A 114,115-nucleotide genomic window follows, 5' to 3' on the forward strand; every position below is an offset into this window, starting at 1 on the left:
TCGCCATCGCAAGCAGCAGCTTGTATTCGTTCGGCGTCAGATTGATAAGCTCCCCATGCGCGGTTACCGTCTGCCGCAGCGAATCGATGACGAGCGCGCCGTCCTCGTACACGATCCGGTCCGCCAGCAGCTGCGAATCGTCGGCGCGCCGCAAGATCGCCCGAATCCGGGCCAGCAGCTCCCGGGGGTCGAACGGCTTGGTCACGTAATCGTCCGCGCCGAGCGAGAAGCCTTCGATTCGCTGCTCCTGCGACGCTTTGGCCGTCAGCATGACGACCGGCACGGAACTGGTCCGCCGGATGTGCCGGCATACCGCTTCGCCATCCATGTCCGGCAGCATCAAATCGAGCACGACCGCGTCCACCCGCTCGCTGCCGAGCAGGCGCAGCGCCTCCTGTCCCGTCTCCGCCTCCAGCGCGGCTAGCCCGCCATGCCGAATATAGGACGCGATGACTTCCCGGATTTTGGGCTCGTCCTCCACGATCAGCACCGTTCTCACTTGATTTCCTCCTCTGCCGCGAACAAAGTCACTCCTACTATAACCGAAACATGTGATGAAGTTATGTATAGCGGCGCAAAAAAAACGGAACCGCCGGGATATCCCTTTGGTTCCGTTCCTTCATATGCGTTGTTCGACCACGATCAGCGTTGCCGAGCGGGCCGGCAGCTTCACGGACAGCTCGCCGCCAGCGCCAGTCTGGGCATCGCCGATCGCGCCGAAGCGCGATTTCGATCCAGATCGACGCCCTCGCGGCCGAAGATCGCCTGCGCCTCCGCTTGCGCGATTCCGGCGCTGATGCCGTCGCCATTGCCGAAGTTGTACTTGGTAATCGCCAGCTTCGCTTCCGGCAGGTTCTCCGCGATGAGCTCCTTCATTGCGGGATAAGCCGCACCGGCTCTTGAATCCACGAGTTGTCGATGAAGTTCGGATCGTACATCGATTTCAGCGCCTGGAAGCGGCGCTTCGCGGCTCATCGTATGCGGCCGCCCTGCCGCGCACCAGTGACGCGCTGTCACAACATTTGTCATAGAGGGGTCCGACGTGCTCTCGTCACTATGCGGGCGCGGCATAGTTTGTTAGAATTTGTGCTATCACTTTCACAAACGCAGAGGATGGGTACGGATGATACGAGTATTGATTGCCGACGACCAACGGCTGCTGCGGGACGGCCTGCAGACGATTCTGCAGCTCGAGGACGATCTCGAAGTGGTCGGCGTGTCGGAGAACGGCCAGGAGGCTTGCGAAGCGGTGCGGGAGAAGCGGCCCGACATCGTATTGATGGACATTAAGATGCCGGTGCTGGACGGGATAGAAGCCATGAAGCTGATCAAGCGGGATTATCCGTCCACGGTCGTGCTCATTCTGACGACGTTCGCCGAAGACAAATTCATCGTCGACGCGATGGCCGGCGGCGCGGACGGCTTCCTGCTGAAAGATATGCCTGCCGATAAAGTCGTCCACACCGTGCGGGAAGCGGTCAAAGGACAGCTCATCCTGCCGGCGGCGATCGCCGCCAAGCTGGCCGCGCGCCTCTCCGTACTCTCGGATACGGGCGCCGACGCGTTCGACGAGACCGAGCTGCGCCGCCAGGGCCTAGTCCTGACCGAGCGGGAACGCAAAATCGTCCTGCTCATGATCGAGGGCTACTCCAATCGCCAAATCTCGGCGGCCCTCTTCATGAGCGAAGGAACGGTCCGGAATTATATTAGCGTCGTCTACAACAAGATCGGCACGAACGACCGCAAAACCGCCATCGCCAAGCTGAAGGATTTGCTGCTTGGCGATGCGCTGTAAGCCGATGGGACACATGCGCCGGATCGGAAGAACGGGACTGCTCATGATTTTGGCGGTACTGGGCGGTTGGTTCTTGATCGCGGGAGGCCTAGGCGCGGAAGTCGCGGGGGCCGCGGCAGACAGCCGCACGGATAGCGGCATGACCGATAGCTCGAAGCAGCCCGTAAAGCCGTCGGGCGTGGATTGGGAACAGTACCCGGTCCGATACATGATCAATTGGCAGTTCTACCTCGGAGAGGAGCCCGGTCCGGGCGCGAAGTGGACGCCCTTGGACGAAGCGGCCGGCAAGCGGCTGGCGGATTATAAAGGAACGCTCTGGCTCAAGCGAGAGCTGCCCGAACTGCCGCCTCGCGATCCGTATATGGTTCTGTCCGAATTCAAGCATGCGGAAGTGTTCCTGGACGGCAAGTCCGTCTATGAATTCAATATGCGCAATCCCGATCCGTACATGAACCCGGCCGCCGCGCTGCTGCCGGTTCGCCTGTCGCCGGACGACGCGGGCAAGACGGTGTCGATCAAGCTGCTATGGGACCGCAAGCCGATGCCCTCCTATTGGAACAACCTCGGCGACCGGTTCACGATCTTCAAGTCTTTTATCGCGCGGGAATGGATCCTGCTCGTATACGGCGTCATTTTCTTGATCAGCGGCACCATATCGCTCTTCATGTTCCTCCGTCGCAGACAGGAGCTGCTGTACTTCTGGTTCACGATTCTGACGTACTGCGCCGGCACGGGGATGATCACGCTCATCACCGCCTTGCAGTGGTTCTTCGACGGCATCTACCGGCTCTATTATTTTCGCGACGCGCTGCTGACGATCGGCATCACCGCCAATATCGGGTTCTACACCGTCGCGCTCGGCAAAGAATACCAGCGGACGTACCGCGTGCTGATCGGCGTCATGGGCACGTATTCTCTGGTCACCGTCGCGGCGGCGTTCATCCATCCGGGTTTGTACGTCAGTCTCCTCGTGCAATGGCTGCCTTACGTCATGCTTGCGCTATTCTCCGTCATGACCTACACGCTGGCCCGGTATATCCGCAATCACCGGACGCGGGAGACATTCTGGCTCGGATTCGGGTATGTGTTCCTGCTAATCTTCGGGTTCCTGCACGTGCTGCTTAATTATTTCGCCTTCCTGCAGGACCGCCTCCAATGGCCGCGCTTGCTGCTGGAGCTCAGCCCGCACATGCTCCCGGTCGGCATTCTGCTGTTCCTCTTCTCCCTCGCCATGGTCATCTTCGGCCGCTTCTCCGAGGTGCACCGGCAGCTGCAGCGGTATGCGCGCGAGCTGGCGGCGAAGAACGAGGAGATGGCCGTGTACGATCAGCTGAAGGACGACTTCTTGCGCAATACGTCGCACGAACTGCGCACGCCGCTGCACGGGATCGCCGGTCTGACCGAATCGCTCCTCGACGGGGCGGCCGGCCCGGTCGACGGCCATATGAAGGGCAATCTGCAGCTCATCTTGGACAGCTCGAACCGGCTGCTGCGGCTCGTGAACGACATTCTCGATCTGTACCATATGATGCACCGCGACTTGAAGCTGAAGCCCGAGCCCGTCGATCCGCGCCAAGCGGCCGGCGTCGTCATCGCGGCGCTCACCCCGCTCGCGCGGCGCAAAGGTCTGGCGACGCATGTCGGCATTCCCGAGAACAACGGCCTTGCCGTCCATGCCGATCCGAACCGGCTGGAGCAGATTCTGTATAACCTGATCGGCAACGCGATCCGGTATACGGTTGAAGGCGCCGTTACAGTCGTCGCCGAACCGGCACCCGGCGGCATGGTCACCATCGCCGTCGAAGATACCGGGCCGGGCATCACGCCCGAGCGCATGACGACGCTGTTTCAGCCGTTCGCCGCGGCCGAGAGCAGCTCCGGCGGCGGCACCGGGCTTGGCCTGTCCATCACGAAGCAGCTCGTGGAGATGCAGGGCGGCACGTTCGCGATCGGCCCGCGACCCGGCGGCGGCACGCGGGCGAGCTTCACGCTGCCGGCCGCGCTGGTCTCTCCGGAGCAATCTGCGGCCGAAGGCGCTGCCGCCGCATGGACGGAGCTGGCCTCGCTCGCACCCGAGCCAGCCGCCGTGCTGCCGCTCGCGCCAGCCTTCGACGAAGGCTGGAACGATGCCGCCGCAGGCAGCGAGCCCGGCTCGAACGCGGCCGACGCGCCGAATAACGCGCCGGTTGTCACGTCGCCCCTCCCAGTGACCGCGAATGCTCGCAAGACCAGCGTCGCGCCAATGGACGACACTTTGCATGGCCAGCCTACTATCCTGCTGGTTGACGATGAGCCGATCAACCTGCAAGTGCTGCAGCATTATCTGCGCGGCGAGCCCTATCGGCTCCTCCAAGCCAAGGACGGCCAGGAGGCGCTGCGTCTGCTGGCCGGCGGCGCGAAGCCGAATCTCATCCTGCTCGACGTCATGATGCCGCACCTCACCGGCTACGAGGTGTGCCAGCGCATTCGCGAGCAGTGGTCGCCGAACGAGCTGCCGATCATTCTGCTCTCGGCGCGCAACCGGATCGTCGACATGACGCAAGGCTTCGACGCCGGCGCGAACGATTATATCTCCAAGCCGTTCTCGCAAGGCGAACTGCTGGCGCGCGTCCATATTCAACTGAAGCTGGCGCAGTTCCACCATTCCCTCGAAGAGCAGGTTGTGCTGCGGACCCACGAGCTCGAGGAAGCGAACCGCATTCTCGCAGGCTCCGTCCGCGAGACGGCCGAGGCGCTCACGGAAGTATCGGTGCTCGAAGAGCGCAACCGGATCGCCCATGAAATGCACGACGTCGTCGGGCATACGCTGACGGCCGCGATCGTGCAGCTGGAAGCGGCCAAGAAGCTGTCCGACCGGGATTTCGGCAAGTCGGTCGAACGGCTCGATGTGTCCAAATAGCTCGTACGCAAAGGCTTGGACGAAATTCGCCGCGCCGTGCGCATGCTGAAGGACGAAGGCGCTTCGTTCGATCTGGCCGCGGCGCTGAGCGAGCTCATCCAGGATACCCGCGACAACGCCGGCGTCGCCATCTTGTATCGGCCGGAGCCGCTGCCTCTCCTAAGCGGACTGACGCAGCGCGTCATTTATCACGCGCTCATGGAAGGCATGACCAACGGCATCCGTCACGGCCGCTGCACGGCGTTCGCGTTCGAATTATATGCCGAGGACGGCTGGATCTACTTCGACCTCAGCAACGACGGCGACCCATACGGCACCGCGCGCCCCGGCTTCGGCTTGACGTCGATGATGGAGCGCGTCCACCTGCTCGGCGGCTCCGTCCGCATCGGCTCGCGCAGCGGCGAGGACGCCGGCACGCCCGAAGGCTGCCGGCTGGCAATCTCGCTCCCGTTGTCGGAAGAGCGTTAGCACGATTGCAGAACCGAACGAGACCGGCCGCAGCTGGCCGGGAGCTTGTTCGTTTTTTTTGATTGGCGAGCACTTCGATCGCGTTTTCGGCGTTGGCGGACTCTCTCTTACGTGATACGATCTTTGTAAGTCGATAATAAAGAAGAAGGAGCTGAAGCTTCATGTTAACGATTCGCGCGATGTTCGCGCATATGGATTGGGCGAACCGCCAGCTGCTCGAGACGATGCGGTCCGTTCCGCTCGGGGAAGCCGGCAAGGCCGCACCGCTGCTGTTGCACATGCTCCAAGCGGAGCGGATCTGGCTCACTCGGCTGCAAGGCAAAGACAGCCGGCATCTTCCGCTGTGGGGAGACGACGTGGATATCGACGCATGCGCGGCGCTGATCGAAGCGAACGCGGACGGATTTCGCACCTTCCTGGACACCCTGTCGGAGCATGAGCTTGACGAGACGGTCGCGTACCGCAGCCAAGCCGGCGCGCCGTTCGAGACGACCGTGCGGGACATTCTGATCCATGTCGCGCTGCACGGTCAATACCACCGCGGCCAGATCAACACCGCGCTCCGAGCGGGCGGGTTCGATCCGGCGGCACTGGATTATATTCTGTATGCGAGGTTAGCGGAGAAGGCGTAAGCGTCGCGCGCCAAGGCACGCTTTCGAGGTATAGCGAGAGCTGCCGGGATATGGCGAGTGACGAACAGAAAACGACGATCGCCATATATAGTTGGCGCACGGAGCAGCTGTCGGTAGCTGCTCTTTTCTGTGTGGAATTTTGTTATTAGGGCATTTGATAATTTTTCCATAGCGTGGTACCATTAAATTAGTTATATTGACTTTAGTTACTTTTTTCAAAAAAAGAGAGGTGGAACATAGTGGCAGATCAAGATCCTCGCTTGGGCATTCCCCGCAACGACGGGCAGCTCAGCATCGTGTTCAACAAGGGCGGCGCTCGCACGGGCGCGGGCAGGAAGCGGCTTGGCATTACCAAGAAAACGTCCATAACGCTGCCGGAAGACATTTGGCGTCGGTTGGAGGCGTACTGCACGGAGCATGGCACGACGCAGTCCGAGGCGCTGCGGACGATCATTACCGGCTATTTCAGCGACTGAAGGGGGCTCAACTTTGACGCATCATACAGAAGCGTTCACCCAGTTCCTGCACGACTATGAGCGACGCCATGGTTTTGCTGGAACCGTGTCGGTATCCCGGCATGATGAGATCATCTTCAGTCAGAGCTGCGGGATGGCGAACGATGAACGGGGCATTCTCCACTCCCCATCATCTATGTTCAGAATCGGCTCGATAACGAAATCCTTCACCGCGGCTTCCGTCCTCCGGCTTGCCGACCAGGGGCAGCTGAGCCTTGACGATGCCATCGGCGACTACTTCCCTTCCCAGCGAAGCGGCGAACGTATTACGCTCGGCCACCTGCTATCTCACACTTCCGGCATCGTCAACTATACGGACGATCCGCTCATGCGCGAATGGGCTTCCATGACCTCCACGCCGGAAGAGATATTCGATCGCTTCGCCATCGTCGAACTGCTCTCGCCGCCGGGATCCGCCTTCCATTATTCCAACTCCAATTACGTCCTGCTCGGCATGCTGATTGAACGAATATCTGGTCAACCTTATGCACAATTCCTGCGATCCGCCGTGCTCGCCCCTTTAGGCATGCAGGACACGCAAGTCGAAACGCCCGGCTTCATGGCGGAGAACCGCCTCTGCGGATACGAGCTCGATGCGTCCGGAGCCGTCATACCCGCGCCGTTGTTCGATCCGACTCAAGCTTACGCCGCCGGGAATCTGCTCTCGACCGCGCACGACCTCCGTCTCTGGGACCGGGCGCTGCGTTCGGACCAGTTTCTTGCCCCTGATCTCGCGAGCAGGATGTACAAGCCCGCATTAGCGCAATCTCCTTATGGCTTCGGCTGGTTCGTTCAGGACACGCCCTTCGGCCGGGCGGTGCTTCATGGCGGCGGCATCACGGGCTACGCCTCGATGTTCTTGCGGTTTTTGGACACCGGCATAACCGTCATCGTGCTGAGCAATGTCTCTCGCGATGTGAGTGAACTGAGCAAGCAGCTCGCTATCCTTGCCCACCAGGTCGCATAGAAACGCCCCTCTCCGACACGACCGGCTTGAAACCGGTCCATGCGGGGAAGGGGCATTGCCATCACTTGCGCTTCATTTCGTTCTTGTTCTTATCGTCGCCATGGTCGTCATCGTCGTCGTTGTCCTGTTCTACATCGTGAAATTCGATCTTCGACTGCGCCGTAATGTAATCGAAAGGCGTGTAGTCATTCGAAGGCCATCGTCTATTCCGCAAGGCCTGGATCAGCACGGCTCCGAGTAACAGCATGATGCTGCCCGTAGCCCCGAGTATCATATAAACGCTGAAGTCCATTTGTCCGTCCCCTCTCGGCTACTGTGCCAAATCAATCGTTGGGCACATATGTCCGCATGATCATCTGGTACGATAGTTGCGGCCGATGAAGGCAGACGGTTCCTTCCACCGTTGAAAGCGGGACAGGATCGCTTCGGTCTCCTTCCAGAGAATCGATAGCGATTGGACGCTATGATTGGAGCGGCGAATTGCCCCGGACCCGGACCGTGAAGGAGGATCAGCCAAACGAACCGGTACGAGCAAGACGCCGACGCACTCGATGACGAGCAGATAACAGATCGGCATCCGGTCTTTGAGCTCGAACGCCAATCGGCCGAAATCCCCGCGCACGTACAACAGCAAGAGCTGCAACAGTTTCATGTAGGCTCCCTCCTTGGCCAGATTTCTCTATCAACTAATGATTTGGCAATTGCACCATATAGCTGCGATCGGCGTCAAATATTCATGCAGAACTCCAGCCGCCTTGCTTCCAGCGGCAGCCCGAGCTCGAACAGCCTCGCGCAGATGGCCCGGATCACCTCGTAATTATCCACGCCCTGCGCCTGACAGTCCCGGATAAACCCGAACAAGCCCGATTGCTCCGCGCTCTCGACGTAGGCGACCAGCTGCTCGGCATCCCGCTCCGGAATCTGCTTCCCTTGCCACGGATGCGGCGCCGGTTTCTTCGACGCAGCATCGCTTGCGCCGTAAGCCGCAACGCCCAACCCGTCTGATGTGTGGAGAATGACGTTGTTCAACCGTTCTTGCCGAGCCGCCTGAATGTAGGCGAATCCGTCCGGAATCGGTTGGAAACCGAAGCGCTCTAAAGCCGAGTCGCGCGCGATCCCCCGCTCTCGCTCCCACTTTGCCCGACTGAAATAACCGCCCGATTCTTCTTCGTCCTCCTCATCCTCGTCATCCTTTTCTCCCTCTTGCTCTTTCAAATACTGCAAATACCGCGTCTCCGAATCGAAATCGTTCAACAGCAATCCTTGATGATCCGAGAAATGCAGCGCGAAAAATTCGCTTATATTATTGGCCACGATTCGCGTGCAGTTCCCGAAATCCATCGGGGCGACGCAAATAATCGGCGCTTCGCTCAAATCCGTTACGGCCCCGAAATCCGTCAAGAACGAGTAATGCGTGCCGTCCATCCCCGTATTCGCGAACACGATCGCATCAACCGGCGAACTCTGGTACCCGCCATTGTCGGCCGGATCGAATTGAAGGAAATAACCAGTCGGCGTTTCCAAATACGGAACGTTCGGCTTGATCTCTTTCTCCCATTTCATCAGCTCATCGAGCAAAGGCGGTATGATATAGTTTGGTTCTCTATGCATGTGGAACTTCTCTCCTCCAACTTGTCCTAGCAGATATCCTGAATCACTATTGGCGCGCACCCTGACACTTTTTTCCGTTTGCCTAGTCTATATACATGTGGAGAAAGGAGGCCGGCGAACTTGCAAGGCGACTATATGAGATATCTATCCGAAATTAGTATAACGGATTTCCGGCTGGCGGTTGAAGCGTACGGCGACGACGTGTGGAATTATGCCTACGTCCTGACGCGCGACCGGCACCTGGCGGACGAGATCGCGCAGGATACGTTCGTCAAGGCGTACCGGTCCTTTCAGACGTATCGGGCCGAAGCGTCGATGAAGACATGGCTGCTCAAAATCGCGCGCAATACGTGGCTAACCCACCGCAACTCGGCTTTCTTCCGAAGAGTCGTGCTCGCTCCGTTCATGGCCAGCAAGGGCACGGCGCCATCCGCGGAGAACGCGTATATGGACAAAGTCGTCACGAGCGAAATCTGGGAGATGGTCATGCAGCTGCCCGCGAAATATCGGGAAATTCTGCTGCTGCATGCGCATCATCAGCTTGATCTCGACGAAATCGCCCGCGCATTGGGCATCTCGGAGAGCGCCTGCAAATCCAGGCTGCGAAGGGCGAAAAAAATGGCGGCAGACGCCATGAACGAGAGGGGCGGTTGGCGATGAAGCACGAAGCCGAACGACACTGGGAACGCGAGTTGAGACAACCTCCGGCGACGGGCAGGTTCTCGCCAGACATGTGGGTCGAAGTGGAGCGCAAGCTGCAGGCGAAGCCGGATCCATTCCGGTTCATGAAGCCAATCGTAGGAGCGGTATGCGTATTTATGCTGGCCTTGTTGACCGTCTACTACCTCCAGGCCAAACAGGCGGATTACGTCACGACGACCGGAGATCCGATTTACGCGCAGATCGAGAAAGAAGTGCTGCGAGATCTCTATAATGATCCCGACGTGGAAATGATTCACGATTACCGCGGACATACGGACAATTGGGCTGTCGTGTACGTGGATTATCATCGCAAGGGGGAGGAGCTGCATACCGAACGCGTGCTGTTTGATTATATTGGCAAAGGTCCCGAGCCGGAGGGGCGCATAAGCTACTATTCGTATTCACAACCCCGCGGCGTCCAAACAGGCAGCGGCTCGAATTCTGGGGCAGAAACGCACGATTGGAAAAAGGTGTTCGAATTCGGCTCTTCCGGGCATGGGGGCGGTCCGGAGGTGATATCCGCTTATTACCAGATTCAAATTAACTGGAATCGGCAAACCGAGGAAATCAAGCTCTACAACGCGAATCCCTCGCAGCAAACAACCGTGCTCGGCATCTCGCAAACATGCGAGGAACCGCCGCGGGAAATCAGGACGAGCGACGGGCGCTTCTATCGGCTGTATAACGAAAGCGTCACGAGCAATCCTGTTGTCAAGCTCGAATCAGTGACGTGTAAAGAAGGCGTAATCGAGCGTACAAACGAAACGGGTGCCAGCGCAATTTCCGTCTATTCCATTGACGGTGCGTATTAGCTGCTCCTCGTCGGCAACTGGGGAAGAGCCCTGTACACCGAGATCGAGTTGGATCAACCATGAGCCCGGTTGAGCCCTAAAGTCCAAACAGCAGCCTTGCACAGCACATATATAACGCTTCCCTGTCTATTATTTCGGTCCATGCGCAAGTCCCTGACATCATACGATTCAATAAAAAGAGCAGCCGATCGCCAGATCCGCTGCTCTTCTCTACCCGGTTGACCCCATCACATTCGGACATTCCTGTACACGCGCCTCTGCGTACAAGCTGGCACATTGTCGCCGGCCGCAATCCATTGCCCCGTTCGCCACCCTTCCATCAAGATGACTCCGCAGCTCCGGGTACTTATGCTCCAAGCCCAGCTGCGCGATGACCATTCTGACATCGATCGTTCGTTTCACTTCACTCGTCCTCCTATCGTTTCGCAATTACCGAGCTAGCTATCTGTAACCCGATCGCTGTTCTTTCGAATCATCCGCGCCCTACCAGCTCGATCGTCACGTCCTCGCCGCCTTCGGTGATGTCCTGTAGTCCACATACGCTCATGCTGTTCTTATGCTACTCATCGTAACTGCTCCAGGGAGGGCGGGCCAGTTACCGGCTGTCATCATTTTTGTCACCGTGCGCAATGACGGTCATGTCGAACCATGGCAGTCTCGCTCATTCGGAGCTTGCGGTGCACCAGCTTGATGTCACGCGCGAGCCGAGAATCGAGCAGACGGATCATGCGAAGAGGCGGATTGGCGCCGCGACGGTTCTGAAGGCCCGCATCTGCATTGATTCGATTTTTCTATACCTAAAGGCCGATAAGATCTAACGATTTCGCTGCTACTTATACGTGATCCCCGGTACAAGCGGCCTTGCCGGCGGCCGCCACAAAGATGCTATAACTATTGTCTATACTTGCTTGACTGCACCATCGTTCGCGCTACTTCGCGGGATTGCGGATTCCCGTCAGCTTGCTATGATGGACATGCAATCATACGATTTGGGAGGTTAAATCATGGACGTACGACCAACGTTAACGACGAGCTGGGGCGCTCCCGTCGGCGACAACCAGCACTCGATGACCGCCGGCTCCCGCGGCCCGACCCTCATTCAGGACGTGCACCTGCTGGAGAAGCTGGCGCACTTCAACCGGGAACGCGTGCCCGAGCGCGTCGTGCATGCGAAGGGAGCCGGAGCGCACGGCTGCTTCGAGGTGACGAATGACATGTCCGCCTATACGAAAGCTTCATTCCTGTCCGAGGTCGGCAAACGAACGCCGCTGTTCATCCGCTTCTCGACGGTGGCCGGCGAGCTCGGCTCGGCCGACACGGTGCGCGATCCGCGCGGCTTCGCCGTCAAGTTCTACACCGAGGAAGGCAACTACGACCTCGTCGGAAACAACACGCCGGTGTTCTTCATCCGCGACGCGATCAAGTTCCCGGACTTCATCCATACGCAGAAGCGGCATCCGCAAACCCATCTGAAGAACCCGAACGCGATCTGGGATTTCTGGTCGCTCTCGCCGGAGTCGCTGCACCAGGTGACGATTCTCATGTCCGACCGCGGCATTCCCGCTACACTGCGCCATATGCACGGCTTCGGCAGCCACACGTTCAAGTGGGTGAACGCGGACGGTCAAGCCGTATGGGTCAAATACCATTTCAAGACCGAGCAGGGCATCCGTAACCTCGACGTCGAGCTGGCCGCGCGGCTCGCGGGCGAACAGCCGGATTACCACATCGAGGATTTGTTCCGCGCGATCGACCAAGGCGACTTCCCGGCCTGGACGTTGTACGTGCAAATCATGCCGTACGAGGATGCTCGCACCTACCGCTTCGATCCATTCGACGTGACCAAAGTATGGTCGCAGAAGGATTACCCGCTCATCGAAGTCGGCCGGATGGTGCTGGACCGCAATCCCGTGAACTATTTCGCCGAAGTCGAGCAGGCGACGTTCTCGCCCGGCGCCTTCGTCCCCGGCATTGAAGCATCGCCGGACAAAATGCTGCAGGGCCGCCTGTTCGCCTATGCGGACGCCCACCGGTACCGGGTCGGCGCCAACCATAACACGCTGCCGATCAACCAACCGGTCGCGCCGGTGCACCACTATCAGCGCGACGGCGCGATGCGGTCGGACGGCAACGGCGGAAGCGGCGTCTATTACGAGCCGAACAGCTACGGCGGCGCAGCCGACAATGCGGCATACAAGCCGGCGCCGTTCGAGGTGGACGGCCTGGCCGATAGCGCTGCCTACGACCGCGACGACCATTACACGCAAGCCGGCGACCTGTATCGGCTCATGAGCGAAGAAGAGAAGTCGCGACTCGTGAGCAACATCGTTCAGGCCATGCTGCCGGTCGAGCGTGAGGAGATCAAGCTGCGCCAGCTCGCGCACTTCTACCAAGCTGATCCCGATTACGGGCAGCGCGTCGCGGAAGGGCTTGGCTTAGCCGTCTCGCAGCCGACGTAACCGCTCCTACAAGGCGGCAAGCATGACAGCTCCGCGGGGCAAGACGACGCGGGGCTATTTGCGCCGCCTGCACTCCTCCTAGTAGATTCCGCAGCTCTAACCAACCGTTCGTCAATCGCATGTATTGGATCACCGCGCAGGATGGATGGGAGGAAGCTGCCGAATGCATCGCCGATTGGCTGACCCGGATGTTGTACCTAATCAGCTTGCCAATCCAGATCAGATCACCAAACGGCTAATGGCCGTTGGGGCCGCCTCCTCGTCAACCGAGCACCGAAAAGTTACAGGCGGAGCGATCCTCCGCCTGTTTGGCCTGCCTGCTTTTGGACGTACAGATTTCGCGGGAACGCGAAATAGCGCCCCGGATACAGGTTCCGAGGCGCCGCTTGTCATGATTCGACCGCTATATATGAGGGCATCTGCATCACGCACGCGTAAAGTGCCCGATATGTGCAGTGCCGGTTAACCTTTCTCCGCCAAATAAGCCGCGACTTCCGCCAGTCGAGACGCATAGCCCCACTCGTTGTCGTACCAAGCGGCTACCGACAACAGCTCGCCCTGTACGTGCGTGAGCGGCAGGTCGATGATCGAGGAGTGCGGATCCGCGACGATGCGCGCGGAAGTCCATTCGCCCTCCAGTACGTCCAGCACGCCCTTCAGCTCGCCTTCCACTGCCGCCGCGATGAACATATCGTTGATCTGCTCCGCCGTGCACGGCTTCTCGGTGACGAGGTTCAGCTCCGCGATGCTGCCGGTACGGGTCGGGATGCGATAGGCTTTGCCCGTAATTTGGAGATCGGGCCAAATGAACTTGAGCGCCTTGGCCGCTCCCGACGAGGATGGGATGATGTTCTCCGCCGCCGCCCAGGAATCCCGGCGGTCCTTCATCGGCTGGTCGGTCAGCGACTGCGTGTTCGTGTAGGAGTGGACGGTGGAGAATAAGCCGTATCGGATGCCGAAGTTCTCGCGCACGAGCTTGACGACGGGCGCCAGCGCATTCGTCGTGCAGCTGGCCATGCTGATGATCTTGTGCTTCTGCGGATCGAAGCTATCCAGGTTGATGCCCTTCAGCAGCACCGCGTCGCAATCGTCCAAGCTTTTGCTCGGTCCGCTGACTAATACCCGCTTCGCCCCCCGGTCTAGATGGAGCTGCGCGACAGGCCGAGTCACCGCGCGTCCGGTACAGTCGACGACCAAATCGACGCCGAGCGCCGCCCAGTCGGGGATTTCCTGGGCCGCATTGAGATAGACGATCTCGCGGTCGCCGATGACGAAGCGCCCTTCTTGCCCTTTCACCGGCTCCGGCCAACGCTTGTAGTTCGTATCGACCTCGAAGAGCGCGGCCAGCGTCGCCTCGTCTTTAATGTCCGATACCGAGTACGGCACGAACAGCTGATTTTGAAGCGCCGCGCGCAGCAGCTGCCTTCCGATGCGGCCGAAGCCGTAAATCGCGATTTTACCCATAGTAACCTCCTTAAAATTCGCATTCAAAAAATCGCTGCTTCGTGATCAATTGGCGACATTTTGAATGTTCTCTTAAATTATGAAAAGAACTTGACGCGGTCGGACAGCGGATGGAAATCCTTCTCGCCCGGCTGCGCCGTCGGCTTGCCGAACGGCATCTGGGCGATCAGCTTCCAGTCGGAAGGCAGGTCCCACGTCTTGCGCACTTCCTCGTCGATAAGCGGATTGTAATGCTGGAGCGAAGCGCCCAATCCCTCTTGCTCGAGCGCCGTCCAAATAATGAATTGCAGCATCGCCGACGATTGGTTGGACCAGATCGGGAAATTGTCGGCATACGTCGCGAACTGATTTTGCATCCCTTCCACGATCGATTGATCCTCGAAGAACAGAATGGTGCCATAGCCGGCCGAGAAAGCGTTCATCCGCTCGTTCGTCGGGCCGAATTGCGCCTCCGGCACGATGCGGCGGAGCGACTCCCGCGTAATGTTCCACAGCCGGTCGGATTGTTCGCCGAACAGGACCACGACGCGCGCGCTCTGGGAATTAAAGGCGCTCGGCGCGTATTTCACCGCATCGTTCACGATCGCCTGGATGCGCTCCTCCGAAGCGACGCGATCTTTGCTTAAGCCGTAGTACGATCTTCTTTCCTGGACGGCTTTCATGAATGGTTGGCTCATTGTCGATTCCTCCTAAAGATCATGTGTATGTGAAACGTGACGAACGCATAACGATCCCCCGCAAGATATGCGTTGCGCTGCCTTGCGGAGGATGCGCCTAGCTTGTCTAGCTTCGGACTCGCGGCATTTACGCCTTCAGCCAAGCATTAGCCAGCAGCATCGCGCCTCGCGCCGCCGCGGTGTCGGCCAGCGCGTTCAGCATGACGAAGTCGTGAATAATGCCTTGGAACCGGGCTGTCGTGACGCGAACGCCGGCTTCCCGCAGCTTGTTCGCATACGCTTCGCCTTCATCGCGCAGCACGTCGGCCTCCGCCGTAATGACGAGCGCCTCCGGCAAGTCCGCCAGCTGCTCCTTCGTCGCGCGAAGCGGCGAAGCATAGATCGTCTCCCGCTCGCTTGCCGTCGTCGTATATTGGTCCCAGAACCAAGCCATCGCGTCGCGGCGCAGGAAGTAGCCGGTCGCGAATTCGTGGTAGGAGCCCGTGTCGTTGCCCGCGTCGGTGACCGGATAGAAGAGCAGCTGCTTGCGAATCTTCGGTCCTTTGCGCTCCTTGGCAAGCAGCGCGATAACCGCGGTCATGTTTCCTCCGACGCTGTCGCCCGCGACGGTCAGGCGCTCCGTGTCCATCCCTTGGGCTTCGCCGCTTGCTTCAATCCATTGCAGAACGGCATAGATTTCCTCGAGCGCGGTCGGGTACTTCGCTTCCGGAGACAGGCTGTAATTCGGGAATACGACGCACGCTTCCGCGCCGACGGCCAGCTCGCGGACGAGCCGGTCATGCGTATGCGCGTTGCCGAATACCCAGCCCGCGCCATGGATGTACAGGATAACCGGCAGCTTCGCCGGCGCGTTCTGCGGGCGGAGGATGCGAATCGACACTTCCCCGCCCGGTCCGCCTTGGATGGTCAAGTCCTCGATATCGACAGCCGGCTTCGCGATGTCGCCGCTTTGCACGTCGTCGACGGTCTCGCGCCCTTTCTCCGGTCCCAGATCGAACAAATACGGCGGATTGGCCGTCGCTTCCACGAACTGCCGTGCGGCTTCCTCCAGGACCACTTTGCTTGCGACATTTTTACTCATGCGTAACAGCTCCTTCGTTATCTTGTGCCTTCCAGCTCGCGGACGACGATCGGCGGCAGGTTCTTCTCGATCGCTTCGCGCTCCTCCTCGAACCAGGCGGGCAGCTTCAGCGTCTCCCCCAGCCGGTCGGCAGGCTCGTCATTCGCGAATCCCGGCGGATCCGTCGCGATCTCGAACAAGATGCCGCCTTCCTCGCGGAAGTAGATCGCATGGAAATACTGCCTATCGATGATCGGCGTCGGATGATGACCGCTGCGTTCCACGTTCGTGCGCCAGGCCTCGTGGTCCTCATAATCCTTGGCCCGCCATGCGATATGATGGACCGTGCCCGCCCCAGCAACGCCATGCGCCATCGGCTCCACGTTGACGTCGATGCGATTGCCCAGATCGCCCGTGGCTCTATATCGCGCGAGCGTCTCGGTCTGCGCTTCCAGCTCCAGACCGAGCACGTCTTCCAGCACATGACGCGTCTTCTCCGGCGCTGTGCTGTACAAGACCGCGCCGCCGAAGCCCTTAATCGCCCGATCGGCCGGGATGCCGCTATACGACCAGGTGCTCGGCGCGCCATCCTCCCGCTCCACGAGCTCCAGCTTCAAGCCGTCGTAATCCTCGAACTGCAGGTACGTCTCGCCGAACCGCTCAGCTGACGCGAATGGAACATTCAGCCGCGTAAGCCGCTCCTGCCAGAAGGCCAGCGCCCCGACCGGGACGATAAAAGTCGTTACCCCGACTTGTCCGCCGCCAATCCGCCCTTTCGCGGCTTGCGCATACGGGAAGAAGGTCATGATCGTCCCCGGACTGCCCCCTTCATTGCCGAAGTACAGGTGGTACACCTCCGGCGCGTCGAAATTAATCGTTTTCTTCACCAGCCGCAGACCCAGCACTCCGGCATAGAAGTCTACGTTCGCCTGCGCGTGTTTGACGAAGGCGGTAATATGGTGTATGCCTGCCGTTTGTTGCCGCATAAGACACATCGCTCCCCAATTGTTTTGATGTCTACTATAGGGATATCCCCGAGAACGAACAATTCCGTTCTATCTATAGCAAGTATTACGATTTGCTATAGCGCGAGAGAGCCGGAAGCTTGGCACCCCTCCCGCGGAATGCCAAAAAGCCGGGCTTGCGCCCGGCTTTCCCATTCGTCTGTATTCGGCTCCCGGATGATTAACCGAGGAACGACTTGAGCATCCACACATGTTTCTCTACCGAGCTATGAATGGCCAGCAGCATGTCCCCGGTCGTCTCGTCGCCTTCTTCGGCCGCGATTCGCATCCCGTCCTTCAGCTCGTCCACGATCCGTCCGAAGTCTGCCGCGATCGCGCTTACCATGCCGGTCGCCGACTCGCCGCCCTCGGCATCCCGCACGGTTGCCAGCTCCAGAATTTCGCGCAGCGTCGCCACCGGACTGCCGCCCAGGGCGAGCAGCCGCTCCGCCAGGTTATCCACGTGAAGCCCCGCTTCCGTGTACAGCTCCTCGAATTTCAGATGCAGCGTGAAAAATTGCGGGCCTTTGACGTACCAGTGAAAATTGTGGAGCTTCGTGAAGAGCAGGCTCCAGTTGGCGATTTGCGTATTCAGTACTTGCGGCAGTTGGCTAGACATGCGAAAAGTCCCCTTTCGGAATTAACAGTATTTTGCAGGGACCACTATATCACAGCCTTACGACGGTTGCCTATACCCTTTGTCACACTTGCTGACATACGAATTCTCATGAGACTTAGCTATAAATCAAGGCTATACGAAGTATAGAGAGAGCGATATTGATCGCGTTATAGGCGGGGCATAAGATGGGGTTAATGTCTAGAGAAGGAGGCTATGCCTTGAATCCACAATCGGCCGCGGATGCGCCGAAACCGCAAGCGACCGCCATTCTGTTCTGGTGTTCCTTAATCGTCGTGTCCGCCGTCTACTTAACGATCCCGCTTATCTCGCTGTTCGCGGACATCTTCCGCGTCTCCGCCTCGCAAGCCGCATGGGCAGGCAGCGCGTTCTCGTTCGCTTTCGCCGGCGGCGGCCTGGCATTCGGGGTGTTGTCCGACCGTTACGGCCGGAAGAAGCTGATGATGGCGGGACTTGCGCTGCTTAGCGTCACCACCCTTGCGATCGGCACGGTCGACGCCCTGCCTTGGCTCATCGCGCTGCGGGCGCTGCAAGGTCTTGCCGCTTCCATGTTCCCGCCCTCCGTGCTCGCATATGCGATGGAGATGTTCCCGGCCAGGAAGCGCGTGACGATCATCGGCTTTATCAGCACCGCCTTCCTGATGGCCAGCATCGTCGGACAGCTGTACAGCAGCTTGATCGTGTTGTCGTTCGACTGGTCGTACGTGTTCTACATTCTGTCCGCCGTCTATCTGGCGTCGTTCGTCGCGATCGTCTTCGGCATTCCGGGCGACAAGAACGGCTCGCCGCAGGGCGGATTCTTCGCCCCATTCGCCCGGATCGGCTATATTTTCCGTCGCCGAGGACTGCCTATCGCTTACATCATCTCGGGCACGTTGTTCACCGCGCTCGTCGGCTACTTCTCGACGCTCGGCAGCTATCTGTCCGGTCCGACGTTCGGCATGAGCCATCAGGAAATTCTATGGGTACGGGCAGTCGGCATCATCGGCATGTTCATCTCGCCCTTCGACGGCAAGCTCGTCGACCGATTCGGCATCAAGCCCGTCTTATGCGGTGGATTGGCGCTCGCCGCCGTCGGCTTGGGGCTGCTCGGCGTCTGGCCGAATCTCGCCTTCCTGATCGTGACGAGCGTCGTCTTCACCACAGGCGTCGCAATGGCACTGCCGGCGCAAATCTCGATGATCGGCCAGCTTGCGGGCGACATCCGTGCGGTCGCCGTATCGTTCCATATGTTCATGCTGTTCATCGGCGCGTCGCTTGGCCCGATTGTGGCCGTATACCTGATGGATCTGGGCGGTTACTTGTTCACGTTCCTCGTCTTGGCCGGACTGCTGGCCTTGAGCACGGTCGTGCCGATGTTCATCCGGCTGGGGGAAGCTCCGGCTGCCGCGCATGGGCAGGCGCAGCATTCGGCTTAACGACTAAAGCAGAATGCCGAGGTATCCCGCTGTCATGCATCGATGACGACGGGATGCCCTCAACGTCAGCATCATATTAAAAGGTAGGAGCAGGCGGTTCGTCTATTCTCATACGGAGTAAACTATAAGGCTTCACCCGCAGGTCGTTACCATAATGAAATCTTGCCTGCCGATGTAATTGGTTCACGATGAAATATAAGTATTGATCTGGACCAATAGAAAAAGTATCCGGCCATAAAAGTCGCGGATCATGCGCGATGGTTTCCATGATTCCATTGGGCAATATCTTTCGAATACTATTATTTTCATAGTCTCCGGCGTAAACATTTCCTTTTGCATCGGTGATCATTCCATCCGATGCGCCTTTTTCTCCCCAATACTTCACGTGATGTTGTACATTCATATCCGGTATCGTGCGGTCTCTTAGGACTTCCGTTGAAATCGAGTATAGTTGACGGCTGGAGAGCGGACAAAAATACAACATCTTGCCGTCCGGAGAAATCGCTATCCCATCGGATGCCAATCTAAAGGGCGAAGTAGATCCGTCTTTGTTTCGATTCATCAGGATTTTACCTTCAACTTTCGGCAAGAAAAAAAGATCGGGCGAAGTCGAATATGCTCCGTTTAACCTTCTCCAGGCAAAGCCCGTTTCTAAATCAACGACAATAATGGCTCCCGGTCCTCGCGAAGAAGAATCCGTTATATAAGCATAACCTGCTTTACCAACACGAAAATCAAATCGGACATCATTCAGATAAGTCGTTGGCAGGACAACATCATCCGTGAATGTATATACCTTTCTTATGGTATTTGTATTTAAATCTACAGCGACTAACTTCGCTCCCCCTTTGATGGGTGCCGAGAAATTAGGAGCCCCCGTGTCCAATACCCAAAGCGTCCCCTTTCCATCCGCAACGACACTTTGAACGCTAATGAAGGACGTTGTGATAGTCGACGGGCTTACCACGTTAGCTTCTAAACTAGGATAAGGCTGTAATGTATCGTGAACGATTTCAGCCACCGTAAATTTAACGTCGTCTCCCCATTTCGGGAAGCAAATGAAGATACGCCCGTTCTCGGAAACAGTTACGCCCGTAGGCATGGCGCCATAAAACAGAAAAACCGCCTCAAACTTACCAAAATACGTTTCGCTCGGTAACATCACTTGTATAAAACCCTCCTCAACAGGTTCGAAGTGCTATCACCTATTTATATGACTGAATGTAGCGTCTATAACGACAACGAGTAAACGATGGTGTTGTCGCCTAAGTTCCTCGCGCGAGAGCATGAATATTAAGAAGTACGCTATACATAGGAGCCTCCTTCCTTGTACAAGCTATGGCCATGGACATGGAACGAAATATATTGCTGCTAGTCTGGTTTGTGTGTATAACAACCATCTTTTTTCTTGTTCCAAGAGCAAAAGCGCATGAATTTGTGTTGTGCTTTCTTGTGTGTCAGGCTGTTGGATGGGTAGTAGAAGTGCTGCTCGTTCACTTTGATTTGGTGGCCTACCCGTTGCGTGAATTCCCCAAAGCTTCAGATCTGAATATCACGTCCAAAGTGGTGTGGACGCCTGTTGCGAGCGGCCTGTATTACATCTATAGACCTCGTGCGAATAAATGGACAGCGTGTTTTTACTTTGCAGTCTGGATTTCAATGCTCACCTTAATCGACGGAAAGTTAGCCGCAAAAACCAAATTAGTGGATTATGTTCATTTTCACTGGAGTCTGATGGCGATCGTGTTATCGATTATATTCCTATCCGTCCACGTTCTAGTGAGCCGGTTCTTTAGAGACCGCAACGTTTTCAGGAAGGAAGCGAGCGAGCGATGAGTTTGCTGCTGCAATACGGCATTATCGTTTCCGTGTGGATCCTCTCCTTGTTATTGATTCTCATCATCCCGCGGCAGAAACGTCGATTGGCGATGGTCGCTTTTTTGTTCAAACAGTATATGACGTGTATTTTCGGTCATGTCGTGGTCGAACTCCAACTTCTCGCCTATCCCGTAAGGGAGCTTGCCGACGTTAGCCGGACGAGCTTCACCTACGAATATATGGCCTATCCGATGATATGCGCGGTGTTTAACGCGTATTATCCGTCCCATCGGGGGCGCTGGATTCAATTCGGCTATTATGTATTATTCACTACTGTACTTACAGTGGTCGAGGTGCTTATCGAACAATATACCGATCTGATTCGGTATATTCGTTGGAACTGGTTTTGGTCGTGGGCTACGATTTTCCTCACCTTCCTGATGACTCGAGCGTTCTGCGTGATCTACTTCGGGACCCTGGCACGCGCGGAAACGGCAAAACAATAGAACGAGCCATGACACGTTTCTTAAAAGCGGGGATATGAAAGATAGAGAAGAAGCCTTCAAAACCACTATTAAAGTGGAATTGAAGGCTTCTTTTTGTTGACTTTTGGACTGCCCCTTCGCGCTTATCATGATTCGCTGCGTTGGTCCGGCTGACGTAATGCGTTTGCCGAAGTTTGCGCTTGATCTAAAAAATCCTCTGCTCGGGTCAATTGCTGCCGGGCCGTCTCCAACGCTTGCGAATTTGTTGCCGCATTCGATTCGCTTATCGAGCTTAGCGCCTGATTTAAAGCCGTTTGCACCTCAGACACCGCGCTAGATGCATGCTGCTCCAGCATGTCTCCGCTCGATTGAAGAAGTGCACCTTCCGCCGGTTTTCTTGCATGCTCGGTGGCTAAATCAATTTTGTTTTCATTGGGCAAGGTAAGTCCTCCTTCCTTAAGCAAAATCAAATTAACTTGAACAGAAATAAGTATGCGGTTGAGCTTTTGTTTATATTCTTACGAGTGCATGCAAATATTCGGACCCCACATTACCGCCATTCATGATTGTATAGGATTCAAAGCGCAGGAAAAGCTAAATCTGATAAAAGAAAGGAGAGGATACTGACTCAATGGATACGCCAACGCTAGCGCCACACGAATCGATGGAACTGCATGAAGCGTTAAACTTCAAAACGCTCTGCCTGGCTAAGTCAAAACTTATGCAAGGCTTGGTCTTTGACCAAGAGCTGAAAGCGTTAATGCAGAAGGACGTCATTCAATCCACGCAACAGATCGCCGAGCTCCAGGCCATCTACGCAAGAGCTCCATTCCAAGCGCCTGTTCCGAATAGCCCGACACCTATTACTCATTAAAGGGGAGCGCCAATGAATACTGATTATTTAGACCCGATTAATGCGTTAAATATGCCGGAGATGGCTGATATGACATTTGCTACGGACTTCCTTCTCCGTGCCAAGGAAGGTGTACGAAATTTGTCCATTGCCCTGACGGAAACGGCTTCTCCCGATGTAAGAACGCTGCTGCGCAATCATCTTAAGCAGGGAATTGCCCTGCACCAAGAAATCACGGAGCTGATGATTCGCAAAAAATGGTTCCATCCTTACGAGCTGAACGAACAGTACCAACTCGATCAGCTTTCAGCGAAAAATACGGTGATGATCGGGCAGATGAATTTGTTCCCGGGTGATACGTCGCGTAAAGGAATGTTTGATCGGACCCCAGATGAACACATTGGAGGACATAAAGCATGAAGGCGGTAACGTATCAAGGGATTAAAAATGTCGTGGTCAAAGAGGTATCGGATCCGAAGATTGTAAAACCGGACGATATGATTATAAAAGTCACCAGTTCCGCCATTTGCGGTTCGGACCTTCACCTGATTCACGGGATGATCCCTAACCTTCAGGAAGACTATGTCATCGGGCATGAACCGATGGGGATTGTAGAAGAAGTAGGCCCTGGCGTGACCAAGGTCAAGAAAGGCGACCGGGTAATCATCCCTTTCAACATCGCATGCGGACAATGCTTTTATTGTACGAATCAGTTGGAAAGCCAATGCGACAATTCAAACGAACACGGGGATATGGGCGCCTATTTCGGCTACTCCGGCACGACCGGTGGTTACCCTGGCGGGCAAGCCGAGTATCTACGCGTTCCGTTCGCTAATTTTACCCACTTCAAAATCCCTGAAAACTGCGAGCAACCGGACGAAAATCTGAGCTTGATCGCCGATACCATGACGACGGCTTTCTGGAGCGTAGATAACTCCGGCGTCAAGAATGGAGATACGGTCATCGTTCTCGGCTGCGGTCCGATCGGGCTTCTGGCCCAGAAATTCTGCTGGCTGAAGGGAGCAAAGCGGGTCATCGCCGTTGACTATGTCGATTACCGCTTACAGCATGCGAAGCGAACGAACCATGTGGAAATCGTAAACTTCGAACAGGATAAGAATATCGGCAACACGCTCAAAGAAATGACCAAAGGCGGCGCCGATGTCGTGATTGATGCGGTAGGAATGGACGGCAAGATGAGCGATCTCGAATTTTTAGCCAGCGGTTTGAAACTGCAAGGCGGCACCATGAGCGCATTTATCATTGCGTCTCAGGCTGTCCGCAAAGGCGGGACCATCCAAGTTACCGGGGTATACGGCGGACGCTATAACGGATTCCCGCTCGGCGACATCATGCAGCGCAACGTGAATATCCGTTCCGGACAAGCCCCGGTCATTCACTACATGCCGTATATGTACGAGTTGGTTACGTCGGGCAAAGTAGACCCGGGAGATATTGTTACGCACGTCATTCCGCTTAGCGAAGCCAAGCGCGGCTATGAAGTGTTCGATACGAAAACGGACAATTGCATCAAAGTCATCTTAAAGCCCTGAATAAGGGTGAATACAGGGAGGACAATCCGAATGAATTCCAATTACGCTTTGCATGAGACGCTGGAGGTTCATGAAATCGCCGCGTTCAAGACCGTTTGCATGACCAAATCCAAAACCATGCAAGCTCTGGTAACCGACCCGGAGCTCAATCAAATTTTGCAGCAAGACGCACAATTATCACAGCAGCAGCTTCAGGAACTCAGTGACGTGCTGTCTAAAGCGACCTTATAGGAGATAAAACATGAACACAATACTAGAACACATGACAGGGCTTCATACGCTGACCGACGACGTGATCGCAATGGATTTTTTGATGAACGCCAAGAGCGGAGTCAGAAACTACGCCATGGCCGTAACCGAATGCGTCACCCCCGAAATCAAGCAAATTTTGACAAGACAGCTTGATGAAGCTATAGACTCCCATGAGAAGATATTGAACTACATGATGCAGCGCGGCCTATACCATCCCTACCATACTCCGGAGCAAATCGGGCTCGATCTGCAAAATATTCAGACCGCTATGAACATTCCGCTCTGACACCGTATTCGTCCCGACAAAACGCGCAAAACCGCCATGGTTCAGGCGCGTTTTTTTCTGCTGAAGAAAGCAGCGGTGGACCGCAAATGGCAAATAGCGCTACAGGGATAAGTCCTTGTAGCGCCATTTTGCCAACGGCCTGCGCGATACGCCCCGCATCGACTAACTTAGAACACGAAGCAATCCAGGTCGCAGAACCCGCTGCCGTGATGGTGATTGCAGCCGCGATGGCGGTGATGGTGATGCCCTTGATGCAGCGCCTGCTCCCCCTGACCGCTGCCCCCGCCGTATGCCGGCTGCTTGTAATAGCCGCCGAAGTAGTTATGCGGCGACCAGTCCGGGCTAGCTTTCGGCGCCGGCGGCGACAAAGCCAGGAACTCCTCGGTGCCGTAGACGATCTTGCCGCCGACGACCGTGAGCACCGACTCGATTTTCTTGATCGCTTCCTCCGGGATGTTCAGGAAGTTATCCGAGATTATCGACAAATCCGCGTAATAGCCAGCCTTGATCTGCCCCTTCACGTCCTCCTCCTTGGAGAACCACGCGTTGCCCGCCGTGTACATGCGCAGCGCTTCGTGGCGTTCCACGCGGTTGGACGCCGGATATAGACTCAAGCCTCCGAGCGTCTTGCCCGTCACGAGCCAATACAGCGCCACCCACGGATTGTAGCTGGCGACTCGGGTCGCGTCCGTGCCGACGCCGACGCGCAAGCCCGCCGTCAGCATCTTCGCGATCGGCGGCGCGTTCTCCGCGGCCTCCGCCCCGTAGCGGTCGACGAAATATTCCCCTTGGAACGCCATGCGGCTCTGCACCGCGATCGATCCGCCCAAGGCGACGACCCGCTCCAGATCCCGCTCATGGATCGTCTCCGCATGATCCAGGATCCAGCGGATATCCTTGAACGGCACTTCTTTGTTAACGCGTTCGAACACGTCCAGGAAGCGCGAGATCGACTCGCCGTACGTCGCGTGCAGCCGGAACGGCCACCGCTGCTGGACGAGGTGGCGGGTGACGCCGTACAGATCGTTCTCCAAGACGGCCGGCAGTTCCGGACGCGGCTCGACAAAATCTTCGAAGTCCGCGGCGCTGTAGACGAGCATTTCGCCAGCCCCGTTATGCCGGTAGTAAGCGCTGCCGGTATACGGCTGCGAAGTGGCCGTCCACTTCTGGAAATCGTCCAGCTCGTTGTTCGGGTTCTGCGTGAACAGATTGTAGGCGGTGCGCACCGTTATCTCGCCGCGCCGGTCGAGCTCCTCGAACACCTGGTAATCGTCCGGATAGTTCTGGAAGCCGCCGCCCGCATCGATGACGCTCGTGACGCCGAACCGGTTCAGCTCGCGCATGAACAGCCGGGTGGAATTCAGTTGATCCTCGTATCCGAGCTTCGGCCCTCTCGCTAACGTCGCGTACAGAATCGTCGCGTTCGGCCGGGCGATCAGCATGCCCGTCGGATTGCCGGCGGCGTCCCGCTGAATCTCGCCGCCCGGCGGGTTAGGCGTATCCTTCGTGTACCCGACGACGCGCAGCGCCGCTTTGTTCAGGAACGCCTGCCGGTACAGGTTCAAGATGAACACCGGCGTATCCGGCGCGATCTTGTTGATCTCGTCGAGCGTCGGCATCCTGCGCTCCCGGAATTGAAACTCCGTCCACCCGCCGACGACCCGCACCCAATGCGGCGCCGGCGTCCGGTCGACCTGCGCCTTCAGCATCCGCAGCGCGTCCGCGACCGAAGGCACGCCGTCCCAGCGGAGCTCGAGATTGTAGTTCAGCCCGCCCCGGATGAGGTGGATGTGCGAATCGTTAAGACCGGGGATCAGCATCCGCTTATGCCCGTCCACGACGCGCGTCGCGGCCCCTTTGTGGCGCATGATCTCGGCGTCCTGGCCGACCGCCAGGAACCGTCCGTCCTTGATCGCGACGGCGGATGCCGTCGGATTCGCGTCATCCATCGTGACGACTTGGGCATTGTAAATTAGCAGATCCGCTTCTTCGAACCGTGTTTGCTCGGTCATGATTATTCTCCTCTTCGTCAATAATCTGGCTATTTGCTGGACAACCAAAGCTTGATCCACGGGATCAGGCGCTGCCCCAGGAACATGCCGAGCAAGCCGAGCAAGCCCAGAAACGGCGGCGCTGGCGAAGGAATGCGAAGCGTCTGGAAGACGACGCCGATCACGATTCCCGTTCCGAGCGCCAATAACATGGATCCCCACATGGGTGAACACCTCCCTTATGCCCGCCGGCCGCATGCGGCCGGATCGTACTCGTATTCCGGATAGTTCTCATTCTAGTCAACGGCTTGAAGCGCCATCAATACGGTTCTCTCTATACGAAACATAGGCAGCTTTTATAGTTCGCCGCCCGCGGGAAACTATAATTTCCCCCTATCGGTCCTATAGAAAATACGGAATTGATGGATACATTTGGATTCCCTAGTATGAATGACATACAGCACGGCGCGATCCGCGGGTTGTATCCATCTCGATAACGAAAGTAGGGAACTTCATGTTCAACGCGAAAGAAGATTTGCTTACGCCGGACAATTCGGCCATTATTCTAATCGATCATCAGCCGCAAATGCTGTTCGGCACGCAGAGCGGCGACCGCCAGACAATCATCAACAACACGGTCGGCCTGGCCAAGGCTGCCAAAGTGTTCAACGCCCCGATCGTGCTGACGACCGTGGCCGCCGAGACGTTCTCCGGCCCGATTCATCCGCATATTCAAGAGGTGTTCCCGGAATATAAGCCGATCGACCGTACGTCGATGAACTCCTGGGAGGACGAGAACTTCGTCGCGGCGGTGAAGCAGACCGGCCGCAAGAAGCTGATCATGGCCGCGCTGTGGACCGAGGTATGTCTCGCATTCCCGACGATCTCCGCGATCAAAGACGGCTACGAGGTGTACATCGTCACCGACGCCTCCGGCGGCACGACGACCGAAGCCCACGACATGGCCGTGCAGCGCATGATCCAAGCCGGCGCGATCCCGGTTACCTGGTTGTCCGTCATGCTCGAGTACCAGCGCGACTGGGCGCGCCAAGCGACGTACGACGCGGTCATGGACGTTACGGTCGCCAACACCGGCGCTTACGGCGCGGGCGTCTTCTACGCGCATACGATGTTCGGCGGGCACGAGGGGTAGGACCGGCATGCCGATGCGGCAGCGGCGGCGGCTATACATCATCGCCATATCAGCTGCCGCAAATCGCTAATGCCGAACCGCCGCGCCAGGCGGGCGTTCTTCCGATCGATCGGAAGCGTGCCTGCCTTTTCGCGTTCGGGCATTGATCTTGCTTGCATTCGCCTGTAGAATGGTAGACAAAAACGGAGGCCTATCCCATGATTCAACGCACCGTCCTACTCAAATTCGCCGACACGACCACGAAAGAGCAGCTGCAAGAGGTTATCCGCCGCTTCAAAGCGTTGGAACAAGTCCTGACCGGCATCGTGGAGATCCAAGCCGGACTGAATATCGCCGAGAAAAGCAAAGAATATCAGGTCGTTCTCTTGGTTCGCTTCGAGAATCGGCAGGCGCTTGACGCCTATACGGCCAATGAAGATCATCAAGCCGTCGCCGCCTTCATCCGCGAATCCGGCCGACTGGACAGCATCGGCGTCGATATCGAGCTGTAATCGAATCGCAGCCACGACGAATAGGCTTACCCTTTCTCATCCCGGGATGAGGAAGGGTAAGCCTATTTTGTTTTGATCGGAAGAACATGCGACCGCGCAGTGGAAGCGGTAACCGGCCGTTTAGGAACCAGATTGCCCTCCGGTTTGTTTGAGTATTAATCCGAATTGCAGCATCGGCACATCCTGGCTGCCCGAATATTGTTTGCCATAGAAGCCTTCCACGTCTTCGGCGCACTCGTACGCGAAGGGTGAGCCGCCGTCGCCGCCGAACGGCCCGTACGCGCGCTTATTCGTATGAATCGTCAGCTGATCGATCCAATTGCCGCTTCTTCCCGTGATGCGCACGATATATTCGTCCTCGTCGAAGCCGAACGACTCTACGACGCCCGCCTTCGCCTGCCTCCACATGCGCTGCATGCCGGAGCCGTTCTCGGACCGGAGCAGTCCGACGATATCGAACACGAATTTCTTGTTCCCCTTCAGCGGCTTATAGACGCCATGGCGAACGGCAAACCCTGCAAGACGCCGCGACTCCGCGATCGGATCGCTGAACGCGATGCCCTCGTCTAACCCGTACACCGGACCGCGTATCCATTCGGTCGTGGACTCCGGCACGGCGACGAACAGTCCGAGTTGATCCAGCGCATCCTTCGACGCTTGGCCGAACAGCCCCAGCACCGAGTCCGAATCGATTCGGAACGAATACCCTTCACCGGGTCCGCCGAACGGTCCGTACGTGCGTCGATTCGTCCGAATCGTCAGCTGCCGGACGACCATACGCCGTTCGGGACGGGCCGAGACCGTACCGCCGTATCCGGTAATTCGAGTGATATGCTCCCCCGGCTCAAATTCGATCCGATGCGGCGTACCCGATGCCCCACCATGCGTCTCCTGCTTGGCGACCCGCCCGTCCGCTTCCTCATATTCGGCCGCGATGGAATGGATAACGTGGCCGGCACGGATCGTCAGGGCGGCGATACGTCGTGCCGTATATACGTTATCGGCGAAGAACGTGCCCTCGGTACCCCCGAATCCGCGGGTGCGCGGAAACTTCGCGATATCCGGGCAGGGGAAATGCCGGGTGCCGTACCGGTCCGTATATTCCGCGGAATCCATCACCTTGCGGACGACAAGCTCCCAATCCCGTTCCACATGCTCGACGTAGAACCGCTCGCGGTCGCCCTCGCGCAAGGAACGATGCAGCAGGATCGTCAGCAGCCGCTCCAGCGCTTCTTCGAAGCTTCTGCCGGTGACGCCGTGGAACCGATAATCCGGTGAAATTGCCGTTTGGTAGACCACGTCCTTGACGGTCCGCGTTCCGTCCAGCAGCGAAGCGCGGTCGCGCTCGTATTCCTGCTCGGACGCGGGACGAAACAACAGCTGGCGATAGATCATGTCCAAAGTCGTTCTCGAACCCTCGCCGAAGTCGGCGGTCCAATCCACGAGGAAGGACGCGACCGCTTCAATGCCGGCCGGAATGCAGGCATATAAGGTTTCATCCACCTCCGGTCCGAACGCCTCGTCGTCCTCCATATTCCGGATGATCGGCTCCAACTTCTGTTTATACACGTCCTTGGAGTGGCGTGCCAATCCGTGAATGATCGCTTCGGGCGTAACCTTCGCCCCTTGGTTGAGGCGGATGGTCCGGGCGTCTTCCGCAAAATGCGAATAAGCCGGGTAATGCGCGTCGAAATAATGCTCGAAATTAGAATGCCGGCGGTCGCGGACCGTTACGATCGGAATCGGATGGTCCTGGTCTTCGCCGAAGACGTTCGTAAAGTTGGCCGCATGCATCGGCTGCGACAGGTCCGATAGATAGTGCAGAGCCAGTCCGAGCGAATAGCCGATTTCCGCGAGGTGTCCCCGCCGAAAACCATGCCCTTGCAGCAGCAGCTTTTTGACCTCGGCCGCTAACGCGAGATGCTTGCCGCGATAGTGCAGGCAGCGCTCCAGCGCATTCTCTTTGGAGCGGCCGCCGAACAGCGCGCCTTTGTTGTAGGACTGCTTCGTATCGGGGTCGTAAAAGTGGCTATCGTACGATTCCTGCCAAAAGCCCATGAACATCATCGTCCCGACGTACGGCTGTTTATAGTCGCAATCATGCAGCCCTTGATACAGCGCGTCCCGAAATTCCTTGTTGTCCCAGAAGCGCAGGAACAGGCCGGCATAAGGGAGTTCTTCGCTGCGGCTGCGGATCAATTCGACGGCTGTGCCCACGACGAACCGGTGCCCCTTGTCATCCCACTTCAAGTCGCGCGGGCTGGGCCCGTCATGATGATGGCACTCGCATCCGAAGGTCATGTGCCGCAGGGCGTCCAGCACCGATTCGAACCGGTACGCGGGCGGCGCGCCGGCATCCTTCAAGAATATCTCGCCATCGTCGCCCGGAGCCATGAAGGCCGAGGTTCCGGCTGCTTGGATCGTCCATGTCCGTTCCCCTCCGGGCTGTATCCGGAACGGCGTCGCTTGCCTTTCTTCCGGGACAAGGACGATGCGGTTGTGCGCTCCCGCGGCCAAAAAGTAAATGCCCATTCCGAGCACGTAATTCTCGCCTTGCTTGCGCACGGCCACCACTTCGGTTAGCCCGTAGGACGCTTTATCGACGACCGTGAGACGGTCGCCGTAACTGAACATTTTCCCCGACGAATCGGTCATGACGACGCAATCGAAATCCGGCGCCAACCATTCGGACATGAGCGACACTCCTTCGCATGCTTTGCCCCCAACTATAGCCGCTTCGTACGCGCCGCGCCATACCGCTTTCGTGGTATTTTACATCTTCTACATATTTCCAATATCAGTCCCGAGACGGGTTACAGCCGAGAGTGGGTCTCGTAAAATGTGGTTGTGCCAGATGAAACATCCGCCTCTCGGGGCGGATGATGCCTTTGCGTAATCCCATATTTGATCGGAGGATTCATTCATGTCTACGTTTCGCCGCCATCATGCCGTTCGTCTGCTAACCGCCGCCCTTATCGTTACGTTATCCTTGGAAGCCGGGGCGCTTGCCGCCACCGCCGCTCCGGCCTCCGTGCCTTTGACCGCTGCCGCCGGCTCCACTGCGACCATGCCCGCGAGCCTCGGCCCCAAGGACGCCAAGGAAGTCGAGGCGTTCCTCGACTCCTTCTTCGCTCAAGCGAGCGTGAAAGCGAAGGCCAATGGCGCTGCCGTTAGCATCGTCAAGGACGGCAAGGTGCTCGCCAGCAGAGGCTACGGCGTGGCCGACAAGGCATCCGGCGCCAAGGTCGACCCGGAGAAGACCGTCTTCCGGATCGCGTCGGTATCCAAAGTATTCACGGCGACCGCTGTCATGCAGCTAGTCGAGCAAGGCAAGATCTCGCTGCAGGATAATATCGAGAAGTACCTCGGCGGCTATAAAGTCGTCAATCCGTTCGGCAAGCCGGTCACGATCGAGATGCTGCTCACGCATACGACCGGCTTCGAGGTGCGCGAGCCGAACGCGGACAACATCCTGAGCGACCCGGCGCAGAAGCCCCGGACGCTCGAAGAACAGATCAAGCTCGTCTTCCCGCCCGTCGTCCGCGAGCCCGGCACATCCTACATGTACGACAATTTCGCTTCAAGCCTCCAAGGGTACATCGTCGAGAAGGCGAGCGGCGAGCCGTTCGAGTCGTATATGGAGCGGCATATCTTCAAACCGCTCGGCATGACTTCCACAAGCTTCATCCAGCCGAAGGAGCTCGAGGAGCGCCTAGCCTCCGCATATGACGCCGAGGGGAAGCTCATTCCGCTCTACTACTTGTCCCCTAGAGCGGTCCCGGAAGGCAGCATGCTGTCGACCGCGGCGGACATGAGCCGGTTCATGAACGCCTTCCTGACCGGCGGCAAAGCGCCGGACGGCACCGTCATTCTGACCCCGGCCTCCCTCCAAGCGATGTCCGTCTACCGCAGCTCGATTCATAAGCAGGTGCCCGATACGACTTATGGGTTCGAAGCGCCGTTCGTACCCGGAGGCACAAACGGTCAGCATGTCATCACCAAGAGTGGGGACTTGGACGGCTACAGCTCGCTCGTCTGGCTGCTGCCGGATCAGAAGACCGGCGTGTTCGTTACGTATAACGCCAACGGCGACGGCATCCGCGACGAATTGTACAAGGCGTTCATGGACCACTATTACAGCGGCAAGAAGGATGTCTACGGCGAAGCCGGGTTCAAACCGCAAGCAGCCGCGGAGCTAAGCAAGTTCGAAGGCATCTACGTAGACTTGCGAGTCGGCGTGCTGCTGACGCATGTCAAGGTTGCGGGCGACGGCACGCTGGCGGTGAAAGACGCGATCGGCGGCAAGCAGACGCTGAAGCAGGTCGGCGATTCGCTCTTCGTCGACGAGAAAGGCGTGCCGATGGCGTTCAAGCTGGCTGCCGATGGACAGGTGTCGTATGCCAAATACAACAATCCCACCAGCTACATGGCGAAGCTGCCGACACCGGCAGGTTACGCGGACGTCCCGGCGGACCATCCGTATGCGGAGCCGATCCTCGCCTTGCAGACGTTGGGACAATGGGACGAAAGCAGCGCGTTCAACCCGACCGCGTCCGTCAGCCGCGCGGAGTTCGTCCATGCGGTCATGAAACGGTTCGCCCTGAAGCCATCCGCCAATCCTTCCGCCTTCGCCGACACCGCCGGCAGTCCTTACGTGGCCGAAATCCAAGGCGCCGCCGAGCTCGGCCTGGTGACCGGCAACAACAAGAAGCAATTCGAACCGAACCGACCGATTAAGCGCGAAGAAGCCGCCGTCATCGTCAGCCGCCTGCTCGAGCTCACGGGCTACAAGGAGCCGGGCGATCCTGCGATCAAGCTCGCGCCGGACACCGGGAAGTGGGCGGTCGACGCCATCAGACGGACGATCCAGCTGGGCTTGCACGGTCCCGAAGTCACGCAGCAGAACGGCATCTATCAGTTCCACGCCAAGCGGGCGCTCAATCGCCAAGAGCTTGCGGCGATTCTCTATTCGCTTCTGCTCGCTTAGACCACAGAGCCTATGAACGATGAAAGAAAGACGCTTCCTTTGCAGCCTGCTGCGGACGGGAAGCGTCTTTTTCACGTTAGATTATGAAAATGCGCACGACACTTGCAGACCGTGTTTATGGTACAAGCGGCGAGTTGATCAACGTGGCAAAATTGAACCGATGCACGTGACCGTCGCTCAACGTCGTCTGTCCGGTTACGAAATGCACATGCTTGCCGTTGCCCACCGAAATCGCAGGCCCGGTTCTTATTTTTTTCAAATTATGAAAGTGGTTGAGAAAGTCGGTATGCGTAAGATCGATTTCATGAACATGGCTGTTGCCGACCTTGATCGCTTGGCCCGTTACGCCGGCAAACCGATGGTTGTGCCGGTCCTCGCCTTCCTCCGCCAATTGCGTGCTTCCTTCGAACTCATGGACATGACGCTGCGGTTTCGGCTTCGCGGTGCTTTTCCCCGATTTCCGCAGCGCCCCGTGTTTTTTGATGGCCATATGCATGCCTCCTTTGGATATCGCGATACACCAATATCTTATTAGAGCAAGCATAGGAGAGTTCTAGACCCGTATCTTAGCCGCTTCCTGTTATTTTCGGCGCTGGCGCAAGCCGAACTAACCTGACCGTCATCGTCTATGCATTCATACTGATGGGACGCCCAAAAGGAGCTCTCCCTCAGGGAAAGCTCCGAATCATCGAGATCACCGGCTTGCGCTCGCGACTGCCGCCGCATCATTGGCGAAATACGCCACGACGAAGTCTCTGAATTCGCGCGCCGCCCTCGACAAGTAACGCTTATTGTTCCATACGAAACGGAAGTGCCGCTGACACGCCGGCGATTCGATGGCCAGCAGATTCAGCCGCGACTGCGCGCCGCCGCAATTGCCGACCAGCGCCACGCCGAGTCCCGCGGCGACGAGCTTGGCGATGGATGCCGCCTCGTCGACCCGGCAGACGAAGTTCGGCGCGAATCCCGCCTCGCGGAAGAACGCGTCGTTCATCTGCTGGAACTGAAACCCTTCCTTGTACCCGATGAACGGCTCGCCTTCCGCCTCGCTCAGGCTTACGCTCTTCCGGCCGGCCAGCCGGTGCCCTGGAGGCACCGCCAGATACACGTCCTCGCGAAGCACGGATACCGCGCTGAGATTCGTTCGCTCCATCGGCATCGGGGTAAAGCAAAGATCGGCCTCGCCGGCCTCCATCAGCTGAGCCATCTCGCACATCGCCCCCTGAGTAATCCGGAAGTTCACGCGGGGATGGAGCGCGACGAAGGCATTAAGCGGGTCCGACAGCCGGTCCAGCGTCGAAGTCGCCAGATGAATGCTGCCATGTTCCAGGCCCGCCAAGTCCGACACTTCCTTCTGCCCCTCTTCCAGCAGAAGGAGCGCGGCATCCACCTTCGCCAAGAAAGCTTTGCCGAAGGCGTTGAGCCGAATCTGTCTGCCTTCCCGGTCGAAGAGCGGCACGCCCACGTCCTTCTCGAGGCGGGCGATCGTCTTGCTGAGCGCGGGCTGCGCGATCCGCAGATCCTCCGCCGCTCTCGTCATATGTTCCAGCTTCGCCACCGTGCGAAAATAATGCAGCTGCAGCAGCTCCATGTCCATCCTCCTTATATACTCAACGGAATGAATGATATGAAGTAAGATGTATTTTTCATTATCGATTATCGTCGATACAATCAGGTTATGCAAGCGGGACGCGAACTTCTCGCTTAGCAGAAAGGAAGATGAAGCCGTGACACAGGAAGCACGCACGCAGAGCAAAGCAACGCAGCAGGGAGAACGCTTGCTGCGCGTACTCGCCTTCACGCTCGTAATCTCCGTCATGAGCGCGACCATGTTCAATATCGTCCTGCCCGACATCCGCGCGGAATTCGGACTCACGCTAGCTCAGGTCAGTTGGGTATCGTCGGCCTTCCTGCTCATTTACGCGGTGGGAACCGTCATCTATGGGAAACTGGCCGATATTTACCCGCTCAAAAACTTGCTGACGTTCGGCCTTCTCTTCTTCGCGTTCGGATCGATCGTCGGCCTGGCCGCCCAGGCGTATTGGATGGTGCTGCTCGGACGGATTCTGCAAGCGGCCGGCGCTGCCGTCATTCCCGCTACGGCCGGCCTCATCCCGGTCCGGTATTTCCCGCCGGAGCGTAGAGGGCGGGCAATCGGCATCGCGATGACCGGCCTTGCGATCGGCGGCGCGATCGGTCCGGTCGCGGCTTCCTTGCTGGCGAGCGCAGTCCATTGGCGGTGGCTGTTCTGCATGCCGCTTCTGACCTTGCTCACCTTGCCCTACTACCGCCGCTATCTGGATGACGCACGCGGACGCGCCGCCGCGATGGATTGGCTGGGCGCCGGTCTGATGGCCAGCACCGCGGCGCTGCTCCTCCTGGCCATCACGAATTCGGCATGGCTCCCGGCGGCCGCAAGTCTCGTCTCGTTCGTCCTGTTCATCGTCCGGATTCGCTCGGCGAACAGCCCCTTCATCCGTCCGGAGCTGTTCCGCCACAAGAGCTATACCCTGGTGCTGGCGATCGCCGCCCTCACGTCCGGCATCGGCTACTCGCTCGCGTTCTTAAGTCCTCAGCTTCTCGCCGACGTCCATCATCTGGATCCGGGCCTCGTCGGCGCAGCCATGTTCCCGGCAGCGGCGGCGACTGCCCTGCTCGGGCGCAAGGCGGGCAAACTAGCGGATGCCAAAGGAAACTCCGCGCTGTTCTACGCCGCCTCTTCGCTGCTGCTCGCCTGCTTCCTGCTGCTGTCCGTGTTCGCCGCCCGCTCGCCCGTCTATGTGGCCATCTTCCTGATCCTCGGCAATGTCGGGCAATCGTTCCTGATGATCGCGATGTCCAATACGATATCCAGGACGCTTCCGAAGGAGCAGACCGGCGTAGGGATGGGGCTGCTCTCCATGCTGAACTTTATTTCCGGCGCCGTGGCCGCGAGCGCGTACGGCACGGCCGTCGACCAAGGCGCAAGCTTCGCCTGGAACGGCATTCCTGCGGACCCTGCTGCGGACGTATTCCGCAATATTTATTTGATACTCGCCGTGCTGCACCTATTGATTCTAGCCTTCTACAATAGACAATTCGGCAGAGCCGAGCGCAACCGCAAGACGGCATAACGGGCGCATCTTATTCCATAACCAAGGAGGACGATTCTATGAAAGCAGCAGCATTCGCGACGTTCGGAGGTCCGGACGTCATCCGGCTAATCGAGGCGCCGGAGCCTCAGGCAGGTCCGGGTCAAGTCCGGGTACGGGTGAAGGCGGCCGGCGTGCAGCATTACGACTGCGCGGTGCGCGGCGGCTGGACGCCGGCCTACGGGCTGACGGTCCGGCTGCCGCAAATTCCAGGCAACGAATTCGCCGGCATCGTCGATCAAGTCGGCGAAGGCGTCACGGCCTTCGCCGTCGGCAGCGAGGTGCTCGGCTTCAATCTGTTGAACAGCTACGCCGAATATGTCGTCGTCCACCCAGACCAAATCGTGCATAAACCGGCGGCCATGACATGGGAGGAGGCCGGCGGGCTGACCGGCAATGGCCAAGGGGCGCACATCGCCTTGAAGGCGATCGGCATCGAGCCCGGCGATACCGTACTCATCAACGGCGCGGCCGGATCGCTCGGCTCGTTCGCCGTGCAGCTTGCGAAGGAATGGGGCGCCAAGACCGTCATCGGCACGGCCAGCCTGCGCAACCACGACTATGTGCGGTCGCTTGGCGCCGTTCCGCTCACGTACGAGGAAGGACTCGCAGCGCGCATCCGGGCGATCGCGCCGGACGGCGTTCAAGCCGCCTTCGATACAGCCGGGGGCGAAGGACTGCAAGCGGCGGTAGAGCTGGTCTTGGACCGGAATCGCGTCTGCACCTTCTTCGCCTACGACCGGATCGAAGAGCTCGGCCTTCGCATCGTCCGGGGCGAACGTTCGGCGGCACGCTTGGCGGAGCTCGCCGATCTATACGCCCAAGGCAAGCTGCATATCGAGATCCGGGAGGTATTCCCGCTGGACCGCTCCGCGGACGCGCACCGGTTGATCGAGACCCGCCACGGCCGCGGCAAAATCGTACTGAAGATCGACTGAACGTTACCTATGCCAGTCTCTACACCACCATTCAAAAACGGCGCCGCAGGCATTCATGCCCGCGGCGCTGCTCTTCGTCAGCTTCGTTGTTCCTTCAATTGGTCATTCAGCAAAACCGCCTTGCGTATTGCTTCGCGGTCCCGCATAATATCGCCCGGCCGATTGCCCTCTCCGAGGATATATCCGCCGTACGTCGTGCCGAAGAAGCCGAAAATATGCTGGAACTGCAGCACAAGCGGCAGTCCTTTCAACAGGGGCTGGTCGCCGCCTACGGCGATCACATAGCCGGTCTTCGCCTTCATTTGCTCCCGGAATTGCGGACGCTCCGCATCCCGCAGCGTCTGGGACCAGCGGTCGACGAAATTCTTCATCGGGCCCGACATGCCATACCAATAGATCGGCGTTGCGAACAGCAGAATGTCATGCTTCAGCACGCGGTCGATGATAGCGTTATAGTCATCGCCCCGATCCTGAAAGCCTTCTTCGCTGTGCCGGTGATCCTCGATAGATCGAATCTCGTAATCCTTCAAATAAATGCGTTCCGCCTCCAAGCCCGCCAGAGCTTGCTCGGCTAACTGCTCCGTATTGCCATTGGCGCGCGTTCCCCCGTAAATTACGGCGATACTCATTGGCTTGCACTCCTTATTGAACTTGTCTCAAGTCTGCCATCCGTCCGGCTGCTTGCGTTGCGATTGGTCGTGATTCGGCTCTAATTATATAATGGCTGCTCTTAATCGCAAAGCCCAACACGCCGATGACCGCCATCGACAAATCCGATCGAATGCGATTGAATGCTCGTGAGCCCGTCAAGCGATCGGCCTTTTGCCGGCCAGCCTGTTGGCGTTCGGCAACCTATATGTCATGGACGAGGTTAGGTCGCCGGTCCCGACTCCCCCCGCGGCAGCCGGATGAGCAGCTCCGGCACCGCCAGCACCAGCACGATCGCGCCGTATACCCCGATTACATAGCTGGCGACGTAATCCATCCCGATCATGTCATGAAGCAGGAACGCGAGCAGATGGATCAGCATGTTCGTGAAACAAAACGCATAGCTGCGCGTCATCCACTGCCGGTGCCGGGCCACCCGCTTCTTGAAGATGTAGACGAGCGCCGTCGTCGTCGCGATCAGCCACAGGATATTGAGCAGATTAAAGCCCATGCCGCTAATTTTCCCGCCCGTAGCATATGGAGCCATGTAGCCCGAGGTGAGCACGACGACGAGCACGGATGACGCATAGACGTAGCCATTCACGCGGTGAAACTTCCGGTGCTGCCTATGGCTGCGAGCCGAGAAGTTGATCAACCCCGATGCCATGGCGGCGCACGCGAACCCGACGTGCACGTACATGACCTTTAGCCAAATCCGCGGCTTCAGCTCGCGTTTCAGATCCGTTTTGTACCCGAGGAACGTCTCCGCCCCGGGATCGAGCACGTAATTGTTCAGCAGCGCGTACAGCATATAGACGAGAATGACCCAGGCGATCAGCAAGTAGTAGGTTTCACGTCGCTCCAACCGCTCCGGCATATCCTATACCCGCCATCCCGTCAATTTGGACGCGGGAAGCAAGCCCGCCTTTGCCGTGCCGGTCATCTGATCGCCGTCCACGTTCGCCTCGAACGTCAAGTTGAGCCGCATCGGCTTCGTAATGCGCTGCGACCATCGCAGCGTCCTGCCGTCCAGCGCCGGATCGATGAATTCGCTCCGCTCATCGCCCTGCGTCGCCGTACCGCGCACAAGACCAGCCGCTGTCTCGATGTGGAACAGGACGGCCATCTTCCCAACCGGCGTCGCGATCGACACTTCCCACTTTCCGTCAAAGGCCGATCCCTCGCCGCGGTCTTGCGTCCTGGCGGCGGGTTCACTCTCATGGACCGGAACGGCGCCTGCCTGGGGCGTGTCGACTTCCTCCGCGCTAGATCGCGGCGCCATGCCGCTGCTCTTCCACGCCGTGCCCCGGCGTTCGAACTCGAACAGCCGCTCTACCGCATGGGCGACGCGCGGTCCCAGCTCACGTTCGACCAAATAGACCGCGACGTCCAGTCCCGAGGTGACCCCGCCGCCGCTGACGAAGTTGCCGTCATCGACGACACGGGCTTGGATCGGCCGCGCCCCCGTTGCTCCCAGCACCTCCATGCCCATATAATGCGTGACAGCCGGCCGCCCTTCCAACAGGCCGCCCATCGCCAGCAGCAGCGATCCGCCGCAGACAGTCGCCACGATCATGTCCGGCTGGTCGAGCGCTTGCGCAAGCTTTCCGGTCAGTTCCGTCCCCGCGATGCGCGCCAGAATGGTCGGAATGGCGTCCGGACCATCCCCTTCCGGCTCGCCCGCTGCGCCGGGGACAAGAATGATGCCCGCCCGTGCGGGATCAAGCTTGCCGCTGGCCTCCAATTTCGTGCCGCCCACGCCGCTTGTTACCGCTCGCGCGCCTTCCGCCGTGACGAATTCCGCCTGAACCGCGCCGTTCGTAATCATGCCCGCCGCGTTAAATACTTCATAGGGTGCAATGGCATCCAGCAGATCGAAGCCATCGAACAACACGATTTGTACGTTCATCATATCCGCTTCCTCCTTATCATCGCTTGCCTCGGGAAGTAGAATAGCAGGGCAACGTCACGAACAACGCGCCGAAAAGGTCACAAAACAATCAACAAACGATCACGATTCGCGCGAAGGCCGCTCAATCGCGCCGCTGGGATGGTACACTAGGAGAGACATGCAGCAACGAATACGGAACGTAAAGGCGGAATGTGCATGAACGAACGGCCTTTGGTGCTCATCGTAGACGATGACCCGAGCATCGTTGATATATTGAAGGATTTCCTGGAGTACGACCAGTATCGGGTCGTAACGGCGAACGATGCCCAAGAGGCGTGGCACGTGTTCCGGAACAACGAAGTACAGTGCATCATTCTGGACATTATGATGCCGGGGCAGAACGGCTTCGACTTCTGCCGGCGCATCCGCGAGACGAGCAGCGTCCCGATTCTGTTCCTGAGCGCCCGGAGCGACGATGTGGACAAAATCCGCGGCCTGACGCTCGGCGGCGACGATTATATCGTGAAGACCGCTTCTCCCGGCGAAATCGTCGCCCGCGTAAAGGCGGTGCTCCGGCGAGCAGCTTCGCAGCAAACCGCGCACGCGCCCAGGTCGCTCGACTACGGCTTCCTGAAGCTCGATTTGACCTCGCGCGAAGTGTACGCCGGCGGTACGATCGTCTCGCTTACGCCGAAAGAGTACGACCTCCTGCGCTTGTTCGCCGAACATCCGAGACAAGTGTTCTCCTACGATCAGCTGCTCGAGAAATTCTGGGACGGCGTCGGGGACAAGCATACGATCCGCGTCCATATGGGCCGGCTGAGGGAGAAGATCGAGCCCGATCCGGAACATCCGCGTTATCTCGCCAACGTATGGGGGGTTGGCTACCGTTTCGAGGCGGTGCCATGAAGAAGCTTCGCAACCGGGCAAAGACTAAACGCAAATAAACCGAGGGTACCGGATATGCCCCTCGGTTTATTTATTCCGGCGTTTATGCCGCGCTGCGGTCAACGGGGAACTCACCCCGAATCAATCTGTCCCCTCCTTCGCGACGGCAGCTCTGCTCTATCCTTTCACGACCGTCGACCCGCCGTTTGCCGTTCTCGCTTTCGCTTTTCTCCATAGATACGAATACAGCTTGATATACTGCCCGACCAGAATCGCGTTGATGATCGTGCCTTCGCGGATGAACTTGACTTCGCCTAGCCATAGCAGCCCGACACAGGCCGAGATGACGAGCAGCGTGCAGTCGAACACCGTCTTCACGTTGCCCCATTTCTTCTGTATGCGCTTGACGACCGTGTTCACGAACAAGTCGACCGGAATCAGCACCAGATTCGCCTGGATCATGAGGAACAACCCGAACGCGAGCGCCGCGTCCGCGAAGGCGAGCAGCGCCACTTTGGCCGCGTAGGCCTCCAGGTGAATGAAGCTCGTCAGCTCCAGATTCAGATCGAGAAACATACTCAGCGCCAAGGCCGGAATCAGGCCGGCTATGTAGGTGATCTTGAAGTTCTTCGGCATGACGAAATAGGATAAACACAGCATGATGAGCTCCAATAAGAACGAGAAGGTGCCCTGCGAGATATCCGGGAAAATGACGGTCATCGTCCGCGTCAAGCTGCTTTGCGGCGAGATGCCGATGCCGGCCCTGATCGCCAAACTGATGCCCAGCGTCAAAATATAAATGCCCGCCAAATATACGATCCATCGCTTCACGACGCTGTCGCTGCTATTCATCTCGGTGATACCTGTATGGTTTTGCATAGTTCATCCCTCTTTCACGTCAATAGTTTGTCTGTTGAAACACAGGCAAAGCAGGGAATGATGCGCTGCAGCGTTCACCGAGAACCCCCCAGTTCCACGGTAGCGAGCTGTTGCTTGCAAAAACGAAAAGCGTTGCCCGGCGAAGAACGGCGCCGGTCCGCTATTGCATGAAGCGGAAGCGGTGGAGCGAGATGAATAAGCTGAGCAGTTTGTTCACGACGGGTTCGCCCTCATTGCGGTTGCCCAACTGCTCCAAAGCGGCGTCGATCGCGGCGGCGCTGGACGTCAGCTCATCCACGGTCATATTCGTCATCATGCCATAGATTTCGATCGGCATCACGCTTTTGTGCATGTGATCCTCCGTGACGATGCAGGCGCCGGAATATTTGTCGACCTCTTGGACGCAATAATGCATTTCCTCGCTCTCTTGCCCGACGACGACGAAATACGGGATCGGAGCCGGGAACGACGTCGCGACCGCGCCGCGCTCCACGTACACGCCTTTGAACAGGCCGTTCACGACATGACGCTTGCCGTCCGCATAACGACGGATGACGGATAGACGGCTATATCGTTCGCCCTCGTATTCCGGCACCACTTTGCCGTCCTTAAGCGGCACCCACACCTCTTGGTAGAACTTCGCATGACCGCGGCCGTAGACGTCGAACAGGTACACTTTGGCCTGCGTGCCGTCCTCGGACACTTCCAGCGGCACCAGGTCCAGCTGTGCGGGCTTCAGATCGTCCGCGCCCGGCACCCCCGGCGTGCACATCTCGGAATAGTCGATGTCCGCATTCTTCAGCAGCTTCCGGTCTTTGGCGATCAGCTCGCCGTCCTTGAATACATAGCGCGGGTTGATCGCGGAGAGGCTGTCGGTCAGCACGATGTCCGCGAACCGTCCCGGCGTCAGGGAGCCGATGCGATCGTCCATGTTATAGGACTTGGCGGTGTTGTAGGTCGCCATCTTGATCGCCTTGATCGGACTAATGCCCATCTCCGCGCAGAGCGAGATGATCCAGTCCATATGCCCCATCTTCTGCAGCCGCTCGATCGAGATGTTGTCCGTGCACAGCATGAAGTTCTCCGTCGGGAACTTGCGATCCACGATGGAACGAAGGAGCGTCTTGATCACCTCGCTGCTGCCGACGCCGAATTTGATCTGGGTCGGGAAGCCGTAACGGATGCTCTTGGCGATATCGTCGCCGTTCCAAACGTCGTGGTTGTTGGACACCCCGATCGCCGGCAAGTAGTTCAGCACCATGTCGGGCAGCGCGGTCAAACCCCAGTGACCGTTCATGAAGCCGCCCTTCGCCCGCACCCAGGCAGCCTTGCGGAAATCGTCCTCGTCCCCTGCGCTGTACGTGAAATGCTCGAACTCTCCTAGCCCGATAACCGGCTCCATCTCGAGCACTTCCTTGGTGACCCAAGCGGCTGTCTTCTTGCCCGGCGCGAACGCATAGAGCCGATAGGGCAGCTTGTCATAATCGCGGAACAAGTGCCGCGCCGCCCGCACGCCGTCATCCCCGGCTGCGCTGAGCAGATCCAGACATTCGGCGAAAATCGTCGTCGTGCCGCACGGCACCATCGCTTCGGCCAGCGCCGTCGGGTGGGCCAGCTGCGATTCGAAGTGCAAATGCGCATCGATCAATCCGGGAATCGCATACAGCCCCTGCCCGTCGAACACCTCCTTCACTTGAATCGCGGACTCGTCCGGATTCAGCGCGACGATCCGCTTGTCGTAGACGAGAAGCGATCCGTGGTAGACCGTCTCGCCATGCACGTCGAGAATATTCACGTTACGGAGGAGAAGGTCCGCTGCCCGGGCTCCGGTCAATACCTCGAAAATGGCGCGGACGTTGTCGAGCTGCTGCTGCTGAGTTTCGGCTTGTTTCATGGTGCGTTCTTCCTTTCGCGGAGGATTGTATATAAGCGGAGGCGAGCAAGACTCGGCTCCGGGCTTATCGGGAATTTGAAGTCGTAATTTGTTAAACGTTTAACAAACGGAAGCGAGAGCGGTATATAGTTGTCAGTTCGTTGAGTGTTCGTCATTCGTTTGTCATTCTATCGTTCTGTGTTCGTTATTCGTTCGTTCTGCGTTACTTGAGCATTCCTTAAGCTGGTTTATTGTCAGCAGACATTTGTTAAACGTTTAACAAATGAAGATGCGTGCACTAAATTTAGTAACGGTGGACATCTATGATCCGTGCGACCGCTGATAGTGGGTTGGGCACCACTATCGCGCTCCTTGCTGCCGAGGCGACCGCGAATAGTGGGCTGGGTACCACTACTGCGCTCCTTGCCGCCCGCTATCATACGCGCCCCTCGTCAATATTCCCGGCCAGCCCGCTATCTCGCCACCCATTAGACGGAGCTGCGCTCCACGAGGAACGGTTCAAGGACGGTCACCGCCTCGAATGGCTGCTTGCGGATTTGGCTCAAAATGATTTCGGCGCTGCGAACGCCCAATTCCCGATTCTGCAAGTCGACGCAGGTCAGCTCCGGCGTTGAGATTTGCGAGATGAGTGAATTGCCCAGGCTCAGCACCGCCATGTCGTCCGGTATACGAATATTCGCCTGCGCCATCGCTTTGGCCAAATAGACCGCGCTCAATTCATTGAGCACAAATACGCCGTCAATCCGGTGCTCCACAAGAGCGGGGATGATCGATTGCGAGTAGTCCACGCCTTCCTCGATGGCCACCAGCAAAGGCTCCCGATCTTCCTCGATTCCTTGGCGATAGCCTTCCACGAACAGATCGAGCAGCCGATCAGGCAGCCGCTTGTGCACGAGCGCGATCCGGCTGTTCCCTTTGGAAGCCAAATACGCCGTCCCGAGCTTGCTTGCTTGAACGAGATCGGGATACAGCAGCGGGAATCCGTCGAAGGGCATATACCGGTTCGCGTACACGACCGGAATCTCCCACCCGACCACCGTACGGATCGATTCCTTGAACGATTCATCCGAGAACAGGCCGATAAATATAATGCCGGCGATCATATTCTCGCGCATGAGCTGCAAAATTTCGTCCTCGTCCAAATGGAGCTGATCCACCTCGTAGATGAACAAGTTGTACTGGTGCTTGCCCAGCGTCTGGCTGATGCCTGAGGTAATCTCCGAATAATACAGGTTGTTGATCTTCGGCACGATGACTGCGACGTTGAACGTCTCTTTGCGCTTCAGCGCCTTGGCCACCACGTTGGGCACGTAGCCCAGCTCCTTGATCGCGGCCTGGATGCGCGCTTCCGTCTCCTTCTTGACCGCCAGATCGAAGCTTAAATATTTCGAAACGGTGGCAACGCTTACATTTGCGTGTTTCGCGATATCCTTTAACGTGGTCATGAAAGCCTCCTGCCAGCGATGCGATGAAACGCGGAACGTCATCACCACATTTTGTTAAACGTTTAACTTTTCGTAAAAAATATAGCATGCCGCCTTGGAAGTTGCAAGAACATTTCGGATCCCTTCAGCACCGTGTCGGCGTCGGCTTCCCGTGCGGCAGCGACGATAATCAGGAACGATCGGAATCGCGATGATGAATTATATCTCTTAAATAGTAGTATCTCTTAAAATCAAAATCTTCTAGGCGTGGTCCTTTTGTCTTAAATCCCTTGCCGGATAAGGGGTTCCGATTAATCCGGAGCTATTTTTCCAGTCTTCGCGGTCATGATCGGTCATTTTTTCAGACGAGTTGAACATCCGGTTAAGGAAATAGAAAAAGGCCCCTCTGATGAACCACGCCGCGCTGCCTCGTTTGATTAGCCTTCGTTATCCACCGATTTGATCCCCAATTCACATGGTTGGTCTGAAATAATAACCATCTACAGCATGATTGGGCTTCAGGAGGATGAATTAGTCTAGATTTATAACAAACGCTGGTAAGCCACATGCGACACGGGGCTATTCTATTCGCCTGGGTATCGGAATTCGGCTGTCTTTTCGATTCACGAAATCGCTCCTCGTCCCGCCGACTCACGCGTGCACCAACGCCAAATAACCCCCATCTACTGCAGGGGGTTAAAAATGCTCTTTCTATCTATTCCATTCTGACGCCCGCGAATTTCCCGATCAAGAAGTCTTCCAGATAGAAGCCTTCTCCATCCGCCTTGCCGTGCGTTGTCCCTTCGCTTCGCAGCAACGGGAGCGCCCGGCGGCAGACGGCCGCGAAGCGCTTGAGCGAGAAATACGGCCGAATAACCCGGTAGAACTGGAACGGCCGGGCTAGCGCGAATTCATCGGTCTCCTCGCCGGCAATGAATGGATAGATGCCCGTGCTTCGCGCAAGTTCCATGAATTGCACGAATTCGCGGTCCGCCAGCTCCGATTGCAGGACGAGAATCGGATCGGCCGCGAGCAGCCGATCGCGCTGCATCATCTCCTGAAGCCGGCGGACGGCGAACCGGAGTTTCTTCAGACCGCTATTATGAAGCAGCTGGGCCAACCGAAGGAAGGCTTGTCCATGCTCCATATATTCGAAATCGCCGATGTTGAATGCGGCAAGCAGCATACGAAGGCGCCCAACCGTCTTCGAGTAAGGCACCTTGGCTTGCGGCACCAGCCGGTAATGCTGGCCCGCCTGATGACGGACCAAATAGACCGGGTTCGGCACGCAGCGCAAAGACCACCGTCCCAAGGCGTCCTTGGCGACGGCAGCTTCTTGGAACAAAGAAGCGCCCGCGACCGGCTCAAGCGCGGCAAGCGATCGGAGCAGCTCGCGCACCTGGGCAGGTCTGGACTTGTGCGTTAACGTATAGAGCCAGCAATCCGGACCGAGGAATTCCTTGAATTCGGCATTCACCTTCTGGCCGTTCCGGCCAATGACGTACAGATACAGCTTTTGGGCGGCGACGGGCAAATCCGTGAACGCTTTCGTGAACACGACCGGATTGAACAGCACGAAGCGGCCCGTACCCTTCTTGAAGGATTCGACGCGCCATTGCGAAATGATGCCGCTGCGGTTCGTCGAGATGAGCTTCAGCTCGATGAATTTGCGTACTTCCGCATAGAATTGCTCCTTGGAGCCGGCATCCTCGTATTCTTCGTTCATCAACTGGTAGAGACGGTGAATGGAGACGCCAATAAGCGACCCTTCCGTATTGAAGCGGCGGAAGATCGTCATCATTAGACGAAGGGACATCTCGGTGACATGGAACTTCCGCAGCGGATGACTGTTGCGACGGAACATGACGGCTTCATCCTCGTCATAGGAGCGCTCGATCTGGAAGAGATCCTGCAGGAACGAATAATCGACTGCAACCGGGAAGGTGGCGCCTGCGTTCTTGTTGTTCAAGATCATGTAGCTGTAGGTATGCGGGCCCTTCGGCTGCTGCTTTTTACTCATCCTGCTTCTTAAGCCTCCTTCCTCGGTGTCATGTCAAAACTAGCGTTCATTCGTATTTACGCCAAGCTGTTCGGGCGGTATAATAGAAGGCAGACCATAAAAATGGCAAAATCAAAGCAGACCTTTTTGATTGCGATTTTTTCGCGCAAAAAGGACTTCTGACGACTTGTGCCGGATTTTCGATCTATAGATCGAAAATCGGATTTACAGCGTGCATCGATCCGTTGGCGCGGATTCGAAGCCATCTTATGTACCGCAACTGCATTTATTCGCTGCTTCCGGTTGGCGCCGGCGCAGCTCGCGCGAAGTTTGGCGACTTTGCGTATGTATCCTCCGCGATCAGCGGGGGTTTTTCTTTTTGGAATCGAACAATGTATAAGTTTCACGGTCCGGGATGAAATGCCCCGCCGCCAAAGACGGCGTCAGCCGTTCCGCCTTGTATAAGCAAGACGACTGCTTCTCGCCTTGCGCTCATCACAAATCAGCAGGCGACTCTTTGTCGCCTAGTTTCGACAATATCATTCCAACGAATCGGTGGTCAATCGTAATGCAGAGGAGGTTTTTTCGTAATGCAAAGGAGGTTATCAGCGGAATGAAATAGACTCTCGGCTTACTCTAAAGGGATTTTCGTAATGCAGAGGAGGACTTTTCGTAGAACAGAGGAGTTTCGTAGGGGAAAGGATGATCGTTGGTAACGGAGAGGGGTTAGAATCGTAATGCAGAGGCGTTTCGTAATGCAGAGGCGTTTTGTTCGTAATCGAGAGGCGCAAAATATACAAAGAAAATTTTTGCGAGCCGAACAAGAATTCGCCTGTTTTCGTAATGCAGAGAAGCTTCATTCGTAATGCAGAGGAGTTTCGTAATGCAGAGGCGTTTTATTCGTAATGTAGAGGAGTTTTCATGAATTAGAGATGTTTCGTAATTTAGAGGTGGTTTATCCGTAACGCAGAGGAGTTTCGTAACGCAGAGGAGTTTTAAGTCGTAACGCAGAGGGGTTTCGTAATACAGAGGAGTTTCATTCGTAATGCAGAGGAGTTTCAGGCTGATTCGCCGACCGCAAAAAAAACACGCCGATCTAGATATAGATCGGCGCGTTGGCGTTGTCGATAAGCAGCTGCTCGTCGTAGCTGTTGGCCTGAAGCAGCCAGTCGCTCGGCTGGAAAATGATTTTGACCGGCGTCCGGCCGTTCTTCAAAATCGTAAAGCTCTGAATAACGTCGAAGTTCTGCAGCTCCTCGAACGAAGCCTTGAGCAGCGAATAAGCCTTGGACTTCTCGTTCGAGTTGATGCCGAGGTGGCCGATCAGCGGCTCGACCTCCAGAATGAATTCCTTGTCCTTCGTCTTGTTGACGACGACGAGGTACAGGTTCTTCGAGGTGGGCGTGGCGAGGTCATTGAAGAGCGAGATGCTGATCGATACGACGTTGCCGAGCAGCAGATTTTTGAACAAATCGTCACTCAGCTTCACGTACGCTTGATTCGAATCCCGATCGATCTCGACGGACTGGAACGGATTATGAATCTTCGTTCTTCTCCGTTTCTTCGCCTCCGCATCGTAATACTCTTCCATGACGATCGACGTTTTGCCCAAGTTATCGAGACTGTCGTGCAGCGCTTCATACTCCCCGCCGTTAATATCGGCTTGTACGCATTTGAGCAGCTCGCGGAATTCGAAGGCGAATTCCTTGTTCTTCCCCTTCTGCTCCCACATCTTGAAGATGCCGAGCATGTTGCGCGCATCCGAAGGCAGCAGTACCTTGCCGTTGCCGTTCTGGTAGAAGAGATTGCGGAATCCGGTCTTGCTCAGTTCCAGGACGCCGTTCTCCTTGCGTTTCTTCTTGAGCGTCACCTCGTTCGGACTGCTCGAGGAGATGAACGGATGATCGATGAAGTTCCTCTCCACGCTATGGCTCAGCTGCCGGTTCTGCTCTTGTTTCTTATGAATCGCCTTCTCGAGCATCAGGATCTGCATCTCGACCGTATCGAGTTGCTCGATCATCTCGTCGCTCGGATTCTTCTGCTCCATTCTCGTGTTCAGGAATTGGCTGGACAGATCGTTGCGCTTCTCCATCAGCTGAAGATGCACCCGCTTGAGCTCGTAGATTCGTTTGTTCAGCAGCGGCGTGCAGTAGGTATCCGCCTCCACCTCCAGCTGACCTTTAATCATCTCTTCGTCTGCCGTCCGACCCGTAAGCTGCTCGCGAATGGCTACCAGATTCGGCGCGTATTTTTCGAGTGTGTTAATGATGGCTCTGCTCAAATTGACGTGACCCACTTTCATTTCTCGTTGTCTATTTATTGTAGTGCCAAGACGAGCTTCTGACAATCGGGCATGCTTGCCAGCGAGCGCAGCGGATGCGAAGGCTGGTTTTCTGCCGGGGTGGGCTTACCCACGCTGCCAGTGAAGGAAAATTTCAACTTTGCTATTGACCTGGCACCATAGTACCGGGTTTATGATAAGTTCGGAGGAGGGTGATATCGTATGGATGGCCTATCCGTCAGCCAACTGGCCAAAGCGGCCAACGTGAACGCGGAGACCGTCAAATATTATGAAAGACGGGAACTGTTATCGAAACCGGAGCGGACGGATGCGGGATATCGCGTGTTTTCGGCCGCTGCCGTCGACGATATGAATTTTATCAAGAGAGCCCAGGACGTCGGGTTTACCCTCAATGAAATCAAACAGCTGCTCACCTTCGTCCGGGAAGAGGGCGATCCCCCCTCGAAGGAGATGTTCGCATTCGCCGCGACGAAAATCAAGGAAATCGAAGCCAAAATCGTTCAGCTGGAAAACTTCAAATCGCTGCTCGAGCAAGTGACCGCTCTACCGCCGCACACGTTACCGAAGCAGGAATGCCCCGTTCTAAAAAAATTGATGAAGGGAGACCGCGCCGATGGGTAAAACCATTGAAGTTTTTACAGACGGCAGCTCGTACGGAGATCGCGTGGTCGAATGGGTGAAGCAATCCGCTTGTTCGAGGTGCACCGTTCTCGTTTATGACGCGGGTGCCGCCGAATCGAATGCCGACGTGCAGCGCAAGATCCTTGAGTATGGCGCAGCCTCGCTGCCGGCTATCTTTATCAACGGCAAACTCATTTCCCCCGCGATAGTAGAAAAAGGCAATTACGGCAGCATGACGAACGCACCTTGCTCCAAGGCGCGTGAATGATAGTCGTATGGATAGTGCCAGCAATTGCTTGACCTTGCATCGAACGCGAGATTCGCGTTTTTGGTATAATCAGAACAAATCATAAGGGAAGGCGGATCTATCTCCATGTCTAAGAAGTACTCATTCCGCATCCTAATGACGGCCGCAGCCGCGCTAGCTGTCCTGGCGATGAGCCCACATCAGATCGCCCCTGTCGCGGCAGCCGCTTCCGCCTATTATGTAGACGTTCATGGCAGCGATGACAACGCGGGCACCAAACAATCGCCTTGGCGAACGCTCCAGCATGCGGCGGATGTCGCGCAGCCAGGGAATACCGTGTATGTCAGAGGCGGCGTCTATAAGCAAAGGCTCCACATCACCCGCTCCGGCTCGGCAGCAGGCGGTCCCATCACGTTCACCAGCTATCCGAAGGAAAAGGCCATCCTAGATGGAAGCGGACTTACGGTCACGGGTCAACAAGGGCTTGTCGATATCGAGGATGCCAGTTACATTACGGTTCAAGGGTTCGATATTCGCAATCTGAAGACCGCCAAGCGCGATCGCTTACCGATCGGCATCTACATTCACGGCGCTGGCCATCATATTCAAATTCGCAATAACAAGGTGCATGATATTGCCAATACCGCCACGCCTGCCGGCAGCGACCTGCTCGGGCGGGATGCTCACGGGATCGCGGTGTACGGCACGAAAGCTCCCGCCTCGATCCATCACGTCACGATTGCCGGCAACGAGCTGTACAAGCTGGTGCTAGGCTCAAGCGAGTCCCTTGTCGTTAACGGCAATGTGAGCGATTTCGCCATCACGAACAATCTGATCCATGATAACGATAATATCGGCATCGATCTCATCGGCTTCGAAGACGTCGCGCCGGACCCAGCTTACGACCAAGTCAGGAACGGCACCGTGAGCGGCAATCGGATCTATAATATTACTTCCAACTACAACCCCTCTTACGGCCGATCGCTGCCGAACGACAGCAATGCCGCCGGCGGGATCTATGTAGACGGAGGCAAGAACAGCGTCATCGAGCGAAACTACAGCTACAAGAACGATATCGGCATCGAGATCGCCAGCGAGCATCCGGGGAAATCCACGAGCGGGATTAACGTGCGAAGCAACGTCGTCTACCAAAATCGCTACACGGGGATCGCGATGGGCGGCTACGATCGTGATCGAGGCGCGACCGAGAACAGCATGATCATGAACAATACTCTCTATCAAAATGATACGCTGGAAGCGGGCGGCGGTCAGATTTTGATGCAGCACAATATCAAGAATAATAGAATCGCCAACAATATTCTGTATGCCGGCGCTTCCAATGTCTTCATCTATAACGAATTTACGACTAATGCGGGCAATACGGTCGACTATAATCTGTACTATGCGGCCGGAAACCGCTCGAACGCGACGTGGGTGTGGAAAAATAAATCCTACGCCGGCTTCGCCGCCTACAAGTCTCGTACCGGCAACGACGCACACTCGATTTTTGCCGATCCCGGATTCGTGAATCCGGCGGCCAGCAATTTTCACTTGAAGGCGACTTCTCCGGCTATTAATGCCGGCCAATCTTACGGCGCGACCCTCGGCACCTTGGATATCGACGGTCAAGCCAGGATACGCGGGGGCTCCGTGAATCTGGGCGCGGACGAATAACGACTTAAGGGCTGGAGGGGGCACGTTCCCTTCCAGCCCTATTTCGTCCAGGCATCCCGCCCCTGGTTAGTCAGCCTAAAGAAGGAATTGCTCTCCATCCTTGTGCTGACGCTTGCGGACCGATCAATAGCTATACTTGCAGTAAACGGGCATTTGGAGAGGAGCATGGCCGATGATCAAGAACCTCTACGAGACTCACCTGCAGGTGCAGCATTTGCAGCGCTCGATCGATTTTTACCAAGCACTCGGGCTCACACTGGCCTTGGAAATCCCGGAAAGGAAGTTAGCTTTCTTTTATATCGGGGAAGAACGGCAAATGCTTGGGCTTTGGGAGGTTCCCGCGGGCCAAAGCGTGCACAGGCGGCATTTTGCCTTTGGGACCGAATTAAGCCTGTTAACGGGCGCTTTTGATTGGCTGAAGGAAAGAGGAATAGAACCGCTGCCCGCCTTTGGCAAAGCCCCCCTCGAGCCGGTCGTCCATCCTTGGATGCCGGCGGCCGCGGTTTATTTTCCCGATCCCGACGAGAACGAGCTCGAGTTGATTGCCTGGCTGCCAGACCAGCCGCTGGCAATAGAGACGGTCCCTTATTTGAACGAATGGAATAATCTAGTAGCTGCGAGTCAAGGGGCTCAGCAGTCGAACTAGGATGAGCAGCAGAGGCTGGGACGGAACGGAAACGTCCAGGGACCTCATTAAAGGCATGTTGGCGTGGCTGCCCGATAGAACGGTGAAGGTTGATGATCATTCACCTTGTTTAAGCGGGACAAAGACATCAATGAGCTCGTTCAATCGCCGAAAATGGTCCCGTTCAATCAGAACGACAACGACCTCGTTGCCGGTATCCGTGTAGAAGAAGCGTTTGGGGCTTCCATTTTTGGCAAGCAGATCAGAGAAAATCGTGAATATTTCAAGACTTAGCCAGTCGTCATGCAGGGTGAGCTTATGACGATAGTGCTTCCCGTTCGCGGTGAAGGAAATCCAGGCCGCGCCAGCCTCCGGATCGAGATTATCCGCAATATCGGCAATGCTGAGGATCGGCTCAAGCATCTCGGCCAACCGCTTCAGCTTCCGCGCATAATCGCCTTGATCCTCAATGCATTCGCGATCGAAACTCCAGACGTCATCAGACGGATATAGGCTGCCTTGAAGTCTCAGGCCCTCTCGTTCCCAGCCCATACTCATGAGAAGACGAAGGTATGGGCACTCCTCGTATTTTGGGATCTCGAAATCCAATATGTCTCTCATGTCCACATTTGCTTTCAGCTTAATACCGATTTTCTCTAGATACACAAGCTGTTCATCGATGGGAATACGGACCGAATTGTTAACGTTTTTGCGCTTGAATCGTCCAAACATGCCGACGCCTCCCTTCTCTACCGCTCCAAATGGACCCACTTCCCGGCCTGCCGCGTCCAAATCGCGTTGCTCAGCAGATGATCGCCATTCACCCGAATGCGCTCGACGACCTCTCTCATTTGGGCGATGCCTTCTTCCGATTGAACATCGCAGAACATGAGCACGTCCCTGGCCGGGAACGCCATCGCATAGCCGGAAGGCGCGTAGTCATTAAGCGTCCCTTCCCACAGATCGTCCAACAGCAGGAGACTCGCTTCGAAATTGCCGTCCAGCAGCAGCATGTTGTATGCCGCATCGTCCAGCTCCTGCAACTGAAGCTCATGGCTCTCCGTTCGATCGTATAAGTTATCGAGGCTTATGGCCAGCAGCTCCTTCGGCGTCAGGCTCAGTTCGGGCAGGTCGCTGTGTTGCACATAGCGGAAGTAATCCGTGTCTTCTGCGTCGTACAGGAACGTAATGAGGAATTCATCGCCCCATGGCAGCTCGACGATGTCGTCCACCCCCGACAGTTCATAGACAAGCTCGCCCGCTGCCTCTTCGTTCACGATCGGCTTCAGATAGGGCAGCACGTTGTATATGGGGGATTGTTCGTTCTCTTTATCGTTCTCGTTCAAGGTGTTGTCATCCTTCCTCCAGGGGAGGCGTGTGAAGCTTTCCCCATCGTTCAATTGGTTCACCGTCAGTACCATTTTACTCCAAAATGAAGACGAGAACCGGGCCCATGCGAAAAACGACCATCCAGGATGATCCTTAAGGGTGGATAAATATGCTAAAATCAGAACGTAAATGAACGATTTTACCTTCTAAGGAGTCATGTCCATTGGCTGCGCCTTTGAGCAAATTGAAGAAAATCCCCCGGGAGTTAGACCATACCGCCTCCCATCAACAAAAAATTTTGCGCCTGAACGGGCTGTCCGCCATTGAATCGTGCACGCGCACGGAGGGCGCTTCCGGGACGCTTTTCTTGGAAGACCATATGCTCTTATTTGTACTGGAAGGGGTCTACACCGTCCGGTTCGGAGCGGAAGTCCACTCGGTACGCAAGCACCAAATGGTGCTCATTCATAAATCCGTCGCGATCCAATACGAAAAAAGCGGTGAGCCGAATTCCGATTACACGCTCAACTACATCATGTTCTTCTTGAAAGACGACGTCCTCCGCGAATTTATCCAGCTTGGGGATTATCCGGCCTCTTCGGCGGCGGACCGAACTGCGCCAATATCCGTCCATCCCGTCGATGACGGGCTGTTCAGCTACCTCGAATCGCTGCAGCCATATTTCCAGGAACCTGAGCGGGTGAAGGACGGGTTGGTTAAGGTGAAGTTGTTAGAATTATTATTCGGCATCGCCGATCGGAACGCCGGGTTCCTGTTCGAGTTATCGCAGGTTCATCGTCAGGCGCGCAAAAGCATCGCGGACGTCGTGGACGCCAATCTCTACAATCCTGTTACTCTGCAGGATCTCGCCTACTTATCCGGACGCAGCCTGTCCGCCTTTAAACGCGATTTCAAGGCGATTTATAATACATCTCCCCTGCAATGGATCCGCAACGCTCGTCTCGATCAAGCGAAAGACATGCTGGCCCGTTCGTCGCTGTCCGTCACCGAGGTGTGCTTCCGGACGGGCTTCGAGAACGTCTCGCACTTCTCCAAAGCGTTCAAGCTGAAATTCGGCTTCCCGCCTTCCGCGCTCAAGCAGTCGCCGCCTTCCTGACGTACACATTGAGCCGAATGAACATATGATTTGGGCCTCCGAGCAAAGCTCCTTTCGCCATCGTCTGGTACGCTTATAGCTGTCATCAAGACGATGCGCTGTGCAATAGAACCTAAGGAGGAACAAACATGTCCGACCTCAACCTTCGGCAGGACGCTTCTGCCAACCCGATCGCCTCGCTGAAATGCCATCATATCGCCATTCGCGTGCCGAACTATGAAGCCGCCAAGAGCTGGTACACGCAGAAGCTGGGCTTCCGCGTCATTCAAGAATGGCCGTTCGGCGACCTGCGTCTGGCGTATGTCGCGCCGCCCTATGACGATTCTTTCTATATCGAGCTTATAGGGGACGGAGAAGTAGAAGATGCTCCCGTGTACGCGGATATCAACGGTAGCCTGCGCAAAGCCGGACACGATCATCTCTGCTTGAACGTGAATAACGTGGATGAAGCGATTGCGTATTTGGCTGCGCAAGACGTTACGCTGCTCGGGGAACCTTTCGAGGTGGAGGCCATCCATCGCCGCCTCGCGTTTTTCGCCGATCCGTGGGGGAATGTGTTCGAATTGGCTCAAGTGACGGCGTAACGCCGCCTGCTCGAACGAGCGACGTTGGGGCAACAACCGCGAGCACGAAGAAGACCGCCTGATGAACGGTTGTTCGTTCAGGCGGTCTTCGCGTTTAAGGATTCTCGAATCTAGAGGCTAGCCCTTGTCATGGTGCCCCCGGTGCTTCTTCTCCAGCTCGATCTTGGCGATCGAAGCGCCGATCCCCGGCTCGTTCGGAGAGTTGGCGCCGCGGGCGACGTCGAAGTTGCTGATATACAGGGTATCGCCGACGAAATGCAGGCTGGCCGGGAACTCCAGCGGCCCCTGGTTATCGTTGGCCGCCAGCTCCTTCACTTTGCCTGAACGGGATATGATCACGATCGCATTGCGTTCATTGGCCGCCGCGTACAGGTCGCCGTCCGGACCGAACGCAATGCCATCGGCGCCGTAGAGCAGCGGGTCCTTCGCGAACCGCTCGACATCCCCGAAGGTGCCGTCCTTCTTGATCCGGACACGGTTGATCTCCCCGGAGCTCGTATTGGCGATGTACAGCCGTCCATCCCGGCCGAAGGCCAGCCCGTTCACGGTGATCGGCTGCTCCGGCCGTTCGGCCGCGATCCCGCTTGCCCATACCGTTCGCTGCCCCTGCGGTGTGATCACGTAAATATTGCCGGTCGCCCCGCCGCTAACGTACAAGTTGCCCTTGCGGTCGAACGCCAACCCGTTCGCCCCGTCGACATCCTGCGCGAATGTCGCAACCCGCCCGCTCTCGAACGGTCCATTGGCAAGCGCATCGGCGGGAACCCGCAGAATGACGCCGCCAACGCCATTGCCGCCGCCGCTGGCCATATACAAGTTGCCTTGTCCGTCGAACGCCATGCCGGTCGCGGGCCTTGGCAGAATGGTCAATGTCTCGAGCTGGCCTGTTCCGGGCGTGAACCGAAACAACCGTCTCGAATCCATGTCGATCGTATACAGGCGGCCCTGCTTGTCCCCGGTTAGTCCTTCGATCCGCATGCCCGATGCGCTCGCCGGATCGAGATCGACCGCGATCGACGCTTCCGCCGCCCGATGGTTACCTTCTGCCGCCACCATCGCCGGCGCGGCAACCGCTCCTGCGATCATCGTCGCCGCTAGCGCCGCCATAACCTTTTTCCTCACCTACATCGCCTCCTTATTCGCCTTTACGCCCAACGTAATAAGAGTAACCAGCTTCGCGCGTTCGCAATCAAGGCGAGCGGTCGGTCGGATGTGGAGAGACATGCTGATGCATGGCGGAGCTGATACCGGCATCAATGAATAGAAATACTTGGAACTTCTTTCTTTGCGTCTTCGTCTAAGCAGAGGGAGGTGTTCACGATGAGATTCGGGTTAACAGGTATGTTAGTGAGTGCAATTGTAATGGCGGGATGTTCTAATGGAACGCTGAACGTTCAGCCCCTCGCTGTCGAGACGGAGGCAGCCAAGGCAGAGCTTGCCGTCAGCGAAGAAGAGGCCATCGAAACGTATTTAACCGACAACTTTCTACGCCCGTCTGCCGGCGAGGAGATTTTTGCGGCTTATGAAATTCTAGAAGATGATACACAGGCAGGCGAGATCTATGCGTGGGGGTTAATCGAAGCGTACGATCACACCCAGGAGACGACGGACTCCACCAAGGGCGTGTCCATCCCGCTGGTCCTTCACGTCAGCCGCACGAATGACTCGTTCGAGATTACCGGCCATACGACGCCTCGCGACGGCAGCTATTATGTGCCAGACGTCCGTTCATTGTTCCCTGCCCCTATCCAGGACAAAATCTTACGCTATAGCTCGCATCATATCCATAGACTACAAAAAGAGATGGAGGATGACGTGAGGACGGCCAAGGAGAGCGGAACACCTTAATGCGCATCCAAATGACACGCAAAAAAGCGCTTAACATAGGTTCGCCATGTTAAGCGCCCTTCAAAAATAAACGTCACGCTTCCCAAGTTGCCCCGTTATTTCACGGTTATCGGGACGCTCTGGGTCGTGACTCGCTTGCCCGTCGTATCGTAAGCTTGGACGATAACCTTCACGGTCTGCCCTTTGTACGGGGTAAGGTTAACCGACGACGTCCACGGCGGGGCAGTCGCGCTGCCCGCTAGCTGCCCATTAATCGTGTAGGTGATTTTGGAGAGGATGGGAGCCCATGTCTTGACGTAAGCCGATAACTTATACGCGTCTGCCGCGATCGCTTGATTGTTGATGAGCTTGTAAGCGATCGGCGATTCTTCTCCGATCGACCCCAGGTAGAACGGACTTGCGATCGACGTTCTATACGCATCCAACAGCTTCGGATTGGCCGAGAGCATATAATACTTCATCCGTTGCGAGGAGTCTTTATTGCTGTCGAACCAGAAGACGCCTTTGACATTCGGATACACCATCGGCAGCGAGCCATAAAACTCCTTGGTCTTGTACACCGCCCAGCCGGTCTTGTCCTGCTTCTGCTCCGGATACATGTACGACACGGCGCCTTCGGAAATAAACACCGGTTTGCGCGAGGCGTACAGCTTATAGATTTGGTCGAACTTATCCAGATGGCTGGACCGGTCCTCCCCTAGCTTCAACGGATCATAGGCGGGATTGAAGATCGAATACAGACTCACGCCCACCCAGTCGACATAGGCATCGCCGGGATAGTAATCCGTCATGTTATACTTCGGCATTTCGCCCGGCGCCCACACCATCACGACGTTGTTCTTCGCTTCTTCGCGAAACACGTTCGCCACGAGTCTGAACTTCTCGATGTACAATTGGGGATTGCCGGTCCAAGGTACCCAATCTCCGTTCATCTCGTTGGCAAAGCGCAGAAAGATCGGCACGTCGGAATCCCCAAGCGCCTTCGCCAGTTCTCGCAGATAGGCATCGTCTTTCACCTCGCCCAATCCATTCATCGGTTGGATGCCAAGTTGAATCGCGGTGCCGCTTGCCTTGGCGCGCTCCAAATGTTTGCTTAAAATCGAAGGATTATTGCCATAATTAAAATAGAGCAAATATGCGGCGTGTTTCTTCCCCGTCATGAGCGGAAACTGCTCCGTGAACGATTTGCCCGTCTTCGGGTCGTTCACCGCGCTGTCTAATTCCGCGTAGGCTCCGATTAACGCGCCATTGCGCGGGACGAGCTTCGTTCCATTATAAGGTGTACCGCTTGTCGAGACGGTCTCTACATAAAGCTTGGCACTGCTTCGAAGCTGATCGGCTTTCCTGGTCGCCGCCAAACTAATCTGCGTCTGGTTGGCTTTCGCGGCATAGGACGCTTCTTGGTCCCAATTGAGCACGGCGTCATCATACTGCTTCAGTTGGACATAGCAGTCGCCTACTCGTCGGTACATTTGGGCAGCGTTGCCGTATTCCTTCTTGCTGACAAAGATTGGCGCGACTTGGGCATATTTCAGCGCGGCCTCTTTGTATTTCCCCTGCTGTTCGAGTTGTTGGGCCTCCTTAAATGTCGTCCATTCGCTAGCCGCAGCCATATGGTTAGGCGGCATAAGCACCAGGAGCAGACAGATGGTCGCGAGGCAAGCCCATATGTGCCTGATCTTCATGCGTTGCACAACATACACGTCCCCTTTTGTCCTATCCATTCGGGCAAAAATAGAGTCTACCGCCAGCAACTCGATAAACTCCTATTCGCATTGCCCTGGGAGTATAACAAACGAGGATTTTCGTTGCAATATCAATTAACAAGCAATGTTCATATAACTTGGAAATGGCGGTCTGACAATACTCGTCATGGCTCCCTTACGCCATTCGTCGAGATTGTCGGGGCTATAGGCCTTTGCGTTTCTTGAGCCTCTCATATTCCCCTACAATAACGTCAATCACCTGCTTGCCCCAATCCGATGACGCCGAGCCCCGCTCGTTCCAAGCATACGTTATGAGCGCTTTCCATAACGCCCATCCACGTGCGCGGTCTATGGCAGCTTCATCGACGTTCATGCGGTCCAGGAAGATCCGCCGGCTATGCTCATCGAAAAAGTTCCAGGCCATCACCAAGTCGCTCGACGGATCGCCTATGCCCATCGTGCCGAAATCGATGACGCCGCACAGCCGGCCGGAGCGTACGAGCAGATTGCCGACCGCCACGTCGCCATGCAGCCACACCGGCGCCGCTTGGTACGTCGTCGAGAGGGCGCGCTCCCATATTTCTGTTAACAGCCTTGCATCATAGTCGCCAGCTATTGCGTCGATGACGGAACGCGTATCCTCGTCGTACACGGCGAGGTTGCCGCCGCGATGGAAGTTCTGAACGCCAGCCGGGACGCCGCCGCTCGACTCTATCGCCTGCAATTCCCGCAGAAACCCCGCGAGGTCCTCGGCGAATTGGTTCGGGTCACTCACATTCGCGTGCGTGACCGTCTCGCCCTCGATCCAGCGGTTGACCGACCACGGAAGCGGATAGTCGTACGTCGGCTCGCCTTTGGCCACGGGCTCCGGAATGGGCAGCGACAACAGCGGCTTGAAGACCGGCAGCCACGTCAGCTCCTTCTCCACCGCCGCAGCATAACGTTCGTGACTCGGCAGCCGAACAGTTAGTTCGCTCCCCAGCCGATAGGTGCGATTATCGTGCCCGCTTTTGTCCACCGGCTTGATAGTCAGCTCCTTCCACTGCGAAAATTGGCTGTCGATTAATCGGCGGACGAGCGCGCTTGTAATCTCGATCATCTTCTCATCGCTCCTTGCGCGCAGCATTCATCTCGTATCATTACCCTGACTATAACCGCCGACTCCGAAGAGATTCAAGGGTGAGTATCGCTATAATCGAGCCGTTCGAATCCGCGTCTCTGCCCCTTGAACTTCGGCCGAGGAACCTCTATACTGAGTTTGTAGACTGGTTAGTCGGTTTATTAAGGCGAGGATTGCGAAAGGAGAACGCGTTATGGCAAGACCTGCTGGAGCGGGGGAACAAACGAAGAAACGAATCGCGCTCAAAGCTAAATCCCTGTTCGAGCAGAAAGGGTATTCGGCAACGACGATGGACGAGATCGTCGCCATCTCCGGAACGAGCAAAGGCAGCATCTACTACCATTTTAAACGAAAAGAAGAGCTGTTCCTGTATATTCTGGAATTGAACATGCAGGAGTGGACCGACAAGTGGAATAGCGCCTCTGCCCCTCTCGATACCGCGACGGAGAAGCTTTATGCGCTCGCCGAGCTATTCGCGACGGATTTCCAGAACCCGATCATGAAAGCGGCGGAGGAATTCGCCGGCAGCGAGACCGCAGACCCGGACATTCACGCCCGCCTGCTCGAGATGACGCGGATGCAATATCCCGTTCTTCAGGAGCTGCTGGAAGAAGGAATGGCGAGCGGCGAATTCGAGCCGTGCGATACGAGCGAGCTGATGTACGTCGTGCTCGGACTGCTGGGCGGCCTTGGGGTCGCGTATTACGACCTAGGCACCGAGCAAATCGTGCCTCTCTATCGCAAATCAATCGATATGCTGCTTCGGGGCATACAGAAAAAATAGAGAGCCCCTGCCGAGCGCCAAATTTTTTTGCGCAATTAATAGACTGACTAGTCGGATTAATAATAAGGAGTGGTGAGACGTGAAAGAACTGTTCCGCAATCGGGTGTTCCTCATCATAGCTTCGGTCGATCTGATTCAGCAGCTGGGCATCTGGGTTCGCAATATGGCGCTGTTGTTCTACGTCATGGATCAGACCGGTGACGATCCCGTGGCCGTGTCGCTGCTGACCGTCTTCGAATACTTGCCGATCTTCGTCTTCTCGATGATCGGCGGGACGCTCGCCGACCGTTGGAATCCCAAACGGACGATGATCGCGGGCGATGCGCTGAGCGCCGTCTCCATCGCCGTCATCCTGGCGTTCATCGAGGCCGGATGGTGGCAAGCGGTATTCGCGGCGACGATCGTGTCCGCGGTCGTCAGCCAATTCTCCCAGCCCTCGTCCTCCATCATGTTCAAGCGGCACGTTCCGGAAGAGCTGGTGCCGGCGGCGATCGGCATAACGCAGAGCCTGATGTCCTTGTTCGTCATCGTCGGACCGATGATCGGCACGGCGGTCTACGCTTGGCTCGGCGTCAGCACTTCGCTCTTGATTCTAATCGTCGCTTTCGCCGCCGCGGCTCTGATCCAATTGGCGCTTCCCGCATACGTTCGAGAGAAGCGGCCTGAAGACAGCTCCGTATGGAGCGAGCTCGTGATGGGGCTTCGTTACGTGCGCGGCCACCGCAACCTGCTGCTCATCACGGCGACTTTCGCCCTGATCGGACTCGGTTCCGGCTTAATCCAGCCGCTGGATATCTTCCTCATTACCGAGCGGCTCGGGCTGGATAAAGAGGATTTGAAATGGTTCTATGCGCTGGCCGGTATCGGCATGCTGGCCGGCGGCGGAGCTGCCGCCGTCTTCGGCCGGAAGGCGAGCCCAAGAATCGTCGTTGCGTCGGCCGTCGTCTTCCTGTCGGCGTCCATCGTCATCGAAGCGCTGTCGGTGTGGGTAGGCTTGACGGCCACGATGCGCTTCCTGGTCGGCGGCGCGTTCACCTTCATGCAGATCGTTCTTGGCACGGCGCTTATCTCGATGGTCGCGGAAGCCTTCATCGGACGGGTGAACGGAACGATCGTACCCGTCATGATGGCCGGCATGCTGACCGGCTCCGGACTCTCCGGCTTCTTCATGAAGGCGATGGGTCTTGTGCCCACCTATATCATCGCCGCCGCGATCGTGCTCTTGGCTGCTCCGATCGCGCTTCGGATGAAGATCGCCCGGCCGGACGCACCGGAGCAGTCCCAGCCGCTCTCGCAAGGAGAAACGGCTGTCGCCGACCGCTAGCGCAATAGAAAAGGCCTGCGATTCACTTATGGAATCGCAGGCCTTCGTTGCTTCATTATCCTGCTACTGCTCGAAATGCCGGGCCAGGAAACGCAGCGCGAGGCCGAGCCACTGCGCCGCGTCCGCGTTCAGCTGCTCGTTCTTCCCCGTCACCTTCGTCGCGAGGCTGAGGCCGTGGCCGCCGGTCTCGAACACGTGCAGCTCGTAAGGGACGCCGTGATTCTCGAGCTGAAGCGCAAGCTTGAGCGAATTGCCTGCGGGGATGAGACCGTCCCCGGCCGTATGCCAGAGGAACGTCGGCGGCACGTTCGGGCCGACGTGATGGATCGGATTCGCCTCGGCAATCGTCTCCTCCGTGAAGTTCTCGCCCAGCATCGCCGTGTCGATCTTCCGCATCAACGCCTTGAAGTTATCGTCTGCGCCGCGAAGCGCGATCTCGTTCGTATGCGCGACATCCAGCCACGGATATCCGAGGATGACGGCATTGGGACGAAGCTGCTCCGGCGCCGCGCCGAGCTTCTCGCTAAGGAAGGCATCCTGCCAGCGCACCGCGAGCGAAGCAGCCAAGTGGCCGCCCGCCGAGAAGCCGCAGATCGCGATTTTGTCCGGATCGACGCCCCATTCCGCAGCGTTCTCTCTGACGGTCTGCATCAAGCGGGCCGCGTCATACACAGGGTTCGGATACGCGGGATTGCCATTGGATGTCGTCGTGTAACGCAGGACGAACGCGTTGTAGCCCGCGGCGAGGAACGTCATCGCGATTGGCTCCGCCTCCCGGTCCGACGTGTACATATAGCCGCCGCCCGGACAGACGATGACGGCAGGGTGCTTCCGATCCGCCTCGATTTCGCCCGAGTTGTCCAACAGGTATTTCACGTAATACGTTTCGCTGTCCGATTCCCAAAGCTTGCTTTGTTCGACGCGCACGGATAAGTCCTCCTTAAGTTTAGCTGTTTCGGTAATGCTATGGAAAAGTTCCGTCGTCCTTATTTTAACGCGAGATGATTTGGGCAACAATGGAATTCATCCAAGTACGGGAAGGAACCGTCTATGTCCAGCAACGCGTATTGGTACATCGGCTTAAGCATTATCAGTCTCATCGTGCTCGCCATCGCGCTGGCGCGAGCCAAGTCGGTTCGTGCCGTGTTCCTCGTCCTCATCATGACGCAGATGGCCTACTTGATCGAAACGGTCATCTATATTTATTGCGGCAGCTACTTCTACCATCCGGGCTTTCTGAAAGACAGCACTTATTACGACAGCAACATGGGGGCGCTCGCCTCCAACATGCTCGTCATCCCGACGGCCGCGCTCGTTATCGCCGTCTATCGCCTGCGCTTGCGGGGAATCGCAGCCGCGATCGCGCTGATCGGGGCGATCGAATGGCTATGGGTGAGGTTGGACCTCTACACGCTCTATTGGTGGCGAATCGGATATACGGCTATCGGACTTGCGATGTACTTCCCGCTGACTCGCATCGTCTATAACCGCCTGCATCGGCCGGTTCGCGGCGTGCTCCATTCGCTTCTCCTCTTCCTGTGCATCGCGCCGATTCTCGGAACGCTGCACATCGTGCCGATCATGCTGTTCATGAACCGCGACTACGCCCCTGGCTTGTTCAGCGATCCCGCGCACGATACGACCACTTTCGCTTCCGTCTATTACTTGGTCATGACCTTGATAATCGTCACAGCGATGAAAATGCGGCGAGGCGGCGCATGGATGAAGGCTGTCGTCATTGTACTGCTCATCCTCGCGGTCCAAGGCGTGCTGCTGGCGATGGGCTTGCTCCACATCCATGCCCGGTGGGACCCGTGGTACTATTGCTTGTTCCCAACCTGCGTTTTTTTGGCGTTAAAACCGGTTAGCGCGCGGTTGGCCAGAGGCGGATAAGCAGCTTGGATGCAGCTGAAAAACGCCTGCTTCCTGCCGGAAGCAAGCGTCTTGAAAGGATCTAGGAATTCGTGAGTCCCGGCGCCAGTTCTATGGCCCGGGCTTGCGGCGCTGCCTCCAGCACCGCCGTCAACAGCGCGAGCGCGAGCCCTTGGCCCCAGCCTTGCGCCCACTTGCGGTCGATGGCGAGATAGCCATCGATATCGTTCATGACGGCGGTACCGCCGGACACGTTCCGGACCCGGCCGTTGTCCGCGATATTCGAGATGACGCCGCCCAGCGCCTTCTGTACGTATTTGGCGTGCAGCGGGTTGTGCTGCATAACCATGGCGGCAGCGATGCCCGCCGTTGCCGACACTTCCCCGTAAGCGGCCGGGTAATCGAGCACAGTGCCCCAAAGTCCGTCTTCCTTCTGCAAGGTCTTGATCGCGGCCAGTTGATTGCGTAACGAGCTCCAAATATGCATCATCGGCGGATACAAATAAGCCTCCGGCAGTATCCTTGCGGCGCGGGACATCGTATAGGCCGCCCAGGCGTTAGCACGCGCCCAGTAGATGCCGGACATGTGATCCTTGTTAATGTTGTTATAGCCGTGATACCACAGCCCGCGGTCCTCGTCCTGCAAGTAGTTAATGTGCCAGAAGAACTGGTGCAGCGCGTCGTCGACGAGCCGCTTCTCCCCCTGCATGATGCCGACGCGCAGCAGGAAATACGCGGCCATGAACAGCGTGTCCGCCCAGCACTGCTCGGGGAAGTCGTTCTTCGCCGACACCGTATGCTGGAGCACCCGGTCGCCGAATCGCAGCGCCTTGTTCTCCAGATAGTCCACCTTGCTCATGATGAGGTCGAGATATCGCTGTTCCCCGGTCTGCTCGTACAAGGTGATCAGCATATGCCCCATCGCGCACGTGTTCACCGTCCAGACTGGCAGCCCGGCCTCGAGGTACTCGTCGACCCATGCCGCCATCCGTTCCAGATATGCCTGTTCGCCCGTGACCTCGAAGGCGCGGCTAACGCCATAGTAGGCGACGCCGCCCGGCCAGTCCCAGGTAAGATCCATGCCGAAGGTGTATTCGACCACCCGGTCGATCGTCTGCTTCAACTCGGTGGAGTCAATCGAAATTTTCACGAAGACGCGCCTCCTTGTTCAAAGCCCCAGCTGGGGGCTGGGGCTTTGAAATGTTTGTTAGTCTTGTTGCTGAAGGCTGAACAAATTATTCTAACAAAAAAAGCGGCGTAAGAGAGATGAGGCTATAGAAGCCAAGAGCTTTCTAACAGAAAGCTGCTTCGGAAGCATAAGCTTGCGTTCGCCTTTGGTGAATGCTGCGCTTCCTTACGGAACGCAAACCAATCACCATTTGTGATCGGATTGCTACCTTTGAAAATTCATTCATGCAATCCAAGAACAACAGCGATCAATAGACTATCACTCTTGCGCAGCGGATTCTTTGTTAGATCATCGGTTCAGCGATATCAGCTTTTAATTAAATTTACCCGCGTCGATCGCAGCTTGCTTCTCGTCGAGAATTTCTTGATAGCCCGCCTCGAGGTACGTCTTCTTGGCCGCCTCGTACGTCGCGTCGAACTCTTCCGGCTTCGCCAGGACGCACTTCACGTACAGTTCTTGGAACAGCGCGTTCAGATCCGCCTTGTACTCGTTCACCTTCTCCAGCACGACGCTGAACAGGGCGTCCGGCGTGCGGAATTCGGCATATTGATCGTAGTACTTCAAGAGATCCGTCGCCAGGTACTCATAGCCCGCAGGCGCCCATTGACGGATATAGGCTTTGCGCGTAATGGCCGGATCCGCATATTCGACCATTTCGGAGACGAGCGCCCAATAGTCCTTGTTGTTGTTCTGCGACAGGACGGATTCGCCCTTGAAGTCCGGGTTCTTGACCGCGATGCCGTCGGCGTCCTTCGTGTAGTTCTGGCCTTCCACGCCGTTCTGGAGGAAGAACAGGTTCTCCGGCTGGCTCATCCACTCCAGGTACATCCAGACCGCCGCGCGCTCTTGCTCGGTCGACTCGTAGTTAATGCCCATGATGAAACCGAACGGCCAGTACGCGCGCGCTTGCGGTTTCTTGCCTTCCGGCACGCCCGCCGCCGCGTCCAGCACGGCGAATTCCGCGCCAGGGTTGTTCGCCAGCGTCGCGGTCAGCACGTCGGTGTTGCTCGCGAGGTAGAAGCCGAAGGAGCCCGTTTTGCCGGCGACGAATTCGGCTTTGATTTTGTTTTCGTCGTCGCGCAGGTAGAATTCCTTATCGATGAGTCCTTTGTTATAGAGATCGTTCAGATTGCGCAGGTAGTCTTCCGACGCCTTGGTCGTCAGATCGGCCACGCCGAGATCGGAATAGAGCGCGCGTTCCTTCGGATCGACCGGCCAGTCGCGGAAGGCGTAGCTGTAGATGTAGTTGTTCTTCACCAGGGACATGGCGCCGACGCCAAGTCCGGCTTCCTTCCACTTGGCCAGCATCTCGTTGTATTTCTCCAGGGACGTAATGTCCTCCACCTTCATGCCGACCTTCTCCACCCAGTCCTTGCGGATGATGTTCACGAAGTTGTCCGCGGCCGGGCGCTTAGCGAAGAAGAACGCGTTCTTGCCGTCGACTTTGCCATATTGCTCGATCGTGGCGCTCATGTTCTTCCAATAGGTCGGCGCGTAGTTGGCGATCTCATCAAGGTCCAGCTCCTGCATGACATCCTCGCTGTAATAGGCGAGCGCCTGCGGCATGTCGTAATGGAATATGATATCCGGCGCCTTATGGGAGGCGAGCAGCTGCTGGTAGTCCTTCACTTCGCTGCTGCGCGTGATCGGCACGAACTTGACGTTGACGTTGTACTTGTCGCCGAATTCCTTCTGGATCCAGCGCGTATAGAAGTTGTCGGTGACGTTCCAGCCCTCGAACGCACGCTCGTAGACCGGAATTTCGAGGTTCACCTTCTCGGGGAAGCCCTTCGAATAATCCGGATATTTGCCGCCTTCGGCCGCGGTATCATTGGTCTTCGTGCCCGTATTGGTTGCGGCCGGCGCCGGGTCGTTCGCCTTGTTGTTCGTCTGGGCATTGCCGCCTCCGTTGTTCGAGCAGGCAGCCAGCATGCCCCCTGCCATGACGACCGACATCAGCACGGATGCGAATTTCTTTGCTCTCATCGCTTCTTCCCCCATCGATTCGTAGTTTGGTTTGCCTTCGTTACTCCTTGATCGCGCCTAGCATGACGCCCTGGACGAAGTACTTCTGAATGAACGGATAGATGCACAGGATCGGCACCGTCGCGAAGACGACGCACGACGCCTTCAACACCTCCGGATTGCTTAACGATACCTGCGTCGCCTCCAGCTGGAAGCTCTCGGTCGCCTGGATGACCAGATAATACAGCTTCAGCTGCAGCGGCCGCAGATCGGTGTTCTGCTTGATGTAGAACAGCGCGTCCATGTAGGCGTTCCACCTTCCGACCGCGAAGAACAGCGCGAGCGTCGCCATGATCGGCTTGGAGAGCGGAAGAACGACGCTCCACAGAATGCGGAAGTGGCCGGCGCCGTCGATCCGCGCGGATTCCTCCAGGCTGACCGGGATGCTGTTGGTCAGCGCGCTTTTCATAATAAGCAGGTTGAACGAGCTGAACGCGAGCGGCAAGATGAGCGCCCATAACGTGTCCATCATGCCGAGGTTGTTGATCAGCATGTACTCGGGAATGATCCCGCCGCTGAAGAAGAGCGGGAACGTGAAGATGATCGTCAGCACCACGCGTCCCTTCAGCTGCTTGCGCGATAACGGGTAAGCCGCGCAGATCGTCAAAATCATGCCGAGCAGCGTGAACAGCACGGTGACGAGAACCGTGACGTAGAACGAGCGAAGAATGCTGGCATCGGCGAAAATTTTGGCGTACGCCCCGGTCGTGAAGCCCGCCGGCCACAGGAAAACTTTGTTGGCGATGACGTACGCGTCCTCGCTGAACGACTTGGAAACGACGTGAACGAACGGCAGCAGACAGGCTAGCGAAGCGATGATCAGCGTGAGGTGGATCAGCACATCCCATATGTCGAAGCGCCGTCTGCGAGACACGGTTAACGCGCCGCCGGTTGCTTTCATGGTAACGCCTCCTCTCTAGATCAGTCCGTCTTCGCCAAGCTTCTTCGCAATCCGGTCGGCGAGCAGCACGAGCGCAAGTCCGATGACCGCCTGGAACAGTCCCAGCGCCGTCGCGCGGCTGAAGTTGCCGCTCTCGATCCCCCACCGGTAGACAAGCACCGGAATCGTCGTGGTGTATTCCGTCGTGGCCTTGTTCTGCAGGGCGAATATCCGCTCGAACGAACCGTCCATCACCTTGCCGAGGTTCATGATGAGCAGCGTTACGATGGTGAAGCGGATGGAAGGGATCGTGACGTTCCACATTTTGCGCCAGCGCCCGGCGCCGTCGACGGTCGCCGCTTCGTACAGATCGGGGTTAACGCCGCTGATGGAAGCCAGATAGATGATCGTTCCCCAGCCCATGCTGTACCAGACGCCGATCGCCAAGTAGCTGATCAGCCAGTTGGTGTCTTCCTGGAGGAACGGGATGCGCACGCCTCCTATCCCCTCGATCACATTGTTCACCATGCCGCTGTTCTCGCCGAGCAGCTGATAGGCGATCGCGCCGATGATGATCCACGACAGAAAGTGCGGCAGATACAGCAGCGTCTGATTGACGCGTTTGAACCGGATGCTCTTGACCTCGTTGAGCAGCAGCGCGAGCACGATCGGCATCGTGAAGCTGAAGAGCAAATCCAGGACGTTCAGCAGCAGCGTGTTGCGGACGGCCCGGGCGAAATCGGGCTTGGCGAAGATATCCCGGAACACCTCGAAGCCGACCCATTCGCTGCCCCAGAATCCCTTGGCGATCTTGTACTCCTTAAAGGCGAGGACAAGCCCGGACATCGGCGCGTATTTGAATACGAGCACGAACGAGAGCGGGAGCAGCAAGAGCAAGTACAGCTGCCAGTCTCGCCGCAGATAATGAACGATCCCCTTGGATTCCTTTTTAGATGGTTTTAAAGCGGTTTCAAAATTGGCTGAAGCGCTTTCAACTTTCACGGATTCACCTCCCCCATGTCGTGCCTCTTATCGTACGCCGCCGAGCCAAGCGGGATCGGCGGGTCATGTCTGCATCATAGCCGCTATCTTTCGCAGCCGACAATCGTGAGGTTTGATTCCTCGCGTCATTTTTGATCGCGAAGGCGCCATATGGCGCATGGGCAAGGCTTATATAATCAATTTTGACGTCCCATAATCAAATCTGAAGGCGCTTCCTCCCCCTTCCCCCTCCGCTGAGGGGAACCAGAGGGCTTTGCCCCTTGAGATCCCCTTTACTGCTTGCTTGCTTCCTCCCCCTTCCCCCTCCGCTGAGGGGAACCAGAGGGCTTTGCCCTCTGGACTCCCTTTTCGTGCTGGCACGTTTGTTCGCGGTCGGCGGGTTGCTTCGAGCTGGCACGCTTTTGTCCTCGCGGACAAAGCTTCAGTGGGTTTTGAAGGCAATCCTAAGACATAAGCCTGTCAACTATAAGCCACTGCCGGCTTCAGCGGACGTTGGTGCCCTTCTCCTTCCCTTTCCACCACGGCGCATGCGATCGAAAGAAAAACGCCGTCCTTCGATGGCCCGTACGGACCGGAGGGACGGCGCAAGCGCAAGCTTATAGGTGCTCTTCCAATCCGTCTGTGGCCGACATCGCCGAGGCGCCTCGCAGCGCCTTGAAGCCGCTTGGCGGCATGCCCTCGAATTTGCGGAAGAAGCGGTTGAAGCTCTGGACATTGCTGTAGCCGACCTCCGCGGCGATCTGCGTCATGCTTAAGTTCGTTTCGAGCAGCAGCTGCTTCGCGTTCTCGATTCGCAGCGCGTTCACGTAATCGATCAGGCTCTTGCCCGTTACCTCGTACGCGATCTTGCGCATGTAGGAATAGCTGATGCCAATTTCCTTCGCCATGTCCTCGTAAACGATCTCCTCGCGGAAGTGCGCCTCTAGATATTGGATGATCCGATCTCCATAGTTCGCCTCGCCTGAGCTGCGCGCCAAGTATTGGACGATGTCGCGGAAGAACCCGCGCAAGTAGTCCTCCAGCTCGTCGAGCGTGTCGATGGATGCGATAGCCGAATACACATTGCCCCTGCCTGCGAATATGCGCGACGTGCTGATGTTGTTCTCCCGCAGATGCTTGATCGTGACGCCGACGAGCTGATTGTAGATGAACAAAATATTATCGTACGAGATATATTCGGCCGACTCGATCTCGCCGCGTATACTCGCCAATTCGCCCTCGATGCTGCTGAGGTCGCCCTTATCTAGAAAATTAACGATGCGCCGCTCGCTGTTCGTCGGATACATATACTTCTTGCCACGATCGGCCTGCTGCCCCCAGTAGTAGATGCCCCCGCTTCCTGCGATCATGCGGTGCTTGATGACCTCCATCGCTTCCACGGCGAGGTCGGACAGCCTGACGCAGTCCTCCGCTTGGCTGCTCACCCCGATGGTCACGGTATGGCCGAGCAGCTCTGCCGCCGCATCCCGGATCGCGGCGAGCGCTTCGTCAATGGCGGCCGTCATCGCCTCCGCCTCATCGTCGCCATAATTGAGCACGATTACGAAGCAACCTTCCCCTTGGTAGACGCACCGCGCCCCGACCGTATCCGGGAATAAGCCGTCGCACTGGGAGGTGAGCACGTAACGGTGGTAATTACGAGTCTCCGTATTGGCATGGCTGACGTACCGCCGGTAACGGTCGATGGAGACGACCGCCACGCGGAAGCAGGACGCCGGGAACAGCTCGCCGATCTGCTTGGGCACGTCGCCTCGCAGCAGATTATGGATCGCCAGGCTGCGCGTGTCCTGCTCCCTTTCTTTCAACAGCTTGTAGAGCTCCTCTTCCTCCTCCTGCATGCGCTTGAACGCCGCGTCCAGGAAGAGCAGCTCGTTCTTGTTCGATACGCCGAGATGGCCGCGGGCACGCAAGGCGCGCACGAGCTGCCGCACCGGCTTGGACAGCCATGTCGCGAGCAGGACGGTCAGCCCTGCGCCGGCGAAAATAATAACGATCGTCAGCCCGATCAAGCCGTGCTGCAGGTTGCGGGCTTTGGTCAGCAGCTCATCCGTCGAGTACAGGTTCACGTTCCACCAGCCAAGCAGCTCCGACTTGGACCACGTATAGATCAGCCGCTCGCCGTTCACTTCCCGGAACGCATACCCTTCCTTCGATCCCGCGTCAAGAATGTCCCCGATGAACGGCTGCTCCCGGCCATCGGTCAGCAGCAGGTTTTTGTCGCTGTGCGAAATAATGGTGCCGTCCGCTTCCAGAAGGAAGTACCCGTGCTTGCCCGGCTCGTTCGAACGGAGGTAGTCGCTGATCCGGCTCTCCTGCAGATTGACGACGATCGTCCCGCGCGTCGTGGTCGACAACCGGTTCAGCGGCATGACGTACGAGACGACGTTGACGCCCGACGCCAGCTTGCGCGGCACCCACACGCCGCTAATCCCCCTTCTGCCTTCCAGCGCCTTCTCCATCCAATCGAGCGGATCATAGCGGTTCAGCCGCGTAATGCCTTTATCCGTCGAGATGACGTAATCCGAGTCGGCCAGATAGAACGAGGACGAATACACGCCGTCGACCCGATGATTCAAGTTCTGCAGCTCCGAAAGTACGACCAGCGTGCTGCTGATGTTGCCGTAATCCGCATTGGCCTCCGCGTACGTCTCGAAGTCGCGAATCCGGTCGAATACTTTGCTCGTGGCGAGCCGCACGACGTCCTGGGCCATATTGCCCAGCGCATTCTCGTTCAGCCTGCGGTTCGCGTTCAGTCCCGCCAGCGACGATTCCGCGATGGCGCTCTCCGAATGCTGCACGATCCGCGCGCTGCTGTACCACGTCACAATCGCCATCGGAATGGCCATGACGCAGAACAAAATAAGCGTGAGCTGCAGCATCATCGGAAACCGTTTCATGAAACCTCTCCTCTCTTCTCTTGGCTTCGCAGCCAGGGATAACTGACCCCACCCCATAAGATAGCGCTTACATTTTAACCTATATCGATTGTGTCTTCTTGCTTTACGCATCGCACCTGACAGATTGGAAGGGCTCCGAATACGCGCGGCGAAAGGGGACAAACGCGCGAGTCGCCCGCGGCGTGCCGTCGTCGTTTGTCGAAAAATGGATTAACAGATAACGAAACCCAATAACAATATAATAAATCAGCTCAAGGAATTAGGGAAGGATAAGTTTGGGAACGAGGGGCTCCGCCCCTTTTACCCCACTTTTGTTGCGCCCTCTTGTTGCACCCTCTTGTTGCTCCCTCCCCCTAGTTGCACCCTCCCCCTTCCCCCTCCGCTGAGGGGAACCAAAGGGCTTCGCCCTCTGGACACCCCTCTTCGTGCTGGCATGTTTGTTCGCGGTCGGCGGATCGGCTTGAGCAGGGCACGCTTTTGTCCTGTCGGACAAAGCTTCAGTGAGATTTGAAGTCAGTCCTTATTCATAAGCCTGTCAACTATAACTATAGGCCGTGGGTCGCTTTATCAGACGGTTTTCCTTTTTACGTTGTGCCTGGGGTGGTGACTCCCTTTACTTTGCCCCCCACTTACTCTTTGCTGACGCTCCGCGGACACGCTTTACGTTCCAGTCCGCATAAAGACGGTTGCATAATCTCTTAGGAAACTAAAAAGGCCGATGGATGCCCATCAGCCCTTTTTGCCTATCTTATAATTTTGCGACATTCCCCATTACCGCTTGCCGTTCTTCCGATCCTCCTCGCCCAGCAGCTGCCGGAAGACGAATGCGAGCTTGAGCCTCAAGAGGTTGTCGGTCTGCTTCAGCTGCATGCCGAGCAGTCTCTCCAGCTTCTCCAGCCGATACGCGGCCGTATTCCGATGGATGAACAGCCGGCCCGCCAGCTCGTTCATGTGACCGCCGCAGGCGACCAAGGTCTCGAGCGTAAGCAGCAGCTCTTCCCGCTGTCTTCGCTCGTTGCGCTCTCGCAAGGATAATCTGCTCCGCGGATTAACAGGTCCAGGCGGCTGCAACGGTCCCAAATAGCGGGCTACGTAAGCGCGCATCTGCTCGCGCGGCATTTGCTCGAACAATGCAGACCACTCGCTAATAAGCCGGCCGTCTTCGGCTTCCTTATTCATAACGGGTTCCATTCGCGCCATATTCCCTCCCATTCCGGATCGGAGCACAACCGCCCTGCTCGTCGTACACCACCGTTCCCCGGAGAATTGTCGCCCTAACCTTGCAGCCGAATTCCCGGCCGAGATAGGGGGTGTGCGGGTGCCTATGGTAGAGTTGTTCGGCGGTTAACCGGTACTTGCGGTTCAAATCGATCAGCACCAGGTCGGCATCGAGCCCTTCCTTGATCGCGCCTTTGCGGCTATCCATCCCAAACCGCGCGGCCGGCGCTCCCGCGAGCAGACGGCTGATTGCCGCAAGCGGTATCCCTCGCTTCAGATGCCCTTCGTCCACGAGCAGTTCAAGCGAGTTCTGCGCCCCCGCGATGCCGCCCCATGCGGCGAACAGATCGGGCGATTGCTTCAGCTCGCCCGGGCAGGGCGAATGGTCCGAAGCAATCAGATCGATCTCGCCGCGTTCGAGGCATTGCCACAGCTTCGCCTGCTCCCGCGGACTCCGCAGCGGCGGCGCGCATTTGGCGACGGCGCCCCGTTCCGCGAGATCCGCATCCGTCAGCGCGAGATAATGCGGGCACGTCTCGAGCGAGACATCGACGCCCGCCCGTCTCGCTTCGCCGATCATCCGCACAGCCGCTTCGCTGCTAATATGGGCGAAGTGAAGGCGGCATCCCGTCTGGCGAGCATAATCCAGCGCTTTGCCGACGGCCTCCGTCTCCGCATCGATCGGGCGCGATGCGGTGTAATCCGCCGCGGCATACCGCTCTTCCGCGCGGGCGAGCGCGATCAGCCGGGCGACGATCGACTCCTCCTCCGCGTGGAGCACAAGGATCTTACCGAGCTCGGCGATCCGCTTCATCCCCTCGAGGAGCGTCGCGTCGTCCGAACGCCGGAATGCGTCCTCGTCCTCGTCGCCCGGCGACGACATGAACGCCTTGAAGCCGACGACCCCGGCTTGGGCCAGGGCGGGCAGCTCGCGCACATAACCCGGCATGAGCCCTCCCCAGAATCCATAATCGATCAAGGCGGCGCCGGCCGCCAGCTTGCGCTTGCGCGCAAGCGCATCGACGGTCACGGTGGGCGGTATCCCGTTCAGCGGCATGTCGATGAAGCCCGTGCACCCGCCCGCGGCCAGCGCGTTCGTGCCGGTGACAAAGCCTTCCCAGTGGCCAAGGCCCGGCTCGTTGAGATGCACATGCGCGTCGATCATCCCCGGCATAACGACCATGCCCGCCGCGTTCATGACCTTGGCGACGCCTCGCTCGACGGACGGGGCGATCGCGGCAATGCGGCCATCGCGGATACCGATGTCCATCCGCGCGGTCCGATCCTCCAGCACGACCTCTCCGTTCACGATCACGAGCTCATAAGGCTGCGCCTTCGCGCTTCCGTTCCTCATCGTGTCGCCTCACTCCCCTCCGGCTTCGCCGCACTCTTGGCCGGCCACGACTCCGCCATGCTAATCCTCCAGGCCGATCAGCTTCGCCGGATTGGTCGCCACCATATGGTAGATATCGTCCGGGGCGAATTGGTAGTCGAGCATCGACGCGATCATCGTCCGCATGCCCTGCACGGGCGTCGACGCGGCGCGGATGCCATAGTCCGTGCCGAGCACGAACCGGTCGATCCCGACCTCCTTGATCGTCTTCATCCAGGCGACGGCGTTCGTGTGCCGGCCGAGTTCCGCGCCCATATCCATGTATTCCCGCTCAACGTAATAGTGGGTGCGCGGCACGTCCGGATACAGCCAATCGACGAGACACGCTTCCAGGAAAGCGCCTCGGGCCGCGGCCTCCTTCTGCTGCTCCACCGTCATCCTCCCCCGCACCGGATGAGCGATCAGCACCTTCTTGATCCCGTATTGCTCCGCCAGGTCTAATAAGCGCAGCGCCTCCGCGACGGATACGTGCCCCGTGTTCAGATACACCTGCGGATGCTCGGCGATCATCGTCAGAATCTCGTCCAGCGCCTCCGGAATGGAGCCGTCCAGCGGAACGGACGTGGCGACCGGCAGCTCCTCCTTCGCGAATTTCGGGAACGCGTCTTTGAACGGGACGAGCTTGCCGTCGATGAGCGTGGATTCCCGCTCCGCGGAATGGCGCGTGCAGTGCGAACCGAAGCTGATGAACCGGCAGCCTTCCTCCATGTGCAGCGCCGTGCGGACCGATCGCGGGTTGAGGCCGCCGTGACAGGAGTTCATCAGATAGCCGCCGTACGTATGGATGCCGGGAACGTGACGATTGACGATCCATGCCATGCCCGACGCCCAGCCGAACACGTCGTAATAGACGATGCTCCGCATCCCGGCCGCGGCCGCCTCCTGCGCCACTTGGATCGGGTCCAGATGGCCGGGGTTCGAATTCAGCACCGGCCCTGCGTGCACATGACTGTCGATCGCGCCGATCAACAGCTCATCCGGCAGCTCCATCGAGCGCCGGTAGAACGATTCGTTCCATTTGGACCGGTCAGGCGTGCGGACAGTCGTTTGCTCTTGATTCATCATCTATACATTCCTCCTCGGGATTTGTGGGGATGAGCACTGGTACGAGCCTACCCTTTCACCGCGCCGGCCATGACGCCCGCGACGATGCGCGAGCTGAACGCGAAGTAAATGACCGCCACCGGTAAAATCGACAGCACCATGCCGGCCATCAGCTGCGGGTAATTCGTGCTGTGCTGCGATTTGAAATACGACATGCCTAGCGGCACCGTGCGCAGCGCCTCATCCTTCAGCAGAACGAGCGCGAACGAGAACTCGTTCCAGCACGAGAAGAACTGCAATATCGCCACCGTCGTCAGCACGGGCACCGCCATCGGCAGGATAATGGTGAACATCGTGCGGCTGAAGCCGAGTCCGTCGATCGCCGCCGCTTCCTCGATCTCCTTCGGGATGCCGGTAATGTAGCTGGCGACGAGCAGAATCGGCATCGACAGATTGAACGCCACGTACGGAATGACCAGCGTATACCAGTGGTCGGCCAGCCCCGTCTCCTTGAAGAGCAAATACACGGGGACGAGCAGGGCGTGAATCGGGACGAGCAAGCCGAACAAATAGTAGACGACCATCAGCCGCTTCCCGCCAAACCGGACTCTGGCGATCAGATAACCGGTCACGAATGCAATCAGCACGATCGCCAGCACGGAGAGAGCGGTGACCCGCGCGCTGTTCCAGGACAGCTGGAGCATATTGGTGAGCTTAATCGCCTCCGCATAGTTGCTCAAATGCAATGTCTGCGGCAGGCTAATGATGCTGTTCGAGAACTCCGCCTGGGTCTTGAGCGACGAATAGCCGATCCAGATGAGCGGAAATATGCAGCTGGCGCTAAACAGCATCATGATGACGTTGAGCATCAGCTTCTTAATCAGTCTGGCGGGACTCGCGCTCCCGCGCTCGGCCGCGGCCATGTCCATCGCTTGCTCCATTAGTGCTCCACTCCTTCCGCGCCGCGCCTGCGCTGCAGCAGCGCCGTGCTGATCAGAATGATGAGCAGCGTCAGCGCCATGATCATGATGGCGAGCGCCGAGCCATATCCGTAGCGGAAGCGGAGGAACGACGTCTCGTAGGCGTACAGCGCCATGACCGACGACGCGTTCCCCGGTCCGCCTCCCGTCATCGCGTAAATATGCTCGAACCCCCGCATGTTGTTGGCGATACAGAGCAAGGACGAGACGATCAAGGTCGGCTTGGCGAGCGGGATCATGACGTACCATGCTTTGCGGAAGCCTGTCGCGCCGTCCAGCTCCGCCACTTCCAGCACCTCTTTGTTGATCGCCGCAAGTCCGGCGAGCATAAGCAGCGTGTAGAACCCGATATTTTGCCAGGAGAGCGGAATGGAGACGAGCAGGACGATCGGACCGGACAGATCCAGCCACGATTGTATCCATCGCTCGAGCCCGATGACGCGCAGGAACTCGTTGAACAAGCCATAGTTATAGTTGTAGATCAGCGTCCACAGGAAAGCGATGATGATCGGCGCCAAGGTCGATGGGAAGAAGCTGATCGTGCGGTGGAATCCTTTCCACTTGACTGCCTTCGACATGAGGAACAGCGCGAAGATGAAGGCCAACCCCACCTGCCCGATCAAGCCGTAAGCGGTCATAATCACGTTGTTGCCAAACGCGTGCCAGAACACCTCGTCACGAAGAATCTCCGTGTAATTGTCCAATCCGATGTAGCTCTTCTTCGGTCCGCCCGTCCAGGAGAAGAAGCTGTACCGGAACGCGGACACGATCGGCACGAGCACGACGAATGAATAAATGGCGAGTCCTGGCAGGAGATAGAGCAGAATCAGCCAGCCGGAAGGACGTAATGCTTTGCCCATGCGATCACCTCCTTAGTTCAAGTCCCTTCATGGCCGGGCTAGGAAGGTCTCGTAGGCCTGCTGCGCCGCTTCGGCTAATTGCGCCGGCGTCTTGGACCCGGACATGACGCCTTGGATCTCCGTGTTGATCACCTCGACGATCGACGCGTCGAACCACAGATCGAAAATCTTCGTCGCATCCGCCGCTGCGCTGGCTTCATAGGCGGCAAGCGCGACCGGATGCAGCTTCGTCGTATCGAATTCGCCTGGATCGAACGCCGGGAAGCCGCCGACCTCCGCCATCAGCTTGGCGCTCTGCGAGCCCGTCATATATTCGAGCAGCGTCATGATCGCGTCCAGCTTCGGTCCAGGCTCGATGCCCGCATGGACGCTGTAGTAGACGCCCGCGCCGCCGGAGGAAGCGAGCGGGTTGCCCTTGCCGCCCGCAACGCCGGGGAATACCGCGACCTTCGTCGCTTCCCGCACCGCCTCCGGCGCATTGTTAACGATGTTCATCGCCGACCAGATGCCGCTGACGAACGCCGCCGAGCGTCCCTCGAAGTAATAGGACACCATCGTATCGCCGTCCACGGAATTCATGTCTTTATTGAGATAGCCGGCCTTGGACAAATCGGACATGATGGAGATCGCGTTCACGAAGCCCGGATCGGTGAACGCCGCGCCGCCCCCGCTCAGAATCGATTCGGTCCACTCCGGCCCGGTATGGCGGTCGGTCAAGGCGCTGATCCAGCTGGACATGGCGTAGCCTTTGGACTTGTCGCCGTAGGAGAAGAGATTGACGCCCTTGTCCGCCAGCTTGCGGCCGGCATCCATCACCTCGTCCCAGGTGGCGGGGAAGTGATCATAGCCGATATCGGTGAACAGATCGGCATTGTAGTAGATCAGATGGGTCGGGCCGGCTGCGATCGGAATGCCGTACACCTTGCCGTCTCGCGTGCCCGCGTCCAACGTGCCGCTCCGGTAGCCGTCCCGCCACGCCGCCCGCTTGTCGAGCTCTCCATTCAGCGGCAGCACGATCTCGTTGTCCACGAAGTTCGTCATCCACGAGCCTGGCACGATGAACACGTCCGGCATATCGTCCGCGGCGGCCAGCGCTTGCGCCTTGATCGCGTAATCCTCGTTCTGCAGCTGCTCCTCTACGAGCGTAACGTTCGGAAAATCCTTCTTGAACCGCTCCACCCCGTCCAGCACCGCCGTATCCTCCGGGCTCTTCCCGATATTCGACGCTTGATACCGATGCATGAGCGTGATCGAGATTTTGCCGTTCCCGTCCCCATTTCCCGTCCCGGACGACGCCTCATTCGTTGGCGCCGCTTCGTTCGAACAGGCGCTCAGCAGCAAAGCCGCGGCAGCGCTCAATGCCAACCCAGCCAATCTTCTTCCCATAGTCCCCACTCCCCAATCGTTTCTCTCCCGCAGTGACCTACAATTTGGCATCCGAAATTGGATACAATCTAGGGTAAAAAAAATCAGTTGAACTAAAAAACGAACTAGATGCGGAGAAAGAGAGATGAATCTTGAGAAGCTGAAAGCTTTCTTTAGAAAGCTGCTTCGAAAGCATACGCTTGCGTTCGCCTTGGAAGAATGCTGTGTTTCCTCACAGAAACACAAACCAATCTTCCTTTGTGAACGGATATCTACCTCTCAAATTTAAATTCAAGAAATCCGTGAACAACAGCGTGCCGGCGAATGCTGCATTCCCTGTCTTACGACAGTGAACGCAAACCAATCCCCTTTTATCGGAAGATCATCACTCTTGCGCAGCAAATTCTTGTAAAGTATTAGTTCAACTTACCCTAACTTTGGAAAATCTCCGACAAATTCGCCGCGCTGCCCGTCGCGATCGAGAAGTCCAGCGACCGTTCGATCTGCAGCAGATGATCCGTCATGATGCGGGCGGCCAGATTGCCGTCCTTGAGCATGATCGCCTCCACCAGCTCCTCGTGGTCCCGGCAGAACGCCTGGTTCGTGCCATAAAGCGCGATGATGACCGACGTCAGCGAGATGAGCTCCTCCAGAAACGTATAGTAGTAGGAATTGTGGGCCAGCTCGGCGAGCTTCAAGTGAAAATCAACCGTCACGTCGAGCGCGCCGACGACGTCGCCGGCATGACTCGCCTGATGCTCCTCCCGCAGCAGCTCGCGGAGCTGCGCGATTTGGTCCGTCGAAGCCGCTGCACACACCTTTCGCACCATGGAAGGTTCCATAACACGTCTCATCTCGAACACCGCTCTCGCATCCTCCACGCTCGGACATGAGACGAACGAGCCCCGATAGGGAATGACCGTCACCAGCTTCTCCATCGCCAGGCGCCGCAGCACGTTGCGGATCGGCGTACGGCTGACCCGAAAGGCTTCGGCCAGCGCGTCTTCGATGAGCTGCGTGTTCGGCAGCAGCTTGTGCTGAGTAATCGCCAGCTTGATTTCCCGATAAATCTCCTGTTCCCGCTTGTTGGACATGGCGTCCCTCCTCAGCTGCAAAATGATGACCTGCCTGCGATTTTCATGTTAGCTATACTGACATTGTAGGTTTTAGCCCGCATGTGGTCAATGATTCGGGCGGTTTTTCGGCAGCGTGCATAAGAAAGCGTTTTCAACTATGTCCGCGGCGAGCTAACGGTTAAACGCGAATGAGGTCCGACCGTTCACAAACAAAAGGACTGCTCTTCGTCAGAGCAGCCCTTATCATGTGAGCATCTCGCACGCCCCCGGCCAGATTGGACGAGTCATGATTCACGAGACCCGCGATGTGAGGCAATCAAGGTTCGCGGAACGCCAAGCCGATTAAAGCGAAACCCCCAAGAGCGGGGCGTTTAAACGTAGTCTTGAGGGACAAAGCCGGCAGAAGCCAACACGACCGACGTCTCGATCTGTCTCTCCGGCACCTGCCAATACCGCTCCAGCAATCCCCGCTTCGCCTCTGCGGGAACAAGCGCGAAGCCATGCTTCTTATAGAACGCGATCGCCCAGACGGCCGCCTCCCAGGTGCCGATCAAGATCGGCTTCTCGACGCGTCCGGCGATGTGCTCCAACAGCCGGCCCCCTATACCGCCTTGACGTCTCGCCGTCCGTACATAAGCATGCCGAATTAAGGCAACTTCGCCTTTATCCTGGATGCCCATGACGCCGACCAGCTCTCCGTCCTCTTCGACGCCCCAAAAAACAACGCCGCTCTCGACCTCATGAAGCAGCTCTTCCTTCGTCATATAAGGATCATGAAACCGATCTTCCGGAATGACACCCTTGTATGCTTGGGCCGCATCGTTAATGATTGCCCAAATTTGATCCTCATCTTGTCGGTGGCACAGTCGAATCATGTTGCGTGCTCCTCCTCTCCTCATGCAATCCATTGTAGAATGGTGCACTAGCTTTGAAAAGGGGGAGGTTCCGCTTACTCCCGCTGCATAACAACTACGATTCGAGGTCTCTCTCATCGCCTCCGTGACTTATAAATTCGAGACATTTTGACGCTCCAATCGGATAGCGGCGAGGAACGCCAACAGGAAGCCGGCTCCTCCGAGCGCCAAGGAAACGTACAAGAGCAAGGAAGAAGCCCCGCCAACCGATGTCACAAGATTCAATGCCGCCGCGATCAGCAGCGTAGACAGAATCGTGGCCGGCACCGACTTCGTTCGCAATCCAACAGGGATGGATAGCAGGCCAAGTCCCGCGGAAGAGGCGGCAAGCAGTACCAGCGTGAGTGCCTGATCAGCCGTCTCTGCCAGCGTCAGGGGCAGGTCGATGAAATGCCAGACTAGGTTCCCAGCCCAGAATACCCCGCTCGCGAGCAGACCTGCTATTAGGACCGAGGCGAACGTCCAACCCGCGATGACCGCAAGCTTCGCCAGCATCGATCTTGTTCGGCTGACGGGATACGTGACCAGTACCTGGATCGTCGGATTGACGTATTCGCCCACGACGAGCTTCGATGCGAGCACGCTCGCCAGCACCATGAACGCCGTTCCCGTCATGAGATTGATGTAGCCGAACGCGCCGCCGTAATCCGTGAATAGCGCATCGACGCTCCCCGAATCCGCTTGTACCAGCAGAGGCAGGAGCAACCCGGACACGGCCAGCAGCAGCGTAACCCAGACCGTCGCCCGGGCATAGCCGCTCAGCCGATGCTTGCGCCATTCGATCGCCATCAGCTTAGACATCGTTCAGCTCCTCCCTTCGAATCTGCTGCCAATATCGCGTCTCCAACGATTCCCCTTCGCTTCGCGCCGCGTCCATGATGCCGATCCCGACTATCCATTGGCTGTCTTTCAACGCTACTACCCGATCCGCAATCGTCTCCAACTCGCATCCTCCTCAACATATACCAAGTAGTATTCAAATACTATTTGGTATCTTAATTCCATATGGTATCATTGTCAATATGTATGTTGACCTAGCGGCGGATATGGGGGATACGATGACAAGACAACGCATGACGCGCGAAGAGCGCAAGCAAGAAACTAGGCGGCACCTGCAGGATGCCGGCGCCCGCATTTTTGCGCAATTCGGGTTTTACGGCGCTTCCGTGGATAAAATCGCGGCCGAAGCCGGTTACACCAAAGGCGGATTTTACGCGCATTTCGATTCTAAGGAGAGCTTGTTCCTCACTTTGTTCGAGCAGCAGCTGCATGCCGAGGTGGCAAGTATGAAGGAACACGCGCAGCAGCCGATGACGCTGGAGGCGTTCGTCTCCTTCCTGGTCCACGGCTTCGAATCCGACCTTGAGGAGAGCCGGACGTGGGACATGCTGAAGATGGAGTTCATCCTATACGCCATGCGCGAAGAGAGCGTCCGTGCACCATTCGCGGATATGATCCTGCGCATGGTCGGCAGCCTGACGGATGACGTCAAGCCGCTGCTCGCTCAGCATGACGATGCTGTCTTAACGCCTGAAGCATTGATCTGGGCGATCGTCTCGCTGGAAAGCGGCATGGCGATCTACCGGTACATCCTCGGCGACAGCCTGCCGGTATCGGTATTCGAGCAATCCGTTTGCGCGTTGACGAAGCCGTATGCGCAATGAGGCTGCCAAGCTGCGCATTCGCATCAAAAAAGGGAGTCCCGCAAGCCATCTTCGATGACTTAGGACTCCCTTGTGCGTTAAGCTGACGGACGGGAAAATAATCCCTAATGAACCGCGTTTCACAGCCGCATTCCGCTACGCGATAATCTCTTGCCGGTCGCTCCGCACCCGCTGCTCCTCCTGTGTTCGAACCAGATCCGGATACACCTGGCCGGTGCGCATCAATTCCCCATGCGTGCCCTGCTCGACGATCTGCCCTTGATGCATGACGAAGATGACGTCGGCGTTCTGGATCGTGGACAGCCGGTGCGCGATAATGATCGTCGTCTTCCCTGCGCGCACCTCGTCGAGCGCGCGCTGCATCTCGCGTTCGGTCTCCATATCCAGCGATGAGGTCGCTTCGTCGAGAATGAGAATTTCCGGGTCGCCGAGGATCGCCCTGGCTAATGAGACGCGCTGCCGCTGCCCGCCGGAGAGCTGAATGCCGCGCTCGCCGATCGTCTCCTCGAGCCCCTTTGGGAAGCGCTGAATCGCATCCCAGATTTGAGCTCCGCGCAATGCATTCTCCAGCGCTTCCTCGGTCGCTTGCTTGCCGAAGGCGACATTCCGGCGAATCGTATCGGCCAGCAAATACGGATCTTGGAACACGATGTGAATTCGGCTCATCCAATCGTTCATCCGGAGCTCGGACAGCGGGACACCGTTGACGACGATGGCGCCGCCCGTCGGGGCGTAGAACCGCATGAGCAGCTGCGCGATGGTCGATTTGCCGCCGCCGCTTGTGCCGACGAACGCGATTTTGCGCCCGATCGGAAGCGTTAGCGAGACGTTCCGCAGTACCGGAATATTCGCCTCGTATTCAAAATCCACGGCTTCAAACCGAAGACTCCGCACTTTCCCTTCAAGTGACTCTGTCCCTTCATCCATCGCTTCCGCGCCGAAGAATGTCTGCAACCGGTCGATGAACGCCATCTTGGATATGAACATCATCGCGAAGTTGAACTGACCTTGGAAGCATTCCATCAGCTGATTGGCGAACTGGAGCAGCACGACGAACATCCCAAGCGAGAGCTGCCCGTTCATAAGCTGGTAGCCGCCGAAAGCAAGTACGACGAGGTTGACCACATAACGGAGCGGCGCGCTGAGCAGTACTTGACTGTTCGTCGTCCGGCCTTCCGCCATAACCGCCTCATAGTACTCGCGGAACAGCGCATGGTAAATCTTCGCCTCCCACTCCGCCCGATGGAACGCGATCACCTCCCGCGTGGAGGAGATCCCTTCCTCGATATGGATCATGAGGTCGGTCCTCTTCTGCTGCACGCGCGCATTCGCCGCTTTCATCCTTTGACCGAAATAACGGGCCGCCGCCGCGTAGAGCACGCCGATCGCCAGCATGCTGACCAGAATCCACGGTCCTGCGATCCCGATAATCACGATTAGCACAATCATCTGCACCAGCTGCTGAATCCATCTCGGGATCATGAACCCGATCGCTGACCCTGTCTCGTGCAGGTCGCTCGTTAGATTCTGCACATACAACCCGCTGCGTTCATGCTGGACCTTAGCTAACGGGAACCGGTAGAAGTGCTTGAGCATGCGCACCAGCAGCACCTCGACCATCCGATATTCGCTTCGCACGAGCACGTACGGCGCGCAGACGCCCAGGACCGCGTTCAGGCCGACGAAGATCCCGAAGAATAGCAGTAATCTTGGCAGTTCGCCGACCTGCCCCTGCACGAAGACGTCGTCGATGATGAATTTCTGCATATACGTCGCGAGCAACCCGAAGCTTGTCTCAAACAGTACGAGCAGTACGGCCAGGCCGAATTCCTTGCGAATCTCCCGCAGACAGCCGCCCACCCATCTCAAGTAACTCATACGGCTTCCTCCCGCTCTGGCATTTGGCCCATCGCGATCAGATAGAAGACGCCCCGTTTCTCCAGCAGCTCATCATACCGGCCTACCTCGGCCACACGTCCTTCATCCAACACGAGAATGCGGTCGAAATCTTGAATCGTCGAGAGCCGGTGCGCAACCGCGATGACCGTTCTTCCCTTCATGACTTGGTCGAGCGCCATCTTCACTTCCGCCTCGCTCACGTTATCCAGCGCGGACGTCGCTTCGTCGAGCAGCACGATACGCGGCTGCTTGATGACCATACGCGCGATCGCGATCCGCTGCCGCTGTCCGCCGGACAGCTTGATCCCCCGGTCGCCGACGAGCGTATCATAGCCGTCCTTCAGGCCCAGGATGAACTCGTGGGCATTCGCAATCCGCGCCGCCTCCTCAACCTCTGCGTCAGTCGCGTCCGGCTTGCCGAACCGGATATTCTCGCGCACCGAGATGCCGAACAAATACGACTCCTGGAACACGTATCCGATTGACCCGCGTATTTGTTCAAAGGTCAAACTCGGCAGGGGATGACCGTCCAGCAGCACCTCGCCTTCAAGCGGGTCGTAGAACCGGCACACCAGCTTGAGCAGCGTCGACTTGCCGCCCCCGCTCGTGCCGACGATCGCGGTCCGTTCCCCGGGCCGAATCTCGAGATTGACCTCCTTCAGTACATCCGGACGGTTCGGATAGCCGAAGCGGACCTGACGGAATAGCAGTTGCCCCTGCACGTCTAGCGGCCCGGGCGCCTGCTTCGGTTCGGCCACCTCGGGTTCAAGCCGCATTAGCTCATGAAGCGGCTCCATCTGCTGAATAACCATCGTCTGCTCGATCAAGTTGCTCATCAGCGTCGAGAGCTTGAGCATCAAGGCGGCATAGAGCAGGATGAAGGACACGAACCCACCGACGGTGAGCATACCGTCTCGAATGAACGAATAGCCGACAACGAAGAGCACGATCGTCCCGATATTAAAGAACACTTGGCGAAGACTGAACCGGGCGTGGATGTAGATCACCCACATGAGCGTGCTTCGCTTGACCCCGGAATAATGCCGCAGATTCTCCTGTAAGTCCCACGCTTCCGCGCTATACGCACGAAATTCACGCAAGCCGGACACCGTCTCATATACCTTCTTGTTGAAGTCGATGCGCGTCTTGTACATTTCCCGCCCCCACTTGGAGACGTTCCGATCGATGTATGGCCCAATGAAGTAATAGACGAGCAGACAAGGAATGGTGATTGCGGTCAAAATCCAGCTGTTTTGGGCCATCAACACGAACGCGAGCACCGCGAATAATGCACTCTCAAGCATCTCGGGGAAAAAGCGGTTGTACAGCCGCTGCGCCGCGAAGACCTGCTCGTTCATGAGCGACAGCGTCTCGCCGACCGGGTGGCGTTCATAATAGGCAAAGCCGAGCCGGCGAATCTGCTTCATGACGGAGAACTGCAGGTCGCGCGAAGCCTTCGTGCCGACGACTCGCTGCAGCATGTTGCGGACGACGGCCGCGACGGCAATGACGACGATCAGCCCCGCGAACCCAAGCAGCAAATACCGGAAGGACGCCGTATCCCGATTCGGGTAGTAGTCGTCCACGACGTATTCGATCATTTTGGGCAGCGCCAGCTCGCCCAGCGCGATGACGACCCCGCACAGCACGACGCAGGCGACGCCCAGGTAATACGATTTCAGGTAGGACAGGATCCACCCGTAACGCTTGGACCGCTTCCTATATGTTTGCAGCGGCACCATTCATCCCCCTCACAAAATCTGGAATATTTGTCGACGAGGGGCTAGTATATCACACCGGACGTCACCTTGATACTGGGAAAATTCCAGTTTTTTTCATGGCGAATTTAGAGGAGGTTAAGCCGAAAGGGCCGCCCCCGAGAGAGCAGCCCCATGTTCAAAAGTCTTGTATCACGACCAGCGTCTTCTCTCCGCCCTTATAGATGCGGTTGGTCCGTTCGTTGACGGCTGTGCCGCCCAGCGATTCTCCGGGCTGCAGCACCGCGATTCGCTTGAGGCTGCTGCCGTTATAGACGGTCAACGGATCAGGCTTAGAGTCGACATCCTCGGATAGGAACAGATGATTGGTTCTCGAATTGAGGTACAAGCTCGCATAGGTCGGGATCGTCTTCGTCCGGACAACGCGGTTCGTTTTGCCGTTGATGACGTACAGCAGCCCTTTCGACGATTCCTGCGCTGAAGTAATATACACCCGATTCGTCACCGGATTGAGGACGATCTCGCTTTGCAGACGGCCAAGCTGCAGCTTCCGCATCGTACCGCTCGCCGTATCCAAGATGGAACAATACCGGCTCAAGTTGTTGGGAATGTACAGCTGCTTCGTCTGTTTGTTCAGGACAGGCGTGATGACCGGATTGCTGCCTACTTTCCACGTGCGGAGAATCTTCTGGCTGCTTCCATCCAGCACGGAGACGGTATCTTTGCTCGTATTGGTAAAATAGATCCGGTTCGTCACATCATCTACCACGAGGGTGGAGAAACGGCCTTGAATGGAGATGCGCTTGCGTACGGTATTCGTCTTGCCGTCGATCACCGTCAGCCTGCCGATGCTCGAGGAGAGCGAGATCGAAGCGACATAGATGAGATTGGTGACCGGATTGACCGCAATCTCGTCGCAGCGTTCGCCGATGGGAATCGTCTTGATGACCCGGTTCGTGCCGCCGTTGATGACCGTTAAGCTGCCATCCAGCCAGTTGGTGACATAGACGCGGTTCGTTCTCGGATTCAGCGCCACGTTGAGCGGCATCTGGCCGGTCGACACGGTGGCGACGATCTTGTTCGTCTTGCCGTCCAGGACGCCTAACCCGCGTTCTGCCAGCGTATAATACACGCGGTTCGTTGCCGGATTCACGGCGATCTGTCCCACTTGCCCGCTCACCGGAATCGTCGCGATGATGCGCGGTTTCGAAGGCGTAACGTTGATCCGCGCCCGGGCGTTCAATAATGGTCTAGACATGGGTTCCTCCTTTTATATAACGCCTGCGTTCCTTGGCATTATATTCGCTGGGGGACGGTCGGTAACCGGAGCCGTTAGAAGGAGGCGTGAATGTAAGCAGCATGATGAAAAAGCATCGCCCCCATCGATTTGCAGTGTGCTACACTCAAGATGGAGGTGGGGCAAACCCATGAAGATCGTAAAACTGGAAGGCATTACACTGCTAGCTGACGATGTTGCTCGATTGGCAAGATTTTACGAGGATGTATTGGGATTTACGATTGTTGTAGACGAGGGGCATTACGTAGAATTCAGTAATTCAGGCGTGAGATTGGCGATTTGCTCGAAATCGCTGATGGCGGATAATACCAACGGCTACTCTTCTTTCGGGGAAAGTCGCAAAGGACAAGCCGTTGAACTAAATTTCCAATGCGATACGCCAGAACAAGTATACGCCTTGTACGATGAATTCGTTACGAAGGGAGCCATTGACGTCACAGCCCCACAAGTCAAGTCATGGGGTCATACTGCGGGCTTCTTCGGCGATCCCGAGGGGAATGTTCATTCCATATTCGCTGTGAATCCTGCGTAATGGTAGATTCCTGTAGTACGAATAATCGCTAGGACGATGTGGAGACGTACGCATATGGAGCAATAGGGGTGGATGGGTATTCACCTCTATTTTCGCATGCCCGGATGTACGTCCCCGTATGACCCAATCTTGTGTCAATCGTCCGAAGAATGAGGAGGCCGGCTTGCCCGTTCATTGTAAAGCTCCCCCCATTCTTTCATCAGCGAAATAATGGGGTTCAAGGTTTTACCAAATTCAGTTAGCGAGTATTCTACCTTGGGCGGCACCTGATTGTACGTTCTGCGCTCGATGATCCCTTCACGTTCGAGATCCCGCAACTGCAAGGTAAGCATATGATGCGTGACCTGCGGGTAAATTTTGCGAAGTTCGCCGAACCGCTTCGTTCCGCTCATTAAGTGATAAAGAATGACCCCTTTCCACTTTCCGCCAATAACATCAAACGTCGTTTCGACTGGGCACTTTCTTTCCGGAGCATTGGCCATCCCGCTCTCCCCTTGCATGGTATCATTTATCATACTTGGTATTATTAATTTGCGTACTTTAAGTATATTACTTACCTAAATATAATGAAATAGCCAACGGTATTTAATAGGTGAAGGGAATGATTGCAATGGGGAACGCGGATAACAAGAAGAGATTTGAGGGCCAGACCGCGATTGTCACTGGAGGGGGCACCGGAATGGGCCGTGCTGCTGCGCTAAGACTCGGCAGGGAAGGCGCCAATGTCGTCATCGCCGGTCGACGAACGAAGGAGCTTCAAGACGTGTGTGATGAAATTATCGCTCAGGGCGGCAGGGCCCTCGCTGTTCAGACTGACGTCGCCGATCCTCGCCAGGTCGAAGCGCTGGTCAACAAGACGCTGGACGTGTATGGAAGTCTGGATATCGCTTGGAATAACGCCGGCACCCTTGGTGCTTTCTCACCTCTACACGAGCTATCCTTTGAAGATTTCGATACGGTGATGTCGGTCAATCTGCGCGGTGTGTTCGCCTGTCTAAAATACGAGATCGCGGCCATGCTCGACCGTGGAATCCGGGGCTCGATCGTGAACACGTCTTCGTGGACCGCGCATGGGGCAATGCCGGGCACTTCAGGCTACGCAGCCTCCAAGGGAGCCCTCGATGCCATGACGAGAACGGTGGCGTTGGAGGTGGGTCCTCGTAACATCCGAGTTAACAATGTTAGTCCTGGAATGATCGCAACCCCCATGTCGCAGGAGGTTCTAAGCGACGAGACCACGGCGCGCCCCTTCGTTAAGCAAACTCCTTTGCAGCGGGTGGGCCAATCCGAAGACGTGGCGGATGTCGTGCTCTGGCTTCTTTCCGACGACGCTCGTTTTGTTACCGGTCAGAGCATACTCGTAGATGGCGGTTACACGATCGGCGGATTACGCCCGTGACTGGAGCGAAGCGATCTATGGAAGGTCAAACGGCAGCCGATCTCTGATCGGCTGCCTCATCGTCGTACCTTTATTCCGCTTGCAAAAACTCAAACACAGCCCGAAGGTATTCGGATTGAAACTCCACATTCGGCAGATGAACCGCAGGCAAGATCAGCAGCTGCGCGCCAGGGACGGTCTTGGCGAGGAGCTCGCCGTGTTCGGGAAGCGTCACGGTGTCATACTGTCCCGCGATAACCAACGTCGGGTGGTTGATGAGCGCAGCCGTCCGGCGCATATCCATATCGCGGATCGCCGCCCAGCTTCCCGCAATGCCTTGCGGTCGCGTAGCCAGCACCATCTCGCGGAACTTAGCGACGACGGCGTTCTCCTGCTCCAGCAGGTGCGCCGGGAACCAGTTCTTGATGAACATATCGGCGAATTCCGGCAGCTTCCCCGGCTCCAGCACGGAGGCGATCAAGCCCTCCCATTGGTCGGCTGGCCCCAGATAAGAGGAGGTATTGCTCAGAATGAGCCGGTCAACCCGCTCCGGCGCATAGATGCCGAGCCATTGCCCGACGACGCCGCCGAGCGACAGCCCGAGCACATGCACGCGCTCGAATCCAAGCGCGTCGAGCAGTTCGATGACATCCCGCCCCAATCGGTCGAACGAATACGGACCATCCGGCGTATCCGAGCCGCCATGCCCCCGGTAATCGTAGCGAAGGACGCGGAAATAACGGGTAAGCTCGGCGATTTGCCCATCCCACATGTTCATCGAGGTCGCGATGGAGTTCGCCAGCAGCAGGACCGGCTTCTCGGCCGATCCCTCGATCCGATACGCAATCCGTACGCCGTCGCCGGTCGTCACATGATTCAAGCCTTCAGTCGTTCTTGTTTTGTTCGTGATCATGGTCCTCAGTCTCCCTCATTCGTTTATAGTGACATTTTATGGCATGCGCACTACAATCTGAATAAGAAGATAAAGGCGTTTGGGGCGCCAAACCTTATTTCTATCGTCGTTTCCCAGGCAAACGTTAATAAAATGAGGTGACCTGTTCATGGACCAGATCGATATGAAAATTCTATCCATTCTGCACGATAACGCCAGGATTACGGTCTCGGAGATAAGCCGGATGATCGCGATGTCGCAGCCGGCCGTCACCGAACGGCTGCGGAGATTGGAGGAACGGGAGGTCATCACGGGTTACCGCGCGCAGATCTCCCCATCCAAGCTGGGCAAGTATACGACGGCGTTCGTCTTATTCAAATCCAATCATTGCAAGGAATTCGAAGCGTTCAGCGAGGCGGCCCCCGAAATCGTGGATTTCTACAGAACGAGCGGCGAATTCAATTATTTGCTGAAGGTGGTCACCGAGACCGGCGAGACGCTGGAAACCTTCCTCGAAGCCTGCAACGCCTATGGATTCTCAACGACCTTGGTCGTCCTGTCCACGCGGTTCGAGGACAAAAATCCGCTAACCGCTCATGAAACGTCGAACATCATCCCATGGGTTCAATCTGGAGATAATGAGCGAAAACGCTAATCGACACCTCACCCTTTCATAGCTGCAGCCCCCACTGTTGATAGAGCTCGCGCAGTTCCATCGCTGTCTTCGAAACAAAATGCCGGATCACGTCCTCTCTTAAGTACGCGGGCATGATCCGGGGTTCATTGTCCTTCATGCGAAGCCAAGCCAGCTTGATATCCCGGTATTGGCTGACTTCGGCGTCGGCGAGCAGCGGTTCGATCGCGTAGGCATCGGCCGGTTGCAGCTGGTCAAGCATCGCTTCGGCCTCCACCAAACTCCGCAAGAGATCAAATTCCACCTGCTCCGACTCGGTATTATAGGTCCTCCGGATATTCTCGCGATCGCCTTCATAGGCCCTCTCGAAATCCGCGTAGACCGTCTCCGTCCAACGGATGTCCGCATAGATATGCGCGAAATAGCCGAGTATGTACGCTTGCCAATCGGCATCATCGTTCTGGCTCGAATAATGCAAGCATGCTGCCCTCAGCATTTCAAGACTCGGGAATTGACCCTCCGCGACAAAATGAGTGATGCCTTTCTCTGCCCTAGTCACCTGTCCTCTAACATGGACGGCATCGGGGGCAATGCTTCCGATCAAGAATGCAGGCGTCGGTTGGCGCGAACAAAGCGCCGATGCGATCGCGAAATGAACCATGGGGTAAGGCATCGTGACGAACCTCCGTAAAGTAGATTTCCTAATTCCTCCAACACCCTATCTGACGACGTCGCGGGCAAATAGTTGCATCCCTTGATTCACGAAACGTGGTCATTCCGATTCCTGACCAATACTGCGAATGATGTCACTTGCCCTAAAACATGAATAAAACCGAAATGTCATGAATCAAAAACAATTGACAACCAGAATAAACATGAATAAACTGGATTCGTAATGGTGGTTACAATTTCCAGTCGGAGGCGATTTGCATGTTTTCGGATGAACGGCGCGACAAAATTTTGGAGCTTCTGCACACGAACGGGCGCGTTCTTGCCAAGGATTTGGCCGACCTGTTCGAGTTATCCATCGATTCCATTCGGCGCGACCTGACCTTGATGGAGGAGAAGGGGCTGCTCAAACGCACGCATGGCGGAGCCATCCCCAGCTTAAAGGTCCGCACCGCGCCTCTACCGCCCGATGTGCGTTACCGTGACGGGGCCCCGCATCAAGATGCGATTGCGAGGAAGGCCGCTTCCTTCATTAAGGAGCAGGACACGGTCTTCATCGGCAGCGCGGGCATTCACTTCGGGATGCTGAAGTTCCTGCCGAACGTACCCTTCACAGTCGTCACGAACTCCATCCAGGTCGCCGATACGTTAAAAGATCGCGAAGCTATCGACGTCTACCTGCTTGGGGGCAAAGTGAAACGCTCAGGCAGCATAACGGATGCGCTGGCCAATGAATTCCTGCGGCAATTCACCTTGGATATTTGCTTCGTGACAGGCGGGGGCATCTCCAAGAACGGGATCAGCACGTCGACCCCCGAAGTGGCCACGCTCGGCAGAGTGGCGGCCGAAATTTCCAGGCGGCAGATTTGTCTGGCTCCTCATGAGAAGCTGGGCGTCGACTTCTTCGTTAAGGGAGGACCCATTACCGGCATTGATCTGCTGATCACGGACGAGGAAGCGAGTATCGAAGCGATTGAGGCCATCGAAAGCAAAGGCGTCACCGTCTGCATTGCGCGAACAATCGAGGATTCGCCATGAATGCGGAGAACGCCAAAAAGGAATAGATCACATCCATTGGCCCGGATGATCTATCCCCCTCTGCTCGGGAGCTGCGGAAGCAGCTCCTTTGCTTATTATAACGGACGGTCCTATGCGTTCACTAGTCGTCGACGACGTCCCCTGCTCGCGCCAACTTCTCCCGCAGCGCCATCAAGCTCTCCTCCAAGGATTGATGCGCGGTATCGATGACGATGCGCTCCCGGTCCCACGCTTCGTAATGCCACGTATTGACCGCTTCCCACGTCGGTGGCGTAAAACCGGGAATATCGATAACGCGCGTATCGATGCGATGCCGATGTTCGCGTTCGTCGGAGCACACCACTTCGATCTCAACGAACGGCAGATCGAGCGCCTCCGCCACGTCGCGCCAAGCTTGGCGCGTAATTGGGATCGGATTGACCGTGTCCGCGATGACGTCGAGCCCTAACTTCAGATTCTGCTTTGCGATCTCGTAACAGACGATGTACCCCTCAGGGCCATCAACCCAATTCCCGGCAATTCGCATCGCATGCTCCACGACGTCGACGCGGAGATATGCTGCACGTATTTCACGGGCCAAAGCGGCTGATAAGGTAGACTTGCCCGCGCCGGGCAGTCCGCTGAAGATATAGAGCATTGCGCTTGCCTCCTTTATGATTAGACTACCCTAGCTACATCGACCATGTCCCCTAGTCCATGAGGGAAAAGCTAGCAAGCAACAGCACCGGAAGGCTTGCTGCCATTCCCACGGCAACAACAATAAAGGTATTGAATACGGACCAGACTAGCCGCGAGATGGTTCTGCTTCTGTCCCGATTATAAAACCATGCGAATGTATAGGTCAGCGCAAGATAACCGACCACGATTGCAACCCCTATCAGTTTCGAAGTCTGACTTGGCCCTATATACTCTTCTCTAAAGCGATGCTGGTATTCAAAACCGAATATCGCAAGGTAAGAAAAGCTTAGAACGATAAACGTAATGACGGAAGAAGGTAATAGCAGTAGATATTTTACTTTGGATTGTTTAAGAACGGCTAATGGTTTCATTCTACGACTCACCTTCATGCATTTTTTTCCATTCTAGCACAAATTCAATCCCTGTACGGCTCATCTCTTCCGGCGCTTGCATTATCATTCTGATAAAGAGACAGAAGCTGGTCATGAGATCGGGAATCATACGTATTCGCACGACCGCATGATTTTCAAATCCCCCTCACTCGTGGATCCCTCTTGGGGTTAATTAGTGCAATTCTACTACATGGCTGTATACCCTCCATCAACCATTAAACTCGATCCCGTTATAAACGACGCATCGTCGCTGGCTAGAAATAAGACCGCCTTTGCCACCTCGACTGGAGTCCCCAGTCTCCCAATAGGATGAAGACTAATCAAATACTGTTTTGCCGGTTCAGGTAAATGATCGATCAGCGGGGTTTCAATATAACCGGGACAGACCGCATTAATGCGAATCCCTCTGGAGGCATACGCGACCGCCGAAGATTGCGTGAATAATTTAACCCCGCCTTTGGCCGCAGCGTATGCAGCAACCCTGGCTTTACCGACGAAACTATGGACCGAACCGCAATTTACGATGGCACCGCCGTTGTTCTGAGCTAGCATTTGTCGGATGGCATGTTTGTTACTTAGGAACACGCCCGTTAAGTTAATATCTATCGTACGCTGCCATTCCTCATAGTCAATTTGATCTGCCGTTCCATCGCTTGCGATGCCGGCGTTCGCGAACAAGATATCCAAACGACCATATTTCGCGACCGTATCCTTTACCATCTTTATCACTTCGTCTTCCTTCGTAATATTGACTTGAAGAAAAGACGCCTCTAACCCTGCCGCTCGATAGTCATCAGCCAGCCTTTGTCCATCCTCGGCTATATCCGCCAGCACGACGCTTGCGCCTTCCTCCGCGAATAAGCGGGCCGTCATGGCGCCGATGCCGCTTGCGCCTCCTGTGACGATCACGACTTTTTGGTTAAATCTTTGCATTAGAATCCCTCCTCTTCAATTTAAACAACTAGTTAGTTTTAATTAATTATTGTAAAACCTCTCTGCATCTACAGCAGAGAAGGCTCCATGACGCCATATATAACTAGCTTTACAATCTGTTCCACAAATTGTTGCGAGTCCATTCCCGCCTTGAGACGATCATTCGTAATACCCTCGAGCCGCTTAAACGATTGGAGAAAAGGGATGACGCTGTTCATGAAGAGAATGGGAATCATAATGGGCTCGATGTCTTGACGAATGATCTTATTCTTCTTGGCTTCATGCGCCAGTTCATAGAACGGAGTGAATTCATCCATGGCATAGGAGATCTGTTTCCACGTCTTCCATTCCTCCGCCGCTTCCCACGCGAATATTTTGACGTAATTGGGATTCTCGTTCATGAACCGATAAGACGTTTTGAGCACGGCTTCCAAGAATCGCTTGAATTTCTCCGGACTGCGGGTCACCTCCGCATCAGCTAACATCTCAGCAACCACGGCGTTAAAGGCTTCATTCCCTAATTGGTCTGCTCGCTGGATGACTGCTACATAAAGACCCAGCTTATCTTGGTAATATTGATAAATGAGGCTTTTGTTATAACCCGAAGCGCTGGCAATCGCATCGATTCGCGCAGCCGAATAACCATGTTCCGCGAACAATTGCTCGGCGGCTGCCAGAATCGCCGACTTTGCGCGGGCAGCATCGTAGGGTCTCTTTGATCGTTCCGTCATTGTCTTCTAACCCCTAGATTTAATTTAACTAACTAGTTAGATTTTATTTTGATTGGATTTTTATGTCAATACCTCTCGCGTATCCTGCCTCAGTAAAGAACAAAGACAGCCGTTAATCGGCTGCCTATTTGCGGATTAAAGCCTTATTTGAGCAGAGAGTTTCTTTCCTAGTTCATTGACGTTTGTAAAAAGGTATGGCCAGCTTGAGTATCGATGGTCACTAACAGACTTAAAGCGTGCCGTATCCGTTGTATCCACGACACGCACTTGTTTCTTGAAACTTCGGAAACCCTGGGCGTAACACCACACGCTTAATGGTTCTTGTCGGCCGTTGGGATAAGTGAACTGCATGACCGGCGCACTTGAGAAGATATCCGCAGTCGGGGGTTCCGAATCATAATATTCAAGCGCAACCACCGCGTTTTTGCCGTATTCCGGATCCTTCTCATCCGTCTCGATCACTACCGCCGCTCCATATTTCGTATCGCTTAGCTGCAAGGCCAAACAGTCCCCGTTTTGAAACAAGGCTTTGCGGAGGACGAGCTTCGGGATTTTCTTCACCTTCGGGTTCGGCTGTCGACATTGATGCAGGAACGTCCGGAGCGCCTGTTTACGCTTTAGCAGCGCTTTCTCCGATTCGTCCTTCCAACCGTCCAAACCGTTCTCCTGTTCCAAATCCTGCTCGATCTGCGCGATAATCGATTCATCGACTTTGCCGTAACTCCACTGCGCCTTCGCGATGCCCAGCCAAACGAGCGGCCCCTCGTCCTCGTCTTCCAACACGTCCTGAAAATTCTCCAAGCAAATGCGCGTCGCTTCGGCGAGATCTTGCGTGTATTTCAAGATATGCTGGAAGGTTCCAATCACATCAAGCACAACGTCGTCTTGCGCTATGCCTTCTCCCCAAGTGCCCATGAATGTACATCCTCTCAGGTTGCCGATGTTTGTTTGCCCCATGCAGTGGTGCCATCGGTTACAACAAGCCTCGGCGAATGAAATTAGCCGTCACGGGGACTTTGCCGACTTCCCGCGACCATACCGACAATTGGCCGATATGGTGGATTTCATGTGCGATGACATGCCGCATGATTTCTCCGTATTTGAAGTTAACGGACTCCCCGTTCGGCGTTAATTCCGATAACATCTTCAATTCCATTTCATCGGTCCACGACATGACAAAAGGACGAACTTCCTCATGAAACCTAGCGGATAAATCCATCACTTTCTGCAGGCTGGCATAGGATTCGAACGGCTCCGTGAACTCGGGCTTCCCTTGCAAAGCAGATATCCAGCTGAATTCCACATCCGCAATATGAAACAAGGTGTGCAAAATGCCTCCGACCCCGCCTAGCCGCTTCTTTAGCAGTTCTTCTTCGGTAACGTCTTGACACCAAGCGAACCAGTCTTGTCGAACTTGCCAGTTATACTCGAATAATTTCAACATCTGTTGCGCCTCCTCATTGATCCTGAATATAAAAAAAGACCACGGGCGATCAGCCCATGGCCAGAAGGGAGCGGACACGCGCACGGCGTATCCTAGACGCACATCTGCTCCGTAAGGGGGGCTAGCTGCAACACAACATCTATGCGAATGCTATTCAAAGCTCCCACCTCCTCTACTGATGCCATAATGTTACGTGACGACTTAAGGTGCGTCAACCTCTTTGCCCGTCGGGGAAACTGGCCTTGCTGCGTATCAGTTCCTAGTTCTAATCACGATATCGGGGATCGCATATTCCTTTTGCGGGACGCGTATCCCTTTCTCAATGGTCGCGTAATACCCGCTATTCTGCGGAACGCTGATGAAAAACTCATAGGTTTCATCCAATTGAATGTGGCTGACCATATACTCGCCGGACGAATCCGTCTTAGTTCCTCCGTGGTAGGTGACATACGATTCATTATAGAACGGGGATGTTGGATCGCTCTTAAAAGGATATACTCGCTCTTCCTTTGCATTGCGATACGTAATCAAGGCGCCTTGAATCGGCTCTCCGCGCTCGTTGACGATTCTCCCGCTCACGAATGCCGTTACATTGCGGGCTGTTATCGCGGGAAGCTTCATCTTCGATGAATTAGGAAATACTATAAGTTGGAATAAAGCCTAAGGAAGCCAAGGAGACCACACGTTATGCTTACGATCATCAGAAAACCAAGCGCTTGGCTGATCGCGGCCTTTACGATCCTATCCCTCTTTCTCTGGCACGGCAACAGGCAGAAGCAAGAGGCGCTGAAGGTGTACAAGCAGCAGTACCAAGCCAAGGTTGACGACGCTTTCGTAACGCTCTTCAACAAGACGCCGAGCTACCTTCCGCTTGCGGACGCCTTTGAGACGATCGGACAAGCGCCGGATACCGCCAAGCCGGACGTCGTGCAGCAATCGATTGACGCGGCCAAACGGTTAGGCGAGGAGTTGACCGATCAGACGGTCGACTTGATTCGCTTCAGTGGTATATTCGACAATAACACTGCCGAAGCGTCGGTCGAAGACTTCATAGGTTCCGATGCGCAGCAGCAGGACGCGCTTTTCCTGTTAGCGATTCGTTGCGATATCCATAGGATCGCGTACAATATTAGCGCCCTATACTGGAAGGCCCGCCCCAAAGTTATACCGAAAGACACGAAGACGATGCTGCTTGCGCTGGCCAAGGAAATCCGAGCCATGGATGACGCGATGACCCGCTTGATGCCGGCTGCCGAACGAGCGGCTCATGGCGCGGCCAGCGTCACGGAGCTAAAAAAGCAATTCCGTGCGGAACTCGAACCTCGCTTGAATAAGATAGAGGCAATTCAGCGCAGCGCGAACTTCCCCTAAACGCGAAAACGGGAGCCGGCCGTCTAGGCCAGCTGCCGAATCGTTAACGCCGAAGCCGGATTCCATTCCTCCTACTTGCCGTTACTCCCCGCCATCCCCGTCGCTTCGGTATTCCAATAGATCCCCCGGTTGGCAATCGAGCGCCTTGCAGATCGCCTCGAGCGTGGACAACCGAACCGCCTTCGCCTTGCCGTTCTTCAAGATCGACAGGTTCGCCATCGTGATGCCGACGCGGTCCGCCAGCTCGGTTACGCTCATTTTCCGCTTCGCCAACATTACGTCAATATTGATAATGATCGCCATGTTCTCACCTCAGACCGTCAAATCGTTCTCGGATTTAATCGCTATCGCTTCTTGCAGGAGCCGCTGGAGCACGGCGGCGAACACGGCAATGACCACAGAGGCGAAGATCAATATCATGCCGATGAGGATGACCCCCGGAGCATCGTCCCGCTCCGCGATGAGATAGAAGAGCGGCAGGCCGACCACGTAGATGCCGCTGATCGCAAGCGCGCAGTTGCGAATGTGCTTGAGCGCCTGCACGGACAAGTCCGAGAACGCTTGGCTCGCGTCGATGTAGGCCAACAGCTTGAACGCTTGATACAGCGCAATGTAGAACGGAACTGCCGCCCCGTAGAACATCAGATACACGAGATACTCCAAATACGCATGATCCGGATACAGCTCGACGATAAAACCCGCAATCTTCGGCACCAGGAAGATGCATAAGGCCAGCACCGGAATGCCAATGAGAATGACGGCCGCCTTCAAAAAGAGCGTTGTTCCTCGTTTCATGAAAAGCCCCTCGCTTTGATTTTAGTTAAGTTGACTTTATCATACGTTTTATCGTTTTACAATAAAAAGTTACCGATGATAAATATATGATTGTTGTTATAGTGATCTCCTATTCAATGACGGGATATGTTGCGGATTGGGTCTTTCTTTAGCGGTGACTGCACAAAAAAAACGCCCTCGCCGGTGCGAGAGCGCCTTGCCTAAAGTATGCCGCAGGTTGCCATTCATCGCCTGAAGAACCATGCTCGCTCGGAATGCCCGCCGAGACGGCCTTGCCAACCCTAAGCGCCGAATCGCCGTGTCTCTCAAGCTCGTCCCAACAAATCCAGCCGCAGCGGCGTGAACGTATCGAGCAGCTTGCTCGCCACGAGCGCCCGGCAGCCGTGCTTCGCCCCGCCCGGAATGAAGATCGTCTCGCCCTGCGAGATGACCGTCTTCTCCCCGTCCACGACGAACTCGATCCGCCCCTCCAAGCAGTAGGAGAACTGCTCATGCGGGTGGCTGTGCTGGTACCCTTCCGCTCCCTCCTCGAAGTGGACCTCCATCATCATGATCGTCTCGCCCGGATTGAAAATTTTGCGTTTCACGCCCGGCTCGGCAGGCTCCCATACATTCAAATCCTTCCCCATCTCCCTCGTCCTCCCCTTCGTGTAATCTGCGAGATTATCATACCGTTCGCTCTCGTCTGGCACCAGATACCTGTAACAGATCCTAAAAAAGTTACAAAAAGACCTAAAACCGGCCGCATTATCAAAACCGGCGTCCTCCCGTACACTTAGTTCATGTAAGCACTTACATTTGACAAAAGCAAATTGCTATCGGCAAAGGGGGCATCCGGTTGAAAAAGACCATAAAACGAATAGCGCTGGCGATCGATTCGTTCTTCGAACATTTCGCGTTAATCGCCATCGTTGCTATGGTGGTCATCGTGACGATTCAAGTCATCACCCGCAAGCTGTTCAGCTTCGTCTTCTTCTGGTCGGAGGAGGTGACGCTGCTGCTCATGGTCTGGTTCTCCTTCATGGGCATCGCGATCGGATTCCGGGAGAAGCTTCACTTAGCGATGGACAGCTTCACCAATCTGCTGCCGAAGAAGGTCAATTGGGTCATCGACAAGGTGATCTTGATCGTGGTGTTCGGCTTCGGCCTGTATCTGGTGAAGAACGGCTGGGATTTCACCGTGCTCATGAACGAGTCCACCCTCGCCGCGACGAAGCTGCCGAACAGCGTCATGTATGTCGTCATGCCGATCACCGGCGTCATGATCTGCGTCTACACCCTGCTCCAGCTGATCGGCATCGAGACGATCCGCCATGAGAACATCGACGAGGAGGTGCCGAAGACATGAACACGATCGCGCTCATCATTCTGGCCAGCACGTTCATCGTCCTGCTGCTGCTGCGGTTCCCGATCTCGATTACGCTCGCCGGGTCGGCGCTCGTCACGATGATCTACCTCGATCTGCCGTGGGTCGTCGTCGGACAGCGGATGATTCAAGGCATCAACTCGTTCTCGCTGCTGGCGATTCCGTTCTTCATCCTTGCCGGACAGATCATGAGCGCGGGCGGCATGGCGATCCGGCTGGTCAACTTCGCCCAGCTGTTCGTCGGGGCGGTGCGCGGCGGGCTCGCGCTCGTCAACTGCGTCGCCTGCATGTTCTTCGGCAACATCTCCGGTTCGGCCGCGGCCGACGTGTCGTCCATCGGCTCCGTGCTCATCCCGGCGATGAAGAAGAAAGGCTACGACGCGGATTATGCGGTCGCGGTTACGACGTCCGCCTCGATTCAAGGCGTTATTTTCCCGCCGAGCCACAATCTGGTATTGTTCTCGGTCGCGGCCGGAGGCGTATCCGTCTCCAACCTGTTCTTAGGCGGCATCGTACCGGGCCTGCTGCTCATGTTCACCCTCATGATCATCTCGTATTCGATCGCGGTGAAGCGGAACTATCCGAAGGGCGAGCCGATCAAATGGTCGCAGGTACCCAAGATCATCGGCGACGGCTTCCTCTCGCTCATGACCGGCGTCATCATTCTCGGCGGTATCTTGAGCGGATGGTTCACGGCGACGGAAGCGGGCGCGATCGCCTGCGTGTACGCCTTCATCCTGACGTTCTTCGTGTATCGCGACGTCCCGCTCCGCCATATCGGCATCGTGCTGAAGCGGACGTTCCGCACCGTCGCCATGGTGTTGTTCCTGATCGCCGCCTCCGACGCGTTCGGCTGGATTCTCGCCTACTTGAAGGTGCCGGTGCTGCTGACCGACATGTTCCTGAGCGTCTCGGATAACCCGTCCGTCATTCTGCTCATGATCAACATCCTGCTGCTCCTGATCGGGTTCCCGATGGACATGGCCCCGATGATTCTGATCATGACGCCGATTCTGCTGCCGGTCGCCACGACGCTCGGGATCGATCCGATCCACTTCGGCATCATCATGATCCTCAACTGCGGCATCGGACTCATTACCCCGCCGGTCGGCACCGTCTTATTCATCGGCTGCGCGCTCGGCAAAGTACCGGTCAGTCAAGCGACCAAAGCGTCCTGGCCTTTCTTCTTCGCCATGTGCGTCGCCTTGCTGCTCGTCACGTATATCCCGGAAATTTCGTTATGGCTGCCGCATCTGATCAACGGCGCGCCGTAACGCAAACCGAAACTGTTCTCCCGATATGTATCCGCTTTTAACTATATTGGTCCCGAACACAGGAAGATGGACGATGAACGACGAACGATAACTGAGGAGATGATGAACGATGAAGATGAAACGGTTCACTGGGGTTCTTACGGCGGTACTCGTATCCGGCGCGATGCTCGCTGGCTGCAGCGGCGGGAATAACGCGAACGCCCCTGCTAATGAAGGCGCATCCTCCGGGGGAGACGGGGAGAAGCAGCCGACGTACACGTTCCGGCTTGCCGAATCGCATCCGGCTGATTATCCGACGACGCTGGCCGACAAGAAATTCGCCGATCTCGTCAGCGAGAAGTCGGGTGGTCGGATCAAGATCGAGGTGTTCCCTTCCGCCCAGCTTGGCGAGGAGAAAGCGGTCATCGAGCAGGTGCAGCTTGGCGCGATCGAATTCACCCGCGTCAGCACCGGCCCGCTGGCGGAGTTCAACAAGGCGTTCGGCGTGTTCAGCCTGCCGTATATTTTCGAGAACGAGGATCATGAATGGAAATTCCTGAACGGCCCCGAAGCGCAGAAAATGCTGGAGGACCTCAGCTCGTCGAAATTCATGGGGCTCGCCTATTACGACTCCGGCGCCCGCAGCTTCTATACCCGCAAGCCGGTGACCAAGATTGAGGACTTGAAGGGGCAGAAAATCCGCGTCATCCAGAACAAGGTCAACATCGACCTGATGGACGCGCTTGGCGCCAGCGCCACCCCGATGCCGTACGGCGACGTGTTCAACGCGCTGCAGACCGGCGTCATCGACGGGGCGGAGAACAACTGGCCAAGCTACTATACCTCCAAGCACTACGAGCAGGCGAAGCATATTATCGTCGACGGCCACCAGCGCGTGCCGGAAGTGCTCATGGCCAGCCAAGTGACTTGGGATAAGCTGTCCGATGCCGATAAGAAGATCATCAAGGAAGCGGCAACCGAGTCCATCACCTACCAGCGCGAGCAGTGGAAGCAGTTCGAGAAGGAATCCGAGGACAAGGTCCGGGCGGCAGGCGTCACCGTCACGGAGGTCACCGACCTGAAGCCTTGGCAGGATGCCGTCAAGCCGATGATCGAGGAATACCGCGCGGATTACAAGGACGTCTTGGCAGCGATTGAAGGCGCGAAGTAGGTTGTAACGAGATTGGACCCGGTGACGTGCGACGGAGCATCGCGCATCTCGGTCGCACAGTGTGCGGGGAGTCATACGGCGCGGGAATCGGGTTTGCACTCACTCAAGTTCGGCTAATATCGCAATTGCGTCGGGGAGGCATGGAGCCTCCCTCTTTCCATTCGTGCCGCCCGCCGCAAGATGCGTGAACATGCGGCGTCCGCTTTTTCCACCACGGTCCGTTGCGGGAATTCCCGTCGACCATGCATAATGAAGGGGGAATCATAGTTCAAAAAGTCGACGATTCAGCACCGAGAAGGTGGCGTGAAGGCGAAGAAGGAGGCGCGGAGTTTAGGCCAACCTAAATGAGCACCGGACTTCAAGCCTGAACGCCAGATTCGATGTCGAGTTCCGCCTTGAGCTGCTTCGTGATCAATTGGCGACTTTTTGAACGACCTCTAAAAGGAGTGAGCTGCCCGCATGGTCTGGAATAGAGCCCGCCATTGGTTCATGCACACGGTGTTCCTGCGCGATCATTCGCTCGGCGCGAGGCTGCTCGTCTTCTCCGCCGTGCTCGTCATTATCCCGATGCTCATCGTCGGCCTCATCTCGTATCAGCGCTCGTCCGGCGTCCTGCAGCACGAAACGCGGCAGTACAGCTGGCAGATCATCGAGCAGGTCAAATCCCACGTGGAGCACTACGTCCGGGATATCGAGATCATCGCGCTGAAGACGATCAACCACCCGGACATGGGCAAGCTGCTGAAGATGAACAGTCTCGAGGAAATCGAGCAGTCTCGGATTCGCCAGCCGATCATGCAGCTGCTGCGGGATTCCGGCTATTCGCGGTCGGATATCTCCAACATCAGCTTATTCCTAAGCAACATCCTCATCCTCGATCTGCGGGGAGACGATAGCATTGAGCCGCTGGCGCCGCTCATGGACGAATATTGGTACCAGCTTGCGCCCGCCAACGGGGAGCCGATGCTCGTCAGCCGCGTCATCAAGTGGAAGGACCGCGAGGAGCCGGTCATCTCCATCGTGAAGCGGCTAGTCAGCCCCAACACGCTCGAGCCGATCGGGATGCTCGTCATCGACGTGAATTACAAGCGCTTTCAAGAAATCGCCGACCTCGTCACGATCGGCAAGACCGGCTACATGTTCATCCTGGATTCGCAGAGCCATTACGTGTATCACCCCGATCTGACGCAGCTCGGAAGCCGGGCTCAGCTGGATGGACTGGACCAGATTCAAACGATGGAGAGCGGCTCGATTCTGTCTTCGGACGGGAAGCAGAACTTTCTCACCTTCAGCCATTCGTCCTTCCTCGGTTGGACGCTCGTCACCGCAGTGCCTTACCGGGAGCTGACGTCGGGCATCGGGTATATCGGCCGGACGATCCTGTGGACGGTCATCATCACGCTTGGCGTCGCCTACTGCCTCGGGATCGGACTCGCGTCCAGCATTATCAAGCCCGTCCGTCAGCTGCAGCGGCTCATGAAGCGCGTGGAGCTCGGGGATTTCGAGAGTAAGGCGCACGTCACTTCCCGAGATGAGCTCGGCTTGCTCACCCACGGCTTCAATAAGATGGTCGGGAATTTGAAGGAGCTGCTGGAGCAGATTTATTTCTCCAAGCTGAAGGAGACGGAGATGACCTTGCAGCAGAAGGAGATGGAGCTGAAGATGCTGATCGCCCAGATCAACCCTCATTTCCTGTACAACTCGCTGGAGACGATCCGCGGCATGGCGCTCGAGCAGGACATGGACGACATCGCCGACGTCGCCTCCGCGCTCTCCCGGCTTCTGCGCTACAATTTGCGCCATCCGTCGCCTTACGTGACCTTGCAGCAGGAATTAGATATTTGCGAGATGTATCTGCGCATTATGAAATACAGGTTCGAGGATCGGCTTGCCTACGAATTCCACGTGCCGGAGCTGCTTCGCGAGCAGCCCTTCGCCAAATTCTCGCTCCAGCCGCTGGTCGAGAATTGCATCGTGCACGGGTTCGAAGCCGGCGGCGGCACGAGCCGCATTCGCATTACAGCCCGCGCGGAGCTGGACGGAACATGGACGATTGCCATTGAGGATTCGGGCGTAGGCATACCGACGGATCGGCTGGCGTATCTCCAACAAAGCTTGCTGGAGGCAGGCGCGACGCATGACGGCAGCCACATCGGGCTTGCGAATGTGCATCGGCGCATCGTGCATTTGTTCGGGGAAGCGTACGGTCTTACGATCGACAGCGCATGGGGCAAAGGGACGCGGGTGACGATGCGTCTGCCTTGCGGCCATGCCGAGCATCGGGCGGGTTAATACGACGGAGGAGGCAGCGTTATGCCAAGCATCGTGCTGGTGGATGATGAGCGTTGGGTGAGGACCGCTTTGCGCAAGGTGATCGAGCGCAGCGAATCGCCTTATCAGGTCGTGAAGGAATGCGCGAACGGACAGGAAGCGCTGGACTGGCTGGACTACCATGAGGCGGACATCGTCATGACGGACGTGAAAATGCCGGTGATGGACGGCTTGACGCTCGTGCAGCTGCTGCGCGAACGCCCGAAACCGCCCGAAGTCGTCATGATCAGCGGGTACGACGATTTTCAGTTCGTCCAATTCGCGCTGCGGGCGCAGGTCGTGGACTATCTGCTCAAGCCGGTCGAGGTCGACGACATGCGCAAGTGCTTGGAGACGATCCGTACGCGCCAATCGGCAGGCGGCACAACTGACGCGCCCACACCGGTCACGGCGGGGAATGAACGGGAAGAATCGCCGATCAAGCTAGCGGTCCGGTATATCCAGGAGGCGCTGCCCGGCGACGTGACGCTGCAGGAGGTCGCGGCCAAGGTGCACCTCAACCCCTCCTACTTGAGTCAGCTGTTCAAGCAGCAGATGAAGATGAACTTCATCGACTACGTCCTCGAGCAGCGGATGGAGCGCGCCAAGCAGCTGCTATGCCGAACGACGCTGCGGATCTCCGAGATCGCCGAGCGCGTCGGCTACTCGGATCTGGCGTACTTCAGCAACACGTACAAGCGGATCACGGGGATGACACCGACGGAGTATCGGAAGGGGCGGGTGTAGGAAATCGTCGATAGTATAATTAATAGGAGCCGCTATCTTTCCGAAGGCGGCTCCTATTTTTTGTATTACTCCTGCTTGGTGGCGATACACTGAAAACGATTATAAAGTATCATCCATATAATAAATATTGAGACCACGTCCTAATTGTATGTGTCGTGGACATAGAATAGAAAAACATAACTAAAGGGGTGGGGACAATGCATTCCCGCTATAAAGATCTGGTTTTTTGTTGCATGGTTTTAATTGCACTGGCATTGGGTTTTATCGGTAACAGACACTTTCATCCATTGGATACAAATTTCTCGACTTTAGCTACTGATGCAGCCCAAGGAGCGGCGTCCTTATTTGTCTCACCACTTAAAGATATGGTTGAAGAAACCCCTGATTTAAGTGAAGGATACCATTCATTATATTCTACAGGTCAAAACTTCTGGCTTCCCGGACTTATGTACACTTTGGCTTTTTTCCTTTGTGCTGGAGCGTTTTTATTTTTTTATAAATTTAACAACTGGGATGAAATTTTAGGTTTAGAAAAAATATTACGTATTTTGTTACTTCTAGTACCTGCGTTCATGGGAATAGTTTTTGGCATTGGTGGAATCAAGTATCTAGTATATGGATTGTTTCATTCTATTGTTTTTATTGCTGTCTTTGGTTTCCTTGTGATGATAATATTAGGCGTGTTTAAAGACGACTCTGCAAGACGTTCATGATACATGACTCAATGATTCATAATTAATGGGTCTAAAATTTGCGTTATCATTCCACATTTTATTGAATTGTTCAGTCCATCTATTTGCAATTTCACTATCCTCTAATATTACTATAACTTCATCATGATTTTTTTTGGCGGCACCGGTGTAATTGTATGAACCCGTTACAACCTTTTTGTGGTCAGTGATTAAAACTTTTAAATGCATATATCCATTATGCTTATTAATTTTAATTGGTACGCCGGCAGCCGAAAGTTCTTGAAGTATGGGAAGCTGTCCCTTTGCACTACTTGTTTGTTTTTTATCAGTGATTAAACGCACCTTGACTCCCCGCTTAGTAGCTTGAATTATCCTTGTCAAGATTTCATGATCAGTAAAAGTGTACATGGCAATATCCAGGTTGCGCTCGGAATTATCAATGATGTCACTTAATTTATGTATTGGGGGACATATCGTTTTTGTTAAAGCAAAAGATATCTTATCGCTTGTAAGAAGAGAGTTAACACTCGAGCCTTCTTTTTCATTGCTATGTTCGATATCTTCAATAGTATGAATGTTTCTTTTCTTTATAAGCACATAACCTACAAGTGATATACTAGCTACTCCAGCTATTACTAAGGTAATTGGCTCCACAATACCCCCTCCTTTGATGTTAGATGATATGCCGAGTCCATTGTCCAATATTTCATGGTTTAATTAGTCGCCCTGATTTAAACAAAATCCTACCTAAGTATGATCAATTCTGGGCATTCTACGAACATCGCGAGGAAGTCTAATTCATGACGGACTCGAATCCTACGACCTACATACGGGCAAATGGATCGCTGACGAGGAGGAATGGTCCGTCGAATAGACGACTGAAGACAGCACAAAGAACCGACTGCGGATTATCACCATCATCGGTTCTTTTTCACATATTTAATTTTCGTACTCCATCGGGTCATGCAAGAACTGCTGTGCCGTTCGCTCACCTTTGCCCCGCGGCCGCAGAAGCATCTCCCTCGGGGATGACGTCGTCGGCGTGCAGAGCTCGGTTATTCCGGTGTAACGAACGCTAATAGTGCACCAACGATTGAATGCCTCCGCGGAACGACTCCAACGCTTTGACCATGGAAGTCTCCTGTTGAACGGTCAAGGAAGTCTGCGGTTGGTCGATCTTTTGCAGCGCAATGCTATAACGTTGCTCGCAGCTCTTCGAGCTTGCTCATCGCAGACTGGTCATTCATGAGCGCCATATGACTGTAACGTTCGGTTATGCCTCGAAAATCTTCAACAACGTATGTTGCCAGCTGCACTTCCCCCGCCTGCAGCTGGCCATCGGCGACAAGCCGCTTTAACCGCGCTACGGATAAGGCGGCTTGTTTATCGATTTGAGCCAGTTCATATTGTTGAGCGCTGGTTATTTCCTCGGTCAGCTTATTGGCAGTTCGTCCTTGGAGTATAAAATAATAGCACAGCGATAGTCCCCCGCCAGCTAGGAGCAGAATGAACAAGAATTTTCGCATTTGATACAAACACCTTTATTATTGAACCGCAACCTTCAGGATGAGAGCACCGTCAAGTTAGTAATCACCGAAAGAACCGCTCATCGAAAGGAGCACGGTCATGAAGACGATTAAAATTTTGCTCATTGCGGCAGCTGCTATCGGGCTTGTAGGCTGCAGCAATGAAAATAACCGATCTGTCGTCCCCAATGTCGGAAATGTGAATAAGAATGCTGAATCCTTTGCTAAAGATTTGCCGCCGAATACAGAAACGAAAAGCTATGGGTATATTGCGCTGCTGGAGCAAACGACATCGGACAACAGGGTGCTTCTGATTCGAGATTTGGGCAGCCTAGATTTAGCCTCAGCAACCAGAGAAGATGTTCTTTCTCAGTCAAAAGGAAATAAAGAGGCCGCGTGGTATGTGCTTGAGAAGGATGCAATCGCCTTACTGAAAGTAGGGATGGCCGTGGAAATCACTTCCGAGAATATGCAATTGGATATGAATCCGCCTGTACGTTACGGTTCGGCGGTAAAAATACTCGATTAGCCACAGCCAATCATAAGCAGCATACGATCATGAACGAAGTGGCCCTGGCGCTGAAGTCAATCAGAGCCAAGGCCGCCACTCGGCGAAAATCATGGTTTCCATTGCCCGCCATACCACGCATTCGCATCCGCCAGCACTTGCTTACCGCCCGCCGCCATGAACGACGCCACGAACGCGTCGAATTCCCCGACCGACCGGTCGCCTGTAATGATCGCGATATACGCCTTGTTGCGAAGCTTGATGAGCTCGGGGCTGTATTGGATCAACGACGGGAAAGGCACCTTGAGCGCGTTATAGATGCCGTGCCGGTCGAGCCCGAGCGTGGCCGCCCACTGCTCCCTCCTGCCCGTCGGCGCGCTAGGCTCCATCATCCCGATATTAGCGCCGATCTGGTTCGTATAGTTCGGCTGCTCATCGTACGGCGGCAGCACGACGACATCGTCCTTCGACGCGCCCGGCCACGTCCAATGCTTGCCCTTCACCCCGTATTTCATCGTCATGCTCTCCTCCAGATTCGGATTGGCGCTGACGTAGTCGAGGATCTCGAGGATTTTGGCCAGCTTGCCCGGCTCCTTCGCCGCATTGGCGCCGATCGCGGTGTAGCTCATGAGCAGATCATAGGCTTTGGAGCCGCTTTGGCCGGTTGGTCCGGTGACGGGTGGGCCGAAAACGATACGAGCGCGGCTGTTCTTGTTCGTCAGCTCGAGCGCATTAAACGCCGCTTCCACCGGCACCTCCTCGCCCTGCGCGTTGAATGTCTTGTAGTCCCCATTCTGAATCCAGTGATAATAGTTACCCATCGAGGTCATGCCGATCCGGCCGTTGATAAAGGCATGCGATAGATGCTTGTAGCCGCCCTTGTTCTCGCCGGTGACGAACTCGGGGTCGATGATGCCGTCCTTGTACCATTTCTGCAAATACCGAAGCGCTTCCTTCATCTCCGGCTCCAGCGCGCCGATGACGAGCCGACCCGCCTTGTCCGCAAAATACAGCTGCTCGGTGAACACCATTTGGCCGAACGCGCCGAATACGACGTTCATCCCCTCGCTTGACAACCCGTACGTATCGTCCTTGCCGTTGCCATCCGGATCGCGCTTGGTGAAGGCGTACATGACCTGCTCGAATTCGGCCAGCGTGGTCGGGACGGGAAGTCCGAGCGCCTGCAGCCAGTCCTCCCGATAGACGACCGGCACCCGGAACTTGTTCGTCGCATTGACGACCGGGATGCCGTACTGCTTGCCGTCCAGCTGACCGTAGGCGAGATAGCCGGGGGCGTTCTGTTGAAGCAGGCGGGTCAGGTTCGGCGCATAATGCTCCAGCACCCCCTCCGGAATGTCGGCGAGCACCTGCTGCTCCTGATACTTCAGCAAATCCTGCGGCTGCCGAATGCGGAACAGGTCCGGGATCTCGCCCTGCGCCAACTTCAGATCAAGCAGCGCCTCGTAATTCGCGTTCTCGAGGTTCCATACGTCCAGATCGACGTTGAACTTGTCCTCCAGATAGCGGATCATCTCCGCATCCTCCGGCACCGCCTCGTTCAGGTGCATCGTCCACGAGATTTTGTACCGCTTCGCTTGCGCGTCGTCTTGGGCCCCCGTCTTACTTGTGGCAGCCGCGCCGCTGCCCGCCTCCAATCCGCAGCCGTTCAGGACGAGGAGCACCGTCATTAGCAGCAGCGTGAATGGACGATGACCGTACCGTTGTCTTGTCCTCATAATCGCATGACCTCTCCCGAAGCCTGTAGAGGCTCCTCCTGCTTCAGCAGGCTGCGAACGTAATTTTTCGGCGTGGCCCCGTACGTTTCCTTGAACTTCTTGATGAAATAAGCCGGCGTACCGTAGCCGACAGCCGCCGCCATCTGTTCCACGGTCAGATTGTTCGTCCGCACCAGTTCGAGGGCGCGCTCCATCCGCTTGCGGGTCACGTAATCCGTATAGCCGACGCCGGTCTCTTCCTTGAAAATTTTGCTCAAGTACTTCGGGCTTAAATAGACGTGAGCGGCCACCGCATCTAGCGACAGATCCTCTGCCAAATGCGCGCTAATATACGACTGAACTGCTTCGACGCTATCCGTCGCCCGCTCGTCGCTGCGCCTCTCCATCAACTCGAAGCACGCCGCGATCGACTGCACGAGCCATGCCCGGAAGCGATCGATGTCGTAAATGTCCTGATACTGCTTATACAGATCGATCTTGAATTGGCCGGACTGCTTGAACCTCACGTTCTTCAGAAAGTCCGAGTACAGCGATATCAGCTTCATAAGCACGAACCTGCCGTACTCTGCCGGATACGGCCCTTCCTTCAGTTCCCGCAGCAGCTGGTCGGTCGCCGCAGTCACCCCATCGAGACTTCGGGCTTGGAGCTTCTCCGTCCACTTCGGCAGCACGGATGGCGGCAGCTCCAGCTGGCTCTGCTCCCGGTTCAACAGGTGGTACTGCTTCAAGATTGGCGATTCGGGATAGAAAAAGCCGTATTGGATCAGCGTCTGCGCGGCCGCGAAGCTGCGATGCACGTCGAGACGTTCCTGCACCCAGAGACCGTAAGCGATACGAATGTCCAGCGCGAACTCCGTCCTCACCTCGGCGAGCACCAGATCGGCGATGGCGTCTAGCACGGCGTCTTGTTGTCGGTTCGCGCCAACGATGACGGCGATTCGGCGATCCGGCAGCTCCTCCGCGATGATATGCGCGCCCTCGAGGACGGTCGCTTCCAGCTCATTAATCAGCTTGTAAATTACATATTGGCTCGTCTTGGGACCGAGCGCCTTGAACCCTTGGTTGACCGGATCGATGACCAGACAGCAGTAGCCGGCGAAGTCCAGCGGGAGGTCCAATAGCGCCAGCTGCTCGTCCAGCTCTTCGGCGCCGTAGCGGTTGTGCAGCATATTGAGCACGACGTTGTGTTTGATGACCGGTTTATTCGCCTGCAGCGTCTCCTCCAGGCTGTTCACTTTGCTCGACAGCTGATGGATGGCGGTATCGATCAGCTTGAATTCGTTATGCTTGCCCTCGGCGGGATGATCGAACAAGCCTTTGATCCGGCCGACCAATCGCTTGATTGGCTGGTAGCTGACCGCCGTGAAAATCCCCGACAGCACCAGTCCAACCACGACGGCCAGTCCGCAGATGGCGAGCATGATTTGCTGAAGCAGGATCGATTTCTGGTAGAAATGCCGCTCCGGAATGACGTTATAGAGACGCCATCCATTCGAAGCGAGCTTGTTGTCCGATACGACGTAGCGGCCACCGTCCACTTCCGTGCTGAAGCTTTGCGCTTCCGCCTCGGAGGCGACGAGGTTGTCGATAAAAGGCGCTTGCGCGGGACGAACGCCTAGCAGCGTTTTGTCGGCAGCGGAAAGCACGACGCCATTCGAGTCGATGAGGTACGTATTCGGATAGTCGGCAGGCATCATTTGGCCAATGATCGCGCTCACGGCGGCTTCCTTCATGTCGATGCCGATGAGGATATCGCTGTCTTTTCCAGGCGCATTGAACGGATAGCTGCGGGCATACGTCATGAGCGGCAGCATCGCGTTGCTGCCGGATACGCTCGCGTAGATGTCCTTCGGCACCAGACGCGGCACAGTCCACAAGGAGGTTTGTTTGCTATGGCGCATGTCGTCGATCCAGTCCATCGCGCGCGGGGACGCCTCATCCTTTGCACGTGTCTCATATTGCAGCCCATATAAGGAAGAGATCATGACGCCCGAGTTCGGATAGAACAAATGAATGGCGTGCACGAGATCCGCATGTTGAATAACCTCGCGTTTGAGCAGGTTTTGAATATCGACAATAGAGCTGCGCGCTCCCTCGAACGCATTGCGCGTGTATAGCTCGACCTCGCCCTTACGCTCTAAGGTGAGGTCTAGATAGATTTGATTGACCCGCTCGACCACGTCGGATTCGAGGCGCTGCGAAGCCTTGTCCAGCACCATCGCATTGTTGGCTCGAATCTCTTCCTCGTAGTTCGGGGGCACGACCAGATAGAGAATGGAACAGAGCAGGAGCACGATGACGACCACGATCGTCACATAAGATATGGCCAAATTAGCCAGCACCGGCTTCGAACTTCTCATTGCCCGTAACGCGTTCATCGCTAGTTCCCCTCCTTCCAATTCCCGATTATACAGCAAAGCTCGCACCTGTTTAGCCGATTAACGATAACTTAACATGTCGGTCTCAGGTGTTGGGGAAAGTGAGTTTGTCGATGTAAGCGCATGCAAAATTGAGGGTGCCCCCTCGCCCCTTCCCCCTCCGCCGAGGGGAACCAGAGGACTTCGCCCTCTGGACTCCCTTTTTCGTGCTGGCACGTTTGTTCGCGGTCGGTGGGTTGCTTCGAGCTGGGCACGCTTTTGTCCTCACGGACAAAGCTTCAGTGGGTTTTGAAGTCTATCCTAAGTCATAAGCCTGTCAACTATAGGCCATGGGTGGCTTTATCGGAAGCTTTTCCTTAACCCGGAAACATTATCCTCTACCGTGGAGGCAAACCAATCGCTTCGCCGAATACTGCGTTCTAGTTCACCGAACGCAAACCAATTGGCGTGTAGCCAAATGCTGCCTCCCGTCACCTGGAGGCAAACCAATTGGCTTACTCAGTACCATTTTCGTATCATCCGGAAATCGTTCTATAGAGCCGCCGCGGCTCGGATGGTAGGCTGAGGTCGTAGTCCAAATCGGCATGAAGAAGGGTGATGGAAGAGAATGCGAAAAGGTAGTAAAGCGCTGAATTTGATGCTGGCGTGTACGTTAATGGTGCCGCTGGGCGTGACCAGCCTCGTCGGATCGGCGAGCGCGGCGACGGGCAATTTCGATGTGTTGTCGTACAACATCGGCGGCTTGCCGGATATCCTCTCGAGCAGCGCGGACCCGGAAGCCTACACGCCGCAGATCGGCGCGAAGCTCGCGCCCTACGAGCTGGTGAACGTGCAGGAGGATTTCAATTACCACGCATCGTTGTACGCGAATGACAGTCATCCTTACCGCACGCCGACTTCCGGCGGCGCTGGCATCGGCAGCGGCCTGAACACGTTGTCCAGCTACCCGATTGCCGATCTGCAGCGGGTGATCTGGAACAAGCGGTATGGCCTCTTCGACAACGGTTCGGACGTGCTGACCCCGAAGGGCTTCACCTACTCGCAGATCGAAGTCGCCGACGGCGCGTATATCGACATCTACAATCTTCATGCCGATGCGAACACGGATACGAAGTCGAACGAAGCCAGACGGGATAATCTGTCCCAGCTGGCCGCCTACATTGAGGCGAACTCGCAGGGCCACGCCGTCATCGTGCTCGGCGACACGAACTGCCGGTACACGCGAGCAGAGGACAATTTGAAATCGCTGTTCGTCGATCGACTTGGGATGAAGGACGCCTGGATCGAGAAGATTCGCGGCGGCAGCTACCCGGCGATGGGTTCGGCAGCCCTGCTCGGGACGCCGGGCGCGACCAGCGCGGACAACGAGGTGGTGGACAAAATTTTCTATCGCAGCGGCGCGGCCGTCACGCTGTCGGCGAATACGTACAAGGTGGAGAATACGTATTTCACCGATTCGGCCGGCAATCAGTTGTCTGACCATTTCGCCATCACGACCAACTTCTCCTTCTCGACGAGCGCAACCGTCGCATATAGCGATCTCGTTGGCGGCGATGGCGGAACGGCGTTTAATTTCCTGGGAAATGCCGCTCCATCCTCAAGCACACCGACCTCCGTTACGCTGCGAGGAGCAAGCCGACTGGACGCGGTATCGATGACGTATGCGAACGGGACGACGCTGACCAA

114 protein-coding genes (2 of these 114 cut by a window edge) are annotated in these 114,115 nt (G+C 56.5%); 48 read left to right on the forward strand and 66 right to left on the reverse strand.

All coding sequences use genetic code 11. The features are described from left to right. Positions 1–499 carry the 5' portion of a response regulator transcription factor gene (locus ACFFSY_RS09870; protein ID WP_377493290.1) on the reverse strand. The gene continues 197 nt to the left of window position 1, outside the view, so 499 of the gene's 696 nt are visible here — the first part of the coding sequence; its start codon is at positions 497–499; its stop codon lies off the left edge, out of view. Between the two features lie 170 nt (positions 500–669). Continuing rightward, a complete protein-coding gene (locus ACFFSY_RS09875; RefSeq protein WP_377493292.1) occupies positions 670–975 on the reverse strand; it encodes a hypothetical protein in 306 nt (101 codons plus the stop codon). 148 nt (positions 976–1,123) lie between these two features. Between ACFFSY_RS09875 and ACFFSY_RS09880 the strand changes: the two genes are divergently transcribed. The 6 genes from ACFFSY_RS09880 (at position 1,124) to ACFFSY_RS09905 (ending at position 7,276) form a co-directional block, all read left to right on the forward strand. Continuing rightward, positions 1,124–1,795 (forward strand): response regulator, encoded by a 672-nt coding sequence (locus ACFFSY_RS09880; protein WP_377493294.1) that lies wholly within the window; start codon positions 1,124–1,126, stop codon positions 1,793–1,795. Beyond that, complete coding sequence (locus tag ACFFSY_RS09885; protein WP_377493690.1) at positions 1,785–4,694, forward strand: response regulator; 2,910 nt, start codon at positions 1,785–1,787, stop codon at positions 4,692–4,694. The genes ACFFSY_RS09880 and ACFFSY_RS09885 overlap by 11 nt, the downstream gene beginning before the upstream one ends. 15 nt (positions 4,695–4,709) lie before the next feature. Then, the gene (locus tag ACFFSY_RS09890) at positions 4,710–5,162 is read left to right on the forward strand and encodes a sensor histidine kinase (protein WP_377493296.1); all 453 of its coding nucleotides are present in this window, start codon (positions 4,710–4,712) and stop codon (positions 5,160–5,162) included. Positions 5,163–5,323: 161 nt separating this feature from the next. Continuing rightward, complete coding sequence (locus ACFFSY_RS09895) at positions 5,324–5,794, forward strand: DinB family protein (RefSeq protein WP_377493298.1); 471 nt, start codon at positions 5,324–5,326, stop codon at positions 5,792–5,794. 239 nt (positions 5,795–6,033) lie between these two features. Then, positions 6,034–6,270, forward strand: a complete 237-nt coding sequence (locus ACFFSY_RS09900; RefSeq protein WP_377493300.1) for a hypothetical protein — start codon at positions 6,034–6,036, stop codon at positions 6,268–6,270. A gap of 13 nt (positions 6,271–6,283) precedes the next feature. Further along, a complete protein-coding gene (locus ACFFSY_RS09905; RefSeq protein WP_377493302.1) occupies positions 6,284–7,276 on the forward strand; it encodes a serine hydrolase domain-containing protein in 993 nt (330 codons plus the stop codon). A gap of 61 nt (positions 7,277–7,337) precedes the next feature. Here ACFFSY_RS09905 and ACFFSY_RS09910 read toward each other — a convergent pair whose 3' ends face one another. The 3 genes from ACFFSY_RS09910 to ACFFSY_RS09920 form a co-directional block, all read right to left on the reverse strand. After that, complete coding sequence (locus ACFFSY_RS09910; protein WP_377493304.1) at positions 7,338–7,568, reverse strand: DUF3951 domain-containing protein; 231 nt, start codon at positions 7,566–7,568, stop codon at positions 7,338–7,340. A 60-nt stretch (positions 7,569–7,628) separates the two neighbouring features. Then, the gene (locus tag ACFFSY_RS09915; protein WP_377493306.1) at positions 7,629–7,928 is read right to left on the reverse strand and encodes a hypothetical protein; all 300 of its coding nucleotides are present in this window, start codon (positions 7,926–7,928) and stop codon (positions 7,629–7,631) included. Positions 7,929–8,002: 74 nt separating this feature from the next. Continuing rightward, a complete protein-coding gene (locus ACFFSY_RS09920) occupies positions 8,003–8,887 on the reverse strand; it encodes a hypothetical protein (RefSeq protein ID WP_377493308.1) in 885 nt (294 codons plus the stop codon). 120 nt (positions 8,888–9,007) lie between these two features. On the opposite strand from ACFFSY_RS09920, the gene ACFFSY_RS09925 reads away from it, so the two are divergent. Together ACFFSY_RS09925 and ACFFSY_RS09930 are read left to right on the forward strand one after the other, a co-directional pair. After that, positions 9,008–9,547, forward strand: coding sequence for an RNA polymerase sigma factor (locus ACFFSY_RS09925; RefSeq protein ID WP_377493310.1), 540 nt, complete (start codon positions 9,008–9,010; stop codon positions 9,545–9,547). After that, positions 9,544–10,401, forward strand: a complete 858-nt coding sequence (locus ACFFSY_RS09930) for a hypothetical protein (protein ID WP_377493312.1) — start codon at positions 9,544–9,546, stop codon at positions 10,399–10,401. The genes ACFFSY_RS09925 and ACFFSY_RS09930 overlap by 4 nt, the downstream gene beginning before the upstream one ends. Positions 10,402–10,611: 210 nt before the next feature. Here ACFFSY_RS09930 and ACFFSY_RS09935 read toward each other — a convergent pair whose 3' ends face one another. After that, positions 10,612–10,803: a hypothetical protein gene (locus ACFFSY_RS09935; protein WP_377493314.1), complete on the reverse strand. Its 192-nt coding sequence runs from the start codon at positions 10,801–10,803 to the stop codon at positions 10,612–10,614. Between the two features lie 602 nt (positions 10,804–11,405). Between ACFFSY_RS09935 and katA the strand changes: the two genes are divergently transcribed. Further along, positions 11,406–12,860: a catalase KatA gene (katA, locus tag ACFFSY_RS09940; RefSeq protein ID WP_377493316.1), complete on the forward strand. Its 1,455-nt coding sequence runs from the start codon at positions 11,406–11,408 to the stop codon at positions 12,858–12,860. Positions 12,861–13,322: 462 nt separating this feature from the next. On the opposite strand, the gene ACFFSY_RS09945 is transcribed toward katA, so the two are convergent. The 5 genes from ACFFSY_RS09945 to ACFFSY_RS09965 form a co-directional block, all read right to left on the reverse strand. Beyond that, positions 13,323–14,324 (reverse strand): type I glyceraldehyde-3-phosphate dehydrogenase, encoded by a 1,002-nt coding sequence (locus ACFFSY_RS09945; protein WP_377493318.1) that lies wholly within the window; start codon positions 14,322–14,324, stop codon positions 13,323–13,325. Between the two features lie 77 nt (positions 14,325–14,401). Beyond that, entirely contained in the window at positions 14,402–15,001 is a 600-nt protein-coding gene (locus tag ACFFSY_RS09950; RefSeq protein WP_377493320.1) for a nitroreductase family protein, read from the reverse strand. 127 nt (positions 15,002–15,128) lie between these two features. Continuing rightward, a complete protein-coding gene (locus ACFFSY_RS09955) occupies positions 15,129–16,082 on the reverse strand; it encodes an alpha/beta hydrolase (protein ID WP_377493322.1) in 954 nt (317 codons plus the stop codon). A 17-nt stretch (positions 16,083–16,099) separates the two neighbouring features. After that, complete coding sequence (locus ACFFSY_RS09960) at positions 16,100–17,047, reverse strand: ring-cleaving dioxygenase (protein WP_377493324.1); 948 nt, start codon at positions 17,045–17,047, stop codon at positions 16,100–16,102. Between the two features lie 199 nt (positions 17,048–17,246). Further along, the gene (locus ACFFSY_RS09965) at positions 17,247–17,684 is read right to left on the reverse strand and encodes a Dps family protein (RefSeq protein WP_377493326.1); all 438 of its coding nucleotides are present in this window, start codon (positions 17,682–17,684) and stop codon (positions 17,247–17,249) included. 218 nt (positions 17,685–17,902) lie between these two features. Between ACFFSY_RS09965 and ACFFSY_RS09970 the strand changes: the two genes are divergently transcribed. Then, positions 17,903–19,120, forward strand: a complete 1,218-nt coding sequence (locus ACFFSY_RS09970; protein ID WP_377493328.1) for an MFS transporter — start codon at positions 17,903–17,905, stop codon at positions 19,118–19,120. A 76-nt stretch (positions 19,121–19,196) separates the two neighbouring features. On the opposite strand, the gene ACFFSY_RS09975 is transcribed toward ACFFSY_RS09970, so the two are convergent. Further along, a complete protein-coding gene (locus tag ACFFSY_RS09975; protein ID WP_377493692.1) occupies positions 19,197–20,282 on the reverse strand; it encodes an L-dopachrome tautomerase-related protein in 1,086 nt (361 codons plus the stop codon). Between the two features lie 188 nt (positions 20,283–20,470). Between ACFFSY_RS09975 and ACFFSY_RS09980 the strand changes: the two genes are divergently transcribed. Further along, positions 20,471–20,956 (forward strand): CBO0543 family protein, encoded by a 486-nt coding sequence (locus ACFFSY_RS09980; RefSeq protein ID WP_377493694.1) that lies wholly within the window; start codon positions 20,471–20,473, stop codon positions 20,954–20,956. After that, positions 20,953–21,444, forward strand: coding sequence for a CBO0543 family protein (locus ACFFSY_RS09985; RefSeq protein ID WP_377493330.1), 492 nt, complete (start codon positions 20,953–20,955; stop codon positions 21,442–21,444). The genes ACFFSY_RS09980 and ACFFSY_RS09985 overlap by 4 nt, the downstream gene beginning before the upstream one ends. 125 nt (positions 21,445–21,569) lie before the next feature. On the opposite strand, the gene ACFFSY_RS09990 is transcribed toward ACFFSY_RS09985, so the two are convergent. Further along, a complete protein-coding gene (locus ACFFSY_RS09990) occupies positions 21,570–21,863 on the reverse strand; it encodes a hypothetical protein (protein WP_377493332.1) in 294 nt (97 codons plus the stop codon). A gap of 191 nt (positions 21,864–22,054) precedes the next feature. Between ACFFSY_RS09990 and ACFFSY_RS09995 the strand changes: the two genes are divergently transcribed. From ACFFSY_RS09995 to ACFFSY_RS10015, 5 genes are read left to right on the forward strand one after another with little or no spacing between them, the layout of a single operon-like run. Beyond that, positions 22,055–22,297, forward strand: coding sequence for a spore gernimation protein GerQ (locus tag ACFFSY_RS09995; protein ID WP_377493334.1), 243 nt, complete (start codon positions 22,055–22,057; stop codon positions 22,295–22,297). Positions 22,298–22,309: 12 nt separating this feature from the next. Continuing rightward, positions 22,310–22,696 carry a spore coat protein gene (locus ACFFSY_RS10000; protein WP_377493336.1) on the forward strand — a complete coding sequence of 129 codons (387 nt, stop codon included), beginning with the start codon at positions 22,310–22,312 and terminating at the stop codon, positions 22,694–22,696. Next, positions 22,693–23,829 (forward strand): zinc-dependent alcohol dehydrogenase, encoded by a 1,137-nt coding sequence (locus ACFFSY_RS10005; protein ID WP_377493338.1) that lies wholly within the window; start codon positions 22,693–22,695, stop codon positions 23,827–23,829. The genes ACFFSY_RS10000 and ACFFSY_RS10005 overlap by 4 nt, the downstream gene beginning before the upstream one ends. Before the next feature lie 30 nt (positions 23,830–23,859). Then, positions 23,860–24,060 (forward strand): hypothetical protein, encoded by a 201-nt coding sequence (locus ACFFSY_RS10010; protein ID WP_377493340.1) that lies wholly within the window; start codon positions 23,860–23,862, stop codon positions 24,058–24,060. Positions 24,061–24,070: 10 nt separating this feature from the next. After that, positions 24,071–24,367: a spore coat protein gene (locus ACFFSY_RS10015; protein WP_377493342.1), complete on the forward strand. Its 297-nt coding sequence runs from the start codon at positions 24,071–24,073 to the stop codon at positions 24,365–24,367. Positions 24,368–24,534: 167 nt separating this feature from the next. Here ACFFSY_RS10015 and ACFFSY_RS10020 read toward each other — a convergent pair whose 3' ends face one another. Beyond that, positions 24,535–26,379: an amidohydrolase gene (locus ACFFSY_RS10020; RefSeq protein WP_377493344.1), complete on the reverse strand. Its 1,845-nt coding sequence runs from the start codon at positions 26,377–26,379 to the stop codon at positions 24,535–24,537. Between the two features lie 29 nt (positions 26,380–26,408). Beyond that, positions 26,409–26,582 (reverse strand): DUF1427 family protein, encoded by a 174-nt coding sequence (locus ACFFSY_RS10025; protein ID WP_377493346.1) that lies wholly within the window; start codon positions 26,580–26,582, stop codon positions 26,409–26,411. 290 nt (positions 26,583–26,872) lie between these two features. Here ACFFSY_RS10025 and ACFFSY_RS10030 point away from each other — a divergent pair, with 290 nt between their 5' ends. Both ACFFSY_RS10030 and ACFFSY_RS10035 read left to right on the forward strand, forming a co-directional pair. Further along, complete coding sequence (locus tag ACFFSY_RS10030; RefSeq protein ID WP_377493348.1) at positions 26,873–27,511, forward strand: hydrolase; 639 nt, start codon at positions 26,873–26,875, stop codon at positions 27,509–27,511. Between the two features lie 197 nt (positions 27,512–27,708). Further along, entirely contained in the window at positions 27,709–28,002 is a 294-nt protein-coding gene (locus ACFFSY_RS10035) for a Dabb family protein (protein ID WP_377493350.1), read from the forward strand. Between the two features lie 120 nt (positions 28,003–28,122). On the opposite strand, the gene ACFFSY_RS10040 is transcribed toward ACFFSY_RS10035, so the two are convergent. Beyond that, complete coding sequence (locus ACFFSY_RS10040) at positions 28,123–30,696, reverse strand: jacalin-like lectin (protein WP_377493352.1); 2,574 nt, start codon at positions 30,694–30,696, stop codon at positions 28,123–28,125. Positions 30,697–30,925: 229 nt separating this feature from the next. Here ACFFSY_RS10040 and ACFFSY_RS10045 point away from each other — a divergent pair, with 229 nt between their 5' ends. Beyond that, positions 30,926–32,989 carry a serine hydrolase domain-containing protein gene (locus tag ACFFSY_RS10045; protein WP_377493354.1) on the forward strand — a complete coding sequence of 688 codons (2,064 nt, stop codon included), beginning with the start codon at positions 30,926–30,928 and terminating at the stop codon, positions 32,987–32,989. A 115-nt stretch (positions 32,990–33,104) separates the two neighbouring features. On the opposite strand, the gene ACFFSY_RS10050 is transcribed toward ACFFSY_RS10045, so the two are convergent. Together ACFFSY_RS10050 and ACFFSY_RS10055 are read right to left on the reverse strand one after the other, a co-directional pair. Further along, complete coding sequence (locus ACFFSY_RS10050; protein WP_377493356.1) at positions 33,105–33,479, reverse strand: YmaF family protein; 375 nt, start codon at positions 33,477–33,479, stop codon at positions 33,105–33,107. A gap of 204 nt (positions 33,480–33,683) precedes the next feature. After that, a complete protein-coding gene (locus tag ACFFSY_RS10055) occupies positions 33,684–34,580 on the reverse strand; it encodes a LysR family transcriptional regulator (protein WP_377493358.1) in 897 nt (298 codons plus the stop codon). A gap of 136 nt (positions 34,581–34,716) precedes the next feature. On the opposite strand from ACFFSY_RS10055, the gene ACFFSY_RS10060 reads away from it, so the two are divergent. Both ACFFSY_RS10060 and ACFFSY_RS10065 read left to right on the forward strand, forming a co-directional pair. Then, positions 34,717–36,102 carry an MFS transporter gene (locus ACFFSY_RS10060; protein WP_377493360.1) on the forward strand — a complete coding sequence of 462 codons (1,386 nt, stop codon included), beginning with the start codon at positions 34,717–34,719 and terminating at the stop codon, positions 36,100–36,102. Positions 36,103–36,140: 38 nt separating this feature from the next. After that, complete coding sequence (locus tag ACFFSY_RS10065) at positions 36,141–37,058, forward strand: NADP-dependent oxidoreductase (protein ID WP_377493362.1); 918 nt, start codon at positions 36,141–36,143, stop codon at positions 37,056–37,058. A 77-nt stretch (positions 37,059–37,135) separates the two neighbouring features. On the opposite strand, the gene ACFFSY_RS10070 is transcribed toward ACFFSY_RS10065, so the two are convergent. The 3 genes from ACFFSY_RS10070 to ACFFSY_RS10080 form a co-directional block, all read right to left on the reverse strand. Continuing rightward, complete coding sequence (locus tag ACFFSY_RS10070; RefSeq protein WP_377493364.1) at positions 37,136–37,687, reverse strand: flavodoxin family protein; 552 nt, start codon at positions 37,685–37,687, stop codon at positions 37,136–37,138. Positions 37,688–37,929: 242 nt separating this feature from the next. Then, positions 37,930–38,571 (reverse strand): DUF2306 domain-containing protein, encoded by a 642-nt coding sequence (locus ACFFSY_RS10075; RefSeq protein ID WP_377493696.1) that lies wholly within the window; start codon positions 38,569–38,571, stop codon positions 37,930–37,932. Between the two features lie 15 nt (positions 38,572–38,586). Next, positions 38,587–39,618: a DJ-1/PfpI family protein gene (locus tag ACFFSY_RS10080; RefSeq protein ID WP_377493366.1), complete on the reverse strand. Its 1,032-nt coding sequence runs from the start codon at positions 39,616–39,618 to the stop codon at positions 38,587–38,589. A 195-nt stretch (positions 39,619–39,813) separates the two neighbouring features. Between ACFFSY_RS10080 and ACFFSY_RS10085 the strand changes: the two genes are divergently transcribed. Next, positions 39,814–40,506 carry a response regulator transcription factor gene (locus ACFFSY_RS10085; protein ID WP_377493368.1) on the forward strand — a complete coding sequence of 231 codons (693 nt, stop codon included), beginning with the start codon at positions 39,814–39,816 and terminating at the stop codon, positions 40,504–40,506. A gap of 156 nt (positions 40,507–40,662) precedes the next feature. Here ACFFSY_RS10085 and ACFFSY_RS10090 read toward each other — a convergent pair whose 3' ends face one another. The 5 genes from ACFFSY_RS10090 to ACFFSY_RS10110 all read right to left on the reverse strand — a co-directional run bounded on the left by ACFFSY_RS10090 (position 40,663) and on the right by ACFFSY_RS10110 (position 48,962). Continuing rightward, positions 40,663–41,364, reverse strand: a complete 702-nt coding sequence (locus ACFFSY_RS10090) for a YczE/YyaS/YitT family protein (protein ID WP_377493370.1) — start codon at positions 41,362–41,364, stop codon at positions 40,663–40,665. A gap of 160 nt (positions 41,365–41,524) precedes the next feature. Further along, complete coding sequence (locus ACFFSY_RS10095) at positions 41,525–43,258, reverse strand: amidohydrolase family protein (protein WP_377493372.1); 1,734 nt, start codon at positions 43,256–43,258, stop codon at positions 41,525–41,527. 467 nt (positions 43,259–43,725) lie between these two features. Continuing rightward, positions 43,726–44,703 (reverse strand): LacI family DNA-binding transcriptional regulator, encoded by a 978-nt coding sequence (locus ACFFSY_RS10100; RefSeq protein ID WP_377493374.1) that lies wholly within the window; start codon positions 44,701–44,703, stop codon positions 43,726–43,728. Positions 44,704–45,397: 694 nt separating this feature from the next. Further along, on the reverse strand, positions 45,398–46,702 hold the full coding sequence (locus ACFFSY_RS10105) for a hypothetical protein (protein ID WP_377493376.1): 1,305 nt from the start codon (positions 46,700–46,702) through the stop codon (positions 45,398–45,400). Between the two features lie 1,075 nt (positions 46,703–47,777). Then, entirely contained in the window at positions 47,778–48,962 is a 1,185-nt protein-coding gene (locus tag ACFFSY_RS10110; RefSeq protein WP_377493378.1) for a replication initiator protein A, read from the reverse strand. Between the two features lie 222 nt (positions 48,963–49,184). Between ACFFSY_RS10110 and ACFFSY_RS10115 the strand changes: the two genes are divergently transcribed. From ACFFSY_RS10115 to ACFFSY_RS10130, 4 genes are all read left to right on the forward strand, one after another. After that, entirely contained in the window at positions 49,185–49,604 is a 420-nt protein-coding gene (locus tag ACFFSY_RS10115) for a MerR family transcriptional regulator (protein ID WP_377493380.1), read from the forward strand. After that, positions 49,597–49,872, forward strand: coding sequence for a thioredoxin domain-containing protein (locus ACFFSY_RS10120; protein WP_377493382.1), 276 nt, complete (start codon positions 49,597–49,599; stop codon positions 49,870–49,872). Before ACFFSY_RS10115 ends, ACFFSY_RS10120 begins: the two co-directional genes overlap by 8 nt. Positions 49,873–50,040: 168 nt before the next feature. Continuing rightward, on the forward strand, positions 50,041–51,525 hold the full coding sequence (locus tag ACFFSY_RS10125; RefSeq protein WP_377493698.1) for a right-handed parallel beta-helix repeat-containing protein: 1,485 nt from the start codon (positions 50,041–50,043) through the stop codon (positions 51,523–51,525). 172 nt (positions 51,526–51,697) lie between these two features. Continuing rightward, entirely contained in the window at positions 51,698–52,171 is a 474-nt protein-coding gene (locus tag ACFFSY_RS10130; RefSeq protein WP_377493384.1) for a VOC family protein, read from the forward strand. Between the two features lie 96 nt (positions 52,172–52,267). Here the strand turns inward: ACFFSY_RS10130 and ACFFSY_RS10135 are convergent, their stop codons facing one another. Together ACFFSY_RS10135 and ACFFSY_RS10140 are read right to left on the reverse strand one after the other, a co-directional pair. Continuing rightward, a complete protein-coding gene (locus ACFFSY_RS10135) occupies positions 52,268–52,882 on the reverse strand; it encodes a hypothetical protein (RefSeq protein WP_377493386.1) in 615 nt (204 codons plus the stop codon). A gap of 17 nt (positions 52,883–52,899) precedes the next feature. Further along, on the reverse strand, positions 52,900–53,496 hold the full coding sequence (locus ACFFSY_RS10140; protein ID WP_377493388.1) for a DUF1444 domain-containing protein: 597 nt from the start codon (positions 53,494–53,496) through the stop codon (positions 52,900–52,902). A gap of 206 nt (positions 53,497–53,702) precedes the next feature. Here ACFFSY_RS10140 and ACFFSY_RS10145 point away from each other — a divergent pair, with 206 nt between their 5' ends. Both ACFFSY_RS10145 and ACFFSY_RS10150 read left to right on the forward strand, forming a co-directional pair. Beyond that, positions 53,703–54,596 carry a helix-turn-helix domain-containing protein gene (locus ACFFSY_RS10145; RefSeq protein ID WP_377493390.1) on the forward strand — a complete coding sequence of 298 codons (894 nt, stop codon included), beginning with the start codon at positions 53,703–53,705 and terminating at the stop codon, positions 54,594–54,596. A gap of 128 nt (positions 54,597–54,724) precedes the next feature. Then, on the forward strand, positions 54,725–55,180 hold the full coding sequence (locus ACFFSY_RS10150) for a VOC family protein (protein ID WP_377493392.1): 456 nt from the start codon (positions 54,725–54,727) through the stop codon (positions 55,178–55,180). A 117-nt stretch (positions 55,181–55,297) separates the two neighbouring features. Here the strand turns inward: ACFFSY_RS10150 and ACFFSY_RS10155 are convergent, their stop codons facing one another. Then, positions 55,298–56,302, reverse strand: a complete 1,005-nt coding sequence (locus tag ACFFSY_RS10155; protein WP_377493394.1) for an SMP-30/gluconolactonase/LRE family protein — start codon at positions 56,300–56,302, stop codon at positions 55,298–55,300. A 198-nt stretch (positions 56,303–56,500) separates the two neighbouring features. Here ACFFSY_RS10155 and ACFFSY_RS10160 point away from each other — a divergent pair, with 198 nt between their 5' ends. Further along, complete coding sequence (locus ACFFSY_RS10160) at positions 56,501–57,028, forward strand: hypothetical protein (RefSeq protein WP_377493395.1); 528 nt, start codon at positions 56,501–56,503, stop codon at positions 57,026–57,028. A 95-nt stretch (positions 57,029–57,123) separates the two neighbouring features. On the opposite strand, the gene ACFFSY_RS10165 is transcribed toward ACFFSY_RS10160, so the two are convergent. Together ACFFSY_RS10165 and ACFFSY_RS10170 are read right to left on the reverse strand one after the other, a co-directional pair. Then, positions 57,124–58,713 carry a glycosyl hydrolase gene (locus ACFFSY_RS10165; RefSeq protein WP_377493700.1) on the reverse strand — a complete coding sequence of 530 codons (1,590 nt, stop codon included), beginning with the start codon at positions 58,711–58,713 and terminating at the stop codon, positions 57,124–57,126. Positions 58,714–58,936: 223 nt separating this feature from the next. Further along, on the reverse strand, positions 58,937–59,833 hold the full coding sequence (locus ACFFSY_RS10170; RefSeq protein ID WP_377493397.1) for an aminoglycoside phosphotransferase family protein: 897 nt from the start codon (positions 59,831–59,833) through the stop codon (positions 58,937–58,939). 214 nt (positions 59,834–60,047) lie between these two features. Between ACFFSY_RS10170 and ACFFSY_RS10175 the strand changes: the two genes are divergently transcribed. Both ACFFSY_RS10175 and ACFFSY_RS10180 read left to right on the forward strand, forming a co-directional pair. Then, a complete protein-coding gene (locus tag ACFFSY_RS10175; RefSeq protein WP_377493399.1) occupies positions 60,048–60,638 on the forward strand; it encodes a TetR/AcrR family transcriptional regulator in 591 nt (196 codons plus the stop codon). A gap of 79 nt (positions 60,639–60,717) precedes the next feature. Continuing rightward, positions 60,718–61,962 carry an MFS transporter gene (locus tag ACFFSY_RS10180; RefSeq protein ID WP_377493401.1) on the forward strand — a complete coding sequence of 415 codons (1,245 nt, stop codon included), beginning with the start codon at positions 60,718–60,720 and terminating at the stop codon, positions 61,960–61,962. A 63-nt stretch (positions 61,963–62,025) separates the two neighbouring features. Here the strand turns inward: ACFFSY_RS10180 and ACFFSY_RS10185 are convergent, their stop codons facing one another. Then, complete coding sequence (locus tag ACFFSY_RS10185) at positions 62,026–62,889, reverse strand: alpha/beta hydrolase (protein ID WP_377493403.1); 864 nt, start codon at positions 62,887–62,889, stop codon at positions 62,026–62,028. Positions 62,890–63,012: 123 nt separating this feature from the next. On the opposite strand from ACFFSY_RS10185, the gene ACFFSY_RS10190 reads away from it, so the two are divergent. Continuing rightward, complete coding sequence (locus ACFFSY_RS10190) at positions 63,013–63,855, forward strand: hypothetical protein (protein WP_377493405.1); 843 nt, start codon at positions 63,013–63,015, stop codon at positions 63,853–63,855. 61 nt (positions 63,856–63,916) lie between these two features. On the opposite strand, the gene ACFFSY_RS10195 is transcribed toward ACFFSY_RS10190, so the two are convergent. The 15 genes from ACFFSY_RS10195 to ACFFSY_RS10265 form a co-directional block, all read right to left on the reverse strand. Next, on the reverse strand, positions 63,917–64,984 hold the full coding sequence (locus tag ACFFSY_RS10195; protein ID WP_377493407.1) for a glycoside hydrolase family 88/105 protein: 1,068 nt from the start codon (positions 64,982–64,984) through the stop codon (positions 63,917–63,919). Positions 64,985–65,335: 351 nt separating this feature from the next. Next, the gene (locus ACFFSY_RS10200) at positions 65,336–67,009 is read right to left on the reverse strand and encodes a type 2 periplasmic-binding domain-containing protein (RefSeq protein WP_377493409.1); all 1,674 of its coding nucleotides are present in this window, start codon (positions 67,007–67,009) and stop codon (positions 65,336–65,338) included. A 40-nt stretch (positions 67,010–67,049) separates the two neighbouring features. Further along, complete coding sequence (locus ACFFSY_RS10205; protein ID WP_377493411.1) at positions 67,050–67,949, reverse strand: carbohydrate ABC transporter permease; 900 nt, start codon at positions 67,947–67,949, stop codon at positions 67,050–67,052. 15 nt (positions 67,950–67,964) lie between these two features. Continuing rightward, on the reverse strand, positions 67,965–68,930 hold the full coding sequence (locus ACFFSY_RS10210) for an ABC transporter permease (RefSeq protein WP_377493413.1): 966 nt from the start codon (positions 68,928–68,930) through the stop codon (positions 67,965–67,967). A 596-nt stretch (positions 68,931–69,526) separates the two neighbouring features. Next, complete coding sequence (locus ACFFSY_RS10215; RefSeq protein WP_377493414.1) at positions 69,527–71,827, reverse strand: AraC family transcriptional regulator; 2,301 nt, start codon at positions 71,825–71,827, stop codon at positions 69,527–69,529. A gap of 771 nt (positions 71,828–72,598) precedes the next feature. Further along, positions 72,599–73,018: a helix-turn-helix domain-containing protein gene (locus ACFFSY_RS10220; RefSeq protein WP_377493415.1), complete on the reverse strand. Its 420-nt coding sequence runs from the start codon at positions 73,016–73,018 to the stop codon at positions 72,599–72,601. After that, positions 72,999–74,399, reverse strand: a complete 1,401-nt coding sequence (gene allB, locus ACFFSY_RS10225) for an allantoinase AllB (protein WP_377493417.1) — start codon at positions 74,397–74,399, stop codon at positions 72,999–73,001. The genes ACFFSY_RS10220 and allB overlap by 20 nt, the downstream gene beginning before the upstream one ends. A gap of 60 nt (positions 74,400–74,459) precedes the next feature. After that, complete coding sequence (locus ACFFSY_RS10230) at positions 74,460–75,503, reverse strand: DUF6282 family protein (protein ID WP_377493419.1); 1,044 nt, start codon at positions 75,501–75,503, stop codon at positions 74,460–74,462. 47 nt (positions 75,504–75,550) lie between these two features. Beyond that, entirely contained in the window at positions 75,551–76,423 is an 873-nt protein-coding gene (locus ACFFSY_RS10235; RefSeq protein ID WP_377493420.1) for a carbohydrate ABC transporter permease, read from the reverse strand. Continuing rightward, positions 76,423–77,322, reverse strand: a complete 900-nt coding sequence (locus ACFFSY_RS10240; RefSeq protein ID WP_377493422.1) for a carbohydrate ABC transporter permease — start codon at positions 77,320–77,322, stop codon at positions 76,423–76,425. The genes ACFFSY_RS10235 and ACFFSY_RS10240 overlap by 1 nt, the downstream gene beginning before the upstream one ends. 27 nt (positions 77,323–77,349) lie before the next feature. Next, the gene (locus tag ACFFSY_RS10245; protein WP_377493424.1) at positions 77,350–78,708 is read right to left on the reverse strand and encodes an extracellular solute-binding protein; all 1,359 of its coding nucleotides are present in this window, start codon (positions 78,706–78,708) and stop codon (positions 77,350–77,352) included. A gap of 410 nt (positions 78,709–79,118) precedes the next feature. Further along, positions 79,119–79,781, reverse strand: a complete 663-nt coding sequence (locus ACFFSY_RS10250; protein ID WP_377493426.1) for a GntR family transcriptional regulator — start codon at positions 79,779–79,781, stop codon at positions 79,119–79,121. 353 nt (positions 79,782–80,134) lie between these two features. Continuing rightward, the gene (locus ACFFSY_RS10255; protein ID WP_377493428.1) at positions 80,135–80,638 is read right to left on the reverse strand and encodes a GNAT family N-acetyltransferase; all 504 of its coding nucleotides are present in this window, start codon (positions 80,636–80,638) and stop codon (positions 80,135–80,137) included. Positions 80,639–80,767: 129 nt separating this feature from the next. Then, positions 80,768–81,478 (reverse strand): ABC transporter permease, encoded by a 711-nt coding sequence (locus ACFFSY_RS10260; protein WP_377493430.1) that lies wholly within the window; start codon positions 81,476–81,478, stop codon positions 80,768–80,770. Then, positions 81,471–81,620 (reverse strand): hypothetical protein, encoded by a 150-nt coding sequence (locus ACFFSY_RS10265; RefSeq protein ID WP_377493432.1) that lies wholly within the window; start codon positions 81,618–81,620, stop codon positions 81,471–81,473. The genes ACFFSY_RS10260 and ACFFSY_RS10265 overlap by 8 nt, the downstream gene beginning before the upstream one ends. Positions 81,621–81,735: 115 nt before the next feature. Between ACFFSY_RS10265 and ACFFSY_RS10270 the strand changes: the two genes are divergently transcribed. Then, a complete protein-coding gene (locus ACFFSY_RS10270; protein ID WP_377493434.1) occupies positions 81,736–82,341 on the forward strand; it encodes a TetR/AcrR family transcriptional regulator in 606 nt (201 codons plus the stop codon). Positions 82,342–82,476: 135 nt separating this feature from the next. Here the strand turns inward: ACFFSY_RS10270 and ACFFSY_RS10275 are convergent, their stop codons facing one another. From ACFFSY_RS10275 to ACFFSY_RS10285, 3 genes are all read right to left on the reverse strand, one after another. Beyond that, positions 82,477–84,219: an ABC transporter ATP-binding protein gene (locus ACFFSY_RS10275; RefSeq protein WP_377493436.1), complete on the reverse strand. Its 1,743-nt coding sequence runs from the start codon at positions 84,217–84,219 to the stop codon at positions 82,477–82,479. Next, positions 84,216–85,979, reverse strand: coding sequence for an ABC transporter ATP-binding protein (locus ACFFSY_RS10280; RefSeq protein WP_377493438.1), 1,764 nt, complete (start codon positions 85,977–85,979; stop codon positions 84,216–84,218). The genes ACFFSY_RS10275 and ACFFSY_RS10280 overlap by 4 nt, the downstream gene beginning before the upstream one ends. 157 nt (positions 85,980–86,136) lie before the next feature. Then, complete coding sequence (locus tag ACFFSY_RS10285) at positions 86,137–87,216, reverse strand: YncE family protein (protein ID WP_377493440.1); 1,080 nt, start codon at positions 87,214–87,216, stop codon at positions 86,137–86,139. Between the two features lie 169 nt (positions 87,217–87,385). On the opposite strand from ACFFSY_RS10285, the gene ACFFSY_RS10290 reads away from it, so the two are divergent. Further along, on the forward strand, positions 87,386–87,787 hold the full coding sequence (locus ACFFSY_RS10290; protein WP_377493442.1) for a VOC family protein: 402 nt from the start codon (positions 87,386–87,388) through the stop codon (positions 87,785–87,787). A gap of 134 nt (positions 87,788–87,921) precedes the next feature. On the opposite strand, the gene ACFFSY_RS10295 is transcribed toward ACFFSY_RS10290, so the two are convergent. Next, positions 87,922–88,269, reverse strand: coding sequence for a winged helix-turn-helix transcriptional regulator (locus ACFFSY_RS10295; RefSeq protein ID WP_377493444.1), 348 nt, complete (start codon positions 88,267–88,269; stop codon positions 87,922–87,924). Positions 88,270–88,388: 119 nt separating this feature from the next. On the opposite strand from ACFFSY_RS10295, the gene ACFFSY_RS10300 reads away from it, so the two are divergent. Continuing rightward, positions 88,389–89,186 carry an SDR family NAD(P)-dependent oxidoreductase gene (locus tag ACFFSY_RS10300; RefSeq protein WP_377493446.1) on the forward strand — a complete coding sequence of 266 codons (798 nt, stop codon included), beginning with the start codon at positions 88,389–88,391 and terminating at the stop codon, positions 89,184–89,186. A gap of 70 nt (positions 89,187–89,256) precedes the next feature. Here ACFFSY_RS10300 and ACFFSY_RS10305 read toward each other — a convergent pair whose 3' ends face one another. Further along, a complete protein-coding gene (locus ACFFSY_RS10305) occupies positions 89,257–90,078 on the reverse strand; it encodes an alpha/beta fold hydrolase (RefSeq protein WP_377493448.1) in 822 nt (273 codons plus the stop codon). Between the two features lie 148 nt (positions 90,079–90,226). On the opposite strand from ACFFSY_RS10305, the gene ACFFSY_RS10310 reads away from it, so the two are divergent. Continuing rightward, positions 90,227–90,712, forward strand: coding sequence for an Lrp/AsnC family transcriptional regulator (locus ACFFSY_RS10310; protein ID WP_377493450.1), 486 nt, complete (start codon positions 90,227–90,229; stop codon positions 90,710–90,712). Between the two features lie 16 nt (positions 90,713–90,728). On the opposite strand, the gene ACFFSY_RS10315 is transcribed toward ACFFSY_RS10310, so the two are convergent. Then, positions 90,729–91,364 (reverse strand): zinc dependent phospholipase C family protein, encoded by a 636-nt coding sequence (locus tag ACFFSY_RS10315; RefSeq protein WP_377493452.1) that lies wholly within the window; start codon positions 91,362–91,364, stop codon positions 90,729–90,731. Between the two features lie 257 nt (positions 91,365–91,621). Here ACFFSY_RS10315 and ACFFSY_RS10320 point away from each other — a divergent pair, with 257 nt between their 5' ends. Continuing rightward, complete coding sequence (locus ACFFSY_RS10320) at positions 91,622–92,398, forward strand: DeoR/GlpR family DNA-binding transcription regulator (protein WP_377493454.1); 777 nt, start codon at positions 91,622–91,624, stop codon at positions 92,396–92,398. A gap of 121 nt (positions 92,399–92,519) precedes the next feature. On the opposite strand, the gene ACFFSY_RS10325 is transcribed toward ACFFSY_RS10320, so the two are convergent. Both ACFFSY_RS10325 and ACFFSY_RS10330 read right to left on the reverse strand, forming a co-directional pair. Continuing rightward, positions 92,520–93,035, reverse strand: a complete 516-nt coding sequence (locus tag ACFFSY_RS10325; protein ID WP_377493456.1) for a P-loop nucleotide/nucleoside kinase family protein — start codon at positions 93,033–93,035, stop codon at positions 92,520–92,522. Between the two features lie 52 nt (positions 93,036–93,087). Further along, on the reverse strand, positions 93,088–93,447 hold the full coding sequence (locus ACFFSY_RS10330) for a hypothetical protein (protein ID WP_377493458.1): 360 nt from the start codon (positions 93,445–93,447) through the stop codon (positions 93,088–93,090). A 76-nt stretch (positions 93,448–93,523) separates the two neighbouring features. Between ACFFSY_RS10330 and ACFFSY_RS10335 the strand changes: the two genes are divergently transcribed. Beyond that, positions 93,524–93,640, forward strand: coding sequence for a polysaccharide deacetylase family protein (locus tag ACFFSY_RS10335; RefSeq protein WP_377493460.1), 117 nt, complete (start codon positions 93,524–93,526; stop codon positions 93,638–93,640). Positions 93,641–93,654: 14 nt separating this feature from the next. On the opposite strand, the gene ACFFSY_RS10340 is transcribed toward ACFFSY_RS10335, so the two are convergent. The 4 genes from ACFFSY_RS10340 to ACFFSY_RS10355 form a co-directional block, all read right to left on the reverse strand. After that, on the reverse strand, positions 93,655–94,401 hold the full coding sequence (locus ACFFSY_RS10340) for an SDR family NAD(P)-dependent oxidoreductase (RefSeq protein WP_377493463.1): 747 nt from the start codon (positions 94,399–94,401) through the stop codon (positions 93,655–93,657). 68 nt (positions 94,402–94,469) lie between these two features. Further along, positions 94,470–95,132 carry a TetR/AcrR family transcriptional regulator gene (locus tag ACFFSY_RS10345; RefSeq protein WP_377493465.1) on the reverse strand — a complete coding sequence of 221 codons (663 nt, stop codon included), beginning with the start codon at positions 95,130–95,132 and terminating at the stop codon, positions 94,470–94,472. Between the two features lie 135 nt (positions 95,133–95,267). Further along, complete coding sequence (locus tag ACFFSY_RS10350) at positions 95,268–95,915, reverse strand: hypothetical protein (RefSeq protein ID WP_377493467.1); 648 nt, start codon at positions 95,913–95,915, stop codon at positions 95,268–95,270. 190 nt (positions 95,916–96,105) lie between these two features. Next, positions 96,106–96,576 carry a DinB family protein gene (locus ACFFSY_RS10355; RefSeq protein WP_377493469.1) on the reverse strand — a complete coding sequence of 157 codons (471 nt, stop codon included), beginning with the start codon at positions 96,574–96,576 and terminating at the stop codon, positions 96,106–96,108. A 687-nt stretch (positions 96,577–97,263) separates the two neighbouring features. Between ACFFSY_RS10355 and ACFFSY_RS10360 the strand changes: the two genes are divergently transcribed. Further along, positions 97,264–97,947, forward strand: coding sequence for a hypothetical protein (locus tag ACFFSY_RS10360; RefSeq protein ID WP_377493471.1), 684 nt, complete (start codon positions 97,264–97,266; stop codon positions 97,945–97,947). An 81-nt stretch (positions 97,948–98,028) separates the two neighbouring features. Here ACFFSY_RS10360 and ACFFSY_RS10365 read toward each other — a convergent pair whose 3' ends face one another. From ACFFSY_RS10365 to ACFFSY_RS10375, 3 genes are all read right to left on the reverse strand, one after another. After that, on the reverse strand, positions 98,029–98,250 hold the full coding sequence (locus ACFFSY_RS10365) for a helix-turn-helix domain-containing protein (RefSeq protein WP_377493473.1): 222 nt from the start codon (positions 98,248–98,250) through the stop codon (positions 98,029–98,031). A gap of 9 nt (positions 98,251–98,259) precedes the next feature. Beyond that, positions 98,260–98,742, reverse strand: a complete 483-nt coding sequence (locus tag ACFFSY_RS10370) for a DUF2975 domain-containing protein (protein WP_377493475.1) — start codon at positions 98,740–98,742, stop codon at positions 98,260–98,262. A gap of 305 nt (positions 98,743–99,047) precedes the next feature. Beyond that, positions 99,048–99,371: a cupin domain-containing protein gene (locus tag ACFFSY_RS10375; RefSeq protein ID WP_377493477.1), complete on the reverse strand. Its 324-nt coding sequence runs from the start codon at positions 99,369–99,371 to the stop codon at positions 99,048–99,050. Positions 99,372–99,580: 209 nt separating this feature from the next. On the opposite strand from ACFFSY_RS10375, the gene ACFFSY_RS10380 reads away from it, so the two are divergent. The 6 genes from ACFFSY_RS10380 to ACFFSY_RS10405 all read left to right on the forward strand — a co-directional run bounded on the left by ACFFSY_RS10380 (position 99,581) and on the right by ACFFSY_RS10405 (position 106,302). Next, positions 99,581–100,090, forward strand: a complete 510-nt coding sequence (locus ACFFSY_RS10380; RefSeq protein ID WP_377493479.1) for a TRAP transporter small permease — start codon at positions 99,581–99,583, stop codon at positions 100,088–100,090. After that, a complete protein-coding gene (locus ACFFSY_RS10385; protein ID WP_377493481.1) occupies positions 100,087–101,382 on the forward strand; it encodes a TRAP transporter large permease in 1,296 nt (431 codons plus the stop codon). Before ACFFSY_RS10380 ends, ACFFSY_RS10385 begins: the two co-directional genes overlap by 4 nt. Before the next feature lie 109 nt (positions 101,383–101,491). Continuing rightward, on the forward strand, positions 101,492–102,532 hold the full coding sequence (locus ACFFSY_RS10390) for a TRAP transporter substrate-binding protein (protein WP_377493483.1): 1,041 nt from the start codon (positions 101,492–101,494) through the stop codon (positions 102,530–102,532). Between the two features lie 459 nt (positions 102,533–102,991). After that, entirely contained in the window at positions 102,992–104,824 is a 1,833-nt protein-coding gene (locus ACFFSY_RS10395; protein ID WP_377493485.1) for a sensor histidine kinase, read from the forward strand. Between the two features lie 21 nt (positions 104,825–104,845). Then, positions 104,846–105,589: a response regulator transcription factor gene (locus ACFFSY_RS10400; RefSeq protein WP_377493487.1), complete on the forward strand. Its 744-nt coding sequence runs from the start codon at positions 104,846–104,848 to the stop codon at positions 105,587–105,589. A gap of 197 nt (positions 105,590–105,786) precedes the next feature. Further along, positions 105,787–106,302, forward strand: a complete 516-nt coding sequence (locus ACFFSY_RS10405) for a hypothetical protein (protein ID WP_377493489.1) — start codon at positions 105,787–105,789, stop codon at positions 106,300–106,302. Here the strand turns inward: ACFFSY_RS10405 and ACFFSY_RS10410 are convergent. Together ACFFSY_RS10410 and ACFFSY_RS10415 are read right to left on the reverse strand one after the other, a co-directional pair. Continuing rightward, positions 106,297–106,935 carry a phospholipase D-like domain-containing protein gene (locus ACFFSY_RS10410; protein WP_377493491.1) on the reverse strand — a complete coding sequence of 213 codons (639 nt, stop codon included), beginning with the start codon at positions 106,933–106,935 and terminating at the stop codon, positions 106,297–106,299. The genes ACFFSY_RS10405 and ACFFSY_RS10410 overlap by 6 nt on opposite strands. Before the next feature lie 539 nt (positions 106,936–107,474). Further along, positions 107,475–107,807 (reverse strand): hypothetical protein, encoded by a 333-nt coding sequence (locus ACFFSY_RS10415; RefSeq protein WP_377493493.1) that lies wholly within the window; start codon positions 107,805–107,807, stop codon positions 107,475–107,477. Between the two features lie 100 nt (positions 107,808–107,907). Between ACFFSY_RS10415 and ACFFSY_RS10420 the strand changes: the two genes are divergently transcribed. Next, on the forward strand, positions 107,908–108,336 hold the full coding sequence (locus tag ACFFSY_RS10420; RefSeq protein ID WP_377493495.1) for a hypothetical protein: 429 nt from the start codon (positions 107,908–107,910) through the stop codon (positions 108,334–108,336). An 89-nt stretch (positions 108,337–108,425) separates the two neighbouring features. On the opposite strand, the gene ACFFSY_RS10425 is transcribed toward ACFFSY_RS10420, so the two are convergent. Together ACFFSY_RS10425 and ACFFSY_RS10430 are read right to left on the reverse strand one after the other, a co-directional pair. Next, complete coding sequence (locus ACFFSY_RS10425; protein ID WP_377493497.1) at positions 108,426–110,051, reverse strand: extracellular solute-binding protein; 1,626 nt, start codon at positions 110,049–110,051, stop codon at positions 108,426–108,428. Then, positions 110,048–112,429, reverse strand: coding sequence for an AraC family transcriptional regulator (locus ACFFSY_RS10430; RefSeq protein ID WP_377493499.1), 2,382 nt, complete (start codon positions 112,427–112,429; stop codon positions 110,048–110,050). The genes ACFFSY_RS10425 and ACFFSY_RS10430 overlap by 4 nt, the downstream gene beginning before the upstream one ends. A gap of 607 nt (positions 112,430–113,036) precedes the next feature. Between ACFFSY_RS10430 and ACFFSY_RS10435 the strand changes: the two genes are divergently transcribed. Beyond that, positions 113,037–114,115, forward strand: the 5' portion of a protein-coding gene (locus tag ACFFSY_RS10435; protein ID WP_377493501.1) for a jacalin-like lectin. It continues 268 nt past the right edge of the window; the window shows 1,079 of its 1,347 coding nt (coding positions 1–1,079); it begins with the start codon at positions 113,037–113,039; its stop codon lies beyond the right edge, outside the window.

Origin of the sequence: Paenibacillus aurantiacus, from assembly GCF_042431225.1 — a bacterium.
Lineage (GTDB): Bacteria > Bacillota > Bacilli > Paenibacillales > Paenibacillaceae > Paenibacillus_Z > Paenibacillus_Z aurantiacus.

Bases quoted from the DNA above. Each gene is read 5' to 3' on its own strand.
- ACFFSY_RS09875 (WP_377493292.1), bottom strand. From the start codon at position 975: ATGAGCCGCGAAGCGCCGCTTCCAGGCGCTGAAATCGATGTACGATCC.
- ACFFSY_RS09880 (WP_377493294.1), top strand. From the start codon at position 1,124: ATGATACGAGTATTGATTGCCGACGACCAACGGCTGCTGCGGGACGGC.
- ACFFSY_RS09885 (WP_377493690.1), top strand. From the start codon at position 1,785: ATGCGCTGTAAGCCGATGGGACACATGCGCCGGATCGGAAGAACGGGA.
- ACFFSY_RS09895 (WP_377493298.1), top strand. From the start codon at position 5,324: ATGTTAACGATTCGCGCGATGTTCGCGCATATGGATTGGGCGAACCGC.
- ACFFSY_RS09910 (WP_377493304.1), bottom strand. From the start codon at position 7,568: ATGGACTTCAGCGTTTATATGATACTCGGGGCTACGGGCAGCATCATG.
- ACFFSY_RS09915 (WP_377493306.1), bottom strand. From the start codon at position 7,928: ATGAAACTGTTGCAGCTCTTGCTGTTGTACGTGCGCGGGGATTTCGGC.
- ACFFSY_RS09920 (WP_377493308.1), bottom strand. From the start codon at position 8,887: ATGCATAGAGAACCAAACTATATCATACCGCCTTTGCTCGATGAGCTG.
- ACFFSY_RS09930 (WP_377493312.1), top strand. From the start codon at position 9,544: ATGAAGCACGAAGCCGAACGACACTGGGAACGCGAGTTGAGACAACCT.
- katA (WP_377493316.1), top strand. From the start codon at position 11,406: ATGGACGTACGACCAACGTTAACGACGAGCTGGGGCGCTCCCGTCGGC.
- ACFFSY_RS09945 (WP_377493318.1), bottom strand. From the start codon at position 14,324: ATGGGTAAAATCGCGATTTACGGCTTCGGCCGCATCGGAAGGCAGCTG.
- ACFFSY_RS09950 (WP_377493320.1), bottom strand. From the start codon at position 15,001: ATGAGCCAACCATTCATGAAAGCCGTCCAGGAAAGAAGATCGTACTAC.
- ACFFSY_RS09955 (WP_377493322.1), bottom strand. From the start codon at position 16,082: ATGAGTAAAAATGTCGCAAGCAAAGTGGTCCTGGAGGAAGCCGCACGG.
- ACFFSY_RS09960 (WP_377493324.1), bottom strand. From the start codon at position 17,047: ATGCGGCAACAAACGGCAGGCATACACCATATTACCGCCTTCGTCAAA.
- ACFFSY_RS09965 (WP_377493326.1), bottom strand. From the start codon at position 17,684: ATGTCTAGCCAACTGCCGCAAGTACTGAATACGCAAATCGCCAACTGG.
- ACFFSY_RS09975 (WP_377493692.1), bottom strand. From the start codon at position 20,282: ATGTTACCGAGCGAAACGTATTTTGGTAAGTTTGAGGCGGTTTTTCTG.
- ACFFSY_RS09980 (WP_377493694.1), top strand. From the start codon at position 20,471: ATGGAACGAAATATATTGCTGCTAGTCTGGTTTGTGTGTATAACAACC.
- ACFFSY_RS09985 (WP_377493330.1), top strand. From the start codon at position 20,953: ATGAGTTTGCTGCTGCAATACGGCATTATCGTTTCCGTGTGGATCCTC.
- ACFFSY_RS09995 (WP_377493334.1), top strand. From the start codon at position 22,055: ATGGATACGCCAACGCTAGCGCCACACGAATCGATGGAACTGCATGAA.
- ACFFSY_RS10000 (WP_377493336.1), top strand. From the start codon at position 22,310: ATGAATACTGATTATTTAGACCCGATTAATGCGTTAAATATGCCGGAG.
- ACFFSY_RS10005 (WP_377493338.1), top strand. From the start codon at position 22,693: ATGAAGGCGGTAACGTATCAAGGGATTAAAAATGTCGTGGTCAAAGAG.
- ACFFSY_RS10010 (WP_377493340.1), top strand. From the start codon at position 23,860: ATGAATTCCAATTACGCTTTGCATGAGACGCTGGAGGTTCATGAAATC.
- ACFFSY_RS10015 (WP_377493342.1), top strand. From the start codon at position 24,071: ATGAACACAATACTAGAACACATGACAGGGCTTCATACGCTGACCGAC.
- ACFFSY_RS10020 (WP_377493344.1), bottom strand. From the start codon at position 26,379: ATGACCGAGCAAACACGGTTCGAAGAAGCGGATCTGCTAATTTACAAT.
- ACFFSY_RS10025 (WP_377493346.1), bottom strand. From the start codon at position 26,582: ATGTGGGGATCCATGTTATTGGCGCTCGGAACGGGAATCGTGATCGGC.
- ACFFSY_RS10030 (WP_377493348.1), top strand. From the start codon at position 26,873: ATGTTCAACGCGAAAGAAGATTTGCTTACGCCGGACAATTCGGCCATT.
- ACFFSY_RS10035 (WP_377493350.1), top strand. From the start codon at position 27,709: ATGATTCAACGCACCGTCCTACTCAAATTCGCCGACACGACCACGAAA.
- ACFFSY_RS10040 (WP_377493352.1), bottom strand. From the start codon at position 30,696: ATGTCCGAATGGTTGGCGCCGGATTTCGATTGCGTCGTCATGACCGAT.
- ACFFSY_RS10045 (WP_377493354.1), top strand. From the start codon at position 30,926: ATGTCTACGTTTCGCCGCCATCATGCCGTTCGTCTGCTAACCGCCGCC.
- ACFFSY_RS10050 (WP_377493356.1), bottom strand. From the start codon at position 33,479: ATGGCCATCAAAAAACACGGGGCGCTGCGGAAATCGGGGAAAAGCACC.
- ACFFSY_RS10055 (WP_377493358.1), bottom strand. From the start codon at position 34,580: ATGGAGCTGCTGCAGCTGCATTATTTTCGCACGGTGGCGAAGCTGGAA.
- ACFFSY_RS10065 (WP_377493362.1), top strand. From the start codon at position 36,141: ATGAAAGCAGCAGCATTCGCGACGTTCGGAGGTCCGGACGTCATCCGG.
- ACFFSY_RS10070 (WP_377493364.1), bottom strand. From the start codon at position 37,687: ATGAGTATCGCCGTAATTTACGGGGGAACGCGCGCCAATGGCAATACG.
- ACFFSY_RS10080 (WP_377493366.1), bottom strand. From the start codon at position 39,618: ATGATGAACGTACAAATCGTGTTGTTCGATGGCTTCGATCTGCTGGAT.
- ACFFSY_RS10085 (WP_377493368.1), top strand. From the start codon at position 39,814: ATGAACGAACGGCCTTTGGTGCTCATCGTAGACGATGACCCGAGCATC.
- ACFFSY_RS10090 (WP_377493370.1), bottom strand. From the start codon at position 41,364: ATGCAAAACCATACAGGTATCACCGAGATGAATAGCAGCGACAGCGTC.
- ACFFSY_RS10095 (WP_377493372.1), bottom strand. From the start codon at position 43,258: ATGAAACAAGCCGAAACTCAGCAGCAGCAGCTCGACAACGTCCGCGCC.
- ACFFSY_RS10100 (WP_377493374.1), bottom strand. From the start codon at position 44,703: ATGACCACGTTAAAGGATATCGCGAAACACGCAAATGTAAGCGTTGCC.
- ACFFSY_RS10105 (WP_377493376.1), bottom strand. From the start codon at position 46,702: ATGAGTAAAAAGCAGCAGCCGAAGGGCCCGCATACCTACAGCTACATG.
- ACFFSY_RS10115 (WP_377493380.1), top strand. From the start codon at position 49,185: ATGGATGGCCTATCCGTCAGCCAACTGGCCAAAGCGGCCAACGTGAAC.
- ACFFSY_RS10120 (WP_377493382.1), top strand. From the start codon at position 49,597: ATGGGTAAAACCATTGAAGTTTTTACAGACGGCAGCTCGTACGGAGAT.
- ACFFSY_RS10125 (WP_377493698.1), top strand. From the start codon at position 50,041: ATGAGCCCACATCAGATCGCCCCTGTCGCGGCAGCCGCTTCCGCCTAT.
- ACFFSY_RS10130 (WP_377493384.1), top strand. From the start codon at position 51,698: ATGATCAAGAACCTCTACGAGACTCACCTGCAGGTGCAGCATTTGCAG.
- ACFFSY_RS10135 (WP_377493386.1), bottom strand. From the start codon at position 52,882: ATGTTTGGACGATTCAAGCGCAAAAACGTTAACAATTCGGTCCGTATT.
- ACFFSY_RS10150 (WP_377493392.1), top strand. From the start codon at position 54,725: ATGTCCGACCTCAACCTTCGGCAGGACGCTTCTGCCAACCCGATCGCC.
- ACFFSY_RS10160 (WP_377493395.1), top strand. From the start codon at position 56,501: ATGAGATTCGGGTTAACAGGTATGTTAGTGAGTGCAATTGTAATGGCG.
- ACFFSY_RS10165 (WP_377493700.1), bottom strand. From the start codon at position 58,713: ATGAAGATCAGGCACATATGGGCTTGCCTCGCGACCATCTGTCTGCTC.
- ACFFSY_RS10170 (WP_377493397.1), bottom strand. From the start codon at position 59,833: ATGATCGAGATTACAAGCGCGCTCGTCCGCCGATTAATCGACAGCCAA.
- ACFFSY_RS10175 (WP_377493399.1), top strand. From the start codon at position 60,048: ATGGCAAGACCTGCTGGAGCGGGGGAACAAACGAAGAAACGAATCGCG.
- ACFFSY_RS10190 (WP_377493405.1), top strand. From the start codon at position 63,013: ATGTCCAGCAACGCGTATTGGTACATCGGCTTAAGCATTATCAGTCTC.
- ACFFSY_RS10200 (WP_377493409.1), bottom strand. From the start codon at position 67,009: ATGAGAGCAAAGAAATTCGCATCCGTGCTGATGTCGGTCGTCATGGCA.
- ACFFSY_RS10205 (WP_377493411.1), bottom strand. From the start codon at position 67,949: ATGAAAGCAACCGGCGGCGCGTTAACCGTGTCTCGCAGACGGCGCTTC.
- ACFFSY_RS10215 (WP_377493414.1), bottom strand. From the start codon at position 71,827: ATGAAACGGTTTCCGATGATGCTGCAGCTCACGCTTATTTTGTTCTGC.
- ACFFSY_RS10220 (WP_377493415.1), bottom strand. From the start codon at position 73,018: ATGGAACCCGTTATGAATAAGGAAGCCGAAGACGGCCGGCTTATTAGC.
- allB (WP_377493417.1), bottom strand. From the start codon at position 74,399: ATGAGGAACGGAAGCGCGAAGGCGCAGCCTTATGAGCTCGTGATCGTG.
- ACFFSY_RS10230 (WP_377493419.1), bottom strand. From the start codon at position 75,503: ATGATGAATCAAGAGCAAACGACTGTCCGCACGCCTGACCGGTCCAAA.
- ACFFSY_RS10235 (WP_377493420.1), bottom strand. From the start codon at position 76,423: ATGGAGCAAGCGATGGACATGGCCGCGGCCGAGCGCGGGAGCGCGAGT.
- ACFFSY_RS10240 (WP_377493422.1), bottom strand. From the start codon at position 77,322: ATGGGCAAAGCATTACGTCCTTCCGGCTGGCTGATTCTGCTCTATCTC.
- ACFFSY_RS10245 (WP_377493424.1), bottom strand. From the start codon at position 78,708: ATGGGAAGAAGATTGGCTGGGTTGGCATTGAGCGCTGCCGCGGCTTTG.
- ACFFSY_RS10250 (WP_377493426.1), bottom strand. From the start codon at position 79,781: ATGTCCAACAAGCGGGAACAGGAGATTTATCGGGAAATCAAGCTGGCG.
- ACFFSY_RS10255 (WP_377493428.1), bottom strand. From the start codon at position 80,638: ATGATTCGACTGTGCCACCGACAAGATGAGGATCAAATTTGGGCAATC.
- ACFFSY_RS10260 (WP_377493430.1), bottom strand. From the start codon at position 81,478: ATGTCTAAGCTGATGGCGATCGAATGGCGCAAGCATCGGCTGAGCGGC.
- ACFFSY_RS10270 (WP_377493434.1), top strand. From the start codon at position 81,736: ATGACAAGACAACGCATGACGCGCGAAGAGCGCAAGCAAGAAACTAGG.
- ACFFSY_RS10275 (WP_377493436.1), bottom strand. From the start codon at position 84,219: ATGAGTTACTTGAGATGGGTGGGCGGCTGTCTGCGGGAGATTCGCAAG.
- ACFFSY_RS10285 (WP_377493440.1), bottom strand. From the start codon at position 87,216: ATGTCTAGACCATTATTGAACGCCCGGGCGCGGATCAACGTTACGCCT.
- ACFFSY_RS10290 (WP_377493442.1), top strand. From the start codon at position 87,386: ATGAAGATCGTAAAACTGGAAGGCATTACACTGCTAGCTGACGATGTT.
- ACFFSY_RS10295 (WP_377493444.1), bottom strand. From the start codon at position 88,269: ATGGCCAATGCTCCGGAAAGAAAGTGCCCAGTCGAAACGACGTTTGAT.
- ACFFSY_RS10300 (WP_377493446.1), top strand. From the start codon at position 88,389: ATGATTGCAATGGGGAACGCGGATAACAAGAAGAGATTTGAGGGCCAG.
- ACFFSY_RS10305 (WP_377493448.1), bottom strand. From the start codon at position 90,078: ATGATCACGAACAAAACAAGAACGACTGAAGGCTTGAATCATGTGACG.
- ACFFSY_RS10310 (WP_377493450.1), top strand. From the start codon at position 90,227: ATGGACCAGATCGATATGAAAATTCTATCCATTCTGCACGATAACGCC.
- ACFFSY_RS10315 (WP_377493452.1), bottom strand. From the start codon at position 91,364: ATGCCTTACCCCATGGTTCATTTCGCGATCGCATCGGCGCTTTGTTCG.
- ACFFSY_RS10320 (WP_377493454.1), top strand. From the start codon at position 91,622: ATGTTTTCGGATGAACGGCGCGACAAAATTTTGGAGCTTCTGCACACG.
- ACFFSY_RS10325 (WP_377493456.1), bottom strand. From the start codon at position 93,035: ATGCTCTATATCTTCAGCGGACTGCCCGGCGCGGGCAAGTCTACCTTA.
- ACFFSY_RS10330 (WP_377493458.1), bottom strand. From the start codon at position 93,447: ATGAAACCATTAGCCGTTCTTAAACAATCCAAAGTAAAATATCTACTG.
- ACFFSY_RS10340 (WP_377493463.1), bottom strand. From the start codon at position 94,401: ATGCAAAGATTTAACCAAAAAGTCGTGATCGTCACAGGAGGCGCAAGC.
- ACFFSY_RS10345 (WP_377493465.1), bottom strand. From the start codon at position 95,132: ATGACGGAACGATCAAAGAGACCCTACGATGCTGCCCGCGCAAAGTCG.
- ACFFSY_RS10355 (WP_377493469.1), bottom strand. From the start codon at position 96,576: ATGTTGAAATTATTCGAGTATAACTGGCAAGTTCGACAAGACTGGTTC.
- ACFFSY_RS10360 (WP_377493471.1), top strand. From the start codon at position 97,264: ATGCTTACGATCATCAGAAAACCAAGCGCTTGGCTGATCGCGGCCTTT.
- ACFFSY_RS10365 (WP_377493473.1), bottom strand. From the start codon at position 98,250: ATGGCGATCATTATCAATATTGACGTAATGTTGGCGAAGCGGAAAATG.
- ACFFSY_RS10370 (WP_377493475.1), bottom strand. From the start codon at position 98,742: ATGAAACGAGGAACAACGCTCTTTTTGAAGGCGGCCGTCATTCTCATT.
- ACFFSY_RS10375 (WP_377493477.1), bottom strand. From the start codon at position 99,371: ATGGGGAAGGATTTGAATGTATGGGAGCCTGCCGAGCCGGGCGTGAAA.
- ACFFSY_RS10385 (WP_377493481.1), top strand. From the start codon at position 100,087: ATGAACACGATCGCGCTCATCATTCTGGCCAGCACGTTCATCGTCCTG.
- ACFFSY_RS10390 (WP_377493483.1), top strand. From the start codon at position 101,492: ATGAAGATGAAACGGTTCACTGGGGTTCTTACGGCGGTACTCGTATCC.
- ACFFSY_RS10395 (WP_377493485.1), top strand. From the start codon at position 102,992: ATGGTCTGGAATAGAGCCCGCCATTGGTTCATGCACACGGTGTTCCTG.
- ACFFSY_RS10400 (WP_377493487.1), top strand. From the start codon at position 104,846: ATGCCAAGCATCGTGCTGGTGGATGATGAGCGTTGGGTGAGGACCGCT.
- ACFFSY_RS10405 (WP_377493489.1), top strand. From the start codon at position 105,787: ATGCATTCCCGCTATAAAGATCTGGTTTTTTGTTGCATGGTTTTAATT.
- ACFFSY_RS10415 (WP_377493493.1), bottom strand. From the start codon at position 107,807: ATGCGAAAATTCTTGTTCATTCTGCTCCTAGCTGGCGGGGGACTATCG.
- ACFFSY_RS10420 (WP_377493495.1), top strand. From the start codon at position 107,908: ATGAAGACGATTAAAATTTTGCTCATTGCGGCAGCTGCTATCGGGCTT.
- ACFFSY_RS10425 (WP_377493497.1), bottom strand. From the start codon at position 110,051: ATGAGGACAAGACAACGGTACGGTCATCGTCCATTCACGCTGCTGCTA.
- ACFFSY_RS10430 (WP_377493499.1), bottom strand. From the start codon at position 112,429: ATGAACGCGTTACGGGCAATGAGAAGTTCGAAGCCGGTGCTGGCTAAT.